The organism is Leptotrichia sp. (genome assembly GCF_057270615.1).
This window is the reverse complement of the sequence record NZ_DBHIXN010000003.1, coordinates 1-88,480: the sequence shown is the minus strand read 5'-3', so window position 1 is coordinate 88,480 and position 88,480 is coordinate 1. Positions and strand designations below refer to the sequence as shown.

General features: G+C 28.6%; 77 protein-coding genes and 1 riboswitch. Of the genes, 68 read left to right on the top strand and 9 right to left on the bottom strand.

From position 1 onward, the window contains the following. Positions 1-58 precede the first annotated feature (58 nt). From ACO409_RS01355 to glmM, 10 genes are all read left to right on the top strand, one after another. Positions 59-589, top strand: coding sequence for an aspartate aminotransferase family protein (locus tag ACO409_RS01355; protein WP_485554112.1), 531 nt, complete (start codon positions 59-61; stop codon positions 587-589). A gap of 39 nt (positions 590-628) precedes the next feature. Continuing rightward, positions 629-1,630 (top strand): ornithine carbamoyltransferase, encoded by a 1,002-nt coding sequence (gene argF, locus ACO409_RS01350; RefSeq protein ID WP_485554109.1) that lies wholly within the window; start codon positions 629-631, stop codon positions 1,628-1,630. A 230-nt stretch (positions 1,631-1,860) separates the two neighbouring features. Further along, entirely contained in the window at positions 1,861-2,226 is a 366-nt protein-coding gene (locus tag ACO409_RS01345) for a magnetosome magnetite crystal formation protein family (protein ID WP_485554107.1), read from the top strand. A gap of 329 nt (positions 2,227-2,555) precedes the next feature. Beyond that, positions 2,556-4,097: a DNA polymerase III subunit gamma/tau gene (gene dnaX, locus ACO409_RS01340; RefSeq protein ID WP_485554105.1), complete on the top strand. Its 1,542-nt coding sequence runs from the start codon at positions 2,556-2,558 to the stop codon at positions 4,095-4,097. Between the two features lie 42 nt (positions 4,098-4,139). Next, complete coding sequence (gene rplI, locus ACO409_RS01335) at positions 4,140-4,592, top strand: 50S ribosomal protein L9 (protein ID WP_485554104.1); 453 nt, start codon at positions 4,140-4,142, stop codon at positions 4,590-4,592. Between the two features lie 86 nt (positions 4,593-4,678). Further along, positions 4,679-6,127: a replicative DNA helicase gene (dnaB, locus tag ACO409_RS01330; RefSeq protein ID WP_485554102.1), complete on the top strand. Its 1,449-nt coding sequence runs from the start codon at positions 4,679-4,681 to the stop codon at positions 6,125-6,127. A 42-nt stretch (positions 6,128-6,169) separates the two neighbouring features. Beyond that, positions 6,170-7,438, top strand: a complete 1,269-nt coding sequence (locus ACO409_RS01325) for a peptidase U32 family protein (RefSeq protein WP_485554101.1) — start codon at positions 6,170-6,172, stop codon at positions 7,436-7,438. Between the two features lie 291 nt (positions 7,439-7,729). Next, positions 7,730-8,410, top strand: a complete 681-nt coding sequence (locus tag ACO409_RS01320) for a response regulator transcription factor (protein WP_314394316.1) — start codon at positions 7,730-7,732, stop codon at positions 8,408-8,410. 10 nt (positions 8,411-8,420) lie between these two features. Then, a complete protein-coding gene (locus ACO409_RS01315) occupies positions 8,421-10,022 on the top strand; it encodes a sensor histidine kinase (RefSeq protein ID WP_485554100.1) in 1,602 nt (533 codons plus the stop codon). Continuing rightward, complete coding sequence (gene glmM / locus ACO409_RS01310) at positions 10,022-11,383, top strand: phosphoglucosamine mutase (RefSeq protein ID WP_485554110.1); 1,362 nt, start codon at positions 10,022-10,024, stop codon at positions 11,381-11,383. The genes ACO409_RS01315 and glmM overlap by 1 nt, the downstream gene beginning before the upstream one ends. 239 nt (positions 11,384-11,622) lie before the next feature. Here glmM and ACO409_RS01305 read toward each other — a convergent pair whose 3' ends face one another. Further along, positions 11,623-13,728, bottom strand: coding sequence for a glutamine synthetase III family protein (locus ACO409_RS01305; protein ID WP_485554098.1), 2,106 nt, complete (start codon positions 13,726-13,728; stop codon positions 11,623-11,625). 391 nt (positions 13,729-14,119) lie between these two features. Here ACO409_RS01305 and gltB point away from each other — a divergent pair, with 391 nt between their 5' ends. Both gltB and ACO409_RS01295 read left to right on the top strand, forming a co-directional pair. Next, positions 14,120-18,631: a glutamate synthase large subunit gene (gltB, locus tag ACO409_RS01300; RefSeq protein ID WP_485554097.1), complete on the top strand. Its 4,512-nt coding sequence runs from the start codon at positions 14,120-14,122 to the stop codon at positions 18,629-18,631. A gap of 2 nt (positions 18,632-18,633) precedes the next feature. Beyond that, complete coding sequence (locus ACO409_RS01295; RefSeq protein WP_485554095.1) at positions 18,634-20,085, top strand: glutamate synthase subunit beta; 1,452 nt, start codon at positions 18,634-18,636, stop codon at positions 20,083-20,085. A gap of 121 nt (positions 20,086-20,206) precedes the next feature. Here ACO409_RS01295 and ACO409_RS01290 read toward each other — a convergent pair whose 3' ends face one another. Continuing rightward, entirely contained in the window at positions 20,207-20,950 is a 744-nt protein-coding gene (locus tag ACO409_RS01290; RefSeq protein ID WP_485554094.1) for a gamma-glutamyl-gamma-aminobutyrate hydrolase family protein, read from the bottom strand. Between the two features lie 339 nt (positions 20,951-21,289). On the opposite strand from ACO409_RS01290, the gene ACO409_RS01285 reads away from it, so the two are divergent. From ACO409_RS01285 to ACO409_RS01110, 36 genes are all read left to right on the top strand, one after another. Beyond that, complete coding sequence (locus ACO409_RS01285; protein ID WP_485554093.1) at positions 21,290-22,183, top strand: LysR family transcriptional regulator; 894 nt, start codon at positions 21,290-21,292, stop codon at positions 22,181-22,183. Between the two features lie 41 nt (positions 22,184-22,224). Then, entirely contained in the window at positions 22,225-22,809 is a 585-nt protein-coding gene (gene gmhA / locus ACO409_RS01280) for a D-sedoheptulose 7-phosphate isomerase (protein ID WP_485554092.1), read from the top strand. Between the two features lie 117 nt (positions 22,810-22,926). After that, entirely contained in the window at positions 22,927-23,193 is a 267-nt protein-coding gene (locus ACO409_RS01275) for a hypothetical protein (protein WP_485554091.1), read from the top strand. Positions 23,194-23,224: 31 nt separating this feature from the next. Continuing rightward, complete coding sequence (locus ACO409_RS01270) at positions 23,225-23,581, top strand: MliC family protein (protein ID WP_485554089.1); 357 nt, start codon at positions 23,225-23,227, stop codon at positions 23,579-23,581. 431 nt (positions 23,582-24,012) lie between these two features. Next, positions 24,013-25,620 (top strand): cardiolipin synthase, encoded by a 1,608-nt coding sequence (gene cls, locus ACO409_RS01265; protein WP_485554087.1) that lies wholly within the window; start codon positions 24,013-24,015, stop codon positions 25,618-25,620. Between the two features lie 32 nt (positions 25,621-25,652). Then, on the top strand, positions 25,653-26,729 hold the full coding sequence (gene truB, locus ACO409_RS01260; RefSeq protein ID WP_178937461.1) for a tRNA pseudouridine(55) synthase TruB: 1,077 nt from the start codon (positions 25,653-25,655) through the stop codon (positions 26,727-26,729). Positions 26,730-26,761: 32 nt separating this feature from the next. After that, positions 26,762-28,345 carry a hypothetical protein gene (locus ACO409_RS01255; RefSeq protein WP_485554085.1) on the top strand — a complete coding sequence of 528 codons (1,584 nt, stop codon included), beginning with the start codon at positions 26,762-26,764 and terminating at the stop codon, positions 28,343-28,345. An 80-nt stretch (positions 28,346-28,425) separates the two neighbouring features. Continuing rightward, complete coding sequence (gene ruvC, locus ACO409_RS01250) at positions 28,426-28,995, top strand: crossover junction endodeoxyribonuclease RuvC (RefSeq protein WP_295723940.1); 570 nt, start codon at positions 28,426-28,428, stop codon at positions 28,993-28,995. 43 nt (positions 28,996-29,038) lie between these two features. Continuing rightward, complete coding sequence (locus ACO409_RS01245; protein WP_147003233.1) at positions 29,039-29,503, top strand: tRNA (cytidine(34)-2'-O)-methyltransferase; 465 nt, start codon at positions 29,039-29,041, stop codon at positions 29,501-29,503. Positions 29,504-29,573: 70 nt separating this feature from the next. Beyond that, positions 29,574-30,443, top strand: a complete 870-nt coding sequence (gene thyA, locus ACO409_RS01240; RefSeq protein WP_178937463.1) for a thymidylate synthase — start codon at positions 29,574-29,576, stop codon at positions 30,441-30,443. A 35-nt stretch (positions 30,444-30,478) separates the two neighbouring features. After that, entirely contained in the window at positions 30,479-31,000 is a 522-nt protein-coding gene (locus ACO409_RS01235) for a dihydrofolate reductase (protein WP_485554083.1), read from the top strand. A gap of 21 nt (positions 31,001-31,021) precedes the next feature. Next, a complete protein-coding gene (locus ACO409_RS01230; protein WP_485554081.1) occupies positions 31,022-31,576 on the top strand; it encodes a TetR/AcrR family transcriptional regulator in 555 nt (184 codons plus the stop codon). A gap of 33 nt (positions 31,577-31,609) precedes the next feature. Further along, positions 31,610-32,287 carry a lysophospholipid acyltransferase family protein gene (locus ACO409_RS01225; RefSeq protein ID WP_485554080.1) on the top strand — a complete coding sequence of 226 codons (678 nt, stop codon included), beginning with the start codon at positions 31,610-31,612 and terminating at the stop codon, positions 32,285-32,287. Between the two features lie 43 nt (positions 32,288-32,330). Continuing rightward, positions 32,331-34,232 (top strand): methionine--tRNA ligase, encoded by a 1,902-nt coding sequence (gene metG, locus ACO409_RS01220; protein WP_485554078.1) that lies wholly within the window; start codon positions 32,331-32,333, stop codon positions 34,230-34,232. Between the two features lie 89 nt (positions 34,233-34,321). Next, on the top strand, positions 34,322-35,713 hold the full coding sequence (locus tag ACO409_RS01215) for an SEL1-like repeat protein (protein ID WP_485554077.1): 1,392 nt from the start codon (positions 34,322-34,324) through the stop codon (positions 35,711-35,713). A 273-nt stretch (positions 35,714-35,986) separates the two neighbouring features. Then, the gene (locus ACO409_RS01210; protein ID WP_485554075.1) at positions 35,987-36,481 is read left to right on the top strand and encodes a TlpA family protein disulfide reductase; all 495 of its coding nucleotides are present in this window, start codon (positions 35,987-35,989) and stop codon (positions 36,479-36,481) included. Between the two features lie 163 nt (positions 36,482-36,644). After that, positions 36,645-36,908 (top strand): 30S ribosomal protein S15, encoded by a 264-nt coding sequence (gene rpsO, locus ACO409_RS01205; RefSeq protein ID WP_485554073.1) that lies wholly within the window; start codon positions 36,645-36,647, stop codon positions 36,906-36,908. 69 nt (positions 36,909-36,977) lie between these two features. Next, a complete protein-coding gene (locus tag ACO409_RS01200) occupies positions 36,978-37,844 on the top strand; it encodes a lysophospholipid acyltransferase family protein (protein ID WP_485554071.1) in 867 nt (288 codons plus the stop codon). A 115-nt stretch (positions 37,845-37,959) separates the two neighbouring features. Continuing rightward, on the top strand, positions 37,960-38,361 hold the full coding sequence (locus ACO409_RS01195) for a hypothetical protein (RefSeq protein WP_485554069.1): 402 nt from the start codon (positions 37,960-37,962) through the stop codon (positions 38,359-38,361). 12 nt (positions 38,362-38,373) lie between these two features. Further along, a complete protein-coding gene (gene rny / locus ACO409_RS01190; protein WP_485554067.1) occupies positions 38,374-39,948 on the top strand; it encodes a ribonuclease Y in 1,575 nt (524 codons plus the stop codon). Between the two features lie 591 nt (positions 39,949-40,539). Continuing rightward, the gene (locus ACO409_RS01185) at positions 40,540-41,319 is read left to right on the top strand and encodes a TIGR00282 family metallophosphoesterase (RefSeq protein ID WP_485554065.1); all 780 of its coding nucleotides are present in this window, start codon (positions 40,540-40,542) and stop codon (positions 41,317-41,319) included. Positions 41,320-41,340: 21 nt separating this feature from the next. After that, positions 41,341-42,264 (top strand): 50S ribosomal protein L11 methyltransferase, encoded by a 924-nt coding sequence (gene prmA, locus ACO409_RS01180; protein WP_485554063.1) that lies wholly within the window; start codon positions 41,341-41,343, stop codon positions 42,262-42,264. A 248-nt stretch (positions 42,265-42,512) separates the two neighbouring features. After that, positions 42,513-43,610 (top strand): RNA-guided endonuclease TnpB family protein, encoded by a 1,098-nt coding sequence (locus tag ACO409_RS01175; RefSeq protein WP_485554061.1) that lies wholly within the window; start codon positions 42,513-42,515, stop codon positions 43,608-43,610. A 216-nt stretch (positions 43,611-43,826) separates the two neighbouring features. Beyond that, the gene (gene cmk, locus ACO409_RS01170; RefSeq protein WP_485554059.1) at positions 43,827-44,486 is read left to right on the top strand and encodes a (d)CMP kinase; all 660 of its coding nucleotides are present in this window, start codon (positions 43,827-43,829) and stop codon (positions 44,484-44,486) included. A 210-nt stretch (positions 44,487-44,696) separates the two neighbouring features. Continuing rightward, the gene (locus ACO409_RS01165; protein ID WP_485554057.1) at positions 44,697-44,978 is read left to right on the top strand and encodes an HU family DNA-binding protein; all 282 of its coding nucleotides are present in this window, start codon (positions 44,697-44,699) and stop codon (positions 44,976-44,978) included. 107 nt (positions 44,979-45,085) lie between these two features. Then, entirely contained in the window at positions 45,086-46,345 is a 1,260-nt protein-coding gene (locus ACO409_RS01160; protein WP_485554055.1) for a 3-deoxy-D-manno-octulosonic acid transferase, read from the top strand. Between the two features lie 46 nt (positions 46,346-46,391). Then, on the top strand, positions 46,392-47,222 hold the full coding sequence (gene trmB / locus ACO409_RS01155; protein ID WP_485554053.1) for a tRNA (guanosine(46)-N7)-methyltransferase TrmB: 831 nt from the start codon (positions 46,392-46,394) through the stop codon (positions 47,220-47,222). A gap of 64 nt (positions 47,223-47,286) precedes the next feature. Then, positions 47,287-48,834, top strand: coding sequence for a methyltransferase regulatory domain-containing protein (locus ACO409_RS01150; protein WP_485554051.1), 1,548 nt, complete (start codon positions 47,287-47,289; stop codon positions 48,832-48,834). Between the two features lie 428 nt (positions 48,835-49,262). Next, positions 49,263-50,324: a mechanosensitive ion channel family protein gene (locus ACO409_RS01145; protein WP_485554049.1), complete on the top strand. Its 1,062-nt coding sequence runs from the start codon at positions 49,263-49,265 to the stop codon at positions 50,322-50,324. Positions 50,325-50,346: 22 nt separating this feature from the next. Continuing rightward, positions 50,347-50,997, top strand: a complete 651-nt coding sequence (locus ACO409_RS01140; protein ID WP_485554047.1) for an MBL fold metallo-hydrolase — start codon at positions 50,347-50,349, stop codon at positions 50,995-50,997. Between the two features lie 21 nt (positions 50,998-51,018). Next, positions 51,019-51,462, top strand: a complete 444-nt coding sequence (dtd, locus tag ACO409_RS01135) for a D-aminoacyl-tRNA deacylase (RefSeq protein WP_485554045.1) — start codon at positions 51,019-51,021, stop codon at positions 51,460-51,462. Between the two features lie 84 nt (positions 51,463-51,546). Further along, positions 51,547-52,404, top strand: coding sequence for an NlpC/P60 family protein (locus ACO409_RS01130; RefSeq protein WP_485554043.1), 858 nt, complete (start codon positions 51,547-51,549; stop codon positions 52,402-52,404). A gap of 120 nt (positions 52,405-52,524) precedes the next feature. After that, positions 52,525-53,523, top strand: coding sequence for an aspartate-semialdehyde dehydrogenase (locus ACO409_RS01125; protein WP_485554041.1), 999 nt, complete (start codon positions 52,525-52,527; stop codon positions 53,521-53,523). 6 nt (positions 53,524-53,529) lie between these two features. Further along, a complete protein-coding gene (locus ACO409_RS01120; protein WP_485554039.1) occupies positions 53,530-55,095 on the top strand; it encodes an ABC transporter substrate-binding protein/permease in 1,566 nt (521 codons plus the stop codon). Further along, complete coding sequence (locus tag ACO409_RS01115) at positions 55,095-55,835, top strand: amino acid ABC transporter ATP-binding protein (RefSeq protein WP_485554037.1); 741 nt, start codon at positions 55,095-55,097, stop codon at positions 55,833-55,835. The genes ACO409_RS01120 and ACO409_RS01115 overlap by 1 nt, the downstream gene beginning before the upstream one ends. A 344-nt stretch (positions 55,836-56,179) precedes the next feature. After that, complete coding sequence (locus tag ACO409_RS01110; protein ID WP_485554036.1) at positions 56,180-56,980, top strand: viral A-type inclusion protein; 801 nt, start codon at positions 56,180-56,182, stop codon at positions 56,978-56,980. Between the two features lie 275 nt (positions 56,981-57,255). On the opposite strand, the gene ACO409_RS01105 is transcribed toward ACO409_RS01110, so the two are convergent. The 5 genes from ACO409_RS01105 to ribH all read right to left on the bottom strand — a co-directional run bounded on the left by ACO409_RS01105 (position 57,256) and on the right by ribH (position 62,152). Continuing rightward, entirely contained in the window at positions 57,256-58,344 is a 1,089-nt protein-coding gene (locus ACO409_RS01105) for a glycerol dehydrogenase (protein WP_485554034.1), read from the bottom strand. A gap of 196 nt (positions 58,345-58,540) precedes the next feature. Further along, on the bottom strand, positions 58,541-59,761 hold the full coding sequence (locus ACO409_RS01100; protein WP_485554032.1) for a bifunctional 3,4-dihydroxy-2-butanone-4-phosphate synthase/GTP cyclohydrolase II: 1,221 nt from the start codon (positions 59,759-59,761) through the stop codon (positions 58,541-58,543). A 41-nt stretch (positions 59,762-59,802) separates the two neighbouring features. After that, positions 59,803-60,480 (bottom strand): riboflavin synthase, encoded by a 678-nt coding sequence (locus tag ACO409_RS01095; RefSeq protein WP_485554030.1) that lies wholly within the window; start codon positions 60,478-60,480, stop codon positions 59,803-59,805. Positions 60,481-60,513: 33 nt separating this feature from the next. Continuing rightward, positions 60,514-61,629: a bifunctional diaminohydroxyphosphoribosylaminopyrimidine deaminase/5-amino-6-(5-phosphoribosylamino)uracil reductase RibD gene (gene ribD / locus ACO409_RS01090; RefSeq protein WP_485554028.1), complete on the bottom strand. Its 1,116-nt coding sequence runs from the start codon at positions 61,627-61,629 to the stop codon at positions 60,514-60,516. A 58-nt stretch (positions 61,630-61,687) separates the two neighbouring features. Then, complete coding sequence (gene ribH, locus ACO409_RS01085) at positions 61,688-62,152, bottom strand: 6,7-dimethyl-8-ribityllumazine synthase (protein ID WP_018450352.1); 465 nt, start codon at positions 62,150-62,152, stop codon at positions 61,688-61,690. A 267-nt stretch (positions 62,153-62,419) separates the two neighbouring features. Further along, positions 62,420-62,553, bottom strand: a riboswitch (FMN riboswitch). A 163-nt stretch (positions 62,554-62,716) separates the two neighbouring features. Between ribH and ACO409_RS01080 the strand changes: the two genes are divergently transcribed. The 6 genes from ACO409_RS01080 to ACO409_RS01055 all read left to right on the top strand — a co-directional run bounded on the left by ACO409_RS01080 (position 62,717) and on the right by ACO409_RS01055 (position 72,770). After that, a complete protein-coding gene (locus tag ACO409_RS01080) occupies positions 62,717-64,027 on the top strand; it encodes a leucine-rich repeat domain-containing protein (protein ID WP_485554026.1) in 1,311 nt (436 codons plus the stop codon). A gap of 47 nt (positions 64,028-64,074) precedes the next feature. Then, positions 64,075-67,938, top strand: a complete 3,864-nt coding sequence (locus ACO409_RS01075; protein WP_485554024.1) for a PAAR-like protein — start codon at positions 64,075-64,077, stop codon at positions 67,936-67,938. Between the two features lie 41 nt (positions 67,939-67,979). After that, the gene (locus tag ACO409_RS01070; RefSeq protein ID WP_485554022.1) at positions 67,980-68,924 is read left to right on the top strand and encodes a toxin-antitoxin system YwqK family antitoxin; all 945 of its coding nucleotides are present in this window, start codon (positions 67,980-67,982) and stop codon (positions 68,922-68,924) included. Positions 68,925-69,079: 155 nt separating this feature from the next. Beyond that, positions 69,080-69,391, top strand: coding sequence for a hypothetical protein (locus tag ACO409_RS01065; RefSeq protein WP_485554020.1), 312 nt, complete (start codon positions 69,080-69,082; stop codon positions 69,389-69,391). 188 nt (positions 69,392-69,579) lie between these two features. Beyond that, positions 69,580-71,748 (top strand): transcriptional regulator, encoded by a 2,169-nt coding sequence (locus tag ACO409_RS01060; protein WP_485554018.1) that lies wholly within the window; start codon positions 69,580-69,582, stop codon positions 71,746-71,748. A 143-nt stretch (positions 71,749-71,891) separates the two neighbouring features. Continuing rightward, positions 71,892-72,770 (top strand): hypothetical protein, encoded by an 879-nt coding sequence (locus ACO409_RS01055; RefSeq protein ID WP_485554016.1) that lies wholly within the window; start codon positions 71,892-71,894, stop codon positions 72,768-72,770. Between the two features lie 242 nt (positions 72,771-73,012). Here ACO409_RS01055 and ACO409_RS01050 read toward each other — a convergent pair whose 3' ends face one another. Continuing rightward, a complete protein-coding gene (locus ACO409_RS01050) occupies positions 73,013-73,549 on the bottom strand; it encodes a hypothetical protein (RefSeq protein ID WP_485554015.1) in 537 nt (178 codons plus the stop codon). A 477-nt stretch (positions 73,550-74,026) separates the two neighbouring features. Between ACO409_RS01050 and ACO409_RS01045 the strand changes: the two genes are divergently transcribed. Beyond that, the gene (locus ACO409_RS01045) at positions 74,027-74,224 is read left to right on the top strand and encodes a cold-shock protein (RefSeq protein WP_018450345.1); all 198 of its coding nucleotides are present in this window, start codon (positions 74,027-74,029) and stop codon (positions 74,222-74,224) included. A 106-nt stretch (positions 74,225-74,330) separates the two neighbouring features. Further along, positions 74,331-75,188 carry a histidinol-phosphatase gene (locus ACO409_RS01040; protein ID WP_485554013.1) on the top strand — a complete coding sequence of 286 codons (858 nt, stop codon included), beginning with the start codon at positions 74,331-74,333 and terminating at the stop codon, positions 75,186-75,188. A 282-nt stretch (positions 75,189-75,470) separates the two neighbouring features. Here ACO409_RS01040 and ACO409_RS01035 read toward each other — a convergent pair whose 3' ends face one another. After that, the gene (locus ACO409_RS01035) at positions 75,471-76,223 is read right to left on the bottom strand and encodes a lipopolysaccharide biosynthesis protein (protein WP_485554011.1); all 753 of its coding nucleotides are present in this window, start codon (positions 76,221-76,223) and stop codon (positions 75,471-75,473) included. 355 nt (positions 76,224-76,578) lie between these two features. Between ACO409_RS01035 and ACO409_RS01030 the strand changes: the two genes are divergently transcribed. The 12 genes from ACO409_RS01030 (at position 76,579) to ACO409_RS00975 (ending at position 88,269) form a co-directional block, all read left to right on the top strand. Continuing rightward, positions 76,579-77,388 carry a tetratricopeptide repeat protein gene (locus ACO409_RS01030; protein WP_485554009.1) on the top strand — a complete coding sequence of 270 codons (810 nt, stop codon included), beginning with the start codon at positions 76,579-76,581 and terminating at the stop codon, positions 77,386-77,388. Between the two features lie 80 nt (positions 77,389-77,468). Continuing rightward, positions 77,469-78,617: a pyridoxal phosphate-dependent aminotransferase gene (locus ACO409_RS01025; protein WP_485554007.1), complete on the top strand. Its 1,149-nt coding sequence runs from the start codon at positions 77,469-77,471 to the stop codon at positions 78,615-78,617. Positions 78,618-78,743: 126 nt separating this feature from the next. After that, entirely contained in the window at positions 78,744-79,757 is a 1,014-nt protein-coding gene (locus tag ACO409_RS01020; RefSeq protein WP_485554005.1) for a tetratricopeptide repeat protein, read from the top strand. Next, positions 79,703-79,966, top strand: coding sequence for a glycosyltransferase family 9 protein (locus ACO409_RS01015; protein ID WP_485554003.1), 264 nt, complete (start codon positions 79,703-79,705; stop codon positions 79,964-79,966). Before ACO409_RS01020 ends, ACO409_RS01015 begins: the two co-directional genes overlap by 55 nt. A 105-nt stretch (positions 79,967-80,071) precedes the next feature. Further along, positions 80,072-81,505, top strand: a complete 1,434-nt coding sequence (rlmD, locus tag ACO409_RS01010; RefSeq protein WP_485554001.1) for a 23S rRNA (uracil(1939)-C(5))-methyltransferase RlmD — start codon at positions 80,072-80,074, stop codon at positions 81,503-81,505. Positions 81,506-81,703: 198 nt separating this feature from the next. Continuing rightward, positions 81,704-83,875: a heavy metal translocating P-type ATPase gene (locus tag ACO409_RS01005; protein WP_485553999.1), complete on the top strand. Its 2,172-nt coding sequence runs from the start codon at positions 81,704-81,706 to the stop codon at positions 83,873-83,875. A 292-nt stretch (positions 83,876-84,167) separates the two neighbouring features. After that, the gene (gene pyrB, locus ACO409_RS01000; RefSeq protein ID WP_485553997.1) at positions 84,168-85,097 is read left to right on the top strand and encodes an aspartate carbamoyltransferase; all 930 of its coding nucleotides are present in this window, start codon (positions 84,168-84,170) and stop codon (positions 85,095-85,097) included. Positions 85,098-85,144: 47 nt separating this feature from the next. After that, positions 85,145-85,636 (top strand): aspartate carbamoyltransferase regulatory subunit, encoded by a 492-nt coding sequence (gene pyrI, locus ACO409_RS00995; protein ID WP_485553996.1) that lies wholly within the window; start codon positions 85,145-85,147, stop codon positions 85,634-85,636. A 34-nt stretch (positions 85,637-85,670) separates the two neighbouring features. Further along, the gene (locus ACO409_RS00990) at positions 85,671-86,072 is read left to right on the top strand and encodes a hypothetical protein (protein WP_485553994.1); all 402 of its coding nucleotides are present in this window, start codon (positions 85,671-85,673) and stop codon (positions 86,070-86,072) included. A 3-nt stretch (positions 86,073-86,075) separates the two neighbouring features. Further along, positions 86,076-86,816: an orotidine-5'-phosphate decarboxylase gene (gene pyrF, locus ACO409_RS00985; protein ID WP_485553992.1), complete on the top strand. Its 741-nt coding sequence runs from the start codon at positions 86,076-86,078 to the stop codon at positions 86,814-86,816. A 472-nt stretch (positions 86,817-87,288) separates the two neighbouring features. Then, the gene (locus ACO409_RS00980; RefSeq protein ID WP_485553990.1) at positions 87,289-87,738 is read left to right on the top strand and encodes a hypothetical protein; all 450 of its coding nucleotides are present in this window, start codon (positions 87,289-87,291) and stop codon (positions 87,736-87,738) included. Between the two features lie 60 nt (positions 87,739-87,798). Beyond that, the gene (locus tag ACO409_RS00975; protein WP_485553988.1) at positions 87,799-88,269 is read left to right on the top strand and encodes an amidohydrolase family protein; all 471 of its coding nucleotides are present in this window, start codon (positions 87,799-87,801) and stop codon (positions 88,267-88,269) included. The last annotated feature ends 211 nt before the right edge of the window (positions 88,270-88,480 follow it).

The following is an 88,480-nucleotide window of genomic DNA, read 5'->3' as shown; positions in this document are numbered from 1 at the left end:
TAACAGAAGCAACTACTACCCAAGAACCTCGCGACTTCAGTCGTGAGAGGTTCAGGAAATTCAATGTGGAATGGGAAGAACTGGAAAATTATTCGCTTATGAGAATTTTGATTTGGTGCCAGATATAGTTACAATTGCAAAATCTCTTGGTGGAGGAGTTCCAATCGGAGCTTGTTTGACAAAAGGGAAGGCAAATGATGTGCTAGTTCCTGGCGACCACGGTTCTACTTATGGTGGAAATCCGTTGGTCTGTGCAGTTGCAAATGCTGTTTTACACGAATTAATTGACAACAAATTAATTGAAAAAAATGTTGTGGAAAAAGGTCAATATTCTGTGGAAAAGTTAAATAAATTAAAAGAAAAATTTGATTTTATCGAAGAAATTCGTGGAAAAGGACTTCTTTTGGGAATAAAATTTAATGAAGAAAAAGTTTTGGCAAAAAATGTTGTTTCAAAAGCACTAGAAAATGGATTGCTACTAGTTGGAGCCGGAAATAATGTTGTAAGATTTTTTCCACCGTTTAATGTAACTAATGACGAGATTGACAAGGCTATTTCAATTTTAGAAAAAGTTTTGGAAACATTTTAATTTGAATAAGAAAGAAAAAATAAAAATTAAGGAGAAAATATGCTAAAAGGAAAATCATTTTTAAAACTATTAGATTTTACAACAGAAGAATTACAGTATTTACTGAACTTGGCGAAAAAATTAAAGGAAGATAAAAAAAATGGAACTGAGAAAAAAACAATGACTGGGAAAAATATTGCTTTGATTTTTGAAAAAACTTCTACTAGAACGAGATGTGCGTTTGAAGTTGGAGCCTATGATCAAGGTGCAAATGTTACTTACATCGGACCTTCCGTTTCACAAATCGGAAACAAGGAATCTATGGAAGACACAGCAAAAGTTCTCGGAAGATTCTATGACGGAATAGAATATAGAGGATACGGACAGGACCTTGTCGAAACATTATCCAAACATTCTGGAGTTCCTGTATGGAATGGACTTACAACCGAATTTCATCCAACACAAATTTTGGCAGATTTTTTAACAATTTTTGAGAAAAAAGGAAAATTAAAAGGAATAAAATTTGCATTTTTAGGTGACGGAAAAAATAATATGGCAAATTCTTTAATGATCGGAGCCGCTAAATTTGGGATGGATTTTAGAATTGTTGCTCCAAAAGAATATTTTCCAGATAAGGAACTGGCAGAAACTGCATTAAAATTGGCCGAAGAAAATGGAGGACGTATTTCATTTACAGATGATCGAATTGAAGGAGTAAAAGACGCAGATGTTATATATACTGATGTATGGGTATCAATGGGAGAACCAAAAGAAGTGTGGAAAGAGCGAATAAATAGACTTTCATATTATCAAGTAAACAGTGAACTTGTAAAATATGCAAAAAAAGATTATCTATTTATGCACTGTTTACCAGCGTTTCATGATTTAAATACAAAAGTTTCAAAGGAAATTGAAAATGAATATGGATTGAAGGAAATGGAAGTTACTGATGAAATATTTAGAAGTAAAAATTCTGTTGTATTTGATGAGGCAGAAAATCGTATGCATACGATAAAGGCTGTGATGGTGGCGACTTTAGGAGAGGGAGAATATCCTTTATAAATTTAGTTGCTTAATAGTTATTTTGTTTAAAAATAGATTAGTCAAGGTGTGATAATAATCTTCCCTTTCTAAAAAAAACTTAAAATATAATTTTTGATTTATCCTAAAAATACTTTACTCTGTCCATAAAATAAAAAAATTTGAAATAAATATATATATATGATATACTAAAAAAAGCAGTATACAAGCAATTTGAGAATATTAAAAATATAAAATATTGGGAGGAGTTTATGGATAATAATAAAATTAGCGAGCAGAAATCAATTGCAGGTTTAAAGGCTAATGCTGCCGCTTTTCTTATAAATTTGAGTTTTTTTACAATAATCGGAGGGCTGATAGTTCCAATTTTTGCATTGATTTTGGAAGATAAAAATAGTTTTGTAAGATCGTATGCAAAACAGACTTTGGCAATATCAGTTTTATTAATTGTTTCAGGAGTTCTAAATTTTATCATAATTGTTGGGAATATTTTATATATTGTAATTTTTGTAGTGTTAGCCATATTGCAAATTATTGCAACTGTTTCATCAATTTTGGAAAAAGAGTTTAAAATTCCTTATGTTGATAAAGTTATAAATCTTTTGTTTTTATATTAAATAAGCTTATACTATTTTTTGTTTGAATAAAAGTTGCATTTATTAAAAATCACAGTATTTTATTGTTAAATGAAAATATGATTTTTATCATTTTATTAATTATGCCAGAACGTTCACAACTTTAGTCGTGAGAAGTTCAGGGAAAATACACCAAATATAGATTGTTTAGGTGTATTTTTATTTTGTCGAAAAAAAACTACAACAGTTCACAAATTATAGTAAAAATGTTATAATGTTAAATGTATTCAAACTTGTGTTTTGTTATGCCGAATGGTAGAAATGTCTGGTAATAAGAATTTTAGTCAATGTGTTTATAAAAAAGGGAGAGAATGTTGAATATTACTTTATATAGAAAATATCGACCGCAGAATTTTGATGAAATTGCGGGGCAAGAATTTGTGCTAAGGGCTATTAAAAATTCCCTTAGGGAAAATAAGTTATCACATGCATATTTATTTACGGGTCCACGTGGTGTTGGTAAAACTACCATTGCGAGACTTATTGCAAAAGGTGTAAATTGTCTGAATAGTAAAAATGTTACAGATAATCCGTGTGGAAAATGTGAGAATTGCCGAGAAATTTCTTTGGGAATTTCGATGGATATGATTGAAATTGATGCGGCTTCCAATCGTGGGATTGATGAAATTCGGGAGTTAAAAGAAAAAATAAATTATCAGCCTGTTAAAGGAAGAAAAAAAATATATATAATTGATGAGGTTCATATGCTTACAAAAGAAGCATTTAACGCACTTTTAAAGACGCTGGAAGAACCGCCTTCACATGTTATATTTATTCTTGCAACAACAGAGATTGATAAAATTCCAGATACAGTTATTTCCAGATGTCAGCGATATGATTTTTTGCCAATTAGTAAAGAGGATATAAAAAAGTTGCTTCAGAATGTGGCTGAAAAAGAGAACATTAAAATTGATAACGCAAGTCTGGATTTGATTTATCGAAAATCTGAAGGGAGTGCAAGAGATAGTTTTTCCATTTTTGAGCAAGTTGTATCGAATTTTAATAATGAAGAGATTAATATAGAAAAAACTCAAAAGGCCTTGGGAGTAGTGCCTGATGTGATTTTGGAGGAATTTCTAGATTTAATAAAAAAAAGTGATAAAGAAAAGCTAGTTGATTTTATTGATAAAATTTGGGAAGATGGAATTGTAATTGAAACTTTTTTAAAGGATTTTTCTTATTATTTAAAGGAACAGTTTAAAAAGCAAACAGATTTATCGGTAAATTTTTTACTGGATACAATAAGTGCGATTTTTTTTACTTTGAATGAATTTAAATATGAAGAAGATAAAAGACTGCTTGGATATGTACTTGTTTATGAGCTTTATAAAAATCAGAAGAAAAATACAAATTCAAGTAATTCTGTTATTGATAAAAATTATATTAAAGATGTGTCAGACCATATTTATAAAAAAGTTATAGGTCAAATTTCAGAAAATTCAAAAATTATAAATTTAGATGTTACGGCTCAAAAAGATGAAATTAAAAAAACAAAACCAGAAAAGAGTTCCAAAAACTATGATATTTCAATTTTTTCTGCAAATTGGAGAAAAATACTTTTGGAAATAAAAAATGAAAGTGTAATGCTAGGAGCATTATCAATAGAAAGTAAACCAGATAGAGTAGAAGATGGAGTGCTTTTCATAAGATTTCCAAGTAATCAAAAATTTCATAGTGAACAGCTTATGATTCCAGAAAAAAAAATAAAAGTTGAAAAAATTATTAATCAGATTTGTAATTCAGATATTGAGATAAAGACTTTTTTTGAAAGTGATGATTTTCAAAATAAAGAAGATAAATTTTTGAAAGATGCAATAAAATTTTTTGATGGAGAAATTTTAGAAAAAAAATAAAAATATTAAATGAAATTGTTAGCAAAGAAAGGAATGGTAAATATGAAAGTTAAAGTAATTTTAAAAGAAAATATAAAAGGTGTAGGTAAAAAAGATGAAATTGTAGAAGTAAAAGATGGATATGCAAATAATTTTTTGTTAAATAAAAATAAAGCGATACTTGCAACACCTGAAAATATTAATAAATTAAAGGCAAGAAATGAAAAAATCCAAAAACATCATGATAGAGATGTAAAAAATGCCGAAGAATTAAAGAAAGTTTTGGCTACAAAGGAAATTGTTCTAAAAGTAAAGGCTGGGGAAAATAATAAGGTATTTGGTTCAATTAGTGCAAAGGAAATTGTGCAAGCTATAAAAGAACAGCTGGATATTGATATAGATAAAAAGAAAGTTTCAACAGATTCTAAAGTAAAGGAAATTGGACTGCATAATATTGAATTAAAGCTTCATTCAGAAGTAAAGGCTAACTTAAAAGTTAGAGTTGAAGCTAAATAATAAATTTTATTATGAATTATCTTGGACAATTATAAAAATAGAATCTATAAAATTAAATTGAGATTGGAAAGTGAGAAAATTGAAAAATGGGGTTATACGATGAAGATGGGAGAAATAGTGAGCCATATAGCATAGAGGCTGAAGAAGCGCTTCTTGGGTCTATCTTTATAAATCCTAATGTTATGGGAGATGTTGTTGATATTGTAACAGCTGAAGATTTTTATAAAAATAATTATAAGCTAATTTTTTCTGAAATGATAAATGCTTATAGTTCTGGAAAAATAATTGATACCCTTTTGATTATAGAATCTTTAAAAAAAAAGGAACTGATAGAAGAAGTTGGAGATGAAGATGTTATATATGATTTGACTGAAGTTGTACCAACTGCTGCAAATGCTATAAATTATGCCCAAATTATAAAAGATAAATCCATTCAGCGTCAGTTGATATCCATTGGAGAAAAAATTGTAAAAATGGCTACACGTGGATATGAGGAAACTAATGTAATGCTTGATAAATCTGAAAGTATGATTTTTAAAATTGCAGAATCCAAGCAAAAAAAGGAACTTGTAAAGTTATCTGAATTGGTTCAGACTAAAATAAAACTTTTAGATGAAAATTCAAAAAATGGAAAGATGACTGGTATTTCTTCAGGATTTAAAAGATATGACAGTATGACAAGCGGATTTCATGGATCTGATTTAATAATTCTTGCGGCACGTCCTGCAATGGGAAAAACTGCATTTGCATTGAATCTTGCAATAAATGTTGCAAAACAAGGTAAGGGAGTGCTTATATATAGTTTAGAAATGGGAAATGAGCAGTTATTTGACAGACTCGTGGCAAGTGAATCAAAAGTTAGGTTAAAGGCAATAAAGGATGGAACATTGACTTCGGAAGAGGTTGTAAATGTGGGAAACGGTCTCGGACGTCTTTCTGAAATGCCAATTTATATTTCAGATTCTGCAAGCGTGTCAATGCTGGAAATAAAAGCTAATGCAAGACGGCTAAAAGCTGAAGGAAAGTTAGATTTTATGCTAATTGATTATTTGCAGCTAATAAGCCCTTCGTCAAATTCAAGAAAAAGTCGTGAGCAGGAAATATCTGAAATTTCACGGTCATTAAAAATACTTGCCAAAGAGCTGAATATACCGATTGTAACACTTTCACAATTATCTCGTGGAGTAGAGCAAAGAGTTGATAAAAGACCAATTTTGTCAGATTTAAGGGAATCAGGAGCAATTGAACAGGATGCGGATATGGTAATGTTTTTATATCGTGAAAAATATTACAATAAAGATACAGCTACAGAAGTAAATAATGTAAATGTTCCAGATAAATACGTTAATAAATCGCAAAATTCATCAAAAGCCCAAGAAAATGAAAATGATAAAAAGAAAGAAATGGAAAAAGTTGAATTAATAATTGGAAAACATAGAAGCGGACCGACTGGTACGATAGAATTAGGATTTTTTGCAGATTATCAGCAATTTGTAAATGTTGTGGATGATAATTTTGTGCCACCTGAGGAATAAAAAATAAAAAAAAGAAAAGAATTAAGGAGAAAAAATTAAATAATGGAAACAAAAAAAAGAGTAGAATTATTAGCACCAGCTGGAAATATGGAAAAATTAAAGACTGCCTTTCATTTTGGAGCTGATGCGTGTTTTGTTGGAGGAAGTGCATTTAATTTAAGGGGAATGTCTTCAAACTTCAAAAATAAGGAATTAAAGGAAGCTGTGGATTATGTTCATAGTTTGGGGAAAAAAATATATGTAACTTTAAATATCTTTGCACATAATACAGAAATTGAATATATGCCAAGATTTATAAAAAAACTGGATGAATTTGGCGTGGATGCAGTAATTGTAGCTGATCTGGGAGTTTTTCAGATGGTTAGGGAGTATGCTCCAAATATGAAGATTCATGTAAGTACTCAGGCGAACAATACAAATTGGATGAGTGTAAAAACTTGGAAAGATTTGGGAGCAAAAAGAGTTATTTTGGCAAGGGAAATGTCACTTAAAGAAATCAAGACTATACGTGAAAAAGTGCCTGATGTGGAAATAGAGGTATTTATTCACGGGGCAATGTGTATGGCTTATTCTGGAAGATGCCTTTTAAGCAACTATTTTACAAATCGTGATGCAAATCGTGGGATCTGTGCTCAAGATTGCCGTTGGAATTATAAGGTTATTGCAGAAGGACATGAGGAAACTGGAGCACATGACATTGTAGAAAACGAAGAAGGAACATATATGTTTAATGCTAAAGACTTGTGTTCGATAGAATTTATTGATAAAATAATTGAAACAGGGGTAGATTCGTTAAAAATTGAAGGAAGAATGAAAAGTATCTATTATAACTCAACTGTTGTAAAACAATATAAAAGAGCATTAGATAATTATTATTCTGGAAATTATAAATATGACCCTGATTGGCTAGCTGAGCTTAAAACTATTAGTCATAGACAATATTCAAATGGATTTTATCTAGGGCCTACTTCTGAAAAGGATCAAAATTATGAAACTGGGCTGTCTTATAGCCAAACATATCGACTTGTTGCAAATGTCCTAGAAAAAGTTGATGTGAACAAGTATAAGATTCAAATAAGAAACAAAGTTTATGCAACTGAAACTTTGGAACTGGTACGTCCAATTGGAGATGCAATTAAATTTAAAGTAGAAAACTTTTTAAATACAAAAAATGAAGAATATCAAGAATATGTAAATCCAAATACAATCGCTATTATTGAAACAGATGTGGAAATGGGACCAATGGATCTTATTAGAATAAAGTTACCTGAAGGGCAATCAGATAGTGATATGGATACATCAGAATTTTAATTATATTAAATAAAAAATTAATTATAATTTTAACGTAAAAAAAGCATTGTGGATAAAAACCGCTATTTTTTAATCAAAACTAAACTATTTATTTATTGAAAATTGTTTTAAAAAAAAGATAAAATACTATACAAATCAAAAAAAATGAGTTATAATTAATTATAAGGTTAAGTTTTTGTTTTGTAAAAATTTTGAAATTAAATTCGTCTAATAATTTGTTAGATAAAATATAAAAATAAAAAATTTTTCGGAATAAAAAATAAAAAAACAGAAATAGAAGTGGAGATAATTATGAGAGAAAAAATATTAGTAATCGAAGATGATCCTAAAATTTCAAGATTACTTGAAATTGAATTAAAATTTGAAGGATTTGATGTATTTTTTGCATATGATGGTAAAGAAGGATTAAATATGGCTAAATATGGTTCGTATGACATTATTCTTTTGGATGTAATGCTTCCTAAAATGAGTGGAATGGAAGTTTGTAAAAGAATAAGAGAAACTTCACAAGTGCCTATTATTATGCTTACAGCTAAAGATGAAATTAGTGATAAGGTAGTTGGATTTGATTATGGGGCAGATGACTATATGACAAAGCCATTTTCAAATGAAGAATTGCTTGCCAGAATAAAAGCTCTTCTTAGAAGAACTAAAAAATCTGTTGTTCATAAAGGAATATTTGAATTTGAAGATTTGACGATTAACTACTCTACTTATGAAGTGTTTAGAGATTATGGAAAGAATCTTATTCAGCTTTCAAAAAGAGAATTTGAATTGCTTGACTTTTTAGTATTAAATAAAGGAATTGTTTTATCAAGAGATAAAATTTTGGAAGAAGTTTGGGGATTTGATTATATTGGAAATGACAATATCCTTGACTTGTATATTAAATATTTAAGAGATAAAATTGACAAGCCTTATGAAAGAAAATTTATTCAAACTGTAAGAGGAATTGGATTTATTTTTAAATAAGGAGTAAAAAATGAAAAATTTAAAATTAGAAGATCGTATTTCGGCAAATTACGCTCTTCTATTTTTGGTATTAATATTAGTTTCTAATATTATTTTGGTTTATTCGCTTCAAAGGCAGTCAAATAAAGTACTTGAGGATTCTGCTAGTGGAAAGCTGGAAGAAATAAACAGCTTTTTAGATAAAGTTGGAATTTTTTCAGATAAAACAAATGTGCTTACACTTGATTTTAACCCTGAAATTATCGAAGGAAAGAAAGTAATTCACGTAAAACCATTTAATCCAGGAGAAGACAATTATTTATATGTTTTGGAAATAAAGCAAAATAAAGATTCAGTAATTCCAATTAATACAATTGGTGATACAGATACTGAAGAGGCTTCTATGACTAACGAGAAAATGGTTGAACTGCTTGAAAGTTTTCATTTAAAAGATAATACTTCAAACGGAAAAGTAATAAATATAGAAAAGAATAAATATTTTGTATTTAAGGTAAGTCGTGTAATAAAAAATTATAAATTTAATATTTATACTTTAAAGAATGTTACAAATGAAAACAAAATTTATAAAAGACTGGAATATCTTGTTATTTTATTTACAATAATCGGAGTTGTCATAACAATCATTGTTTCAAAAATAATGAGTCGAAGAATCTTAAAACCAATCAATAATGTAATAAAAACAGCAAAAAGCATCTCAACAGATGACTTGAGCAAGAGAATAGAAATACCAAAAGAGGAAGATGAATTACAAAATCTGACGCTTATTATAAACGAAATGTTAGATAGGCTGGAAACATCATTTGAAAATCAAAAAAAATTCGTATCAGACGCTTCACATGAATTACGGACACCACTTGCTATAATAAAAGGTTATGCAGAGATTATACGAAAACGTGGAACTACGGACATTGACATATTTGTAGAATCAATTGATTCGATAATTAGTGAAACTGATAATATGCGTAATTTAATACAAAAATTATTATTTTTAGCTAAAGGTGAAATTACAAAAATTAATACAAAATTTGTAGACATTGACGCAAATGAAATGGTTCATCAAATTCATTCTGATACAGTAGTTTCTAACAAAACTCATAATTTTCATTTGGAAATGGGAGAGAATTACAAAATTAAAGGTGATGAAACATTGCTACAGCAGGCAATTAGAGCCTTAATTGAAAATGCTACAAAATATTCAGAGCCAAATACAAATATTTACATAAAATCTTTCATAAAAGATGGATTTGGACGGATTTCAATTAGAGATGAAGGAGTTGGAATTTCTGAGGAAGATGCAAAAAGAATCTTTGATAGATTTTACAGAGTAGATTTATCAAGAACAAAGGCTACAGGTGGAACTGGACTAGGACTTGCGATAGTCAAGCGAATCGTAGAAATTCATAACGGAAAAATCGAAATTGATTCTAAAATGAATGAAGGTACAGAAATTTCAATAGTTTTGCCTATTGGAGGTGCTGTTGTAAATTCGCAGGAAGAAATTAGTAAAAATTTAAAAAAAGAAAAATCTGAGAGAAAAAAGAACATTTTTGGATTTTTAAAGAAAAAAAATAAAAAAGAGAATAGAAAATTAGAAAATAGAAAGGGAAAATGATGGCTAGAAAATATTTTGGAACTGATGGAATGAGAGGAGAAGCCAACAAGGACTTGACAATTGATTTGGTTACGAGCTTGGGGCTGGCTCTTGGATATTATTTAAAAAAACATAGAAAAAAAGCTGGGAAACCTAAAATTATTCTTGGAACTGATACAAGAATTTCAGGATATATGATCCGTTCGGCACTTACAGCAGGATTAAATTCTATGGGTGTAAATATTGATTTTGTTGGGGTGCTTCCAACCCCTGGAGTTTGTTATTTGACTAGAAAATTAAAAGCTGATGCAGGAATTATGATCTCAGCTTCACACAATCCTGTAAAGGACAACGGAATAAAAATATTTAGTCAAAATGGTTATAAATTGCCTGATGCAGTTGAGGAAAAATTAGAAGAATTGATGGAAAAAAAAGATAAACTTTTAAAGTATCAAGTTGCAGGAGATGATCTTGGTACATTTAAATATGTAGAAGATGATATGAAAATCTATTTAGATTACTTGACTTCTACAGTAAAAACTAATTTTTCAAAATTAAGAATTGTAATTGATACTGCAAATGGTGCGGCTTATAGGGTAGCTTCAAAAGTTTTTCAAAATTTAGGTGCAGATGTTGTTGTAATTAATAATATTCCAAATGGAAAAAATATTAATGTAAACTGCGGATCTACACATCCAGAGCTTCTTCAGGAAGTAGTTAAAGTTTACAAGGCTGATTTGGGACTTGCCTATGATGGAGATGCCGACAGATTAATTGCTGTTGACAATACGGGAGCTATCATAAATGGAGATCTGATTATTGCAATTATTGCAGAATATATGCAACATAGAGGGCTTTTAAATGATAATAAGGTTGTAACTACAGTTCTAAGTAATATGGGATTTGAAAAATATTTAGATGAAAAGGGGATTGGTCTAATTCGTGCAAATGTTGGTGATAGATATGTTCTTGAAAAAATGAAGGAATATGGACTAAATATTGGTGGAGAACAATCTGGACATATTTTAATGCTTGATTATAATACAACTGGAGACGGAGTATTGTCATCAATTCAGCTAGTTGCGGCTATTTTAGAAAGCGGAAAGACTTTGCATGAACTTGTAAAAGATATTAAATTATGGCCACAAGATTCAAAAAATATTTTAGTTGCAAAAGAGAAAAAGGCAACTTGGGAAACAAATAAGGAATTAATTGACTTTATTAAGGCAAAAGAGAAAGAAATTGCTGGAAAAGGTAGAATCCTTGTAAGAGCTTCTGGAACAGAATCTTTAATAAGAGTAATGGTTGAAGCTGAAAGTCAAGAAACTGTGGATAAATATGTGGAAGAGTTGAGTAAAAAAGTGGAAGAAACTCTTTGTTAATGAACGATAAAAAAAGAATAAAAAATAATTATGAAACTGGGATTTTTTTCTCAGTTTTTTTATTTTATAAGAATATAGTAATTTTGAAATGTATTATACTGTTTCTCATTTAAATAGCAGATTTTTTTTATCAAGGGAGCTTGACTCTTTGTCAATGAATAAAACAAAAAAAGACTATTTCATGTTGAAATAGTCTAATTTTCTAAACTTATTTAAGTTTTGTATTTATATTTATCTCATTATAATTTAAATAATAAGTCAGTATATGTTGGGAATTTCCATAAGTCTTTATCAATAACTTTTTCTAGATTATCGCAAGGAACTCTTAATGCTTCAAGTCCTGATACTAATTTTTCTTTTGCTAAATCAGTTTGTTTAGGAAGATCTTCTTCATTTGAAACCCTTGTAATTTCTTTTTCAAGCGATTTTGTTTCTTTTCTTAGTGCTGTTACATTTGACAAAACATCTTTTAACAATTCTTCCTGTTCTTTTATAAAGGCTTTTCCGTATTTTGAATTTTTTTCAATATGGTCTGCCAATAAATTTGCAAATTTTAGAGCTGATGGCAAGATGTTTTTGTTTACGATATCAATTAATGTTCTTGATTCGATACTAAGCTGTTTTACGTATCTTTCAGCATAGGCATTGTATCTTGCTTCTGATTCTTGTTCTGAAAGCATTCCTATTTCATTTACTAATTTTAGAATTTCTGGGTCAACCATTTTTCTAAGTGCTGTGTTTGCAGAAACTTCGTTTGTAAGCCCTCTTCTCTTGGCTTCTTTAACCCATTCTTCACTGTATCCGTTTCCATTAAAGATAATTCTGTGATGCTTTTTATAAGCATTTGCAATAATTTCATTTATTGCTTTTGGTAATGTCTTTTCTGTTGCCTTTTCCAATTTGTCAGCATATTCAGACAAAACTTTTCCAACTGCTGCATTAATTACTGCCGCTGTTGTTGCTGGAGTTGAGCTTGAACCTGGCATTCTAAATTCAAATTTGTTTCCAGTAAATGCAAATGGTGAAGTTCTGTTTCTATCTCCTGAATCCATACTAAATGTTGGAAGTACGTCAACTGACAAGTTTACTTCTGAAGCTTCTGACACAGGTGCATCTTTTTTGTTGGCAATATTATCTAAAATTGTTGTTAATTCTTCACCTAAGAAAATTGAAATAATTGCTGGAGGTGCTTCATGTCCTCCAAGTCTATGGTCGTTTGTTGCAGTTGCAGTCGCATATCTTAACATTGGATAGTATCTGTCAACAGCTTCAATTACTGCAGATGTAAAAATTAAAAATTCTGTATTTGTCTTAGGATCTTTTCCAGGACTGAATAAATTTTTTCCGTCATCTGTTCCAAGTGACCAGTTGTTATGTTTTCCTGAACCATTTACTCCGTCAAAAGGTTTTTCGTGAAGCAATGCGACTAATCCATGTTTTAATGCAGTTTTTTCAATTGTTTCCATTATAATCTGGTTCTGGTCTGAAGCCAGATTTGCTACTGAAAATAATGGAGCTACTTCAAATTGATTTGGTGCAACTTCATTATGTCTAGTTTTTGACGGAACTCCTAATTTCCACAATTCTACATCAACATCACTCATAAAGTTAATTACTTTATCTTTAATTTTTCCAAAATAATGATCATTTAATTCTTGACCTTTTGGTGCTGGAGCTCCAAACAGAGTTCTACCAGTAAGAAGTAAGTCATCTCTTTTTTCAAATAGCTCTTTTTTTACTAAAAAATATTCTTGTTCTACTCCAAGTGTATTAAATACATGTTTTGAGGTTGTATTCCCTAATGCTCTTAGAACTCTTAAAGACTGTTCACTTATATATTTCATTGTTCTTAACAAAGGAACTTTTTTATCTAGTGCTTCACCTGTAAATGAAATGAATGCAGTTGGAATATATAATGTAACTCCATTTTTATTTTCTCTTATAAATGGATATGAACTTGTGTCCCAAATAGTGTATCCTCTTGCTTCAAATGTGCTACGAAGTCCACCATTCGGAAATGATGAGGCGTCAGGTTCACCTTTTATCAGATTGCTTCCTGAAAATTTATAAATTAATTCTTCACTTTCAGTTGGTTCCAAAAATGAATCGTGTTTTTCAGCTGTTAAGTCTGTTAATGGCTGAAACCAGTGGCAGTAGTGAGTTGCCCCTCTTTTAGTTGCCCAATCTTTTATTGCGTTTGCGATTACTTCTGCAGCTTCTTTTGATAATTCTGTTTTTCCTAATTGTGATGCTTTAAATTCTTTGAAAACTTCTTTAGAAACTCTTTTTTTAAGGTTGCTGTCTCTGAAGACGTTTTCACCAAAACTTTTCATAGCATTTTCCATAAATTTACCTCTTTTCTAATTTCTAAGATCTTTATTTTTTCAAAGATTGAAAATGTGCTAAATTTAACTCTGATTTTATATAGTTTCCGAACAAGTCTGTTAAAATGCACTTTTTTCAAAATTTTCCAAAATTTTTCATAGGCTTATTATACAATGTGTAAAATCATAAGTCAAATAAAAATTTTTGGAGTATTTTACTGGAAAAAAAATCTCTAAAATCAATATTTATAGTATTTTTAGCTGTTTTATAAAGCTAAATACTTTGATATTCAAATTTTATTTTATGTTTGCAAAATGGGTATGTGAAATGTATAATTGGTTCATTAAGGTTATGATATTTTTAATTTGAAAAATATTTCATGAAAAATCTAAAACATTGGAGGTACAGACTTTGGATAATAACATTCAAAATGTAAAATTTCAAAAATGCGAGCTTTCTAAAAAGTCACTTTATGAGCCGTATTTTGAAAAAGACAACTGCGGTATGGGATTTATCGCAAATATTGACAACAAGAAAAGTAATCACATAGTGAAAGATGGAATTAGAATTTTGGCTGGATTGGAGCATAGAGGAGCTGAAGGCTACGATTCAGAAACTGGAGATGGAGCTGGACTTTTATTTGAAGTGCCACACGAATTTTTTTTAGAAATAGTTACCGATCTTCCAGAATTTGGAGATTATGGAGTTGCCAACATATTTTTTCCGACTATAGAGGAAGAGTTTAAAAAAATAAAGGCTATTATTGAAGAAACTGTGAAGAACTCAAAAGACAAAATCCTAACTTGGAGAGAAGTTCCTGTTAAAAAGGATGCTGTAGGGATTCAAGCACAGTCTACAATGCCGTCTGTCTGGCAACTTTTTATAAAAAGAGTAAATTCTTCAAAAGAGGATTTTGAAAAAAATCTTTACATTCTAAGAAGAAAAATTGAAAATTCTGTAAAAAAAGCAGATTGTGATACAGAAGATAAATTCTATATAACAAAATTATCTTCTAAATCAATTGTTTATAAAGGTCTAGTTAAGCCTGACCAAATTGAAAACTTTTATATTGACTTGCAATCAGATAAACTTTTAAGTTCATATTGCCTTGTTCACCAAAGATTCAGTACAAACACTTTTCCTGCATGGAAACTTGCTCACCCATTCAGATTTTTGGCACATAATGGGGAAATTAATACAGTAAAAGGTAATGTAAACTGGATGAAAGCTAGAGAAATTGCACTTTCATCACCTAATTATGAAGATATAAAAGAGCTGTTCCCTATAAATGACAAAGAATGGTCAGATTCAGCTAACCTTGATGCTGTCATAGAACTGCTTGTATTTTCAGGAAAAACTTTAATGGAAGCAATTTCAATTTTAGTTCCTGCAGCTTGGGAAAAGGATCATACAAAATCTGAAGATTTAAAAGCATTTTATGACTACTATTCAGGACTGATGGAACCTTGGGACGGACCTGCTGCGATGATTATGACAGATTCTAGATATTTGGTTGCAAAACTGGATAGAAACGGTCTTAGACCGCTTAGATATATCTTAACTGATGACAATCAGATGCTAGTTGGTTCAGAAGTTGGAACTTTGCCAATTAAACCTGAAACTATTGTTAAGAGCGGAAGAGTTAAACCAGGGAAAGTCTTTGTAATTGACCTGGAAAAGAAAAAATTGTATAGTGACGATGAAGTTAATGAAAAAGTTTTAAATGGAACAGATTTTAAAAAGTTAATTAAAGATAAGAAGAATGTCAGCGACTTGATGAAAGAATCTAGCTTTGATTACAAAAAATCTAGCGATTTAGATGACATTTATAATAAATTAAAATTATTTAGCTATTCAAGGGAAGACTTGCACATATTGATTTCAAGAATGGCTATAACTGGACAAGAGCCTCTTGGTTCAATGGGAAATGATGCGGCTCTTTCTATTTTTTCTGAAAAACCGAAACTGCTTTACAGCTATTTCAAGCAACTTTTTGCTCAAGTGACAAATCCTCCGATTGATTCAATTAGAGAAAATTTTGTTATGTCGCTTAGAACTCAGCTTTACAGAAAAGCAAATATTCTGGAAAAAGATTCTGAAGCTGGACAAACTGTAGTTTTAGATTCTCCAATCGTGGACAATAAAACTATGGAATTTTTGAAAAATTATGAAAGAAATGGTAAGAAACCTGCTGTTTTGGATATGACTTTCAAACCATCTGAAAACTTGGAAGAAAGACTGGATAAAATATTTAAGCTTGCTGAAGATGCGATTGACAGCGGAGTGAAATCAATTATTTTATCTGACAGAAATGCTGATACTGAAAATGTGGCAATTCCAGCTTTACTTGCAGTATCTGGACTTCATCACTATTTAATTAAAAATAAAAAACGAAATGAAATTGATATTTTAGTAGAAACTGGAGAAGCTAGGGAAATTATGCATTTTGCATTGCTGATTGGATACGGTGCAACTGCGATTAATCCTTACTTGGCACTTGATTCAATTGAATATATGGTAAAAAATAAACTTTACTTGAATGCCGATGAATCTGAAATAAAAGATTTGCAATATAACTATTTAAAAGCTCAGAAAAAATCAATCTTGAAAACTATGTCAAAAATGGGAATTTCAACTGTTGACAGTTACAGAGGAGCACAAATTTTTGAAGCTGTTGGATTATCAACTGAATTAGTTAAAAAATATTTCACAGGAACTGTTTCAAGAATCGAAGGACTTACAATTAAAACATTGGAAGATGAAGTGTTAAATAACTTTGATGATGCTATTGATTCAATCAATCTTGGTGCTGAAGCACTTTATGTAGATGGAGAATATTCTTGGATGAAGGAAGGAACAAACAGAATCTTAACTCCTGATGCGATTGCAAAAGTCCAAGATGCAGCAAAGAGAGATGATTACAATACTTATAAGGAATTTGCAAAAATTGTAAATGACCAAAGTCAGCATTTGCTTACAATAAGAGGAATGCTAAAATTCCATTCTGATAGAAAACCTGTTTCAATTGACGAAGTTGAGCCAGTTGAAGCAATTATGAGAAGATTTGTTACTGGAGCAATGTCATTTGGATCAATCTCAAAAGAAGCTCACGAAGCGATTGCAAGAGCGTTAAATACAATTGGTGGTCGTTCTAACTGCGGAGAAGGTGGAGAAGATCCTAAAAGATTTTTGGATAACAGAAGAAGTGCTACAAAGCAAATTGCATCTGGAAGATTTGGAGTTACAACTGATTACTTAGTAAATGCCGATGAATTGCAAATTAAGATGGCTCAAGGGGCAAAACCTGGAGAAGGTGGACAATTACCTGGATTTAAAGTAAATAAAGAAATTGGTGCTACTCGTCATACAACGCCTGGAATTAGCTTGATTTCACCACCACCACACCACGATATTTACTCAATCGAAGATTTAGCACAATTGATTTTTGACTTGAAAAATGTAAATGAAAAAGCTAGAATTAGTGTTAAATTAGTGTCTGAAGCTGGAGTTGGAGTCGTTGCTTCTGGAGTTGCAAAAGCAAAATCTGAAATGATTTTAATTTCTGGACATGACGGAGGAACTGGAGCATCCCCTCTATCTTCAATTAAACATGCTGGATTACCTTGGGAATTAGGACTTTCTGAAGCTCACCAAATTTTAAAAGAACACAAATTGAGAAGCAGAGTTACTCTTCAAGTTGATGGAAAACTAAAAACTGGTAGAGATTTAGTAATCGGAGCGATTTTAGGAGCTGAAGAATTTGGATTTGCGACAATGCCGCTTGTAATTTTAGGATGTATTATGATGAGAAAATGTCATACAAATATGTGTCCAGTTGGAGTTGCAACTCAATCTGAAGAACTTCGTAAGAAATTTACTGGACAATATGAAAATATTATCAGATACTTTAGATTTATTTCACAAGAAGCAAGAGAAATTATGGCTGAACTTGGAGTTACACAGCTTAACGAATTAATCGGAAAAGCTGATGAATTTTTAGAAGTCAACAAAGTTTCAAACTTGGAAAAAGTTAAAAATGTAAATCTTGAAAAAATTCTTTATACTGACAAGAACAGCGAAAGCTCGAATGTAAAAACTCAAAATCAAAACTTTAAAATGGAAGATATTCTTGACAGAAAGTTAATTAAACTTGCAAAAGCAACTTTTGAAAGTGATAAGAATAATGTTGCAAAAACTGTAATTAATGAAAAAGTAGAAAACTTTAATAGAAGCCTTGGAGCTATGTTAAGTGGAGAAGTGGCTAGAACATTTGGTGGCTACATGCTTGAAGATGATACAATTACACTAAACTTGGAAGGAATTGGTGGACAAAGTTTTGGAGTGTTTGGAGCAAAGGGAATTACATATAATTTGACTGGACAATCTAATGACTACATCGGAAAAGGATTATTTGGAGCAAAAATTATAATTAAAAAACCTGAAGTTTCTAAATACGAAGCAGATAAAAATATAATTGGAGGAAATGCCATTTTATATGGTGCTATCAAAGGAGAAGCCTATTTTAACGGAGTTGTTGGAGAACGGTTCTGTGTTAGAAACTCTGGAGCGGTTGCTGTTGTAGAAGGTGTTGGAGATCACGGTTGTGAATATATGACTGGAGGTCGTGCTATTGTTCTGGGAGAAACTGGGAAAAACTTTGCTGCCGGAATGAGCGGTGGAATTGCTTATGTTTATGATAAAAACAATACTTTTGAGCAAAACTTGAATAAAGAAATGGTTGAACTTGATTCACTTAATGATGTTTATGAAAACGAAATAAAAATTTATGTAGAAAAACACTTTAAGTATACAGGAAGTGTTGTTGCAAAAGAAATTTTAAACAACTGGAACACTGAAAAACAAAACTTTAAAGTTGTTATTGCACCTGAATTTAAAGAAATATTTGAGAGAGGTGAGGCTTAGAAATGGGAAAACTAGGTGGATTTTTAGAAATACATAGAGAAGAAAAAAAGATTAGGGAAATTTCTGACAGAATTAAAGATTTTAATGAAATTGATGTACCTTTAGATGATGAATATATAAAAACACAAGCGGCTAGATGTATGGACTGTGGAGTGCCTTTTTGCCACTGGGCTTGTCCTGTAGATAACCACTGTCCTGAATGGCAGGATTTAGTCTATAATGGAGAATGGAAAAAGGCTCTGGACTTGCTTTTGTCAACAAATCCATTTCCAGAATTTACTGGGCGAATTTGTCCAGCACTTTGTGAAGGAAGTTGTACTTTAGGAAAAAATGATAAGCCTGTAACTACTAAAAATATTGAACTTGCTCTTATTGAAAAAGGATGGGAGAATGGCTGGGTAAAACCAAAAACTCCGAAAAAAAGACTTGACAAAAAAATTGCAGTAATTGGAAGCGGGCCATCTGGACTTGCTGCCGCTCAAACTTTAAACAGATTTGGGTACAATGTGACAGTTTACGAAAAAAGTGAAAGAGCTGGAGGACTACTTGCACTTGGAATTCCTGATTTTAAGCTTGACAAGAAAATAATCGACAGAAGAGTAAAACTTATGGAAGAAGAAGGTGTTAAGTTTATTTACAACACTGAAGCTGGAAAAGATATTTCTAACGAAAAATTAGAAAAAGAGTTTGATATAATTCTTATGGCTTGTGGTTCAAAACAAGCTAGAGATTTAAATATTAAAGGAAGAGAAGCAAAAGGCGTTTATTTTGCAATGGACTTTTTGACTCAGCAAAACAGAAAAGTAAACAATATTCCTTTGTATAACGAAGAAATTAATGTAAAAGGTAAAAATGTGCTTGTAATCGGTGGTGGAGATACTGGTTCTGACTGTGTTGGGACTTCTGTAAGACAAGGTGCTGCAAGTGTAAAACAAATTGAAATTTTAAACAGGCCATCTGAAACTCGTACATCAAAAAACCCTTGGCCACAATTTCCAATGTATCTAAAAACTTCAACTTCTCACAAGGAAGCAACTGAAGTTTATGGAAATGACCCAAGAGAATGGAATGTTACAACAAAAGAATTTATAAAAGATGAAAATGGAAATTTATGTGGAGTAAAAATTGCAAAAGTTGAAAGTTTTGTAAATGAAGATGGAAGACTTGGATTTAGAGAAATTGAAGGTTCTGAAGAAACGATGAAAGTTGATTTCGTCTTTTTAGCAATCGGATTTTTACATCCATATTTTGAAGGGCTTTTGGAAAATTCAAAAGTTGAATTGGATGGGCGTGGAAATGTTAGTGCAAATGTAATCGACCACCAAACTTCTCAAGAAAAATATTTCGCTGCAGGAGATGTAAGACGAGGGCAATCATTGGTAGTTTGGGCTATTAGTGAAGGTAGAAATGCTGCTAACGCTATTCATAAATATTTGAGAAAAAATAGAAATTAATGCTATTTTATAAATAGCTGATTCATTGTGAATCTTTAATTTATATAAAGCATTAAAATTTCTTCTTGTAAATAAAAAAAGAACTGTTTTATAAAAATAACTTTATAAAGCAGTTTTTTTATTAGAAATTTTTTCTTAAACTTACTTCGTTTATAAATTTTTTAAATAATTTTTTTGAAAATTGATCATTAATTTCCATCATTTCTGGATGCCATTGAACTCCAACAATAAAAGTTTTGTTTGAAATATTTTCAATTGCTTCAATTATTCCGTCTGCACTTTTTGCTGTAACAACAAATCCTGGTGATAATTGATTTATTATTTGATGATGGTAGCTGTTTACAAATCCTATTCCTTCAGGATAAATATCACTTAAAAAACAATTAGTTGCTACGTTTATTGAGTGAGTCGGAGTGTGGGCTCTAGCTTTTTGAAAGTGTTTTACTGAAACGTTTTCATTGTAGGATAGATCTTGGTAAAGTGAACCGCCACATTCAACATTGATTATCTGCATTCCACGACAGATTCCTAAAATTGGCTTTTTATAAGTAATTGCATAACGTACAAGAAGTGAGTCAAATTTATCACGTTCTGGAAATATTTCTCCTAATTTTTCTTTTGGCTCTTCACCATAAAGAAGCGGAAAAACATCATTCCCCCCAGTTAACATTATTCCATCCACGCTTTTTACAAATTCTTCAATGATGTCTTCGTGTTCATTCAAAGGCAAAATATGTGGCACTCCACCAGCATTTATCACAGCATTTATATAAGAAACATCCACATAAGATCGTTTATATCCAGCAAAAAGACCTTTTTCCAATTCAAGTATATTGCTCGAAATTCCAATAATAGTTTTTTTCATAATTATCCTCCAAATTATAAAAATATATATAAATTTAATCATATATTCTTATATTAGTCAATATTTTTGGAAGTTTTTTTATAATTTTCATATTTGTTTAGTTTTAAATCAGTTTATATAAAAAATAAAAAAAATAACTTTTGATTTATTCCTAAACAATTTACTATATCTCGAAAATAGTTCGCTATTTACATATATAATATAAAAATGTTATAATATGATAAAATAATTTTAAAATAAAACTCAAAAATTATAACTGCTGAAAATTATATAATTTTAGTAAGTTTGATTTTAAGGATTGAGAATAATATAAAAATATATGATTGGAGAGAAATAAGTGTGGACGTACATCATTTAAAAATTTTTTTTGAGGCATGCAAGGAAAAAAGTTTTACTAAAGCTGCAAAAAATTTATTTATAAGTCAATCTGCGGTATCAATACAAATAAAAAAATTAGAAACAAAATTAGGAATCCAGCTTATCGAAAGAAATTCCAAAAATTTTAGGCTAACTTTTGCTGGAAAAGAACTTTATCGGATGTCAAAGGACGTTTTTGATAAAATTTTACGAGTTGAAAAAGAGATGGAAAAAATCTCACATTATGGTAAAGGAAAAATCTGTATAGGGGCGACTCATAATATTGGTGAGCCTGTGCTTCCAAGAATTATGGTAGAATTTAAAAAAAATAATCCAGAGATTGAATTTGATTTATACATAAAAAATCGGGAATCGCTTGTAAGGCATTTAAAGGAAGGAACAGTTGATATTGCTTTGATGGAAGAATATTTTATTGAGGACAAGGAAATAAAAGTCATCGAAACAGAAGAATATCCATTTGTTGTTGTGGCTGGAAGAGAAATATCAGATTACAGGGAATTGAAGGAAATGCAGCTATTAAAGCGGGATACGCTTTTGACAAGCAAATATCTTGATTTATTTGAAAAGATAATTGGATTTAATTTAGAAAATCGCATTGTAATAAATGGAAGTATTGAAACTATGAAAAATTTCATAAAAAGTGGACTTGGTTTTGCGGTTCTTCCTTATTACAGCGTTTATGAAGAAGTTGAAAAAGGTGCGCTAAAAGTTATTCACAACTTTGAAAAATCAGAAGATAAGTTTCAAATCGTCTATATTCATGAAAATGGAGAAAAACCAGGAATTTCAAAATTTGTAAAATTTTTAAAAAATTATAAAATTACACCTGCTTTGTTTTCAGTAAAAAATAAGTAATAATTTTTATTAAATAAATATTTTTTATATGGAGGAAAATTATGTTAAAGGAAAATATTAGAAATTCATATTTGACTGCCTTTGAAACTGTAAAGGCATTTGTAGAAAATGAAGAAAATATTGAAAAAACAGAAAAAATTTCGCAGGAATTGGCATTGGCTTATAAAAATGGGAAAAAATCGTTAATTGCTGGAAATGGTGGAAGTAACTGCGATGCGATGCATTTTGCAGAGGAATTTACAGGAAGATTTAGAAAGGACAGAAAAGCATTGCCATCTATAAGTATTAGCGATTCTTCACATATTACTTGCGTTGGAAATGATTATGGATTTGATTTTGTCTTTGCAAAAGGTGTAGAAGCATTTGGACAAGAGGGAGATTTCTTCTTTGGAATCTCAACTTCGGGAAATTCAAAAAATATAATAGAAGCAGTAAAAATGGCAAAAGAAAAAAAATTAAAAACTGTAGCACTGCTTGGAAAAGATGGAGGAAAATTAAAAGGAGTGTGTGATTATGAGTTTATAATACCTGGCGAAACTTCAGACAGAATTCAGGAAGTTCATATGATGATTTTACATATCATAATTGAAGGTGTGGAAAGAACTTTATTTCCTAAGAATTACTAAAATAAAGTAATTTTACTGTAATTCTATTATAAATTAATAGTTTTTTATAAGAGTTTTAAAAGCATTTAGTGGTATATTCTTTATTGAAGTAAATTTTGAAGAAGAGAGATGGTAAAGATGAAATTATTAAAAAAATCTATGCTAGTATTGTCTGCAATGACACTAATTGGAGGAATGAGCTTTGCTGCTGCAACAAAAACTGCAAAAAAAGCAGTTGCTAAAAAAACAGTTACAAAAGTTGTAAAAAAACCAGCTGCAAAAACTGCAAAAAAATCAGCCAAAAAAGTTGTAAAAAAACCAGCTACAAAAGCTGCTAAGAAATCAGCTGTAAAAGTTGCAAAAAAACCAGCTGCAAAGGCTGCAAAAAAATCAGCCGCTAAATAAAAACAAATTTTGAAGAAGAGAGATGGTAAAGATGAAATTATTAAAAAAATCTATGCTAGTGTTATCTGTAATGACATTAATTGGAGGAATGAGCTTTGCTGCTGCAACTAAGACTAGAAGAAAAGCAGTTGCTAAAAAAACAGTAGCTAAAAAAGTTGCTTCAGAATCATATACTTGCGGTTCTGAAAAAATAACAGTTGCTTATCCAACAACAAAAACTGCAAGATTAACAACTAAAGCAGGAAAAGTTTATAACTTAAATATTGCAGTATCAGGTAGTGGATCAAGATATGTTTCTAAAAATGGAAATATTGAATTTTTTAAAGGTGGAAAAGATGCTATGTATAGAGGATCTAACGGTATTGAAAAATCTTGTACAAAAAGATAAACTTTAAAAAGCAAATCAAAAAGTACACAAAATTTTAAAGAATATTAGCAAAAAGTTTTCTACTTTTATTAAGTAGAAGATAACTGTTGAAATATTCATAAAATGATTAAAACACAAATTTTAAATGAGCTTTCTGAATATACAAGTAATAATTTGTAATTTTTAAGAAAGCTCTTTTTTTGTTTCAATTTTTAAGCAAATTGATCAATATATTAAAACCTATTCCAAATTAAACTGTTAAAAATTATACAAACTTAGGATTTAAGTAAAATAGCCATGGCTTTTAAGTTTGTTTTTAAATCAGTTTTACTATTAAAATAAAAAAACTATTCAAAAATTTTACGCTATCAATGATTGAAAATCTTTGTTAAAAATGATAAAATTATAAGGTATAATATAGAGAAGTAATAAATAATAGAGAGGAAATCATAATGCATGAATTGGCTATAATTATTTCAACGTGGATAATTCCGTTTGAGAGAATACATTATTTGATAATTATTATTTTGGCGGTAGCAGTGCTTTTGTCAGATAAATCACCAAATGCAATGCTTGCTTGGATTTTTACGATTTTTACATTTCCAGTAGGTGGTGCAATATTGTATCTTTTATTTGGAATTAACTGGAGAAGGAATAAGATAATTTCCAAAAAGATGAAAGGTGAAGAAAAAAAGCTCTATTCTAGACTTTTTAACTTTATGCAACGAGATGTATCAGATATTTTCAGGTCACAGGACTTTTTTTATTATAATCGGCTAAAAAATGTAGATAAAAACGTTAACAAAATGAGTGAAAATGAAATAAAGGAAAAAATTCAGGATCAAATAAATACGATGATAATGAATATTGGACTTCCCGCTCAGCAAAAGGAAATTGTAAAGATGCTTTATAAGGCTGAAGGAACTTTTTTGACAAATAATAGTTCTTATAAACTGTTTTATGGAGGAAAAGAGGCTTTTGATTCTATTTTGAAAGATGTTGAGAATGCAAAGAATACAATTTATATGGAATATTTTATATGGAAGGCTGATGAGTTAGGAGAGAAGATAAAAAATGCACTTATAAAAAAAGCAAAAGAAGGTGTTAAAATAAAATTGCTTTTTGATGGAGTAGGGACATGGAAATTGCCAAAAAAATATAAAATGGAACTTAGAGACGCCGGGATTAAAATAAGATGGTTTTTGGATGTAAAATTTTTTATTTCTAAGATGAATTATCGAAATCATCGTAAAATAGCTTTAATCGACAATAAAGTAGTTCATACTGGTGGAATGAATGTGGGGCAGGAATATATAGACGGTGGAAAGCGGTTTGAAAGCTGGAGAGATACAAATATTAGAATTACTGGGGAAATAATTGGGCAATATCTTGCAATTTTTGTAACAGATTGGTTAAATAGTGGAGGTAAGGATAATTTTGCTGAAGATATAAAAAAAGAAGCAGTCCATGAGTTGGAAGAGCAAAAGCCAATTGACAGACAGGAAAATTTAAAATATCTTATGCAAGTGTCATCAAGTGGACCTGATACAGAATGGACAACTCTAAAATATTTATATTCTAAAATGATTGCAACAGCAAAATCAGAAATTCTAATTCAAAGTCCTTATTTTGTACCAGATACTGATCTGCTTTCTCAGCTCAAAATGGCAGCTCTTTCTGGAGTGAAAATAAAAATAATGATAACAGGTGTACCTGATAAAAAGATGCCATATTGGATTGCAGAAACTTATTTTGCAGAATTGATAGAGGCTGGAATTGAGATTTTTAGATATAAGGCAGGATTTTTGCACAGTAAAAATATAATAGTGGATGAAAAAATATCTACGATGGGAACGTGTAACTTTGATATGAGAAGTTTTGAGATAAATTATGAAGTAAATTCGGTATTTTATAGTGCAGAAATTAGTAAAGATTTAAAGACACAGTTTTTGAAAGATTTGGAAGTGTGTGAAAGATTTGATGAGGCAAGATTGAAGAAGGTGACTTTTAGAAAACGGCTGAGAAATTCTGTATTCAAGTTAATTTCACCAATAATGTAAAAAAATTATAATAATTGTGGGAAGGAAGACGAATGGAAAAAAATTTCACGAAAGATGGACTTATTCTATTGAATAAAAGTAAAGGGATAAGCTCGTTTGCGGCAATTAATGAGCTGAAGAGAAAAATAAAGGCTAAAAAAGTCGGGCATGCAGGGACGCTGGATCCAATGGCTGAAGGGCTTATGATTGTTATGGTTAATGATGCTACAAAATTTTCTGATGACCTGATGAAAAAGGAAAAGGAATATTATGTTGAAATGGAACTTGGATACAAAACTGATACTTATGATCTGGAAGGGACGGTTATTGAAAGATATGAGGCTGAAATAAATATAAGCAATGCCCAAATAATAAAAGCTGTAAATAGTTTTAAAGGAAAAATAAAGCAGATTCCGCCAATGTATTCTGCAATAAAGGTAGATGGGAAAAAACTTTATGATTTGGCTAGAAAAGGTGTAGAAGTTGAAAGAGCTGAAAGAAATGTGGAAATTTCAGAAATTAGGAAAATCAAAATCTCTAGGCCAGATAAAAATTCAAAAGTCAATGAGAATATCAAAATTTCATTTTATGCAAAAGTCAGCAGTGGAACTTATATCCGTTCTCTAGTTTACGATATTGGGGAAAAATTGGGAGTTTTTGCTACGATGACAAGGCTTGTGAGAACTAAAATTGGAAGATTTGAAATTGAAGATGCGATTGATTTGGAAAAGGCTGAAGCTGAAATTGATAAATTGAAGGAATTGGTGGAGGCTAAAAGGGAAAATGAATCGTTTTGGGCTACAAAAAGTGATGCTGTGATCAGGGCTGAAAAGATTCGGGAAATAGTGTGTTTTGTAGAAATAGAATATGTGCTTGACTATTTTGGGATAAATGTTTCCAATGAGAAATATGGAAAATTGAAAAATGGAATGACAGTTATCGACACATTTAAAAAATTTGAAAATATAAGTAAAGAAGTTAATATGAGAAAAAAAATCAAGGAAAATCAGAAATTTAAGATTTATGTGAGAAATAGAGATACAAATGAACGGGAATTTCGTGGAATTGTGAAAATTGTAAATATTAAGGGAGATAGAATTTATTTAAAGAGAGATAAATACTTTTTGTAACTTTCAGAATTGAAAAGTGGTGATAATAATATATGAAGAAGTCAAATAAATATGTATTTGATATCGAAGTTTTTCCAAATTACTTTTGTATTGTGTTAAAAAAGTTGAATGATGATAAAATATTAATTATTGATTCGGATAATTTTAACCGCCAAAAGAAACTTCTGTATGGAGTCATTTCAAAAAATGTGCTAATTTCCTATGCGGGGCACAGTTTTGATGACATTGTGATTAATGATCTTTTAAAATACAGAAATTCAAATGTAAATAGGAATAAATTAAACAGCGAAATAAAAATAATAAGAAATATGCCAAAAAATGGATATAAAAGCGAGAATCACGAATTTAATTCGTATGATCTGGCTTATGAATATAACTTGAATCTTGGGGTAAAAGGGTTTGAGTTTAATTGTGGAGATAATATTGAAGAGCAGGATTTTGCCAACTTTAATTATGTAATTAAAAAAAATATATATGATAAAACTGTTGACAAGGTAATTGACTACTGCCTTCAGGATGTTTTAGCAACTGAAAAAATGTATAATTTTATAATTTCAGAAGAAAGTAACTGGGATGAAAAGGAAAATCTGTTAAATATACTTACAAATGGCAATTACAGCAACAATATGAAACTTAAGGGAAAGATAAAATACTTAAATTATAGTAATGACAAACTTGTGACTATGCTTCTTAAACAAAATTCTGATAACAACAGCCAGGCTAAAATAAATTATTCAAAAAGAATAAAAATGGATGATTATGATAATTATCTTCAGAAAAAAGTGTATAAATTGTCAATAAAAAAAGATCATCTGTATAAATGGCTTCTTGAAAACAAAATTTTTCTTGAAAAAGATAGAAGCATAGTAAACAAAATACCAAGGGATCTGCTTTTAAAGTCATCATTTGTAAAGGATGTTTTAAACAGATACAGAATAAGTATTGTGAAAAGAATAAAAAGAGTCTTTGCAAGGGAAGGCATTGAAATGGTTGGGGCATCAGAAAATGATATTTTTATAACAAATGTAACCGATGAACTTTTAAGTAAAATAAGAAATAAAATAAATCATCAGTATCAGGATATTTTCTCAATAGAAGATATTGATAAATTTTTGAAAAATAAATGTTCAATTTTATATAAAATAGGTGACAAAGTCAGAGGAATTAATGAATATCATTACAGCAAGCTAATTATGCCAAGAAATCATAGATGGATTTCAGAAATTTTAAAATTATATTTTTGGGAAAAAAAGGAAATAGGAACGGCGGTAAGAGAAGTTTTTTCAGAAAATCCTGACATATTTTTTATGTATGCTTCTGTTTATGAAGATATTTATGCCTGTGATGAAAATGGAAAAATGAAATTTGAAAGCAGTGAAGTGCTGGATAAATTTAGGAAATATCGGCTATATTTTTCAAGAACAGGATTATATAAGGCTGTTATCCGTAAAGATGAAAAATATTATGAAAAATATGGTTTTGGAGATATTAACGACAACTTGTATAAAGTGAGGAATGTTGAAACAAGCGTAAGCGAATTTGAAAATTATGAGGATATTGACTTGGAAAGTTATATTGACTATATTCAAAATTATATAGAAAAATATTTTGGATAGCATATACGGATACCTTGCATACAGTCTTTAGGTGTGATATAATAAAAAAATAAGGAAGTAGAGGAAAAATAAAAGAAAATATGAGAATTTTAGGGATAGATCCTGGAACAGCGATAGTGGGATATGCTGTCGTAGATTATGAAAATGGCAAGTATAATCCGCTTGATTATGGCTGTATTTTTACAGATAAGGATGAAGATATGCCAATCAGGCTGGAAAAAATTTATGATGGGCTGGAAAACATTATAAAGCTATGGAAGCCAGCAGATATGGCTATTGAAGACTTATTTTTCTTTAAGAATCAAAAAACAGTAATAAAAGTAGGACAAGCTCGTGGAGTAATAACTTTAGCAGGGCAAAAAAATAAGCTGAATTTATACAGTTACACTCCGCTTCAAGTAAAAATGGGAATTGCAAGTTATGGAAGAGCTGATAAAAAGCAAATTCAGGAAATGGTAAAGTTAATATTAAAGTTAGATGAGATTCCAAAGCCTGATGATGCTGCAGATGCCCTTGCCATCGCAATTACTCACATAAATTCTAAAATAGGATTTGGCGGGTTTGACAGGGGAGATAATATTACAAAAAAATTGAATAAAATTACTTCCAATCGAATAAAACTGGAAGATTACAAAAAATTAATAAAATAAGATTATATATTAAAAATTTAGATAGAAAGAATGGTAGATAAAAATGAACATAGTTCTATTAAATCCAGAAATACATGTAAACACAGGAAATATCGGAAGAACCTGTGTTTTAACAAATACAAGGCTGCATTTAATAAAACCTCTAGGTTTTGAACTGGATGACAAGAAAATAAGACGTGCAGGGCTAGATTACTGGAAAAACGTACAGCTTTTTGTATGGGAAAACTTGGAACACTTTTGGAAGGAAAATATTGAAAATAATGAAAATGCAAAAATTTATTTTGCAACGACAAAAACGGATCAAAGATATACCGATGTAAAATTTAATCATGATGACTATATAATGTTTGGGCCTGAATCTCGTGGAATTCCTGAAGAAATATTGAATAAATATAAGGAAAATAATATTACGATTCCAATGCTGCCACTTGGAAGATCGCTGAATTTGTCAAATGCGGTGGCAATTGTTCTGTTTGAGGCTTTAAGACAAAATAATTTTGAATATTAGTAAAGTTAAATAGCGTAGCAGGAGTATTTATATTTAAAAATTAAAAGTTTTTGGGAAAAGTGGAGGGAAAATGAAACAATATTTGGATATGGTCAAGCATGTGCTTGACAATGGAGTAAAAAAGGAAAATAGAACAGGAGTTGATACGATTTCAACTTTTGCCTATTCGTATAAGGTTGACTTGAGTGAAGGATATCCACTTCTGACAACTAAAAAGATGTATTTTAATTCGATGCTGCATGAACTGTTCTGGTATTTGTCTGGGGAAGAGCATATTAAGAATTTACGTAAAAAGACAAAGATATGGGATGCCTGGGCGGATGAGGAAGGAAGGCTGGAAACGGCTTATGGAAGATTCTGGAGAAGATATCCTGTTCCAGAAATTGCTTTGGATGGAGAAGTTTTTGCAGATGAAAATAATCCTTGGACAACTAGAGAAGAAAATGGACAGTTAGTATTCGATCAGATTCAGTATATTATTGATACTTTGAAGGAGTTAAAAACAAATCCTAATCATAAAAATGGGAGAAGAATGATAGTTTTGGCCTGGAATCCAGGAAATGCGACAATTAGTAAATTACCGCCATGTCATTATACTTTTGCATTCAATGTTTTAGGAAATAAATTGAATTGCCATTTAACTCAGAGAAGTGGAGATATTGCACTTGGGATACCATTTAATCTGGCTTGCTATTCGTTACTTACAATGATGATTGCAAAAGAGTGCGGCTATGAAGCTGGAGAATTTGCTCATACAATAATAGATGCTCATATTTATGAAAATCATATTGAAGGATTGAAGGAGCAGCTGACAAGAAAACCGCTAAAACTTGCCAAAATCAAGATTGCGGATAAGCCATTTAATGAATTGACATTTGAAGATATTACGCTGGAAGATTATGAAAGCTATCCGGCTATTAAATTTGAAGTTGCGGTTTAATAATTTAAGAAAATATAAAAATAAAAAAAGGAGCTATGATGTTCAGTTTAATAGTTGCTGTTGGGAAAAATAATGAAATTGGGAAAAATAATCAGCTTTTGTGGCATATTCCTGAAGATTTGAAGAATTTTAAAAGGATAACTACTGGAAAAACGGTTATTATGGGGAGAAATACCTATGAGAGCATAGGTAGGCCTTTGCCTAATCGTGTGAATATTGTTTTATCGAGAAATTTTTTAGAAACAGAAAAAAAAATAAATAAAGACAGAAAAAAATATGAAAACGAAACTACAAAGCTGGAATTTTTTGATGATTTTCAAAAGGTTGCTGAAAAATATAAAGATTTGACAGAGGAAGTTTTTATTATTGGGGGAGGCGAGATTTATAAAAAGTCGCTTGAACTTGGGATTATAAAAAGAATTTATATGAGCCATATTGATTTTTCCGATAGTGAGGCGGATGCTTATTTTCCAGAAATAGATTGGGGAAAATGGGTGACTTTGACAGAAGAAAATTATGATGGCTGGAAATTTTGCATTTATGAAAAAATAAAATAAATATCTAAAGAGGAGAAGACAATGCCTAGGCTTAAATTTACAAAGGAAATAGTGGTTGAGGCTGGATACGAATTGATGAAAAAGGAAGGCTTTCAAAATGTGAGTGTCAGAAAAATTGCAAATTATTTAAAATGTTCCACGGCGCCGATTTATTTTAATTTTAGGACGATAGATGAATTAAAGGAAGAAATTATAAATGTATGCAAGGAAAAATTAAAAAAATATCTTTATGGGAATTATTCAGAAAGAAAAATTTTAAGTGGAGCTATTGGATTTGTAATTTTCGCTAGAGAGGAAAAGGAATTGTTTAGAACAATTTTCCTTGATACTACTGAAAGATTTGAAAAACTTTATGAAATGACGCTTAATGAACTTTTGACAAAAGAAAACTTGCATGAAAGTTTTCCTTCATTGGAAATGGAAGAAGCTAGAGATGTCGTAGATAAATTATGGTATTTTTTATTTGGATATGCAACTATGCTTTGTACAAGACTTGATGAAGATTATAGAAAAAATGAAACGAATGAAGTCATAAAAAATAAAATATTAGAAGTAGTAAAATATTTTCAGATGTAAATCTAAAAAATGATGAAATAAATAGGAGAAAAAATGAATAAATACAAATTTTTAGGAGCATTCCTTCATTTTGTATACAGAATGCTTAGCTTTATGACAAGAAAAGAATATTTTTTCGCAGATGGAGTGGAAATGAATGATCCAAATATCATTGTTTTTTGGCATAGAAAAATTTTTACAGTTTGTAATGCTACACGAATTATTAAAAAAAAAGCTTCTATTGTAAGTGCATCAAAGGATGGAGAAATATTGGCAGAAGTGCTTAGAAAAGAAGGGAATAAGCTTATTCGAGGATCTTCAAACAAGGATAATATAAAAAGTCTAAAAGAAGCTATGAAATATGCCAAAAATAAATATACTCTTGGAATTGCTATAGATGGTCCGGCTGGACCTATTTTTGAACCAAAATCAGGTGCAATCTTTATAGCGAAAAAGACAGGAATGCCAATTGTGCCAGTCAGTTCCTATTGCAGTAAAAAGTGGATTTTTAAGAATATGTGGGATAAACTTGAAATACCAATGCCGTTTTCAAGGTGTGTTCATTATGTTGCAGAGCCGTTTTACTTGACTCGGGAAAGTTCAATGGAGGAATCAATAGAATTGGTTAAAGAGAGAATACATGAAGCTGGGTATAAGGCATTTGAGATTTATAACAAAAAATATAATAAAAATAAAAAAATTGAATTTAACGAAGAAAGTTTTGGAAAATAAAGAAATATAAATATTTATATAAATTATAAGGAGGAATTAAAATATGTCAAAATCATTTTATATAACAACACCAATTTATTATCCTAATGCGGCACCGCACGTGGGAACAGCTTACACAACAATAATTTGTGATATGGTAGCGAGATATAAAAGATTAACAGGATATGACGTTAAGTTTTTGACTGGAGTGGATGAGCACGGGCAAAAAATTCAAGAAGCAGCAGAAAAAAATGGATACACACCTCAACAATGGGTTGACAAAATGTCATTAAATTTTACAACTTTATGGGAAAAATTAAATATTTCAAACACTGATTTTATGAGAACTACTCAAGAAAGACATATCAATAGCGTTAGGGAAATTGTGAAAAAAGTTAATGAGAATGGCGATATTTATAAAGGTGAATACTGGGGTAAATATTGTGTGTCAGAAGAAACCTTTGTTCCCGAAAATCAGTTAGTTGATGGTAAATATATGGGAAAAGAAGTTATTGATGTAAAGGAAATTTCATATTTTTTCAGATTGTCAAAATATGAAGATGCATTATTAAAATATATTGAAGAAAATCCTGAATTTATCAAACCAGAAGGTAAAAAAAATGAAGTGGTTGCATTTATAAAACAAGGATTGCAGGATTTATCAATTTCAAGAACGACTTTTGATTGGGGAATACCATTAGAGCTAGAAGAAGGGCACGTAATTTATGTCTGGTTTGATGCTTTGACAAATTATTTGACTGGAGCGGGATTTGCTAAAGATCCTGAAGAGTTTGAAAATGTTTGGACAAATGGTACAGTAAATCACGTTGTTGGAAAGGATATTTTGAGATTTCACGCTATTATTTGGCCTGCGATGCTTATGTCAGCTGGAATAAAACTACCTGATACAGTTGCTGCACATGGATGGTGGACTGTTGAAGGTGAAAAGATGTCTAAATCCCTTGGAAATGTGGTCAATCCTGAAGAGGAAGTGGAAAAATATGGGCTTGATGCCTTTAGATATTATTTGATGAGAGAAGCCACTTTTGGACAAGATGCGGATTATTCCAAAAAAGCTATGATTCAAAGAATAAATTCTGATCTTGCAAATGATTTGGGAAATCTTTTGAATAGAACTATTGGAATGCAAAAAAAATATTTTAATTCACAAGTTGTTTTAAATGAAGTTGAAAATGATTTTGATAAGGAAATAAAAGAATTATGGCAAAATACATTAACAGATGTAGATAATCATATAAATAATTATCAGTTTTCTGAAGCATTGAAGGATATTTGGAAATTTATTTCCAGAATGAATAAATATATTGATGAATGTGAGCCTTGGAAACTTGCTAAAGATGAAACTCAAAAGGATAGATTATCAACAGTTATGTATAATTTAGTTGAATCACTTTATAAAATTGCATTGCTGATTTCACCATTTATGCCTGAAACTGGACAAAAGATGATAAATCAACTTGGACTTGATAAAGATGTTACCAAATTACATTTAGATGATTCAAAAGAATGGAAAAGTTACCCTGTTGGAAATAAATTAAATGAAGCAGTTCCATTATTTCCTAGAATTGAGATGGAAGAAGAACTTGAAAAAGAATATAATGAGAATTTGAAAATTGAAAATCCAATTACAATAGAAGATTTTAATAAAATTGAAATAAAAGTTGTTCAAATTGAAAAAGTGCAAAAGATTAAAAATGCAGATAAACTTTTAAAATTTATTGTAAATACAGGAAAAGAAAAAAGACAAATTATTTCAGGAATTGCAAAATGGTATCCAAATGAGCAAGAATTAATTGGTAAAAAAGTTCAGGCTGTGTTAAATTTAAAGCCAGTTGAATTAAAAGGGGAACTTTCACAAGGAATGCTTTTAACAACGACAGAAAAGAAAAAAACTAAACTGATAGTTATAAATGACGAAGTAAAAGTTGGGACAACTGTAAAATAAATAATTTTAAATAGCAGAGTTGTTATAAAAAAACTAAAAGATAAAAAAGTGGGGGCAATTTTTTAACGAATAGGAAATGTGATAAAAATATGAAAAAATGTATATATATATTATTTGTGCTATTATTTTTAGCATCTTGTTCAAAAAGTGATGCTGGTTATGATGCACTTGAAAAAGGTCTTATTGGTATTTTGGAAAAGAAAGATTATGAATATATAATGAAGAATATCAATGAATCAGCAAAGGCTGGGAATGAAGATGTTTATGGACTTGCCTATACTTATCTTGCTGAAAATGGAGGTATGTTTTTTAATAAATATATGAAAAAAAGTAAGGGACTAGCTGAATATTATCAAGCCCTTTTATTACAGCAAACTAATGGAGATGAATTTCAAATTCTAGACCTTCTAGAAAGTTCAGCAAAGCAAGGAAATGTAAAGGCTTATTACATGATTGGAAATATATATGAAAATAAGCTGCAGTTTACAAAAGCTCAGGAATATTTAAAAAAAGGTAAGGATGCTGGTGAAATTTATTCACTTTATTCTTATGAATATAACAAGAAATTGATGAAATATTATAAACGAATAGAAGAATTGAATCAAAAATTAAACGATGGAACTATTACAGCAAATGAAAAAAAAGAACTTGGAACTTTAATTTTGGAAAAAGTTTCAAATCCAGAAAAGGCTTATGATATTTTGAAAGACTTTTTGCCTGAAAATTATTCTCCTGCACTTTATGCAAAAGCAAAGTTGCTGGAAAATGATGACAAAAACGAAGAAGCTGTGCAAATTTATAATCAAATATTTGCAAAGGATAAATATTATTTGGCAGCATTTGAACTGGCTTCACGTCTTGTAAAAGATCAAAAAAACTATGATTTGGCATTAAAAATACTAGATGATACTAATTCAGATGAAGTCCTTATTTTGGGATATAAAGGATTTATTTATGAAAACTTAAAGAATTTTTCAAAAGCTGAAGAATTTTATCAAAAAGCTGCAAGTAAAGGAGATATTGATGCAATGAACTATCTTGGACGCTTGTATGAAACTCAAAAAGAAATGAAAAAGGCTAAAAATATTTATAATAAGGCATATATGCTAGGTTCAATTTCGGCTGGATACAAACTTTCCTATATTCTTGAAGATGAAGAAAAAGCAAAAAATCCTATAAGCAGTGATGATAATGGTCCAGAAAAACGAAACAAAGAAGCTAAGAAAATACTTGAAAGACTTGCTAATAGCGGAGATGACTATTCAATGGTAGATTTGAGTCTTTATTATCCTGAAAATGATAAAATGGTTAGAATATTGAATTTAGAAGCGGCTGCAAAGTTAAATACAACAGCATTTTACAATTTAGGAGTTTATTATTATAGTAAAAAAAATAAAGACAAAGCAAAATTTTACTTTAAAGTTGCTAAAGAAAATGGATATAATATTGGAGATGTATTTAATGCTTATATAACCGATTAAATATGTTTAATGGTGGTATTAAATTTTTTTAGGAATAAAAATAAATATTTTTACAGAAAATTCTAATAAATATATTGTATAATTACTAAGTTATTGTAGAACAATAAGTAAGTTAATTAAGAGTAATACTTAATAATTACAAGAGAGCAAAATCTCTTGCTACAAACTAAAGAAAGTCAAAAAAGATAAATATCCTAAAATGCTCTGTTTAACGGGATTTTTAGATATTTAAAAATGACTAATAAAATTTGAGAAAAGGAGAGAATCTTAAAAATGAAAAAAATAATTTTAATGATATCAATGCTTTTGTTATTTGTAGTATCGTGTGGAACAAGTGAATTTAGTGTTGATGTAGATGGAAAAGGGAAAATTCCTAACTTTAAATTAAAAGATCTTAATGGAAAAACTGCCGATCTTGGTAAAATTATGAAAAATGGTAAAGAAACGCTATTTGTTATAGCTGCTGAATGGTGCCCGCACTGTAGGGAAGAATTACCTGAAGTTCAAAAGTTTTATAATGCAAATAAAGATAAAGTTAATGTTATTGTAGTATTTACAAATGATAACACTAATCTTGGAAAAACACAGACTTATGTAAAGGATAATGAATATACTTTCCCAGCTTATTACGATGAAGACGGTACAGTTGCTCGTGGATTTGCAATTGATGGTTTCCCATTTAATTTAAAAATAAATAATGGAAAAGTTGAAGATAAACTTGAATTGCCAGTTGATTTTGATTCACTAACAGCTGCTTTTGGAAAATAATTTTCATCTAAGTAAAGAAGTTTGGATAATTTGTAAAAAAAATAAATATAAAAATCTTTACAAATATAAAAATATATGATAAAATAACACTTGAATTTATACTATGAATATAAGTTTGCCGCTATATTCTTGGTTTAAATAATAAATATTAGGAGGAAATAAAATGGCATTAAAATCAAAAAAAGAAATTATTGAAGCATTCGGAAAAAATGCTCAGGATACAGGATCTGCAGAAGTTCAAGTTGCACTTCTTACAGATAGAATTAACCATTTGACTGCTCACTTAAAAACGCATCCTAAAGATATTCATTCAAGAGTAGGATTGCTTAAAATGGTTGGTAAAAGAAGAAGATTATTAAATTATATTAAAAATAGAAACGTTGATGATTATAGATCGTTAATAGAAAAATTAGGAATCAGAAAATAATAATTAATATAAAAGAGCGTATTTGTGTATGCTCTTTTTTTAAAAATTTTAGGGAGTTCATATAAATAGATGAAATATAAAGTAAGTGAGAAAATATCAGGATTTTTTGTGATTTTATTAAAAAAAGTATTGTCAGTTTTTTCTCTTAAAGTTAGATATAAAATCTTTGAAAGTTTTGGCATGCTGGCATATTATCTTATAAAAAAAAGACGATTACTTGCAATAAATAATATAAAAAATGCTTTTCCTCAAAAAAATGATGAAGAAATTATAAGAATTGCAAAGAAATCATATAAAACAATGGGAAAAATGATAATGACTTCAATTTTTTTGGAAGAAATTACAAAAGAAGGAAATACTATTGTAGAAAATGAAGAGTTAATGAAAAAGGCTTGTAAAGACAATGAAAAAGCAGTTTTAATTGTATCACTTCACCTTGGAGGTTTTGAAGCGGGAAGCAAGATGAAAGATATTAGAAAATTTTATGCTGTGTTTAGAAATCAAAAAAATAAAAAAATTAATGACTTAATGACAAAGTGGCGTGAAAAAGGTGGATTAAATTCATTGCCTTTACATAACAATGAAGCACTTAGTAAAGCAATAAATGAAAAGTCAATTATTGCACTTGCGTCAGATCACTATGGAAAAGATGTAAATGTGACATTTTTTGGACATGAAACAACAGCAGTTGCAGGTCCTGTGCTTCTTTCTATAAAGCATAAGATACCGATAGTTTTGGCTTATGCAATATTTGATGGGGATGTTGTACGAGTTGTAAATAAAAAAATTATTCAAATTGAAAAGCAAAAGAAATTAAAGGAAACAATGCAGTTTAATATGCAAAAAATTTATAATGAATTTGAAGAAATTATAAAAGAGTACCCTGAACAGTACATGTGGCAGCATAATAGATGGAGAAATAAGAAAAAAAATTAAGAAAGAAACAGATAAGAAAAAAATAAGCGAGAAAAAAAGAAAAAATTTATTTTTCTAACTTGAATATGTGAATAAATTATGATAAAATTAAATGACGAAGTTTTTGGAGGAAAATATGAAAAAATATTTATGTCTATTTATTTTGTTAATTCTAATAAGCTGTACAAGTTTAAATCTTTCTGCAGGTAATATATCTAAAGCTGAAATAAGAACAATTAGCAAACAGATAACAAAAGTTACTGAAGATTTAAAAACTGCTGTCAGCTTAAACGAATATGATAAATTAAAAGAAGTTTTTTTACCTACATTTAAAAATAATATTATTGTAAAAAAAATACAAGAATACGATCTTTCAGGATTGACATTTGTTTTTTCTGATGTGAATGTCGTATCGAAAAATAAGGCAAATAGTATGATGGTAGTTAATTTTGACACGGCGAGCAATTATTATAAAATAACTTGGAAAAAGACAGATGACAATGTATGGAAGATTTCAAATGTAGCTGAAAAAAAATAGGAAGGGAGAAAAATGAACATATCAATAACAATTTTGTTGATTGTTATTTTTTCTTTTTTAACTTTTTTTATAGCTTATTTTTTTGGAAGTTCAATTTTTAAGAAAAAATATGGAGATTTGAACGAACTAGAGTTAAAAATCGTTGATGCTAAAAGAAGACTTGAAACATCAAAAAAAGAAGTTGAAAGAGAAATTGAATCGTTTAGGAAAGAAGAAACATTAAAAGTAAAAGAAGAATTGTTAAATGAGAAAAAAATAGCAGACGATGAAATAAAGAAAATGAAGTCAGAGCTTGCCATTAAAGAAGAAAGAATTGCCAAAAAAGAAGAAACATTAGAAACAAAAATGGAACGTCTTGAAGAAAAAGAAGCAAAAAGTGATAAGTATCGTGAAAAGTTATTCCGAAGAGAAAAAGAACTGGAAGAAATGATTGCAAGTGAGGAAAAAGAACTGGAAAGAATTTCAGAATTGACACAAGAAGACGCCAGAAAAATTATTTTGACTAAGCTAGAAAATGAATTAGATCACGATAAAGCTGTATTGATTAGGGATTATGAATATAATTTGGATAGAGAAAAAGATAGAGTTGCTAAAAGAATCATCTCAACTGCTATTGGGAAAGCAGCTTCTGATTATGTCGTAGATTCAACAATTTCAGTTATTCAGCTACCAAGTGAAGAAATGAAAGGAAGAATTATTGGACGTGAAGGAAGAAATATAAGAGCTATTGAAGCGGCTACTGGAGTAGATTTAATAATTGATGATACTCCTGAAGCAGTTGTATTATCTTCATTTGATGGTGTAAGAAGAGAAGTGGCTAAAATCGCACTTGAAAAATTAATTTCAGATGGACGTATTCATCCGACAAAAATAGAAGAAGTTGTAGCAAAAGCACAGCACGAAGTGGATGAAAGCATATTGGACGCAGCAGAACAGGCTATCTTAGAAGTAGGTATTCCAACATTACCACGAGAAGTTCTAAAAGTACTTGGACGATTAAAATTCAGAACATCTTTTGGACAAAATATTTTACAACATTCAATAGAAGTTGCACATATAGCAGCTACATTAGCTGCAGAAATTGGTGCAAATATTGACATAGCTAAAAGAGCTGCATTATTGCATGATATAGGAAAGGCTTTTTCACATGAGCAGGAAGGCTCACATGCTATAAATGGTGGAGAATTTTTAAGAAAATTTTCAAAAGAAAACGAAATTGTAATAAATGCAGTAGAATCGCATCATAACGAAGTTGAACAGTTAAGTATTGAAGCAGTAATAGTGCAGGCTGCAGATTCGATTTCAGCTTCAAGACCAGGAGCAAGACGTGAAACATTATCAAACTACTTAAAACGTTTGGAACAATTAGAAGAAATTGCAAATAGTCACGAAGGAATTGAAAGTTCATATGCAATTCAAGCTGGAAGAGAGCTAAGATTAATTGTTCATCCAGATAATGTTGACGATGACAAGGCTACAATACTGGCAAGAGATGTAGCAAAAGAAATTGAAGAAAAAATGCAATATCCAGGGCAAATAAAAGTTACAGTTATTAGAGAAACTAGAGCTGTGGAATATGCAAAATAGTAATAAAATAAATTAAAAGTAGAGCTAATCCATTAAAAATATCTTTTTAGAGAGTGTTTAAAATTTTATGTAAACTCAAAGTGGGATAATTTTATTTTGGAGGCTCTTTTTTTATCATAATTATTTAATAAATATTTTTTATTTATTTTCATAGGATTATTTGTTGCCAAAATTAATACTATTCTCTGTTTAAAAAGTGAATATTTATTTTAATTATTTAAAAAAGATTTATAACATATTTGTTATTCAAATGGAGTTTAGTATAACAAATAGATATTTTATTTATTGTTTGATAAGAGTTGAATTTCTTTTAAATGAAATTTATGATAACTTTATTCTTTAGATGAGAAATAGTATAGGCTAATTAATAAAAAATAGAATTTATTGGAAAATAAATTAAGAAAAACTGTAAAAAAATGATAATATGTAGTATAATAAATATAATATGTTAAAGCTATTTTAAAACTGATCTTAAAAATTTTATCTAACTTAGATTAGTTTGAAGTTTAAATATTGAAAGTGTTTAGTAATCATATAAATTTGTTATTTAACAAGGAATCAAAAAATGAATATGTAAAGGAATGATTTTAGATGAAATTTTTAATAATTGGGGATGTTGTTGGAAGACCGGGTAGAAATACGCTGTTTAAATATTTGGAAAAAAGACGTCAAAATTATGATTTTATTATTGTAAATGGTGAAAATTCTGCTGGCGGATTTGGGATAAATATAAAGATTGCAAAGGAAATGTTTGAGCGTGGAGCAGATGTTATAACTTTGGGAAATCATAGCTGGGATAAAAGGGAAATTTATCCTTATATTAATGAGCAGAAAAACTTGATTAGACCTATTAATTTTACAAAAGAAGCTCCAGGAAATGGTTATGCAATTGTAGAGAAAAATGGAGTAAAAGTGGCAGTCATAAATGCACAATGTAAAGTATTCATGCCGCCAATTGCTTGCCCGTTTTTGGCAGTTGAAGAAGTTTTGCCTAAGATAAAGGAAGAAACAGATATTATTGTGCTTGATTTTCACGGAGAAGCTACTTCGGAAAAACAGGCTATGGGATGGAATTTAACTGGGAGAGTATCGGCAGTTTATGGAACTCATACACATACTCAAACAGCTGATGAAAGAATATTGCCGGGAGGAACAGCTTATATTTCAGATATTGGAATGACTGGAGGTCATGATGGTATTTTGGGAATGAATAGACGAGAAAGTATTCAAAGATTTAAAGATGGAATGCCAACAAGATATTCTGTATGTGAAGAAAATTTAAGAATTAATGGAATTGAACTGGAAGTGAATGAAAAGACAGGAAAAGCAGTTTCTATAAAACGTGTAAATATGGGATATGATGAAATATAAAAAATAGGGGAAAATTTAAGAATGAAGTGGATAAAAGTAAGAGTAGATTATTTTTCAGATAATTTAGAAGAAACTAAAGCAAAATTAGTAAATATGTTTAATGAAATTGGAATTAACGAAGTTGAAGTCATTGATTACTTTTCAGAAAATGAACTTGACTATAATGCTAATTTTTCTAATAAAAATGATGTTTGGAGCATTATTGGATATATTGTGGATAATAGATTTGCAAATACAAAATTAAATATTATTTTTAATAATTTAAAAGAATTTATGGAAAATGAAAATGAATTTATGTATGAAATTTTTACAGCCAAATGTAACGATGAAGACTGGCAAGATGAATGGAAAAAGTATTTCCACACTGCAAATATAACTGACAATATTGTGATAAAGCCCAGCTGGGATGAATATGAGCCGTCTGATAACGAAATTGTAGTCGAGATTGACCCTGGACTTGCCTTTGGGACTGGAACACATGAAACGACTTCACTTTGTGTGGAATTTTTGGAAAAATATGCCCAAAATAAGAAAAAATTGCTTGATATTGGATGCGGTTCTGGAATTTTGATGTTAATTGGGAAAAAATTAGGTGTAGAAAAAGTTGTTGGGATTGATATTGATGAAAAAGTAAATGATGTCGTGCTGGAAAATTTTTCTAAAAATGAAATAAGTGAGAATTTTCAAGTAATAATCGGAAATCTTGTGGATGACATAAATGAAAAGTATGATTTAGTTGTTTCAAATATTTTAGTAGATGTTTTGGAAAAATTGCTTGAGGATATAGAAAAAATTTTAGAAAAGGGTGCAACAGTTATTTTTTCTGGGATTTTAAATGAAAAGGAAGAGGAATTTTTAAAAAAGGCTAAAAATTATAATTTGAAGCAGATTGATAGGAAAGAGAAAAATAATTGGGTGTCGCTTGTTTTTAAATATGAAAATTAACTGATTTATTTAAAGAATAACTAGGATTAAAAAGTTTAGTTTTAAAAGATTTTTTTAACAAAAGATAGCAAGAAGTCTCCGGCTTCTACAAGCGGGAGATGAATTGCTTTTTTTGTGTAAAAAAAATTGAAAAAAGAATACACCTATGATACAATTTTTGTATAAAATATCGAAGAGAAATCATTAATGATAAAATCTCTAAAAAAATAATTAAAAATAATATTCAAAATCAAAAGGAGGTGTAATTTATGAAATATAATTTAGCATTCAAATACAGAATTTATCCAAATAAGGAGCAAGAATTATTGATAAACAAGACTTTTGGATGTGTTCGTTTTGTTTACAATACGATTTTGTATACTGCGAATAAATTTTATGAAGAAACTGGAAAAAATAAAATAATTACACCTGCCAGTTTGAAAAGTGAAAATCAATTTTTAAAAGAAGTAGACAGTCTGGCACTTTCAAATGCTCAATTGAATGTAAAACGATCGTTTACAAATTTCTTTCAGAAGAGAGCGAAGTTTCCAAGATTCAAATCTAAAAAGAATAATGTTAAAAGTTATACAACAAATTGTGTGAACAATTCGATACGAATAGAGGAAAAAAAATATTTGATTTTGCCAAAATTGAAAAAAGTAAAATTGAAATATCATAGAGAAATACCAAAGAATTATAGAATAAAGTCGGTAACATTGACGAACAGTAATGGAAATTACTATGTTTCTATTTTGACGGAATTTGAAAAAGAAATACAAAAGGCAGCTAGTAATGATAAAGTAATAGGACTTGATTTTTCAATGTCTGAATTATTTGTCAGTTCTGAAAACCAAAGAGCTGATTATCCAAGATATTTTAGGATATTGGAGAAAAAATTGAAAGAATTACAGAAATCATTATCAAGAAAAGTGAAATTTTCTAAAAATTGGTATAGACAAAAAGAGAAAATATCAAGATTGCATGAATATATCAAAAATTGCCGAAGAGATTTTTTACATAAATTATCGAAAAAATTGTCTGAAACATATAATGCTGTGGTTGTTGAGGATTTGAATATGAAAGGGATGAGCCAGGCATTAAATTTTGGGAAAAGTGTAGGAGATAATGGGTGGGGAATGTTTTTGAGAATGCTTGAGTATAAACTGATGTTTTTAGGAAAGCAATTTTTGAAGATAGATAAGTGGTTTCCATCGTCGAAAACTTGCAGTAAATGTGGAAATATTAAAGAGGAACTGAAATTATCAGAAAGAAGTTATAAATGTGAGTGTTGTGGGATTGAAATTGATAGAGATTACAATGCAGCACTGAATATAAAAAACATTGGAAAATTGATGTTGAAATATTAGGAAAATAAAAAAATAAAAAACAGGGTAGGAACTACCCGAAGAGCTTGATAAATATATTTGGCTAACAAAAGCAAATACTTCCCAAGAAGCTCCCGCTTCTAAAAGCGGGAGTAGTTCACTTATAATATTATAAAGCAAGGAATTTTGATTCCTTGGTAAGATAAAAAATTGAATATATTAACAAATAAATGTTAATAGAATAGAAAGTGAGAAAATATGATAATCGCTATTGATGGTCCAGCAGGAAGTGGTAAAAGTACCATTGCAAAGCTAATTGCAAAAGATATGGGACTTGTTTACCTTGATACAGGTGCTATGTATAGGCTCGTTACGTTAAAGGCCTTAAATGAAGGGATATTAAGAAATAATGAGCTAAATAATTTGAGTAAAATAAAAAAACTACTTGATAATCTTAATATTGATATTAAGGAAGATGGATTTTATCTAGATAATGTTGATGTAAGTCAAGAGATTAGAAAACCAATTATTTCAGAAAACGTATCTGACATTGCTGCAATTCGTGAAGTGCGAGAAAAAATGGTAGATTTGCAGAGAAAATTTTCAAAATCTAAGAATGTTATTTTGGATGGGCGTGATATTGGAACGGTTGTTTTTCCAAATGCGGATTTAAAAATATTTTTGATTGCAGATGCGAAGGAAAGGGCAAAAAGACGTTACAAAGAGCTTATTGAAAAAGGTGAAAATGTTAAAATCGAGGAAATTTATGAAAATATTTTAAAAAGGGATAAAATTGACTCAACACGTAAAGAAAGTCCATTAAAAAAAGCAAAAGATGCAGTTGAAGTAGATACAACTTCTAAAAATATAAAAGAAGTAAAAAATGAAATTTTGAGACTGATAAATATAGATATTTAATATTACATAAACTTATAAATAACTTTTTTAAATCCTATAATTTATTTAGAATTTATTTTTTTAAAAATTATAAAATATATAGAATATAAGAAAAGTTGAAAAAAATCAAAAAAATTGAAAAAAATACTAGACAAATATCTAAAATAGTGTATAATAATCTAGTAATTTAATAATTTATAATTTAAAAAATAAATTGGAGGTTTGATTAATATGTCAAAAAAAGAATTTGTAGATGCTTATGCAAAAACTACAGGAGAAACTAAAAAAAGAGCAGAAGAATTGGTAAATCAATTCTTAGATACTGTTGAAGAAGTATTATTAAAAGGAGATTCAGTTCAATTCGTTGGATGGGGAACATTTGAAGTAAAAGAAAGAGCAGCAAGAACAGGAATTAATCCACAAACTAAAGAAGAAATTAAAATACCTGCAAAAAAAGTTGTTAAATTTAAAGTAGGTAAAAAATTAGCTGATAATATAGCTGAAGGAAAATAATTTTTACTTTATGTAAATTAATAAAAGGCTATTTCTAAATGGAAAATCATTGGGAGATAGTCTTTTTGATTGAATATAAATAAAAAAGGTTAAAAGATAGGTGTGATATGGTTTTATATAATTTATTAAGAAGTTTAGTATATTTTGTAATAGTAATATTATCAATATTTAACATTAAGCTATTAAAATTTTTTAAATCCCGATTATTTCAGAAAATAGGAAATGATAATTTTTTAAATAGAGGTGAAAAGGCAATTCTTATTCATTTTTCATCAGTTGGAGAATTTAATTTGACAAAAGAACTTATTTTAGAAATATTAGAAGGAAAAAAAACTGGAAAAAAGGAAAAGGTTATTCTTTCAGTTATGACAAATACTGGATTTGAAGCAGTTAGTAAAGAATATTCTGAAAATAAGAATGTAAAAATATTTTATTTTCCACTTGATGATTTTCTTGCAATTCGTAAAATTTATAAAAAATACAAAATAAAAAAGACAATAGTTATAGAAACTGAAATTTGGCCAAATTTATATTATTTTGCTGCTAAAAATGGAGAGTTATTTATTGTTAATGGAAGGCTTACAGAAAAAAGATTAAAATCATATCTAAAGTTTGGGTGGATTATTAGGAAAACTGTAAATCGTGCCAAAAAAGTAATGGTACAAAGCATTTCGGATAAAGAAAGATATGAAAAGTTAGGAATTTGCAAAAATAAAATTAAAGTTTACAAAAATTTAAAATATTCGATTAAATATAATAAAATTTCAAAGGATCAAATAAAAGAATATTATGATGCAGTTATAAATAAAAATAAAAAAATAATTGTATGTGGAAGTACACGTTCAGGTGAGGAAAGAATTTGGTTAAATGTACTAAAAAAAGTAAATACAGATGATGAATATCAAATGGTTATTGTTCCAAGACATTTAAATCGAGTTAATGAGATTGAAAAAATGATTTTGGAAAAATTTTCAAAAAAAGATTATTCTTTGTTTACGAGTATTGATAAGAGTAAAAAAAATGATAAAGAAATAGATTGCAAGAAAATAGTTATAGTTGATAAAATGGGAATTTTGACGGATTTTTATCAATTGGCAGACTTTGTATTTGTCGGTGGAACACTTGTGGATATTGGAGGACATTCGATACTAGAGCCGCTTTATTATGGGAAAAAGCCAATTATTGGGAAATATTTTCAAAATATCGAGGAAATTGTAAAAGATGCAAAAAAACTTGGATTTATCAAAATTGTAGAAAATGAAGATGAAATTATTGACTATTTGAAAAAATTTGAAAATGTTGATATAAAGGAATTTTTTGAGAAAAATAATGAAATAAATAAAATATTGGATGAAATTATATATTAGAATTTTTAAAAATAATTAAAAAAAAGAAAAGGAAAATAGATAAAATATGGAAGATAAAGATAAGATTAAAATTATTGGAAAAAATGGTCAGAAAATTGAAATTACTGAAGCTGAAAAGGAAAGAAGAGATAAAATAAAAAAAGTTAATGATGAATTTAAAATGGCGAATGCAAAAAAAAGTAAAATTATAAATGAAAAGGAAATTTGGAAATATTTCTTTGAAAAGCCTAAAAAAAATTATAATAAATATATGTATGAAATGCTTGAATTTCCTAAACATTTGATGTATAATAATGAAAGTGTTGATAAATATCGTGGGAAATGGAATGAATTTTTTAAAAATAAAAATGATATTTTTTTAGAAATAGGCTGTGGAAGCGGTAATTTTACAGTTCAAAATGCAGAAAAGTTTAAAAATAGAAATTATATTGCATTAGAATTACGTTTTAAAAGGCTTGTTTTAGGAGCAAAGAAATCTAAAAAAAGAAACTTAGATAATATTTTGTTTGTAAGAAAAAGAGCTGAAACAATACTAGACTTTTTAGGAAAGGATGAAATTGCGGGGGTGTATATTAATTTTCCTGATCCTTGGGAAGGTGAGGAGAAAAAAAGAGTTATAAGTAAAAAATTATTTTCTGACTTGGATGTTATTTTAAAAATAAATGGAAAATTGTTTTTTAAAACTGATCATGATCAATATTATGAAGATGTTTTGGAATTGGTAAATAAACTTGATAATTATGAAATTATTTATCATACAAACGATTTACATAATTCAGAAAAGGCAAGCGAAAACATTAAAACTGAATTTGAACAAATGTTTTTAAGCAAACATAATATAAATATTAAATATATTGAAATAAAAAAAATTAAATAATTTATTAAAATATTGAAAGGAGAGAGAAGTAAGAACAAATTTAAAAAAGTTCTTATAAAAAGTTATGGAAAATAAAAATACATATGATGAATTAGTTTACAAATCTAATCCGTTTAATTACACAATTCCAGCTTTATTGGAAGCTCAAGGAAGATTATTTGGATTGACACCAAAGGATTCGAGAAAGGCTAGAATACTAGAATTGGGATCATCATTTGGAGGAAATTTGATTACTCAAGCACTTTATAATCCTGAAGCTGAATTTGTTGGAGTTGATTTGACAGCGGAACAAGTTAAGAAAGGAAATGAAGTTATTGAAAAAATAGGTTTAAAAAATATAAAATTAATTGAAAAAAATATTTTGGACATAAATGAAGATTTTGGAAAATTTGATTATATTATTGTTCATGGTGTATTTTCTTGGGTTCCAAAAGATGTGCAGGATAAAATTATCAAAATTTGTAATGAAAATTTGACTGAAGAAGGAATTGCTTATATTTCATATAATACTTATCCAGGGTGGAAAGAGCCAGATAAGATACGTGAAATGATGATTTATGCAAACAAATATTTTCCTGAAATTTCACTAGGAGATAAAAATCAACGTGGGAAGGCTTTTATTTCAATTGTTGCAGAACAAATGAAAATATATAAAGACATTTCTGAGAAAAAAGGAGATTTTATAAAGCAAATAGAAGAAGTTATAGGTATGCAAGATTATTATGTGGCTCACGAATATCTTGAAAATTTTAACCATCCGTTATATTTAAATGAATTTGTAGATTTAATAAAAAAAGAAAATTTACAATATATATCTGATGTTGCTTTAAGATTGTCTATTATAAGCACTTATAATCAAAATACAGTAGATAAATTGCAGCAGTTATCTCAAGGAGATCATGTAATAAAAGAACAATGTCTTGATTATATTCTTGATACAAAATTTAGAAGATCAATAATTTGTAAAAATAGTCAATCTAAAAAACTTAACTTTAGCGAAAGTTTTCCTAATGAAGTGTTAGATTCGTTTTTATTGTCATTAAGATATACAAAAGATGAATTAGAAACATTGAATGAAGATAATGTTAAAGCGATTATGCTACATTTAGCAGATACTCCAAATAAAAGTTTTGTTATCAAGGATGCCATAACATATTGGGAAGAAAATGTTGCTAAAGGCAAAGATAAAAATGAGGAAAAAACTAAAGAAGTTCTTAATAACTTGAGAAAATTTATTTTGAATAGTATGATTAATGGTAAAATTAAATTTTACTGTTCTGAAAATGAAATAGTTCCTTATGAAGAAAACAAAGTTTATATTTCTGAGAAATTTAGAAAATATATAAAAACTTTAATTATTGGAGAAGGAGCTGGAGTAGTAGGAATAGCTAATTCAAGAAATGAAATTATCAATGATTTGAATGATGTCGATGTAATAGTTGCAGATATTTTGTCAGAACCAAAAACAGAAAAAGAAATAATTGAAAAATTATCAAAAACAACTATTTATAGAACAATGCCGGATGGAGATAGAAAGGAAGTGGAGGCTTCTGAATATTTACCAGAAAGTATAAAGAAATTTGAATTTTTAGGTTACTTTTCAAAAAGATAAAGTTAATGCAAAATAGTGGTAGGCGAAATAAATACTTATCACTTTTTTTGAATAATTTATACTATTTTTTATAATTTCTATTACACAAAGAGCTAAGCTTCTTGTTAGAAAATAAATAAAATACAATTTCTATTTTTTGAGTGGAATTTAGCATTAAAGTTACAGCAATACTATTTTTTATTTAATACTATTACCCATTAAAACAATGAAGTTTTTATAATTTCGTTTAGCAAGGGGTCAAGACCCCTTGTCAGAAACTGAATAGGATATCATTTCTTTTTCTCAAATGGGGTTTAGTATAAATAAAATTTATCAAAGTTTATTTAAAGTTGAATAAAAATTAATAGATTGGCTAATAGAAATAGTCTTTTTGTATTAAATTGTAATTTTTATAAATAAAAATTAGGAGAAAAAGGGGAAAGTAAAACATGAAAGAACTGGGAAAATTTTTAGAATTAGATAATATAATTAGGTTTCTGAAAACTAATATTTTTAAATTGTTCATAATTTATTTAATTGTTAAAATTGGAAAAATATTTAAGACAAGAATTGAAAAAATCTTGAAAATTATACTTGAAAAATCAAATGTTGATAAAAGTGTAGCTTCATTTTTAATTTCAATTTATTCTATTTTATATTATTTTATCCTAATTTATTCTTCAGTGGGAATCCTTGGAATTAATACTACTTCAATCACAACGTTTTTAGGAGCGACAGGGATTGTTTTGGGGATTGCATTTAAAGAAACTTTGGGAAATTTTTGTGGAGGGCTTATAATTCTTACATTTAAGCCATTTAGCGTTGGAGATACGATAGAATACAATAATTATATCGGAACTGTAAAGAAAATAGAATTATTTTATACAAAAATGTTAAATCCGCAAAATGAGCTTGTAATAATTCCAAATGGAATAGTTACTAACACAGAGATAAGAAATATTAAACAAAATGGGGAACGTAGACTTGATTTGGAAGTTGGAGTTTCATATGACAGTAATATTCAAGAAGTAAAAAATGTTTTGGAGAAAATTGTTAAAGAGGAAACAATGGATGAGGTTGAAGAAACACAAATAAAAAATAATTTACTTGCAAAACTTCAAAATACAATTTTGGAAAAACGTGAAAAAAGTAAAATAGATTTATTTGCAACAATTTTTTCCAGAAAAAAAATGAAGGAAGCTGAAGATGAAGCAATTAAAAGTTCTGAAGATGAAATTTACGAAAATAATCAAGATGCAGAAAATACATCAGATATTCCAGAAGTTACCGATGATGATAAAAAAATGATATTAGCTTCAAAGCCGTCTGTTATAGGAGTTGGTCAGTTGGCAGATTCTGCAATAATATTTTATATTTATGTCTATACACGTTCGGAAAATTATTTGAATTTAAAATTAAAATTAAACGAAAAAATAAAGACTGAATTTGATAAAGCAGGAATTAAGATACCATATCCACAAATGGATGTGCATATCAAAAATAGTAAATAGTTAAGGAGAAAAAGGAGAAAAAATGGAATTAAAAAGATTTTTAAATGACAATGCAGTACAAAGTAACTGTTATGTTATTTCTTGTGGGAAAAATTGTTATGTTATAGATCCTGGACAAGAAAAAATGACAGAAGTTTTTGAGTATATTGAAAAAAACAAATTAAATTTACTGGGGATTCTTTTGACACACGGACATTGGGATCATATTTTGGGAATACCGTCTATGCTGGAATATAAAAAAGTTCCTGTTTATGTAAGTGAAGGCGGATATGAATTTTTGTTTAATCCTGAATTGTCGCTTTTTGCTTGGAGAGAAGGAGAATTTGAATTAAATAAAGAAGATGTTGAAATTATAACTTTGAAAGAAAATGATAAAATTGGGGAAAATGGGATAATTTCTGGAAATACTGATAGTGAAGAAGTTTATTTTGAAATAGTTGAAACACCAGGGCATAGCCGAGGAGACATTTGCTATTATAATAAAGAGAATAAAATATTGTTTTCTGGAGATACGCTGTTTGCTGGAACTTACGGAAGAGTTGATTTGCCAACAAGTGATCCAATTCAAATGGGAAAATCATTAAAAAAATTGCTGGCTTTGGATCCAGATATTAAAGTTTATCCAGGTCATGGTTTTGATACTACCATAGGAACAGAGAAAAGATATTATTAAAATAAAAAATTAAGGAAGAAAATGAAAATAATAGTTCAAAGAGTAAATTTTGCAAAAATATTTGTAAATAATGAATTTAAAGGAGAAATTCAAAAGGGAATAGTGGCTTATGTTGGAGTTGCAAGCGGAGATTGCGAGAAAGATATTAATTTTTGTATAGATAAGTTAATTAATCTTAGAATTTTTGATGACGAAAATGGGAAATTAAATTTTTCAGTAAAAGATGTAAAAGGAGAGTTACTAATCGTAAGCAATTTTACAATTTATGGAAATACAAAAAAAGGAAGAAGACCGAACTATAAAGATTCTGCACCAGCTCACGAAGCCCAAAAAGTTTATAATCTTTTTTTAGAAAAATTGAAAGATACAGATATTAAATTTGAAACAGGAAGATTTGGCGAGTATATGAGAATTGTTTCTGAAAATGATGGGCCTGTAAATTTAATAATATCTTCAGATTTTTAAAAAAGATAAAAAATAAAGAATTATTAATTATATTTTATAGAATTTTATAACTAGAAAAAATATTTTATAGGAGAGGAAATAAAGATGGCAAAAAAATCAACTTTAACAATGGCATGTCTGCTGCTTACAGTAGGGTGTACAGGATTACAGACAAATAGTAAAAATAGTTCTAAAACTGAAAGTAATAATGATTTTTCATCTAATAGTAAGGATGATGAAAAAAGTGGTGAAATTGTTATTGATGTAACTGGAGATAATGTAGATAATAAGGAAAATATAGAAAATTCTCAAATTAATGATAATAAAATAGAAAGAAAACATGGTCATAATAATCATAGAGATCATTATAGCAACAGAAATAAAAATAAATCTGATATAGTAAAAATAGATGAAAAAAGTCAGACAAATGAAAATTTAGATGATATTAAAATTACAAAGTTATTTGATGAAGACAGCTTAGTCGACCGTTCAATGCCAAATTCTCAATTAGTACTGCAAAAACTGTCAGAATTGAAGAGAAAGCAGCAAGAAATATTAAAACATGGAACAGCTAGTCAAAAAAAGATGGTAAAATTACAAAATGATCTGTTAAAATCATATAGTCACTGGAAAGGTACAAAATATTCGCTTGGAGGAGATTCGGCAGATGGAATGGACTGTTCAGCATTAACTCGTAGAGTTTATAGGGAAGTATACGGATATGAACTTCCAAGGCAAACAATACAACAAATTAAATTAGGTGCTCATATTTCCAAAGAGAATTTAAAGCCAGGAGATATTGTATTTTTTAAACCAGAAGATACAAATAATCATACAGCAGTTTATTTGGGAGATTCCCTTTTTATTAATGCGTCTTCATCTAAAGGAGTTGTAATTTCTACATTGGAAAATACTTACTGGAATAAGTATTTTAAATATGGCGTAAGAGTTAGAATGGTTTAGTAAAAAATAAAAAACTTCAAAACTTGTAATTTTAAAAATTTTAGAGTATAATATACCCATAACATTTAGAATTGAATATTAAAGGATAAAACCTTAATCAAAATTTTAGGAGGACAAATAATGAAAAATTACAAAGTAGCAATTGTTGGAGCTACAGGACTTGTTGGAAGAATGTTTTTAAAAGTATTAAAGGAAAGAAATTTTCCAGTAGAAAAATTATATCTTTATGCTTCGCCTAATTCGGCAGGTAAAAAGATTGAATTTAATGGGACAGAATATACTGTTATGGAATTAAAGGACGAAACTATAGCAAATGACATTGATATAGCTTTATTTTCAGCTGGAGGAGGAGTATCGCTTGAATATGCTCCAAAATTCAAAGCTAAAGGAGCAGTTGTTGTAGATAACAGTAGTGCTTGGAGAATGGATAAAAATATTCCGTTGGTAGTTCCTGAAGCTAATCCAGAAGCATTAAAAAACCATCCTGGAATTATCGCAAATCCAAATTGCTCTACAATTCAAGTAATGCCAATATTAAAAGTATTGCAAGAAAAATACGGATTAAAAAGAGTAATTTATTCTACTTATCAAGCTGTTGCAGGTTCTGGACAAAAAGGGCTTAATGATTTGGAAGCTAATTTAAAAGGAGAACCATCAAAAGGATATCCACACCAAATTGCATTTAATGTGTTGCCTCATATTGATGTTTTCTTAGATAATGGATATACAAAAGAAGAAGAAAAAATGATTAATGAAACTAGAAAAATCTTAAATTTACCAGACTTGAAAGTAACTGCAACTTGTGCAAGAGTTCCAAGTAGATATGGGCATGCAGTATCTGTAAACGTAGAATTGGAAAAACCTTTTGAATTAAAAGATGTAATTCGTGCATTTGAAGAAAAAGAAGGAGTTGTTGTACAAGATGATGGAAAAAATAATGTATATCCAATGCCTATAAATGCACAAGGTACTGATGAAGTTTATGTTGGAAGAATAAGAAAAGATTTTTCAGCAGATAATGCTCTAAATTTATGGGTTGTAGCAGATAACATTAGAAAAGGTGCAGCTACAAATACTATTCAAATCGCCGAAACTTTAATAAAAGAAGGAGCATTATAATAAAATATGAAATTTAGTACAATAAAAAATAAAATATTAGTATTACTAGTTTTTATTGCAACTTTCGTAGCAGGTTATAGTGATGATATAAAGGTTGGAATGGAGTGTGGATATGCTCCTTTCAACTGGTTTCAAAATGATAGTAAAAATGGTGCAGTAAAAGTAGATGGGGGTTATTGCGGTGGATATGATGTCGAAATAGCCAAAGTTATTGCTAAAAAACTAAATAAAAACCTTGTAATTGTAAAAACAAAATGGGATGCATTGCTTGGTCCTGCTTTAACTTCTGGAAAAGTTGACTTGGTTATAGCAGGAATGTCTGCAACACCTGAAAGACGTCAAAGTTTAACATTTTCAAAGCCATATTATGAATCAGATTTGGTAGTAGTCGTTAAAAAGAATGGAAAATATGCAAATGCTAAATCAATTAATGACTTTGCGGGAGCCAGAATTACAGGGCAGCTAAATACACTTCATTATGATGTTATTAATCAGATGAAAGGTGTACAAAAGCAAACAGCAATGGAAAGTTTTCCAGCTATGATAGTAGCATTAAATTCTGGGAAAATAGATGGATATATATCTGAAAGACCAGGAGCAATGGCAGCTAAATTTTCAAATCCCAATTTAAAATTTATTTCATTTAATAAAAAAAATGGGTTTAAATATGATACAGAAGAAGTAAATGTCGCAGTTGGAATGAAGCTTGGAAATACTGAAATGGAAGAAAAGATTAACAAAATTTTAAATGAAAATCTAACTCCTAAAGTACGTCAGCAGATTATGGAAAAAGCTATACAAAATCAACCAAATGAAACATCTCGTTCATTTTTTGGATGGGTTACATTTTTTATTCAAAATAACTGGAAGACATTTCTAAAAGGTACAGTTGTAACATTGTTTATTTCAGTTACTGGTACAATTGTAGGATTTTTCATTGGATTAGTAGTTGCATTATTTAGATATTCAGAAGCAGAAATTGATGGACAAACTCAAAAATACAAAAAAAGCGGATTAAAAGTTCTAAACTCAATTTTTTCTATTTATATTGCGATATTTAGAGGAACTCCGATGATAGTGCAGTCAATGGTAATTTATTATGGACTTTCTCAAGTATTTCATTTAAATTTATCTCCGCTGTTAGCAGCTTTATTTATTGTGTCAATAAATACGGGAGCATATATGAGTGAAATTATTCGTGGTGGAATTGATTCGATTGATGATGGGCAGTTTGAAGCAGCAAAAGCAATTGGAATGACAAATTTTCAATTAATGAAAAGCATTATTTTTCCACAAATGTTTAGAAATATTTTACCGATGATAGGAAATGAACTTATTGTAAACATAAAAGATACATCTGTATTAAATGTAATAAGTGTTACAGAATTGTTCTTTATTTCAAATTCTGTTGCAGGAACTTATTCACGTTATTATGAAGTATTTATTATTACAAGTGTAATTTATTTCTTCTTGACATTTACGTTATCATTAATTTTAAAACAAGTTGAAAAAAGAATTGACGGACCTCAAGATTTTGAAATTTTGGATGATGCTTATGGAGAGGAGAAATAATGGGGAAAAAAGTTATTGAAATAAAAAATATTAGAAAAGATTTTGGGAAACGAACAGTATTAAAAGATATAAATTTTGATGTTCATGAAAAAGAAGTTGTAAGTATAATTGGTTCATCTGGAAGTGGAAAATCAACTCTTTTACGATGTATAAATCTGCTTGAAAAGCCTACAAGTGGACAAGTGTTAATTCACGGAAAAGATGCTATGGCAGGAGATATATCTCTTGTAACATTGCGTGAAAAAGTAGGAATGGTATTTCAGCAATTTAATTTATTTAATAATTTAAGTGTTTTAGAAAACTGTGTAATTGGACAAATAAAAGTTTTAAAAAAATCTCGCGAAGAAGCTGAAAAAATTGCAAAGGAATTTTTAGCAAAAGTAGGAATGGAACGTTTTATTCATGCAAAGCCAAATCAAATTTCAGGTGGACAAAAACAAAGAGTGGCAATAGCAAGAGCATTAGCAATGCAGCCTGAAGTTTTATTATTTGATGAGCCGACAAGTGCATTAGATCCTGAAATGGTGGGAGAAGTTCTGAAAGTAATGAAAGACTTAGCCAAAAGTGGTCTTACGATGATCGTTGTAACGCATGAAATGGATTTTGCACATGATGTTTCAAGCAGAGTTGTGTTTATGGATCAAGGTGTGATTGTAGAAGATGACAAGCCTGAAAATATTTTTGGAAATCCAAAACATGAAAGAACTAAGGAATTTTTAAGTAGAATGCTAAGTAAATAAATTATTATTATTTATAATTTCTAATTAAAATCAAATTAAAATAAAAATATTTCTTGAAATTTTTTAAAAAATAGTGTAAAATACCTATGAGAAATTAGAAATTTTCTATTGAATTATTTAGCAAAAAAAAATTTATTTTTAAGTAAAATAACAAAAAAGTAATATTTCTGATTTTTCAAAATAATCTAGTTAAGATATTTAGTATCAGAATTAGAAAGGAATACAGTATTCCATTTATTAAATATTTAATAAAAAACTTAAAATATAAGTTTTGTTAAAATTTCTTGTATTTTAAGAGCTGTAAAATATTACAAAGTAAATTTATTAAAATTAAAGGAGAAAAAATGGCAAAGAAAAAAGCTGAAGACATTAAGTTGACTTTAACTGATGAAGAAAGAGAAGGATTGGATAACGAAGGGATAAAAAGAGTTTTGACTAGTAAAGCTATTTTAAAAGTAGCAAAAGAATACAAATTTTCTGATGAAGAAAAAGAAGAGTTTGAATATTTATTTACAAACGAAAAACATAAATTTTTCATTGCAAAACTTATTGAAGATAAAATTTCTGTAAACGAAAATGATGTTACAAAATTATATACAGATAATAAATCAAATTTTGATGCTCAAAATATTCCTTTCTCTCAAGCTAGAGAAATAATCCAAAGAGATTTATTAAATCAACAAGTTGCTACATTGGAAGCAGAAGAATTGAACAAATTAGTAGAAGGAATGGAAGATAAAGTAGAAGTTACTAAAAAAGAAGTTCTATTTTCAAAAGGAGATGCTGAAGTATTAAAGACTTTACTTGTTGGTAAAGTGATTTCTAAAAAAATGGCTGATGAAAAATTTGAAGATCAAGAAAAAAATAAAAAAGATTTAGAAATTATAAAAGATAATGTATACATTAACTATTATTTGGATTTAGAAGTTAGAAAAAATGTAAAAGTTACTCAAGAAGAAATTACTGAAATTTATGAAAAAGAAAAAGCAAAACTTGGAAACGTAACTACAAATAGTGCTTATCAACAAATTGCCAATAGTTTGCTAAATAATAGAGCAGTTGAAGAAAGAAATAACTTAATAGACAAAATTGTAAAAGATTATAAAGTTGATGAAGCTGCAAAAGAATATACAGAAGCTGAATAAAAGTTAATTAATTAAATTATATAAAAACTTGGAAATTAATAAATTTATAAATTCCAAGTTTTTTTATTTTATTAAATTTTTTTTTGCTTTTATATTTAAAATTGTTAAAAATTAAACTGCTAATACTAAACCCCATTTAAACAACGGATACATTATAAATCTTTTTAGTAAATTAAACTTAATATTTTTTTAAATAATTGAAATAAATATTCGCTTTTTAAACAGGAAATAGTATCAATTAATATTAGTTTCCTTTAATAAAAAATTTACGAAAATTAATTTTTACCAAGTTCATCTGCTACTAATATTGCTGCAAAAACATCATCAGCAGTAACTTTAAATGGCATATTATGAATTGTTTCACCTTCAGCTGTGCTTGCTTTTGCTACTTCGTATAATTGTTCTTTTGAAACATTTTTCATTCCTAGATCATTTAATGTTGTAGGAAGACCAATATTTTTACAAAATTCTATAACTTTTTTAATTTCACATAGACATCTATTTTCTAAAACTAGCTGTGCAATTGTTCCAAATGCAACTTTTTCTCCATGATACATATGATGTCCTTCTTCTAAAATTGTAAGGCCATTGTGAATAGCATGAGCTGCAGCAAGTCCTCCACTTTCAAATCCAATTCCACTTAAATAAGTATTTGCTTCAATTATGTTTTCTAGAGCTTTTGTAACTACTTTATTCTCTACTGAAATTTTAGCTTTTAATCCATCTTCAAATAACGTATTTTTACACAATTCAGCAATTGCAATAGCAGCTTTTGTAATACCTCCACCAGCAATTGAAGTAGCATTTGAATCGACACAGGCTTTAGCTTCATAATAAGTGGCAAGTGCATCTCCAATTCCAGCTACAAGAAGTCTTACAGGTGCATTTACGATTACATCTGTATCCATTATTACCATATCAGGATTTGTCTTTAAGAATAAGTATTCTTCAAATTCTCCACTTGGAGTATAAATTACTGATAAGGCACTGCATGGTGCATCAGTTGAGGCAATTGTAGGTACAACAAATACGGGAATATTTTTGTAATATGATATTGCTTTTGCTGCATCAAGAGTTTTTCCTCCTCCAATTCCAAATACTGCATCACATTTTTTTTCTTTTAAAATATCAATATTTCGGTTAATTTCGACTTTTGAACATTCTCCACTAAAAATTTCAATATGATAATTGATATTTGCTTTTTCAAAACTTTCAATAATTTTGTCTTTAAAATTATTAAAAATAAATTTATCCACTAGAAGATAGGCACCAGTATTACCACGTAATGTGTAATAAGATGCTAAATTAGCAATTTCATTTCTTCCTTGGATATATTTTGATGGGGAATTAATAATTTTTACCATAAAAAATCATCTCCTGAAAATTTATTATTTATTAATACTGTTATAACATATTTTTTAATAAAGTCAATAGTAATTTAAAATAAAAAATCAGAAAATTATTCAGATTTAATATTTTAGATAATTTCCTGATTTTTGAATTTTATTAAATTGATTCTAAAGTTAAATTTTCTTTTTGAATAATATAAATTTAAAATTTTTAGAAATCCTGTTTTAATAAATGTCCCATCTTTTCTTTTTTTACTCTTAAATAATTTTTATCAATTTCATTGGCAGCAATTTCAATTTCCTTACGTCCAGCAATTTTAACACCATATTTTTCCAATCCTTCGATTTTTTTTGGATTATTAGTTTTTAAAATAATAGATTTTATCCCTAAATCTTTTATAATCTGTGCAGCCACAGCGTAATCTCTCAAATCATCAGAAAATCCCAGTTTATGATTGGCTTCCACAGTATCATAGCCTTCGTCCTGTAATTTATATGCTTTCAATTTATTTAAAATTCCAATTCCACGTCCTTCTTGACGAAGATATATTATAAGTCCTTCGCCACTTTCTTCCAATTCATGTAAAGCTCTGTGAAGCTGCTCTTGACAATCACATCGTTTTGAGCCAAAGACATCGCCTGTCAGACATTCAGAGTGAAGTCTTGCTACAATATTTTCTTTATTTTTTATTTCACCTTTCATAATTGCAATATATTCTTTATGTTCGATTTTATCACTGTAACCTACAAAAGTAAATTTTCCAAATTGTGTTGGGATATTGACAGTTACTTCATTTTTAACTAATTTTTCGTTTTTTTTTATATAAACAATCAGATCATCAATCGTAATTAATTTTAAATTATGTTTTTGACAAAATTCAAACAAGTCATTTCGACGAGCCATTTCTCCATTTTCCTTTAAAATTTCCATAATTACAGCCACTTCAGAAAATCCTGAAAGTCTTGCCAGATCAACAGCCGCTTCAGTATGTCCTTTTCTTTCAAGAACGCCGCCTTCACGTGCAATTAACGGAAATAAATGTCCAGGTTTTCTAAAATCCTTTGCAGTTTTAGATGGATTTGCCAGATCTTTTATAGTATTTAGTCTATCCCCTGTGGAAATTCCAGTAGTCGTACCTTCTAATGAATCAACTGAAATAGTAAAGGCAGTTCCAAAATAGTCAGTATTATGCTGAACCATTGGATTCAATTCAAGTTCCTCAGCTCTTTTTTTAGACATTGGCACACACATAAGTCCACGTGCTTTATTAATTATAAAGTTTAGTGTTTCATAAGTTACTGTATCAGCGGGAATTATCAAATCCCCTTCATTTTCCCTATCTTCATCGTCAACAACCACAACTGGAATACCTTTTTTCAAATCTTCAATCGCAGCTTCGACAGTATCAAATTTTACTTTATTTTCTGCCATTTAAATCACTTCTTTCTTTTCTTTCTTTTTTTCTTTTTTTATTAAAATCCATTTTTTTGTAAAAATTCCATTGTCAATTTTGATTTTTTTTCTTTATTTTTTAAATTATCAAAATTATCAAATTTTAATATTTTTTCCACATATTTTCCAAATAAATCTGTTTCAATATTTACAAAATCCCCAGTTTTCTTCATTCCAACCGTAATATTTTCAATCGTGTGCGGAATAAGTGAAACCGAGAAAATCCCATCCCTATCATTGACACCAATTACTGTAAGACTTGCTCCATCAATAGTTACACGACCTTTTTCAACGATATATTTCATATTATTTCTATGATTTTCATCCAGCTGAAACTCATAAATTTTCGCAATTCCCTTATCCGTAATCGACAAAATTTTAGCCTCGCAGTCAACATCTCCCATAACAAGATGTCCACCCAAAAAAGTTGCAAGTGTAAGCGACTTTTCAAGATTGACAATATCCCCTGCTTTAGCCCGTTTTAAGCCACTTCTCTCAATAGTTTCAAACATCACATCTGCTGTAAAGTCATTTCCCTTTAATTTTGTAACAGTCAAGCAGACTCCGTTTACAGCGATACTATCCCCAATTTGTGCCTTTTCTACAACCTTTTTTCCTCTTATCGTAATTTCAATACTTGCATTTTTTTTTGCAAGATTAATAATTTTTCCAGTTTCTTCAACTAAACCAGTAAACATAATTTTCTCCTGATTTTAAATTTTTTATTTAAATTAATTATAATTTTTTTGCAAAAATTCCATTCCAATATTTTCGCCATAAATATTATATTTCACATTTTTCAAAATTACAGCTTCATTCATATCTTTCTTATCAAATCCTGCAATAAAAGACTTCCCTTTTTCATCGCCCAAAATTTTATTGGCAATAAAAATTTCTCCAGCATCAATTACATTTTCTTCAAATGCCTGTGAAATAAGCAATTGTCCACCTTCCAGTAAAACTGAGTCAATTCCAATTTCTCCAATTTTATAAAGAATTTCTTTAAAGCTAAATTTTGTACCATTTAAAAATATAAATTTAACTTTGCCATTTTCAGAAAAATCCAGCTGCTTTTCAGAATTTTCATTACTTTTTGATGTGACAATTATTGTCTTTTCATCACTGTTTTCTTTAATAATATTGTAATTTTTTTCAGTTTTAAAATGTGGGTCAATAATGATTCTATATGGATTTATACCGTTTTCAATTCTTGCAGTAAGACTTGGATTGTCAAACATAACTGTGTTTATTCCAACCATTATCCCCATAAATTTGTTTCTATAAAATTGAACTTTTTCACGAGCAATCTCATTTGTAATCCATTTAGAATTTCCTGTCTTCGTTGCAATTTTTCCATCCAAAGTTATCGCACATTTTAAAAACAAATACGGAATTTTTGTCATAATATATTTAAAAAATACTTGATTAATTTTATCGCATTCACTTTTTAAAACATTTTCACAAACTTCAATTCCAGCATTTTTTAATATTTGCACACCTTTCCCAGCTACTTTCGGATTTGGGTCAGATGAGCCAATAACACATCTTTTTAGCCCCATTTTCACGATTTTTTCAGCACAAGGCGGTGTTTTCCCGTAATGCGAACATGGCTCCAATGTGACATAAATCGTTGCATTCGATAAATCTTTTGAATTTTGAGAGGCTTCTTCCAAAGCGTAAACTTCAGCGTGAGGCCCTCCAAAATATTTATGATAGCCAGTTCCAATAACTTTTCTATCTTGAACGACAACCGCTCCAACCATCGGATTAGGATTTACCGCTCCAGTTCCTTTTTTTGCTAGTTCAATCGCCATTTGCATATATTTTTCATCAATATTTTTTGCCATTTTATTTTCCTTTTACTAATCCATAATGATTATTAGTCAATTTTATAATTTTATTTTTTTATCCAATTTCTTTTATTAAATTAATCATTTCAATTGCAGAAAATGCTGCATCTGCTCCTTTGTTTCCAGCTTTTGTTCCTGCTCTTTCTATAGCTTCTTCAATATTATTTGTAGTTAAAACACCAAAAATCACAGGCAGGTCAGTTTGTAATGAAATTTGTGCAACCCCTTTTGAAACTTCAGCACAGACATAGTCAAAATGTGGAGTAGACCCTTTAATTACAGCTCCTAGAGCAATTATTGCATCATATTTTCCTGTGTTTGCCAATTTTTTTGTAATTAAAGGTATTTCAAATGCTCCTGGAACCCAGGCAATGTCGATATTTTCTTCAGAAACATCATTTCTTTTTAAAACGTCTAAAGCACCTCCAACTAGCTTTGAAGTAATAAATTCGTTAAATCTCCCAGCCACAATTGCTATTTTTATATTTTCTCCATTAAATTTTCCTTCAAAAGTTCTCATTCTTACAATCATCCTTTCAATTTATGTTTTTTAGTTAGACATATTCAATAGCTATTTGTTATTTTTTCAAGTAAGTTGTAAAATTAATTAGTATAAAATTTTTTTAGATAGTTTTTTTGAATAAGTCTATTGGTATAAAAAAAAGCCTCGAATACTTGATTCAGGGCTTCTATAATTAAAGGTAGGCAATTCTTAATTTATAATTATTATAATTTTATATTCTATGTAAATATTGAAACTATATATAATAAAACTACTTAAATTAATTTTTCACTTCTACCATCTAGACTATAACTATCGGTACTGGAATTGCACCAGTTCATGTCATTTTTAAAAATAAATAAAAATAACTCGTGGACTTTACCACCGGTCGGGAATCTCGCCCTGCCCTGAAGCTTTAAACTTTCACTTTAGTTTATAATATCACTTTTTAAATCTAATTACAAGTGTTTTTTCCAAAAAAATAAATATTTTTTTTTAAAATTTATTTTAATATTGACAAAGTAAAAAATGTAGGGTATCATTATGTTGATTAAATAAAAATTAAAAAAAGGAGGTAAAAAAATGAAAAGAATATTAGGCACGTTAATTTTACTGTTGTTTATTTCATGTGGCAATAGCAATGGAGAAGAATTTATTAAATTTTACAAAAAGTCAGAAAAAAATCAAGAAATGGCAGAAATAAAATCTTCAGAGTATAAAAGTTGTAAAGAATTAAGTAAATTTAATATTAATACAGAAAAAATTGTATTAAAAAATTTAGGATTGGAGGAGATAAACTGTATAGCGAATTATAAAAATGTAAAAGAGCTGGATTTAAGATGGAATCAAATAAAGGATGCAAAACCATTGGAAAATCTAAAAAATTTAGAAATTTTAAAAATAAACTTTAATCAGATAAAAGATATAAAACCGCTGTTAAATTTACCAAATTTAAAGGAATTGTGGCTTCATAATAATAAAATAAGCGATATTAGAGGAATTGGCAAATTGACAAAATTGGAACATCTGGATATTAGTTTTAATCCTTTGAAAAATGGAGTTGATGAAATTTCTAGTTTGAAAAAATTAAAAAGGTTGGAATTACGGGAAGTTCCAGAGGAAATAGTGGATTATGTTTATGAAAATTATCATAATTTTATGATACCCAAAACAATATTCATTGAACAAAGATATCCAGAACTTTCTAAAAAACGTGAAAACAAAGCAAAATATCCAAATTTTTCAGAATTTGAAAACAAGATAAATGGCTTTGAAACTGTAAAAATTATAAATAAAGTTTCTGAAAAAGAAATTACATTAAATAAATTGCCAAAGGAAGTTTACAAAATAGTCGATGAATATAATAAAAAATCGGAAGAAGCAGATGACAAAGTAGAAGGAGCATCATTTTTTACAAATAATGTTTACTCAATATACACTCTAACTTATCCTTTTGCCTATGCAGGACAGTCAAATAGTGAAACTATTTTTACAAAAAATAATCAAGTAATTGCAAAAGATGCAGTAAATTTAGATTCTCAATTAGAAAGCATTGATGGAAACAATTTGTTTTTATCAGTAGTTGCAGCAGGTGGAGCAACAAATTATGCAATCACAGATATGAAGAGTGGAAAAATGTGGAGGGAAGAATTTAGGGATTTTGGAGTAACATTACCTAAGAGAACTGATAAAATTTTTATAACAGCTTCAAAGGAAAATGCTGTTAATGTAAGAGAAAGTAATGACTCAGATAGCTCAATAATTCATAAATTAGCAAATAATGCTGAAGTTGAGGAAATTTCAAATGAAGAAGACTGGAAATATGTGTATTTTTATAATAAAGATGGAGGATATTATATGAAAGGGTATATACATAAGAGTCAGTTAAGATAAAATAGCTGATTTTGTAAAAATTTCAAAATTTAAAGGGGGAGTTAATTGTGGTAAATAGGAAATTTAATGGGGTAGATATTGGAGATAGTGCGGTTGAGTTTTTTGAAAAGCTAGCTAAATTAGAAAGTGGCGGAAAATATAATTTAGCAGATCAAAAATATTATATTGGAAAATATCAGATTGGGACGGATGTTTTGATGGACATGGGATGGCTTCCGAAGGGTTCGACTTGGGCAAATGCCAGATTCATTGGTGAAGGTGCCACGAAATGGAAATTAACAGGAAAACAAAGTTTTTTAAATAATCCAGCAGCACAAGATGAAGTAATAATGCGTTCAGTAAAAATGAGATGGGCACTTCTGAAAAAGTATAAGGATAAAATTTGTAAAAATATATCTGTTCCTAAAAGTGCAGTTTATATAGCACCAGGAAAAGTTAGAGCTTCTGAAAATAAAGTGAAAATAATAATAATGAAAAAGAGAAATCAAGGATATAAGGCAGAAGATTTGAGAGGACAAAGTTTTTTGCTTACATCATCTGGAATACTTGCAGCAGCACATTTATGTGGGCAAGGTGCGATGTCTAATGCTTTGGGGAATAATTTTAAAGGTGTTTGGGGGATACCAGTAGATGGAAATGCCATGCCATCATTACTTTATGCTGTAAATTTAGCAGGGCATGACTTGTCAGTAATTATTGGATTTAAAGATAATTGTGAAGTAGATCACAAAGTTGTAGAAAAAAATCATACACAAACTGATAATAAAAATATAAATAAACAGGCTACAGTTCAGTCAAAATCTAAATCTAATGTTTCAAATAATTCTTCACAAACACAAAAAGAAGTTTTGACACCAAATAATGCTAAAACTGAAAGTGATGAAAGTAATAAAGAAGGTGTATTTTCGTTTAATGGTCAAAAGTTTGAGGAAGTTTGGGATAGTGAAGAGTATAAAAGGGATAGAGCTGAAAATGGGAAAGCTCCTGAATTGGCATTTGTAAATCCTGATGAGGCGATTTTGAAAAGGCTGCAGGCTAAATTTCAAGATGAGAATATTTATAATAAGGATTATGTAAAATATTTGGAAACTAAGACAGGGAAAAAAGTTTTGGAAGAAAATAAGGAAGATATAAATGTCATTTTGAAGATGTATGATGAGGCGACAAAGGATAACGACAAGATTGGGAATGTGATAAGGCAGCATGGATTTGATATTTTAAGGGGAAGAGAGGAAAATAATGAGATTTTGCGGATACAAGATATAGTTTATTATATTTATTCGTATCCTATTCCTAATAAAAGTGCTATAGAATCATTAGAATATGTGCTTAGTCAATATTCAGCAAAATATGTGAAATATCCTGATAAAAAGCCTATAAATAAATTCAAGGAAGATAAGAATTATGTGGATAAAATACAGGGTGTGATTCAGATATATGTAAAAGATGGAAAAACTAAAGTTGAGAAGAATCAGCTGCCTGAAAAGTATGACAAGTATATGCAGGGAATAAAGGATATTGATGAAATTATTATAAAAGTTGCTAAAAAGCCAGCTTTGGAGTTACAAAAGACAAGATGTGAAAATTTGATAAGAGAACTTGGGGAAAATGTTTCGGAATATGAAAAAACTTATTCAATGGATGAAAATGGAGTTAGGCAGTTTCCTTTATCTAGAAGATTGATTGACAATATAATAATTGAATTTTTGAAGGTGCAGACTGGGTTTAAAGGAGAAAATGAAACCAAGTATTTTGATAATCATCAATATAAAGATAGCAATATTGTGAGAAATTATCTTTTATGGTATATAAAAAGACAAAAAGGGATTGATATTCCATCAAAAAGTGAGAGAGGATTATTTAACAGGCTTGAAAAAATTGGGAAGGATATAAGGGTAACGACTGTCTTGAATGACTGGATAACTTCAAAATCGGCAATAAAAGTACGAAATATCAGAAAAATAAGTGATTTTATAGATGAAACTTATGAAAATTACAGGGATAATTCGGATTTTGAAAAAGATAAAGGCATTATTTTGGGATTATTTAAAGATAGCAAGGAATTGCGGGATTATGCAGCAAATATTGATTCAATGGATTTGTATTCCTTTTATAAGTTATTTTATGATCTGCAAAATATTATAAATCCTACTGGAGAGTTATTTGTAAATACTAATTGTATGCTAAAATGTACGCTTGGAAGAGATATTAGCCGATTAATCATAAAAGAGGATAGTGTAATGCTTGAAGGCGGGAAACAGGCTAATATAAATGATACGAATATTCAGCCTTTTAAATCTTGCAGTGCAATTGGGACTTGCCAGCCTGCATTAATGGGAATGTGGGAGAAAAATACAGATGTAAAAGTTAGAAACAAGCCTGCATTACTGGATATTTCAACTATTCAATGTCAACATGGCGGAACTATAAGTATTGATGATGCTGGGCAAAAGGAAGTTGGAACGGCAGTTACTAAAGATAAAGAAGTTGGTGAAGCTATTAGAGATGCTGATTGTCAATACAAGTTATTGATAAATATTTGCAGTGATATAAATAATGACTTTATGCAAACACAATTAAAAAAAGAAGCACAGAAATTTTCTAAATGGAATAAGTATAAAAGCAGTACAATGGATACTAAAAATAAAGAAAAAACTCAAATTGCTGAAAAGGAAACTTCTTCGGAAAAAGAAAAATATTTAAAGGAAAAGATTTTAGACACATTTAAAGAGGCATATAAAAATGTAAAGCAAAAATCAGGGCCTGAACTTGATACAAAAGGAATAATAAAAACGCATGGATTAAGTTTGTGTGATTATGAGCAAAAAAACTTTTATTCTGCAAAAATGCTGCCTGTAATAGCTTATGGATATTTAATGCAAGCTGGAAATTTGACAATAACAGAAAATGAAAAAAAGCAGATCGAAGCAGAGTTAAATAGCGATATAAAAACTTCAAATACAGAACAGATAGAATTAAAGGATTACAAAATACAAAATAATGTAAAACAAACAAAAGAAGCTCCAGATCATAAAATAAATTCTTCAGATATTACAAGCTGGATTGAAATAGGTAAAACATTATACACATCAACAAAATACCCTCCAACTGAAGCAGATGTACTAAATGCAATAAGAAAAAATGGGAAAAGTGTGGCTGGGTGTCCGTTTAGTGTGGATGAATGGAATAAAACGCATAGTTCTTCAAAAGAGTTGAATAATGATAGTGAAGTTAATAATGTGAAGCAGAAAAGTGATATTAAAGAAAAGAGAAATAAGGATTCACAAAACGACATTACTAAAAAAACTGAGGTACAAAAAGTTTCTACTAATAAATCTATGAAATTACCAAATAACACGAATACTTCAACTTCAAAACAACCTCAAAATTCAAAATCAGAAAAAAATGAAAAGAGAAATTGTACAACTTGTCCACATGAAAATCAGAAATTGAATTGTAGAGATACTTGGGATGTAGAAACAAATAATAGAATAAAAAAATTAGATCCTAGAATTAGATGTATAGTAAAACATTTGATAAATTTAATGGAAGATAAGTATAAAATAAGAATGAGAGTCACAGATGGATATAGAACACATGCTGAACAAAATAATCTTTATAAAAAAGGAAGAACAACAAAAGGACCTAAAGTAACATGGGTTAAAGGTGGATATAGTTATCATAATTATGGTTTAGCTGTCGATGTGTGTAGAATAGAAAAAGGAAAAGATTATTGGTATATGAAAGATTATAAAATATTTAATAGTGAAGCTATAAAATTCGGAGCAGAATGGGGAATTAGTTTTAAGGATAATCCACATTTTCAGTTTCCATTTGGTAAAACAGCAGCTCAATATTATCAAGATTATAAAAATAGAGGGAATAAATTAAGTTATGAATTTGAAAAATAAGAATAAAAAATAATATAATTAATGGAGGAGATGATATATTTATGAAATTAAAGGATATCATTATGAAAAATATTTGTATAATATGCTTTGGAGTCTTTAATATATCGTGTATGGCACAAAATATAGTTGAAAAAGAGTATGAAAGGATAGTTTCTAAAATAAAAGAAGCTGAAAAAAAAGGGAAATTTATAGGATATTTTGATGATAGTTGCAATATTGTAAAAGACAAGGAAAGAGCTAAGTATTATAGAGTTTTACATGAGAAAAAGAATGGAATTTATTTGATTACTCAACATAATTTGGATGGAACATTAGACGAAATATATCAGGCGACAGATAAGTATGATTGTTGGAAAAGAGATAATAGTTTATATAATAAGAGGGAAGGGAAAATGATTTCTTTTTTTTCAAATGGTAAAAAACTTCGAGAAGCAAATTATAGAAATGGAAGACTTGAAGGTAAGGAATATTGGTATAATCAGGATGGTAAAATAGAACAGATATTAGAATATAAAAATAATATTCAGAATGGAAAAGAAATTCGATATTTTGAAAATGGAAAAATTGAAGCACAAGAAAATTTTAAAAATGGTGAAAGAAATGGAGAAGGAAAATATTATTATGAAGATGGAAAATTGGCATCTATAACCAATTATTTAAATGGAGTTGAACATGGGAAGAATATTATTTATTATAAAAATGGGAAAATAAGTTCGGAAACTATGTATAAAAATGGTGAAGTTGAAGGAAAGTGGGTGGATTATAATAAAGACGGATCTATAAGAGATCAAGGAGAAGTTATTAATGGAAGTGGAGAATTTAGGACATATTTTGAAAACGGAAAATTACATTCAGAAACAATTTATAAAAATGGAAAACGAAAATATATTGAATATTATGAAAATGGAAAATTTAAAGGTTCTTTGATATTTGATAAAAATGGAGAAATAACTGGAGAAGGAGAAAAGGTTTATTATACAGAATAGAATTTAAATATTTAAATAAAAAAATTCTATGAAATTTTATTATGTTGTTAGATTGTAGTTGACATAAAAGAGATTAATTGTGAAAAACAAAATATGGATTTTATTATTTTTATTAATAGCCTGTCAAGCTAAAAATGAAAAAAATATAAAAAATTATGGTGGAAAATAAATTTTACAAAGGGAGTGAAACTTCAGAAGAAGAATGGATGAATAGGGAAGCAAAGCAGAATGATAAAATTTTTGAAAATGAAGTTGATAGTATTTTGGGATTTATTTATTTATTAAAAGACAACAGAATATTGGTAATAAATGGAAATAAAAAAATATTAAAAGAAATAAAAGTTACAGATTATAAAGATACAGATATTGCTGTTTATAAGGGTATTTTTTATGTTTATGATAATGGGAAAGTGTATGAATATTCACTTAAAAATTTGAAAGAAATAAAAAGGTATGATGTAAATTAAAATTATCAGATTTATTAATTTCATAAAAAATATATTGACAAATTTTAAATTTTAGTTTAAAATAATATTAATTAAAATTTAATAAATATAAAGAAGGGGGAAATAAAATTATTTAAAATATCATATAAAATTAAAATATGTTGATTGAAAATGATTTTTATGGTATTGGAAGTAATTTTGAAAGGAATATGAGGAATAAAAATGTTATAAATCAGACTAATCGGACTATTTTGTTTGAGGAAATTAATCCAGAAAAGATGGATATTTTGACACTTGTTAATGATGCTAGAGATATGGATTCATTGGATGATGAGAATATTATTGAGATTAATAGGCATCTTTTGGTTGGGAGCTTTGAGGAGTTTTTGGAAAAATTTGATCCGAAAGTGTATAGTTATTTTGATGCAGAGAGTCAGAGTATTAGGTATATTTTGAAAAAGCCTGAGGGAGTACCTGAGGATTTGGTGACAGAGATTAAGATTAATAATGGAAATACATTTTTTAAAATGCTTAGTACGTTAATTGAAGCAAGAAAATCACAAGGAAATAGAAACGTAGATTTTAAATTTGAAAATATTTTGGAACTGATTTCTCCAAAGAAGGTTATTGAGGATATTAAGCAGACAAGAAAAGAAATTGCTTATATTTATCAGAAATATGAAGAATTGGATGATGAAAATCCTAAAAAATTGGAATTAGGAGACAAACTTAATACAAAATTTGAAGAGGCTTCGGAAAATTATAGTAATGTACTGGGAATGTTGCCGCTTGCGATTGAAGATATAAAAACTCGGCTGCTAATTGGAAATGATTCAAATAATTTCAAATCAGAGAAAATAAAATTGGGAATGTTACAGGTTGGAGAAAAAGGAGAGCTTGAGGTAATTGAGTATAAACAGGAAAATCAAAATTCACTTGCGATGATTGAAGAAAAAAATACGACAGCTCTGGTTGAAGCCTTTAGGGATGATTATGAAAATGTGACAGATGAGCCAAATAAATATATTAGCGATCTGGTTGTTAGAACATTTGTGCCACTTGCGAAAACATTTGTAGATGTTGATCCTGAACAGGAAGTTCAAAATTATAATAATTATCTGGCATTTTATAAATCAGCTCAAGAGGATTTTATAAAAATTGCTAAGCCCTTGATTGAGAAGATATTGGGCGTGAAAATGTTTTTTGAGCAATATGATGTTAGAATGGGGCTTATGAAACCGACACTTTTGATTACAAATGTGAAGCCTGAAATGATTGTAAAGGCTGGGAATAAAGATAAATTACGTGCATTTTTGAATACGACTAATGAGAAAAATGATTTCGATAATACGGTATGGTTTGGGATTTATCCAAATGTTGATTTAGATATAAAAAAATCAGAAAAAAAAGTTCGTGCAAGATTTATGGGAACAAAAAATGAAGAAAAAACTGAAAAAAATACTATAGAAGTATTGACAAATTTAATGACTGTATTAGCAGAATACAAGGTTCAAGTATTTTTTAACTTTGAAGGGAAGCCTGAAACATCGTTTGACAATCTTGCAACAACTGGTGTAGATAAATATATTGAAAAAACTCAAGTTTTAGAAAATCAAAGATATTCTGAATATTTAATTCCAGTAATTCCTAATTTTACAATAATTCCAAAGGATAAATCAGGAGTTATGCTGGATTATAAAATGAAATTTGAAGAGGAAACAGGAGTATCACTTTCAAAGGAACAAGAAGATTTGTTGAAATTTTGGATTGAAGGTGTGTATATAGATGCGGCTTATGTTGCAGCTGGAATAATCGGTGCAACACAATGTCCAAATTATCTAAAGGAAAGATTTTCAAATGTTTCGCCACTTTATCCAGGAGTACGTTTTGATATTGAAGAAAAGGATAACTCGTATCATGCGAAAACAACGATGTCTAAGGAAATATCAGGATTTACAAATACAATAAAAGATAGAATAAATCAGTTTAATTATGGATTTGTATTTTCATCTGACAATGCAAATGTAGCACGTGAAAAAATTAGAAATATTGTTGTTTATAAAGCAAGAACTTTACTAAAAAATTTAGATGGAGGATATGAGCCGCTTTATAAGACACTTACAACAACATATATTGAAAGAACGTTAAGGTTCACAACAACAGACTTTAAAGAAGATAAACTAAATATGTTTTTTAGCACAAATCCTGAAAGCCAAAAATCAATTTGGCTAAAAGATACAAAATTTGTAAACGGAATTATGCAAAAAGGAGATGACTTATCTCATGTAATTGATGTGGATAATGGAATTTGTCAATTAAATATAACTTTTGCAGGAAACTTAAAAAATCTGCAAGTTGAAATTAATAAAAATTATTAGCGCTGTTTCTTCTTTAAACAGTAAATTTATTACAGTTTTTGAATTAAATGTTATTTAACAAGGGGAATAAAGGCCCCCTTGTTTATAAATATTGTTTTTATTTTGGGATAAAGTTTGATACAAAAAATAAAATTGGGGGAAAAATGATTGAGAATAAATATCCAATATTTGGACATGGGCAGGTAATAAATAAAGAATCACTTGATTTATTGAGAGACAATCCTGCAGAATTGACAGATTTAATGTATTTGGATAAAAAAGATGGGATAATTTCAGGATTTGAGCTTGTTACAAATTTTGATGCTAAGCAGGTAATTGTAACAAGGGGAATTGTTAAATGCGGCAAAAAAATCTTTTGGATGAATGAAGATTATAAATTTGATATGCCTGAAATTGAGAATAGATATGTTTTAAAATTAAAATTATTTTCAGATATTGAAGAAAGAAAATTTTATATTAGAAATGCTGATTTTTCTTTGGAAATTTTAGATATTGAAGCGAATAATAATAAAAATGTTGAAATTGAAAATAAAATAACAAACAATCTGGAAGTTTGGCAAGAAAGTGATGATAAAGCAAAAAGAGTTTGGGAAAATAAAATTGGTGAAATTGAAATAACACGTTTTATTACAAGAATTGGAGCAGAACTTAGAAATGATTACAATAGCTTTCGAGATTTAAGACGAGATTTTAATTTACTGGAACTTATAAATACAAAATATTCCTCAAGGCACGAATTTGGAACACTTCATCCTAAAATTTTGGAATTATTTGGAAAAGAGGCTTCCAAAAAGGAAAATTTGGATATTTATGATGTGAATTTTTATGTAAACTGTTTAAACAGAAATGTAGAAAGGGACATTATAATTGCTTATATTAATTTAAAATTACAAATGGAGCAAGAAAATTACTCTAATGAAGAACTTTATCAATATTTAGTCAAAATTTTGGATAATTTGGGAAAAGATAGAAAGATTAATGAAAAAAAGAGAGTTATTCCTAGAAAAATAACTATTGAATAAAGAAAATATTAGACCTGTTCGATAACTATACAAACTTAGAATTTAATAAAATAAATATCTTGAAGCAAGGGGTCTTGACCCCTTGTATAGATAAAAAAACTTAGGTTATCGAACATATCTATTAGAAAATTTTTAATAAAATTTAGCAAAAAGTTACAGAATTTGTGTAAGCAGAAGTAATCAATTTTATTTATTACAAGGGGCTTTAGCCCCTTGTTTTAATGATATTTAACCTAAAAAAATTAATCTACTGCAAATAGGAATTGGCTTCCTGCATAAAGTCCCAATTTATTTTTGTTTAGTTTAAATGTGTAGTTTCCATCTGTCAGGCTGTCATTTTTTTCATTAAAAGTTAGATTTTTAGTGTCAACTTGTGTTCCGTTTTCTGATTCACCTTTGTAAGTTATTTTGTACTGATTGTTTTGCTTAGAAAATACTAAAACTCTATCTTCCATTGGAATTTCTTTACCAATAAGTTTATCTACATGCTGTAAAGTTTGGCTGGTCTTTACTTCTTCGGGTTTTACTTGTGAAGGTGGTTGAATATTAGAATTTTCATTAATATTTTCTGTGGTTTTTTCTGCAGCTTGTACAGCTGGTTGAGATTCTTTTGGAGCAGAGGAATTTTCTTGAGAAGCACTGGCATTATTTTTATCTGCAGTTTGCTGTTCAATTTGAATTTCATCTTGATCTTCATCTTGTTTTGCTTCTTTTTTTCCACAGCTAATTATGGCAAAGATTGCTAAACATCCTAATAACATATATTTTTTTAGATTCATAAATTATCACGTCCTTTTAATTAAATTTTATTTTGTAATTGATTTTAAAGTAATAATAGCTAATTCTTTTAAAAATTTGAGTAAAATATGTAAAAAATATTGAATTATTTATAGATATAATCAACTTTTTATTTTAAACTAGAATTGCTATATTATAACTATATTTTATATTGTTTTTATAAAAATTACAAGAGTTTTATTACAATAAAAATTATAAATTATATTAAAGTACAGCAATTAAAAAAAATTTAAGAGCTATTGAAGGAATATAATTACTATATTTTTATAGGAATTTTAGGGCATTTAATAAATAAATTTTTATAAATGATTAAAAAATTAGAAAAAGGACTATTATTTTTTGGAAAAATATGATATAATAATTACAGATAACCAAAAGCAAGAAGTAAATGTAACAAAAATAGATATTTGTAACAGTAACAAGTTGTTTGAGGTATTAAATTTTTAGGAGGTAATACTTTGTTAGGTAAAGTAAAATGGTTTAATGAAAAAAAAGGATTCGGATTTATTTCAGGAGAAGATGGAAATGATTATTTCTTACATTTCTCAAAAATCAATAAAGAAGGATTCAAGACAGTTAACGAAGGTGAAGAAGTAAGTTTTGATGTAGAAGAAGGACCAAAAGGACCTCAAGCAACAAATGTAATTTCTCAATAATCGATTAATTAATTTTGTGTAAAAAAGGCTGTTTCAAAATGGTAAATTTTGGGATAGCTTTTTTCTTTATTTTTTATAGGATATATATGGAAAGCGAGGAGATATTATGTTAGTAGATTATCATATGCACTTTGAATATGGAAGTTATGATGAAAATTATGTAAATCCGTTTTTTGAAAAAGCAAAAGAAATGGGACTGGCGGAAATAGGGATTACAGAGCATACTCATGGATTTAAGGAATTTAAAGACTTATATTATAATGAGCTGATTTTGGATGATAGTGAAACTGGAAATTTTCAGAAAAAATGGCTTGAACAGAAAACTAAATTTGTCCATACATTGGATGAATACAGAGATTTTATAAATAAATTGAAAGCAAAAGGCTATCCAGTAAAATTTGGAATAGAAGTATGTAATTTTAGAAATCAGGAAAAAGTTAAAGAAATATTGTCTAAATATGATTTTGATTATTTAATTGTTTCAATTCATTTTATTAAAGGCTGGGGATTTGATTTTAGTGCTTTAAAGCATAAATTTACAGATGGGGATTTAGTGCAGATTTGGAAGGATTATGCAAAGGAAATTGAAGCTGTGGCAAATACAGGGATGTATGATATTTTAGGGCATCCATTTAATTTGAGATTATTTAAAAATATTCCAGAAAAAAAAGATGTTGATAACTTGCTCGAAAGTACTGCTAAATGTCTGAAAAAAAATAATATGATTGTGGATGTAAATACTGGTACATTTTATCGGTATCCAATTAAAGAAATTACACCGTATAGGGATTTTATGGAATATGTAAAAAAATATGATATTCCTGTAATTTTATCAAGTGATTCGCATTATTCTGAACATGTCGGTATGAAAATAAAGGAGGCAGGAGAATATGTAAAGGAATTTGGAATTACTAAAATGGTAACTTTTGATAAAAGAAAGAGAAAAATGGTTGAAATTGGATAATATTTAATACTAAACTTTGTTTAAAAAACGAAAATTATATTTTATATTATTTTCTAGCAACTATAAAGAAATTTATAATTAATTCGTTGGTTAAATAGGAAGTATGTTTGAAACTATTTAAAGATTATATAAATTTATAGTTTAAGTAGAATAATCACAGTTTTTGAGTTTGATTCTGAATTAGCTTTACTATAATTGTAAATATGATTTGATAAGTTTAAATTTAATAATAAAAAATAGGGATTATTCCAAATATGAGTAATCCCTTTAATTTTATTATTTTTAATTTTTTCTTTTTTTTATGTCTTCCCAATCCAATGTTGTTGAAAATTCTTTTATAAATGCGATTAATATTCCTAAAAATATTCCTAAAAATAATGAACCAGCTATGACTAATTTTTTATTCAATGAAGGTTTTGTTATGGAATTTATGTATTTTACAACTGGAGTTGAATCATTTCTTAATAAACGGTAATAAGCTAGTCTTGATACAAGAGTATCTGTTAATGAATCTTTTGTAGTTCGGATGTCGATATTTTTTGCCATAAAACTGTATTGCTGATCTAAAAGTTTTATTTGTGAATCCAGGTATTTATTTTTTCTGTCAAGAAGATAATTTTGTGCAAGTATTGGATATTCCTTTGCAAAATTTTCTCCTTCGGATTTATTATTTGTAGAAAATTTTACTTTTACCATGGGATCATTTGTTTCAGATTGAGCAGTCAATCTTGTTGTCATTTCTTTTAGAAATTTATCATCTGGTAAATTTACATTTCTTAAAGTTTTTGAATTTTTTTTCAAGTAATTGAAAAAATCAAATGAACTTAATGAAAATTGTGAATCTTCTCCAATTTCTGTAAGGACTTTGTCATTTCCATAAAGTGTTATTTCTGATTTAAAAGATTTGTTTACAAATACGAAAATTGTTGATAATATCACGACTAATATTGTTGTTAAAGCAATTAAAGTTTTATCTTTATAAATAATTTTGATTATCATATTGGCATCAATTGCCTGTGGGTTTTTGTTATCCATTTTTTCTTTTCCTTTCTTTTTAAGTTTTAGATTAAAATTTATATATTAATTTTATCAAAAAAATAGTAAAATGACAATGGAAAATTTAAAAAATAAAATATAAATTTTTGATATTTTTATAATTTTAAAAATTGGGACGATTTCTTTTGAGTAAAAAATTGGAAACATAAATGAAAATATGTTATAATTTGGGAAATTATGAAAATAATTTTTTATTTAGTAAGGAATTATTGGTGAAAAGGATACTAATAATTTTATCAGCATTTTAAGTCTTAATGTATTTTCTGATGTTGTAGTAAATGCTGATGATAAAGAAGTAGGATATTATTTTAATCAAAAAATTAATAATGCTAAAGTGATAAATATTCAAAGTGAAAAAGATATAAAAAATGTAAAAGATGAAACAAATCAAGATGCAATAAAAGAAGTAATAGAGTTGTCTAAAAAAGAATTTAACGAAATAATAAATGAAAAATCAAAAAATACTTTTTTGGAAAGTATAAAATATTTTTATAGTGATGAAGAAAAAATGAAAGATTTACTTTTGAAGTCTGTAAAAGAAGATAAAAATAATTATTTGGCATATTTTTATTTAGGTTATTATGAGCAATATTTGAACGATAATCCAAAACAAGCGATTGAATATTACAAACAAGCAATAAAGATTAATTCTGAATATCCGATGGCGTATAATAATTTGTCAGATTCCTATGAGGAAATAGGAAATAAAAATGAAACTGAAAAAATTCGAAGACAGCTGACTTCATTATTTCCAGATTTTCCTGAAACATATTATCAGGCAGGAATGAAATATAGAAAAGAAAAAAATTTTTTAAAGTCAACAGAAAGTTTTGAAATAGCTATAAAAAAATATAAAAATTTATCTAATACTAAATTTTATACATATTTAGGTTCAGATTTAAAAAAAGAATACATAATGGATGCAGAATTATATATTATAACTAATTATTTAAATACTAAAAATTTCTTAAAAGCACTAGATTATTTTTCAACTATTTATCCAAACATGAAACAAAATAAATATGAAAAACTTTCATATATAATAGAGGCTTTGGAAAATTATAATGAAAATGTGATAAAATCTAAAAATATTAATGAATACAAACAAAATTTAGAAAAAATAAAAAAATTTGATTTACAATAAATCTATTTTTTCAAAAATCAAGCCTATTTTATAAAAAATAAAATATAGAAATAAAAAAGTTCAAGAAAGGAAGTAAATAAATGTACATAGATCCAATAATAAAAGGAATAGAAATATCAGATATAAGAAAAATTCATGAAAAATTGTCGGCTTATAAAAATGTTATAAATATGACAATTGGAGAGCCAGATACAGATGCACCGCAAAAGGTGAAAGAAGCAGTTGCATATCATGCATTAAATAGTCCTATAAAATATTCGCCAGTAGGTGGGATTCCAGAATTAAGAGAAAAAATTGCAAAATTCTATAATGAAACTTTTGGTGGAAATTATAAAAAAGATAATGTTTTAGTTACGGTAGGTTCGACTGAAGGGCTTTCTTCTACACTTAAAACAATTCTTGCAGAAGATGATGAAGTTCTTATTCCAACTCCAGCGTATGTTGGGTATGAGCCATTGATTAGAGTTGCAAGAGCAAAAACAATTTTTATGGACTTGAAAGAAAATAATTTTGTGTTGACTGAGAAAATTTTGGAAAAATATATTACTAGCAAGACTAAGCTAATAATTTTGACTTATCCAAACAACCCATCAGGAATTACATTGCCTGAAGAAGAAATGGTTAAGATAGTAAAATTTTTAAAAGGTAAAGGAATTTACTTATTAAGCGATGAAATTTATGCTTCAATTTCATTTGAAAAATTTACATCTTTTGCAAAATATTATGAAGAATTAAAAGAGCAATTGATAGTTGTTAATGGTTTTTCAAAATCACATTCGATGACTGGATATAGATTAGGTTACACAATTGCTAGTGAAAATTTACAGTTACAAGTGAAAAAAATTAGCCAATACACAGTTACAAGTGCTTCAACATTGTCACAATATGGAGCAATTGCAGCATTAGATTACTGTTCAGACACGACTGAATTGTCAGAAATTTACAAAAAAAGAGTTTACTATTTTGTGGAAGAACTGGAAAAATTAGGATTCAAGTGCTTGAAACCTAAAGGAGCATTTTATGTATTTGCGACATATAAAACAATTGAAAAGTTTAAAAATGTAAAGTCATTCGACTTTATTTTGGATTTATTGGAAAAAACTGAACTGGCAATAATTCCAGGAATTACATTTCAAGTGGAAGGATATGTAAGATTTTCAATTGTGCATGACTTGCCTGTATTGGAAGAAGCGATTGCGAGATTGAAAAAATATATTGAATCTAAGTAAATAATATTTAAGAAATAGTTATTTCTCTTTTCGCTTTACAAATAAAATATTATTTTTTAAATTAAATAAATTTACTAAAAGTCTTTAGAGTATTTAACTTGCTAAAATATAAAATTGGAGGATATAATGATAGAAACAATAGAGAAACATAGAGTTAAAATTGGAAATATTATAGCAAAAGAAATAGATAATGTGAAAAATAGGGATGAAATGTTAAGAGCTTTAAAAAAAATTGATGACTTTATATTAGAATATCCTTATGATAAAAATGCATATGCAAATAGAGCATATGTTTTAGAGCTTTTAGGCTTTTATGAATTGGCACTTAATGATTTGCAAAGAGTAGCTTATTTGGATTCTGAAGATAAAAAATGTCGTGTTATAAAAGGTCAGATTTTACTTAAATTGGGGAAATTTGAAAATGGATGGTCATTATATGAATGGCGTCGAGGATTTAATCCAAAAAATAATAAAGAGCTTCCTTATGCTGAAATGGATAAAGCTATTGGACTTCCTTACTGGAATGGAGAAAAATTGAAGGAAAATGAGAAATTATTTATCTTATTTGAACAAGGATTTGGAGATAATATTCAATTTTATAGATTTATTTCATATTTAAAGGATAAAGGAATAAAATTAGTCGTTGCAATTAATCCTGTATTAGATGAATTGATAAACTATAATTTAAAGAAACTTGGAGATGGAGTTGAAATCCAAAAAAAAGATGAAAAATTTGGGAAGAATTGCAGTTATTATATTTTTTCAATGAGTTTGCCGCATATTTTAAAAATGTATGATTCAATTAAAATTCCAGGAAAAACAAAATATTTAGAAGTACCAACTAAATTTTTACAAAAATGGAAGAATAAATTGAAAAAGACATATAAGAAAAAGGTAGGGATATTCTGGGAAAGTAATAGTTCACATGATAAAGGAAGATTTAGAAATATTTCATTTGAAAAGGTAAAAGAGTTGTTTAACACGGATGTTGAATTTCATTGTCTTCAAAAAAAATTATTGGATGATGAAAAAAATAAAAAAATGTGGGGGGGGGGTACAAAAACCTTTATTTCTGGGATGATGAATTGGATGATTTTTGTGATACTGCAGCGGTTATTTCTCAAATGGATTTGGTTATAACAGTAGATACAGCTGTTGCTCATCTATCTGGAGCATTGGGAAAGCCAACTTGGATATTGCTTTCTTATATCTCTGATTTTAGATGGGAACTTAATAGAAGTGACAGTTTTTGGTATGATAGTGTAAGACTTTTTAGGCAAAAAGAAGATTATTTGTGGGATGGGGTTATTAGTGAAGTTAAAGAAGAACTGAAAAAGTTTATTAAATAAAATTATTTCTTATTAGAATAGTAGATTTGTTATAAAGTAAATAAATATCATTTCTACTTTTTTTATAGGATTTTATGAAAAATAAAACATTTTAATGGAGATGGAATGGAAAATAAGGAAAAGAAAATTTTAAGAAAAGGTGATAAAATACAGCTGAAAATAGCAGGACTTAATACGAAAGGTCGTGCGTACGGTTTTTATGGAGATGACGAAAATCGTATTTTTCCAAATATAAATGCAGCTGAAGGGCAAATTGTTGAAGGAATTTTTGTGAAGAGAAGAAGAAAATATGAATTGATTCGATGTGAAATTATTGATTTTGCAGGAAGAAAAAATACGATTTATGACGAAATTGCTAGACAAAATGGTGGTTGTAATTATCAGTATTATTCATATGATGAGCAACTTGCGATGAAAAATTCTAACATTGAAAAAGAGGTGAAGAAAATTGCAAAATATGATTTTACTTTTGAAGAGCCGGTTAGAAGTGTCGAAGTAGAAAAATATCGAAATAAAATGGAATTTAGCTACGGAAATGCTGTGAAAGATGGGCCTATGATTTTGGGACTTCATAAACAAAACAGTTTTCATGATATTGTTGAAGTAGATGGATTGAAATTGATGGATGATAACTTTAATAAAATTTATATTTTTTGTAATGAATTTTCAAAAGCGACAGGGCTGGATTTTTATCATAGATTGGATCATATTGGCTTTTTTAGGAATTTGGTTATTAGAAAAGCGGATTTTACGAAACAAATTTTAGTAAATATGGTTACGACAACTCAAATTGAAGATGAGAAAAAATTGGAATTTCAAAAAGGTTTAGTTGAAGGATTGTTGGCTTTGGAGCTTGAAAAAGGGTTTAAAATAACAGGAATTTTACATACATTTAATGACAATTTTTCTGATTCGGTTGTTTCTGAAAGTGAGGAAATTCTTTTTGGAAAAAGAGATTTGGAAGAAGAAATTTTAGGATTAAAATTTAAAATTAGTCCGTACAGTTTTTTTCAAACAAATTCAAAGACAGTGGCAAAATTATACGGAAAAGTATTGGATTATTTAGATGAAATTGACGGGGAAAATATTCATAATTCAGTTGTTTTTGATTTATTCAGTGGAACAGGTACGATTGGACAGATTGTTTCAAAGAAGGCAAAACAGGTTTATGGAATTGAGCTTGTAGAAGAGGCTGTTGAAAAAGCAAATGAAAATGCAAAATTGAATGGTATCGAAAACGCACATTTTATCGCAGGAGATGTTTTTGAAAAATTAGATGAGTTTGATAAAAATGGAATCAAGCCAGATATTATAATTTTGGATCCGCCTCGTGCAGGTGTTGGTGAAAAGACGCTTAATAAATTGTTGAAATACGATGTGAAAGATATAATTTATGTGTCTTGCAATCCAAAAACATTTAATATTGATTTGAAGGTTTTGCAAGAAAAAGGGTATGAGCTGGTGAAGATGGTTACGGTTGATATGTTTCCAGTTACGCCACATATGGAAGTTGTGTCGAGATTGAGAAAGTTAATTTAGTAGGAAACTAACTGGGAAAAGGAATTTTTTATTTGTAATGTTGGTTGTAAAAGTAGGGTGTATTATCAAGTCAGGCACAACAAAAGAGTAAAAATAATAATTGACAACTTCTTATAAATATAGTATATTATATATGAACAAGTGTTCACATATTAAAATTAAATATTATTGTAATTAATAAAAAAGTTGGAGGTTGCCATGAAAAACAATGAATGTGTGTTGACTATTGAAGGGCTGGATTGTCCTAATTGTGCGGCTAAAGTTGAACGGAAGATAAATACTTTGGAAGGGATTAAGGAGGCTACGGTTGATTTTCTTGGTAAGAAGATAGTAGTTCATGCTGATGAAATTTCTGAAAATGAACTTGCTGAGATTATTCAGGCGGAAGTGGATAAAATTGAGGATGGGGTTAAAGTTTTTGTTCCAAAAGTCCAGGCAGGAGAGAGTTCTTCTGAAGAGGAAGATACAGGTAAAATTAAGAAAAAATTGCTAATTGGCGGAATTTTATTCGTATTGGGAATTTTTGTTCCAAAAACTTTATTTATTCCAAAACTTGCAGTATTTTTGATAAGTTATCTTATAATTGGTAGCGATGTTCTGATTTCTGCATTTAAAAATATATTGAATGGGCAAGTTTTTGATGAAAATTTTTTGATGGCAATTGCAACTATCGGGGCATTTGCTATTGGAGAGTATCCTGAAGGTGTAGCTGTTATGTTATTTTATCAGATTGGTGAGCTGTTTCAAGGGATTGCGGTTAATAATTCTAGAAAATCCATTGTTTCACTTATGGATATACGCCCTGATTATGCTAATATTAAAGTTGGAGAAGGAATAAAAAAAGTTTCGCCTGAAAAAATAAAAGTTGGAGAAATTATTGTGGTAAAACCAGGGGAAAAAGTTCCTTTGGATGGAAAAATAGTAAATGGGGCTTCAACTTTTGATACTTCGGCTTTGACTGGGGAATCACTACCAAGGGAAGCAAAGGCTGGAGATGATGTTTTAAGTGGATTTATAAATAAAACTGGGCTTATAGAAATTCAAGTTACAAAAATATTTTCTGAATCTACTGTTTCAAAAATACTTTATTTAATGGAAAATGCTGGAAGCAAAAAATCAAAGACAGAAAATTTTATAACAAAATTTGCAAGATATTATACTCCAGTAGTTGTTATTACAGCATTAATTTTGGCAATATTTCCCCCTCTATTAATTCAAGGTGCAACTTTTTCAGATTGGATTTATCGTGCTTTGATATTTCTTGTAGTATCTTGTCCTTGTGCTTTGGTTATTTCTATTCCTTTAGGATTTTTTGGTGGAATTGGCGGGGCTTCAAAGCATGGGATTTTGATAAAAGGGACAAATTATTTGGAAGTTTTGAATAATTTGGAAAGTGTTGTTATGGATAAGACTGGAACTTTGACAAAGGGAATTTTTAAAGTTACAGAAGTAAATGCTGAAAACAATATAAAAATTAATGATTTTCAAAATAATAAAACTGAATTGACAAAACCTTTGTTATTAAAATATGCTGCACATATTGAAAAATTTTCTAATCATCCTATTGCACAGTCAATAGTTTTAGAATATGAAAATTCTGAATCTAAAGTTGATGAAAATGTTGTAAAGAATTTTGAGGAAATCTCAGGATTTGGAATAAAAGTTAGTATAAATAACCATCAGTTTTTGGCTGGAAATTCTAAGTTAATGAATTTGGAAAATATTAATTTTGATAAAAAAGAAAATTTAGGAACTGCGATTTATTTGGCAGCTGATGGAAAATATATTGGAAATATATTAATTTCAGATGAAGTGAAGGAAGATTCTGAAAAAGCGATTAAAGGCATGAAGGAAAATGGAGTAAAGGAAATAGTGATGCTTACTGGTGATAATGAAGCCATTGGTAAGAATATAGCTAAAAAACTTGGAATTGATAAAGTATTTACTGAGCTTCTTCCAAATGAAAAAGTGGAAAAACTCGAAGAAATTTATAAAGCTAAAAGTCAAAAAAGTAAAATTGCTTTTGTGGGTGATGGAATAAATGATGCTCCTGTGCTTGCCAGAGCTGATCTTGGGATTGCAATGGGCGGTGCTGGAAGTGATGCGGCAATTGAAGCGGCTGATATTGTAATAATGAATGATGAGCCATCTAAAATAGTAACAGCCATTAAAATTGCTAAAAAGACAAAGGAAATTGTATGGCAAAATATTACTATTGCATTTGCTGTAAAAATAATTGTTATGATTTTAGGACTTTTTGGTGATGCAACAATGTGGGAAGCTGTATTTGCTGATGTTGGAGTCGCATTGCTTGCTGTCTTGAATGCTGCAAGAGTTTTGAGATATAACCCAGAATCTTCAAATAAATAATATAAGCAAAAAAGTTAGAAGAATATATTCTTTTATGAATTGACTTCTAATTTTTTTATTAATACTATTCCCTGTTTAAAAAGCGGATATTTATTTTAATTATCTAAAAGAAAATATTAGGTTTAATCTATTAAAAAGATTTATAATGTATTCGTTATTAAAATGGGGTTTAGTATAACAACAAAGTTTTTAAAATTTTTATTTTATTTTACAAAAGAAAAAATTTGCAAATACTTATAAAATCTGTTATCATAAATTTAAGAAAATATTGAAATTCAATGGAGGCATAGTAGTGGAAAATATTATTTCTATGAATGATATGAAAAAAGAAGAAATTCTTGATATTTTAAAACTGGCAAGAAAAATTGAAAATTGTTCAGAAGAGGAAAAATTGGAATTTTTACATGGTAAAATTATTTCAACCTTGTTTTTTGAGCCAAGTACACGTACCAAAATGTCGTTTGAATCGGCTGCAATGCGGCTTGGAGCAAATGTTTTATCATTACCGCCTGTGGAACAGTCGTCTGTAAAAAAAGGAGAATCTTTTACAGATACTATAAAAATGGTTGAGGCATATTCAGATGTGATTGTTGTAAGGCATCCATTTGATGGTGCAGCACGGCTTGCGGCAGAGACATCAAAAAAACCTGTAATAAATGCAGGAGATGGATCTAATCAGCATCCTAGCCAGACTTTACTCGATTTATATACAATTTTGGAAGAAAAGGGAACACTTGAAAATTTAAAAATTGCGTTTGTTGGAGATTTAAAGTATGGAAGAACAGTCCATTCATTGACAAAGGCACTTACACATTTTAATCCGACAATTTATTTTGTAGCACCGCAAATTTTACAAATGTCTGATTATTTATTGGAAGATTTGAAAAAAAATGGAATAAAATATGAAATTTTGGATGATTTTAGAAATTGCCTTGATAAAATTGACGTTTTCTATATGACTCGGATTCAGAAGGAAAGATTTCCAGATGTGGAAGATTATGAGAAAGTTAAGGGGATTTATGTTATAAATCGTGAAAATATCGTAGGAAAATGTAAAGATGACATGATAATTTTGCATCCTTTGCCAAGAGTTGATGAAATTGATACAAATTTAGATAATACAAAATATGCCTTATATTTTAAACAGGCTAAAAATGGGATTCCTATAAGACAGGCGATGATGATGACTGTTTTAGGAAAGGATAAGGAATTTTTTCTGTAAATTTATTATTTTAGAATAGGAAGTTTATTTTATGAAAGGAAAAGATTATGTCTGAAGGAAGAGAATTGCAAATAAGAGCAATAAAAAATGGAATTGTAATAGATCACATCCCATCGGAAAAAGTTTTTGCAATTGTGGAAATCTTAAAATTAAAGGAATACAGCGAAAGAATAACAGTTGCAGCAAATATGCCAAGTAGTTCGCTTGGGAGAAAAGGGATTATTAAAATTGAGGAAAAAATATTAGAAGAAAAGGAATTAAACAATATTTCACTATTAGCCCCAAATGTTACAATAAACATTATAGAAGATTATAAAGTTATTGAAAAGACAAAATTAGAACGGCTAGATAAAGTTGTCGGTCTTATGAAATGTGATAATCCAAAATGTATTTCAAATCGTGAAAATGTTAAGACAAAATTTGTTCGTGTAAAAAATGATTCTGAAAATTCAAATGGAAGTGATTTGAAAGAAAAGGCAAAATACAAATGTTTTTATTGTGAAAAAGTAATTTTGGAAGATGAGATACAAATTCAATAATTTAAGAATAGTTTATTAAAGAAAGGAAAGGTCAATGCCTAAAATAATTATAGAATCAAAAATATCTTCTAATGGTGCAGGAAATAGGTTTAAATTAAAAATAAATGATGAAAAAATTGTAGAAGTAAAATTTAATGAAAAAACAGAAATTGATGTAGACTATGGAGAACAAACGCTTCAAGTATGCAATAATTTTTTAATAAAAACTCCTAAAAAAGTTATAAATGTGGAATCAGATAATCAAAATTACAGAATAACACTTCATTTTAAAGCATGGGGAATTATTTTTGTCTTTCAGATTTTAATGGCAGCATTAATTATGAATATGCATCAAACAGCTGTTTTTATTGCAATTCCGATGTTTATTTTAGAAATTTTAATTTTGATTGTTATGGGAATGCTTGAAATAAGAGAAGTTAAAAGAAAGGATAGTTAAGGAATGACTAGAATTAATGAAAAAGCAAAAGAAAGAATATTTGTTGCATTGGATTATAACAATATGGAAGATGCAAAAAAGCTAGTTGAAGAGCTGGGAGATAATATTTCAATGTACAAGGTTGGGCTGGAAAGTTATCTTAATACAGATGGGAAATTAGTTGATTATTTACATGAAAAAGGGAAAAAAGTGTTTTTGGACTTAAAGTTTCATGATATTACAAATACTGTGAAAATGGCTTGTGCGAATGCAATTAAAAAAAATGTATTTATGTTTAATATTCATTGTTCAAACGGAAGCAAAACTATGAAAGAAGTTGCTGAATTAGTGAAAGAAAGCAATTCAGAAAGTCTTTTAATCGGAGTAACAATTCTGACAAATTTGGGAGAAAATGACATTTTTGAAATGTTTAAAAGTGAACTTAAATTAGAAGAAATTGTTTTAAATCTTGCCACACTTGCTAGAAATAGTGGAATGCACGGAATTGTGTGTTCGCCGCAGGAGGCAAAGAATGTAAAGGAAAAGTTAGGAAAGAATTTTGTGACAGTTTGTCCTGGAGTACGTCCTAAGTTTACATTAAATGCTAATGGAAAAAGTGATGATGACCAGACACGAATAATGACACCAGCAGACGCGATAAAGCAGGGAGTAGATTTTCTTGTTGTTGGACGTCCAATAACTAAGGCTAAAGATCCAGTTGGAAGTGCTAAATTAATTTTGGAAGAGATTTCAGAAGTATTATAAAATATTGATGTTATGAGAGTTTTTCTGAAAAATTGAAGAAAAAAAATTAAAATTCTTGAATAGAATTAATGTAAATCAAAGATAGATGTATTAAAATAAATAATACTAATATTAATCTTGTTTAAGAAAAGGATACGATCATTTATTTCAATAAAGAGTTTTGATGTTTGTAAATGTACAATTCAAAGTTTAAACAGATAAATAGTATAATTTATAATAGGCAATTGTAAAAATAAAAGCTATAAAATTGAATAATAGTATACTCAAACCCATTTAAAATCGTATAAACTTAGGGTTTGAGCAAAATAGTCATAGCTTTTGAGTTCAGTTTTAAATCTGTCTTACTATAATTTTTATATTAAGGATTAAAAATTTTATTATTTAAGAATCCCTAAAATTAAAAATGTTGTACTTATTAGGATTTTTGAACTTTTACAAATAGCTGAAAAATTAAAAAAAGGAGATTTTAAAAATGAAAAAAAGTGTATTGCTATTAGCATTGGGAATTTTGGGAGCGTACCAGTTAGGGTATAGTGAAAATACAGATATGAAAGTTGAAAAAAGTCGAAATGTGGAAGTAAAGCAAAATGAGGTTCAAACTAAAACTAAAATTCAGACTGAAGAAAATTCAGATGATGCAAATGCAGATAAAGCAAAAGAATCAAAAGAAGCAGATGAGGTAGAAAAAAATAGTAAAGAAGGAGCTGTTCAGGAAGTACAGTCAAATAAAAAAGAACATAAAGAAAAAGAACAAAAAAAAGCTCCAAAAGAACCAAAAGTTAAAAAATTGACACCAGAACAAGAGAGAAGGCTGGATGCAAGAGCAAGAAAAAATAAAGAGAAAAAAATGACATTAGATGAAAAATTGGATTTCCAAATTTTGAAAATGGAAAGAATGTTAAAAAGTTTGGAAGGTAAATAAAAATAATATTACTAATCAGTTTTTTAGTATAGATTAAATTAATCAATTTGGGAGTAGAAAATGGAAAAGAATAATATTATTCTAAAAAATGGAATCGATGTTTTTGGAAATAAAATTGAAATCTTGATAAATAATGATATTATTGAAAAAATTTCTGAAAATATTGATGAGAATGAATTTAAAAATAGTGAAAATTTAAAAATTATTGACGTTGGTAAAAAATTGGTAATGCCAGGAGTTATTGATGTACATACACATATGAGAGAGCCTGGAGTTACATACAAGGAGGACTTTGCAACAGGTTCACGTGCATGTGCCAAAGCTGGAGTTACGACTTTTTATGATATGCCAAATACGATTCCTACGACTACAACGTTAGAAAATTTAATGGAAAAGAAAAAATTGGCAAGTGAAAAATCAATTGTAAATTTTGGACTTCATTTTGGTGGAAGTAAAAATGATAATATTGAAGAAATAAAAAAAGTTTTGAAAAATAGGGAAGTCAATACAGTAAAAATTTTTATTAAATAGTACAAGAACACTCGCGACTTTAGTCGTGAGATAAATTGCACGAAAATTTTAGTAAGCATATAGGGAAACTTGTATGTAGACACGGAGCAAAACCGTGCAACAAAGAAACTGAACTGCTGGAAACTCTTAAAGCTAGTATGACCACAACATAATACCTAGGTAATAATATATGGTATAAGTGTGATGGTGGCGAAAGCAGAAAAAATATACT

Excerpts from the sequence above, each read along its gene's own strand:
- argF (WP_485554109.1), top strand. The coding sequence starts at position 629 with ATGCTAAAAGGAAAATCATTTTTAAAACTATTAGATTTTACAACAGAA.
- ACO409_RS01345 (WP_485554107.1), top strand. The coding sequence starts at position 1,861 with ATGGATAATAATAAAATTAGCGAGCAGAAATCAATTGCAGGTTTAAAG.
- dnaX (WP_485554105.1), top strand. The coding sequence starts at position 2,556 with ATGTTGAATATTACTTTATATAGAAAATATCGACCGCAGAATTTTGAT.
- rplI (WP_485554104.1), top strand. The coding sequence starts at position 4,140 with ATGAAAGTTAAAGTAATTTTAAAAGAAAATATAAAAGGTGTAGGTAAA.
- dnaB (WP_485554102.1), top strand. The coding sequence starts at position 4,679 with ATGGGGTTATACGATGAAGATGGGAGAAATAGTGAGCCATATAGCATA.
- ACO409_RS01325 (WP_485554101.1), top strand. The coding sequence starts at position 6,170 with ATGGAAACAAAAAAAAGAGTAGAATTATTAGCACCAGCTGGAAATATG.
- ACO409_RS01320 (WP_314394316.1), top strand. The coding sequence starts at position 7,730 with ATGAGAGAAAAAATATTAGTAATCGAAGATGATCCTAAAATTTCAAGA.
- ACO409_RS01315 (WP_485554100.1), top strand. The coding sequence starts at position 8,421 with ATGAAAAATTTAAAATTAGAAGATCGTATTTCGGCAAATTACGCTCTT.
- glmM (WP_485554110.1), top strand. The coding sequence starts at position 10,022 with ATGGCTAGAAAATATTTTGGAACTGATGGAATGAGAGGAGAAGCCAAC.
- ACO409_RS01305 (WP_485554098.1), bottom strand. The coding sequence starts at position 13,728 with ATGGAAAATGCTATGAAAAGTTTTGGTGAAAACGTCTTCAGAGACAGC.
- ACO409_RS01295 (WP_485554095.1), top strand. The coding sequence starts at position 18,634 with ATGGGAAAACTAGGTGGATTTTTAGAAATACATAGAGAAGAAAAAAAG.
- ACO409_RS01290 (WP_485554094.1), bottom strand. The coding sequence starts at position 20,950 with ATGAAAAAAACTATTATTGGAATTTCGAGCAATATACTTGAATTGGAA.
- gmhA (WP_485554092.1), top strand. The coding sequence starts at position 22,225 with ATGTTAAAGGAAAATATTAGAAATTCATATTTGACTGCCTTTGAAACT.
- ACO409_RS01275 (WP_485554091.1), top strand. The coding sequence starts at position 22,927 with ATGAAATTATTAAAAAAATCTATGCTAGTATTGTCTGCAATGACACTA.
- ACO409_RS01270 (WP_485554089.1), top strand. The coding sequence starts at position 23,225 with ATGAAATTATTAAAAAAATCTATGCTAGTGTTATCTGTAATGACATTA.
- cls (WP_485554087.1), top strand. The coding sequence starts at position 24,013 with ATGCATGAATTGGCTATAATTATTTCAACGTGGATAATTCCGTTTGAG.
- truB (WP_178937461.1), top strand. The coding sequence starts at position 25,653 with ATGGAAAAAAATTTCACGAAAGATGGACTTATTCTATTGAATAAAAGT.
- ACO409_RS01255 (WP_485554085.1), top strand. The coding sequence starts at position 26,762 with ATGAAGAAGTCAAATAAATATGTATTTGATATCGAAGTTTTTCCAAAT.
- ruvC (WP_295723940.1), top strand. The coding sequence starts at position 28,426 with ATGAGAATTTTAGGGATAGATCCTGGAACAGCGATAGTGGGATATGCT.
- ACO409_RS01245 (WP_147003233.1), top strand. The coding sequence starts at position 29,039 with ATGAACATAGTTCTATTAAATCCAGAAATACATGTAAACACAGGAAAT.
- thyA (WP_178937463.1), top strand. The coding sequence starts at position 29,574 with ATGAAACAATATTTGGATATGGTCAAGCATGTGCTTGACAATGGAGTA.
- ACO409_RS01235 (WP_485554083.1), top strand. The coding sequence starts at position 30,479 with ATGATGTTCAGTTTAATAGTTGCTGTTGGGAAAAATAATGAAATTGGG.
- ACO409_RS01230 (WP_485554081.1), top strand. The coding sequence starts at position 31,022 with ATGCCTAGGCTTAAATTTACAAAGGAAATAGTGGTTGAGGCTGGATAC.
- ACO409_RS01225 (WP_485554080.1), top strand. The coding sequence starts at position 31,610 with ATGAATAAATACAAATTTTTAGGAGCATTCCTTCATTTTGTATACAGA.
- metG (WP_485554078.1), top strand. The coding sequence starts at position 32,331 with ATGTCAAAATCATTTTATATAACAACACCAATTTATTATCCTAATGCG.
- ACO409_RS01215 (WP_485554077.1), top strand. The coding sequence starts at position 34,322 with ATGAAAAAATGTATATATATATTATTTGTGCTATTATTTTTAGCATCT.
- ACO409_RS01210 (WP_485554075.1), top strand. The coding sequence starts at position 35,987 with ATGAAAAAAATAATTTTAATGATATCAATGCTTTTGTTATTTGTAGTA.
- rpsO (WP_485554073.1), top strand. The coding sequence starts at position 36,645 with ATGGCATTAAAATCAAAAAAAGAAATTATTGAAGCATTCGGAAAAAAT.
- ACO409_RS01200 (WP_485554071.1), top strand. The coding sequence starts at position 36,978 with ATGAAATATAAAGTAAGTGAGAAAATATCAGGATTTTTTGTGATTTTA.
- ACO409_RS01195 (WP_485554069.1), top strand. The coding sequence starts at position 37,960 with ATGAAAAAATATTTATGTCTATTTATTTTGTTAATTCTAATAAGCTGT.
- rny (WP_485554067.1), top strand. The coding sequence starts at position 38,374 with ATGAACATATCAATAACAATTTTGTTGATTGTTATTTTTTCTTTTTTA.
- ACO409_RS01185 (WP_485554065.1), top strand. The coding sequence starts at position 40,540 with ATGAAATTTTTAATAATTGGGGATGTTGTTGGAAGACCGGGTAGAAAT.
- prmA (WP_485554063.1), top strand. The coding sequence starts at position 41,341 with ATGAAGTGGATAAAAGTAAGAGTAGATTATTTTTCAGATAATTTAGAA.
- ACO409_RS01175 (WP_485554061.1), top strand. The coding sequence starts at position 42,513 with ATGAAATATAATTTAGCATTCAAATACAGAATTTATCCAAATAAGGAG.
- cmk (WP_485554059.1), top strand. The coding sequence starts at position 43,827 with ATGATAATCGCTATTGATGGTCCAGCAGGAAGTGGTAAAAGTACCATT.
- ACO409_RS01165 (WP_485554057.1), top strand. The coding sequence starts at position 44,697 with ATGTCAAAAAAAGAATTTGTAGATGCTTATGCAAAAACTACAGGAGAA.
- ACO409_RS01160 (WP_485554055.1), top strand. The coding sequence starts at position 45,086 with ATGGTTTTATATAATTTATTAAGAAGTTTAGTATATTTTGTAATAGTA.
- trmB (WP_485554053.1), top strand. The coding sequence starts at position 46,392 with ATGGAAGATAAAGATAAGATTAAAATTATTGGAAAAAATGGTCAGAAA.
- ACO409_RS01150 (WP_485554051.1), top strand. The coding sequence starts at position 47,287 with ATGGAAAATAAAAATACATATGATGAATTAGTTTACAAATCTAATCCG.
- ACO409_RS01145 (WP_485554049.1), top strand. The coding sequence starts at position 49,263 with ATGAAAGAACTGGGAAAATTTTTAGAATTAGATAATATAATTAGGTTT.
- ACO409_RS01140 (WP_485554047.1), top strand. The coding sequence starts at position 50,347 with ATGGAATTAAAAAGATTTTTAAATGACAATGCAGTACAAAGTAACTGT.
- dtd (WP_485554045.1), top strand. The coding sequence starts at position 51,019 with ATGAAAATAATAGTTCAAAGAGTAAATTTTGCAAAAATATTTGTAAAT.
- ACO409_RS01130 (WP_485554043.1), top strand. The coding sequence starts at position 51,547 with ATGGCAAAAAAATCAACTTTAACAATGGCATGTCTGCTGCTTACAGTA.
- ACO409_RS01125 (WP_485554041.1), top strand. The coding sequence starts at position 52,525 with ATGAAAAATTACAAAGTAGCAATTGTTGGAGCTACAGGACTTGTTGGA.
- ACO409_RS01120 (WP_485554039.1), top strand. The coding sequence starts at position 53,530 with ATGAAATTTAGTACAATAAAAAATAAAATATTAGTATTACTAGTTTTT.
- ACO409_RS01115 (WP_485554037.1), top strand. The coding sequence starts at position 55,095 with ATGGGGAAAAAAGTTATTGAAATAAAAAATATTAGAAAAGATTTTGGG.
- ACO409_RS01110 (WP_485554036.1), top strand. The coding sequence starts at position 56,180 with ATGGCAAAGAAAAAAGCTGAAGACATTAAGTTGACTTTAACTGATGAA.
- ACO409_RS01105 (WP_485554034.1), bottom strand. The coding sequence starts at position 58,344 with ATGGTAAAAATTATTAATTCCCCATCAAAATATATCCAAGGAAGAAAT.
- ACO409_RS01100 (WP_485554032.1), bottom strand. The coding sequence starts at position 59,761 with ATGGCAGAAAATAAAGTAAAATTTGATACTGTCGAAGCTGCGATTGAA.
- ACO409_RS01095 (WP_485554030.1), bottom strand. The coding sequence starts at position 60,480 with ATGTTTACTGGTTTAGTTGAAGAAACTGGAAAAATTATTAATCTTGCA.
- ribD (WP_485554028.1), bottom strand. The coding sequence starts at position 61,629 with ATGGCAAAAAATATTGATGAAAAATATATGCAAATGGCGATTGAACTA.
- ribH (WP_018450352.1), bottom strand. The coding sequence starts at position 62,152 with ATGAGAACTTTTGAAGGAAAATTTAATGGAGAAAATATAAAAATAGCA.
- ACO409_RS01080 (WP_485554026.1), top strand. The coding sequence starts at position 62,717 with ATGAAAAGAATATTAGGCACGTTAATTTTACTGTTGTTTATTTCATGT.
- ACO409_RS01070 (WP_485554022.1), top strand. The coding sequence starts at position 67,980 with ATGAAATTAAAGGATATCATTATGAAAAATATTTGTATAATATGCTTT.
- ACO409_RS01065 (WP_485554020.1), top strand. The coding sequence starts at position 69,080 with ATGGTGGAAAATAAATTTTACAAAGGGAGTGAAACTTCAGAAGAAGAA.
- ACO409_RS01060 (WP_485554018.1), top strand. The coding sequence starts at position 69,580 with ATGAGGAATAAAAATGTTATAAATCAGACTAATCGGACTATTTTGTTT.
- ACO409_RS01055 (WP_485554016.1), top strand. The coding sequence starts at position 71,892 with ATGATTGAGAATAAATATCCAATATTTGGACATGGGCAGGTAATAAAT.
- ACO409_RS01050 (WP_485554015.1), bottom strand. The coding sequence starts at position 73,549 with ATGAATCTAAAAAAATATATGTTATTAGGATGTTTAGCAATCTTTGCC.
- ACO409_RS01040 (WP_485554013.1), top strand. The coding sequence starts at position 74,331 with ATGTTAGTAGATTATCATATGCACTTTGAATATGGAAGTTATGATGAA.
- ACO409_RS01035 (WP_485554011.1), bottom strand. The coding sequence starts at position 76,223 with ATGGATAACAAAAACCCACAGGCAATTGATGCCAATATGATAATCAAA.
- ACO409_RS01025 (WP_485554007.1), top strand. The coding sequence starts at position 77,469 with ATGTACATAGATCCAATAATAAAAGGAATAGAAATATCAGATATAAGA.
- ACO409_RS01020 (WP_485554005.1), top strand. The coding sequence starts at position 78,744 with ATGATAGAAACAATAGAGAAACATAGAGTTAAAATTGGAAATATTATA.
- rlmD (WP_485554001.1), top strand. The coding sequence starts at position 80,072 with ATGGAAAATAAGGAAAAGAAAATTTTAAGAAAAGGTGATAAAATACAG.
- ACO409_RS01005 (WP_485553999.1), top strand. The coding sequence starts at position 81,704 with ATGAAAAACAATGAATGTGTGTTGACTATTGAAGGGCTGGATTGTCCT.
- pyrI (WP_485553996.1), top strand. The coding sequence starts at position 85,145 with ATGTCTGAAGGAAGAGAATTGCAAATAAGAGCAATAAAAAATGGAATT.
- ACO409_RS00990 (WP_485553994.1), top strand. The coding sequence starts at position 85,671 with ATGCCTAAAATAATTATAGAATCAAAAATATCTTCTAATGGTGCAGGA.
- pyrF (WP_485553992.1), top strand. The coding sequence starts at position 86,076 with ATGACTAGAATTAATGAAAAAGCAAAAGAAAGAATATTTGTTGCATTG.
- ACO409_RS00980 (WP_485553990.1), top strand. The coding sequence starts at position 87,289 with ATGAAAAAAAGTGTATTGCTATTAGCATTGGGAATTTTGGGAGCGTAC.
- ACO409_RS00975 (WP_485553988.1), top strand. The coding sequence starts at position 87,799 with ATGGAAAAGAATAATATTATTCTAAAAAATGGAATCGATGTTTTTGGA.